The organism is Microbacterium sp. MEJ108Y (assembly GCF_000834175.1).
In the GTDB taxonomy this organism is placed as follows: domain Bacteria; phylum Actinomycetota; class Actinomycetes; order Actinomycetales; family Microbacteriaceae; genus Microbacterium; species Microbacterium forte.
Genome location: NZ_JXQX01000022.1, coordinates 1 through 108,962, shown reverse-complemented (window position 1 = coordinate 108,962; position 108,962 = coordinate 1). Strand labels below are relative to the sequence as shown.

Sequence of the window (108,962 nt, the reverse complement as noted above, 5' to 3'; positions counted from 1 at the left end):
TCGGGGGGCCGGCCGAGGATCGGCCGGCCCCCCGACGGTCCGATCAGGCCCTGTCGACGTCGCCCTTCGCCTGAGCGTCCGTCTCTCCCTCGGCATCCGCTGCGACCGCCACCCGCTCGGGGAAGAGCTCATCGAGATCGAGGTCGGGATTCTCCTCCTGCGTCTCGACCAGCTCGACGGCCTCCTCGATCGTCTGCACGCTCGGCATCGCGCCGGGCAGCGGTCGGCGCGCCGACTCCTTGAGCACGATCACGGCGATGAAGCCGGCGACCGATGTGCCGATCACGTAGAAGGCCGGTGCCAGCGACGAGCCGGTGAGCTGCACGAGCGCCTCCATCACCACGGGCGCGGTGCCTGCGAAGAGCGCGACGGCGAGGTTGTACGAGATGCCCATGCCGCCGTAGCGCGACGACGTGGGGAAGAGCGCGGGCAGCGACGACGCGAGGTTCGCCACGTAGAACGTCACCGGGAAGGCCAGCAGCACGAGCCCGAGCAGCGTCGACCAGATCTCGCCGTGCATCATGAACAGGAACGACGGCACCGCGAGCACGATCGCCGAGATCGAGCCGATGAACAGCACCCTCTTGCGCCCGATGCGGTCGGACAGCTTGCCGGTGAGCGGGATGCAGAGCGCCATCGCCACGAGCACGGGCAGGGTGAGCAGAGTGCCGTGCACCTCGTCGTAGCCCAGAGTGCCGGTGAGGTAGGTCGGCATGTACGAGGTGAGCGCGTACCCGACGGTGTTGGCGGCGGCCACGAGCACGAACGCCGTGAGCAGCTCGCGCCAGTACGCGCGGATCAGCGCGATGACGCCCTTCGGCGCATCCGGCGAGCCCTGAGCGTCGTCAGCCGCGCGCTTCGCCGCGTCCTGCGCCTCCTGGAACGCCGGGGTGTCTTCGATCTTGAGACGGAAGTAGATGGCGATGAGTCCGAGCGGCAGCGCGACGAGGAACGGGATGCGCCAGGCGAAGCCCTGCATCGTCTCCGCCGAGAGCGTCAGCTGCAGGATCGACACGAACGCGGCACCGATCGCGAAGCCCATGTACGACCCGAGGTCGAGCAGCGACGCATAGAAGCCGCGACTCTTGTCGGGTGCGTACTCGGTGATGAACGTCGTGGCACCGGCATACTCTCCACCGGTCGAGAAGCCCTGTGCGAGCTTGAGCACGATGAGCAGGATCGGCGCCCAGATGCCGATCACCGAGAAGTCGGGCAGCACGCCGATGAGGAACGTCGCCGCCGCCATCATGATCAGAGTGAAGGCCAGCACGCGCTGGCGGCCGAGACGATCACCGAGCTGGCCGAGCACGACGCCGCCGAGCGGACGGGCGACGAAGGTCACGGCGAACACGCCGAGTGAGAACAGCGACTGCGCTCCGGCGGACGCATCCGGCAGGAACGCGCGTCCGATGATCACGGCGAGATAGCCGTAGACGCCGATGTCGTACCACTCCATGAGGTTGCCGACCACGGTGCCGGCGACGGCGCGGCGCAGCATCGGGCGGTCGACCACGGTGACATCGTCGACCGTGAGTCGTCGCGGTTCGTCCGTCACCGGCCGCAGGCGACGGATCAGTCGCTGCCACAGGCTCAGGGGGGTGCTCTTCAGGGGATCGGACATCGTGCCATCTTCCTTCTCTTGCGGCATCCGCGTCGTACGACAGGCCGCACACAAGGCGGGGAGGCGGCATACGCCGCCTCCCCGCTCTGTGTCACTGTCGTCAGTTGTTGAAAGCGTCCTTGACGTTCTCGCCAGCCTGCTTGACGTTGGCCTTCGCCTGGTCGGCGCGGCCCTCCGCCTCGAGCTTCTCGTTGTCGGTCACCTTGCCTACGGCTTCCTTCGCCTTGCCGGCGAGGTCCTGCGCGGTGTTCTTGATCTTGTCATCGAGTCCCATGGGGGATCCTTTCTCTTACCAGCGGTGGTCTGCAGTCGGGGTGCTGTGATGTCGTCTCACAGGGGGATGTCGAGCGCGGAGGCCGCCAGCGGCAGGGTTGCCGCGGCGATCACCGCGATGAGGCCGGCGACTCCGGCAGACTTCCAGAGGGGCGGTCGCGCAGGGGCCACCGGGACGCGTCGGATCCCCGTCGAACGGCCGACGGCCGCGCGGGCCGAGAGCGGAGCGACGTCGACGGAGTCGATCGGAACGAGACGGCGCGATCGGAGATCGCGGCGTGTGCGGTACTGCGTTGCTGTCGACATGGTTCCCCTTCCTCGGTGAAAAGATTACTAGGTGAACTAGTGATTCGCCAGCCTAGTGAAAACTTCAGGATTCGCGCCTACGCTCGAGTCATGACCGAGCTCACGCAGCCCACCGGGCACGAAGAAGCCCTGCGCGCCCTCCCCCGCGACGACGGATCGGCACCTCGCGCGCTGGTGCTCGGTGCCACCGGATACATCGGCGGGCGGCTGACCCCGCGACTGCTGAACGCCGGATATCGGGTGCGCGCACTGGCCCGTGACGCCGCGCGTGCGGCATCCTTCCCCTGGGGTCCCGACTGCGAGATCGTCGAGGGCTCGGCCGATGACGCCGAAGCCGTCGCCGAGGCCATGACGGATGTCGACGTGGTCTACTACCTGATCCACTCGATGACCGCGGGCAAGGGGTTCGAAGAGAGCGACGAACGAGCGGCCACCACGGTGGCGGATGCCGCGGCCAAGGCCGGAGTGCGCCGGATCGTGTACCTCGGCGGACTGCATCCCGAGGACGCGAAGCTGTCGCCGCACCTCCGCTCCCGCGTGAGGGTGGGCGAGATCTTCCTCGAGTCGGGTGTGCCCACGCTCGTGCTGCAGGCGGGCGTCGTGATCGGCTCGGGGTCTGCATCGTTCGAGATGATCCGCCACCTCACCGATGTGCTGCCCTACATGCCGGCGCCGAAGTGGGTGCGCAACCGCATCCAGCCGATCGCCGTGCGCGACGTGCTGCACTACCTGTTGGGCGCTGCCCGCGTCGACGACGACGTGAACCGCCCGGTCGACATCGGCGGACCCGACGTGCTGCGATACGGCCAGATGATGAACGGATACGCGCTCGAAGCCGGACTCCGTCAGCGTGCGATCGCCGCGCTGCCGGTGCTGACCCCCGGTCTCGCGTCGCACTGGGTCAATCTCGTGACTCCGGTTCCGCGGTCGATCGCCCGCCCGCTCGTCGCGTCGTTGCAGAACGAGTGCATCGTGAAGGATCACGCGATCGACGACCTCATTCCGCAGCCGGACGGCGGGCTGACCCCGTATCGCACGGCGGTCTCGCTCGCGCTGGGTCGCGACGCCGCGGACACCATCGAGACGAGCTGGAAGGATGCCGAGGTCTCGGGCGCCCCGAGCGATCCGCTGCCGAGCGACCCCGACTGGGCCGGTCGCACGGTGTTCACCGACACGCGCAAGCTGCGCACCGACGCACCGGTCGACGGCCTGTGGCGCGTGATCATCGGCATCGGCGGCTCGAACGGCTGGTACTCGTCGAAGTTCCTGTGGGCCGTGCGCGGGTGGATGGACCGCCTCGTCGGCGGGGTGGGCCTTCGCCGTGGGCGCCGCAGCAAGGCCGAGGCGCGGGTCGGCGACGCCATCGACTTCTGGCGCGTCGAGGCCGTCGAAGAGCCCGGCCGCAAGACCGACTCCTCCCCCGCGAGCGGCGGACTGCTGCGCCTGCGCGCCGAGATGAAGGTTCCTGGCGATGCGTGGCTCGAACTGCGCGCGCTGCCCGATGGCGACGGGTCGCGCTACGAGCAGCGCGCCGTGTTCTTCCCCCGAGGGCTCGCCGGTCGGCTGTACTGGCTCGGCGTGCTGCCGTTCCACGGCTTCATCTTCGCGGGCATGGCGGCGAAGATCACCGCCGCCGCGGCCGTGCCGGTCGAGACCGTCGCACCCGGTGAGGCGGACTCTGCCGAGACGCCGGCCGTGGCCTGACACCCCGGGCCGCGCGGGGGTTGGATGCTCGGCTGATCCCGTCGGCGGCGGCGTGGATGGTCAGTTTCGCATCCCTGGCGGCGCGGTTGGTCAATTTCGCACCCCTGGCGGCCGTTTCGGATGCTTGATTGACCCCGCACCGGTGCGAAGCCGCGTGCGCGGCACTTTCGCACCGCCGACGGCGTGGATGGTCAATCTCGCACCCTCGGCGGCGTGGGTGGCCAATTTCGCACCGGAAACACCCGTTTCGAATGCGTGATTGACCCCGCACCGAGGCCGATCCCGCGTGCGGGGCCGGTATCGCACCCGAAGTCAGGACGGGCGCTCGGCGAGGCCCGCAGGGTCGGCACCCGCATCCGCATCCGCATCCGCATCCGCATCCGCATCCGTGGAGCTGGCGGCGTCGGCGGGGATGATGTCGATCGCCTCGGTGGCCGTCGCGTAGACCTCGGCCAGGCTGTCGTCGACGTCGGCCTCGTCGATCCAGGCGAGGTCGTCTCCCGAGTGGTCGTACTCGACCGGCACGAGGGCGAAGTCGTCGCCGTACTCCTCGAGACCGGCCATGACGCTGTGGCGCACGGCCATGCGGGCATAGCGCTCGCGCAGGATCATCGGGTCGCGCCGCAGGTCCTTCATGAACGCGACCATCATGAACGCCATGATCACCGCGAACGGCAGAGCGGCGATGATCGTGACGTTCTGCAGCGATTTCAGACCGCTGCCCTCTTCGCCGGTGACGAGCAGCACCGCGGCGATCACGCCGACCAGGACTCCCCACACCACGGCGACCCAGCGAGACGGCTCGGGGCGGCCCTGCTGCGAGAGCGTGCCCATCACGAGTGAGGCCGAATCGGCTCCGGTGATGAAGAAGATCGAGATGAGCAGGATCAGGACGATGCTGGTGATCAGCGGGAACGGCAGGTTCTCGAGCACGCCGAAGAGCACTTCCTCCGGCGGATCGACCGAGAGGTTCGCGCCGTTCATCTGCTGCTGGATCGCCGTCGTGCCGAAGATCGCGAACCACACGAGCGAGATCACGGCGGGCACGACGATGACGACCGAGACGAACTGGCGCAGCGTGCGGCCGCGCGAGATCTTGGCGATGAACATGCCGACGAACGGCGACCACGAGATCCACCACGCCCAGTAGAAGATCGTCCAGCTCGACAGGAACATCTGCGCCTCATCGCCCTGCGATGCCGAGCGGGCGACCATCTCGGGCAGGTCGCCGAGGAACTGCACGGCGACGGAGGGGATGACGTTGAGGATGAGCAGCGTCGGACCGACGAAGAACACGAAGAAGGCGAGCAGCAGCGCGACGACCGCGTTGATGTTGGAGAGCGCGCGGATGCCCTTCGATACGCCCGATACGGCAGATGCGATGAAGCAGGCCGTGAGCACGGCGATCGCGGCGATGAGCACGCCGTTGCCGAGCTCGCCGATGCCGCTCACGATCTCGACGCCGTGGCCGATCTGCAGTGCGCCGAGGCCGAGTGATGCGGCGGTGCCGAACAGCGTGACGATGATCGAGAAGATGTCGATCGTGCGGCCGAGCGGGCCCGTGGTGCGGCCCTCACCCAGCAGCGGGGCGAAGATCGACGAGATCAACGGGGTGCGGCCGCGGCGGAACGCGCCGTAGGCGATCGCGCCACCGACGAGCGCGTAGAACGCCCACGCCTGCGGACCCCAGTGGTAGAGCACCTGGGCCTGCGCGGTGTGCATGGCCTCGAGAGTGTCGGCCTCGACGGTGCCGGGCGGCGGGTTCTCGAAGAAGGTGAGCGGCTCGGCGGCGCCCCAGAAGACGAGCCCGATGCCCATGCCGGCGGCGAAGAGCATCGAGATCCACGAGAACATCGAGAACTCGGGCTCTTCGTCGTCACGGCCGAGGGGGATGCGTCCGTAGCGGCTGAAGCCGATGAACAGCATGAAGACGAGGATGACCGTGGCGATCGTCGTGAAGAAGAAGCCGAAGTACTCGACGACCCATGCGAGCACGGTGGACGTCGTGCCCGAGAGGTTGTCGCCCGCGAAGACTCCCCATGCGATGAAGGCGACTGTCAGCGCGACGGCGATGCCGAAGACGAGCGGATCGGTGCGATAGGTGCGCCCGGTCTCTTCGACCGAGACCCCTGGCACGAGCGCGGGGTGCACGCCGCGCGGCGGCACGGCCGCGATGTCGCGGACGATCTTCTGGGCGGCTTCCGTGGCCTTCGCAGCCTGTCGGACTGCGGCGGTGTTGGTCTTCGGAGCGTCGGTCCGTGAGGTGGGGGTGTCGTCCGGAGTGTCCATGGGAACCAATTCTCCCATGCCGGCATTCTGCGGCCGGATCGAATGCCGTGCCGAGGACAGGCTCCGATCACAGCAGACCTAGCTAACACGAAAGGAACATTCCCGCACTTCAAATGTGCTTCATGACGCCATAGAGTTACATTGTGGACCTTCGAATGTTCCAAAACTCAGCCACGGGATCACTCGTGCCGATCGACGGCCACGACCCCCAGCTCGGGCCCTGGGCCCACAAAGCGTTCGTGCCGGTGCCCCTCGCGAGCGAAATGCCCGATCTGACCACTGCAACATTTTTGGCCGTGTCCGATGCCCGCGCGGCATTGGCCGCACTCGACAGTACCTCCCGGCAACTACCAAACCCTCAGCTGCTCCGGCTGCCCACGTTGCGAAGAGAGGCACAGAGCACTTCCGCGCTCGAGGGGACGTACGCTCCTCTGGCTGCCGTTCTCACAGCCGACGAGAACAACGCCTCCACCGCCGAACTCGTCGAGGTCCTGAACTACGTTCGAATGGCCAACCTGGGGTTCGACAAGATCGCGCGAGGGCAGACGATCTCCGTTTCGTTGCTCAGCGAGCTACAGGGAGTCCTGATGAGGGGCACGCCCTTGCATGCCGTATCGGGGCGGGTAAGAGACAACCAGGTCGTTATCGGCAGACGTCCCGATGCCGACGTGCTCGGGTTTCCCGCGCATGCGGCCCGATTCATCCCGTCGCCCCCCGGCCTCCAGCTGGAGGCGAACCTGCGCGATCTCGCCGATTGGATGCAGCGGCCTCACGGCGGTCACATCGATCCAGTCGTTGCAGCTGCGATGTCTCACTACCAGTTCGAGACTCTCCATCCCTTCCGCGACGGCAACGGCAGACTGGGACGGTTCCTCATCGTGTTGCATCTCCAGCTCAGTGGAGTGCTCGAGGAACCCACGCTCACGGTGTCACCTTGGTTTGAGTCGCGCCGCCAGGACTACTACGACATGCTTTTCGGAGTCAGCGCCGACGGAGACTGGGATAGTTTCGTACGCTTTTTCGCACGCGGTCTGCAAGCCGCGGCGGATCAGACCCGTCGCCAAATGGTCGCGCTAGTGGCAGTACAGACGGAACTGAAAGAACTCGTGAGAGCCTCCACCCTTCGAGCAGACTCCGCCCACGCGCTGGTCGATCTTGCCGTAGCCAATCCATCCTTCACCGTGCGAAAGGTGGAGTCAGATCTGAACCTGTCGTACACGCGGGCGAACAAGCTTGTCGGTCAACTCGTCGATCTGCGCATCCTCCGCCAAGTACCCGGTGACACCTATGATCGACGATTCTTTGCTCCGAGAGTGCTCGGAACTCTCACGGATGACACGTGACGGTTCGGTCGGCGCGTGCGGGCGAACCTCACGCGGACGAGGCGCGCGCGAACAGCCGCATCTCGATTGAGAGGTGGTATTGCCGGGTGCCGCGAGCAGACGTCAGCGCGGCTGGCGGCGACCGCCGAAGACCGAGTGCAGCAGGGGCAGTGCCGAGACGCAGATGAGCGTGATGCCGAGCGGCGGGATCGAGGGCACCAGCAGCGCGCCGCCGACGAGCATCGCGGCGAAGAGCACCCCCGAGCCGATGCGGCGCGCGATGCCTTCGAGTCGGTCGAGGCGGCGTTCGAGGGCCGAGGTGTCGAACGTGACGTTGCCGTCGTCGACGCGGGTGATGATCGCGTCGATGCGCTTGGGCAGGCGGTATGTGACGGCGGCGGTCTCCATGGCCTGCTGAGCCATGTCCTGCATGAGGTTGCCGGATTCGTCGCGCAGCAGCCGTGCGGCGTAGGGCTCGGCGGCATCCCACACGTTGAACGAGGGATCGAGGCTCGAGCACATGCCCGAGGTCAGCGACACCGCGCGGATCAGCAGCAGCATGTTCTCGGGCAGCTGCAACGGCAGCGAGCGCACCATGTCGCCGAACTCATCGGCGAAGTCCGTGAACTCACGGGGGTCGACCTTGCTCAGCTCGGCGAAGCCCATGCCGCCGAAGCGGGCGAACAGCGCACGGAGCGCCCGTTCGAGCTCGGCGGTGTCGGCCGACGGCAGCAGCACGCCGATCTCCTGCGCCGCGGTGACGAGCCCGCGGCTGTCGCGACCGGCGACCGCGATCAGCAGCGTGCGCAGGCCGTCGCGAAGGTTGTCCGGCACCTCGGCCATCATGCCGAAATCGATGAAGGTCAGGCGGAAGTTCCTGCCGGTGGCGGATGCCGGCTCCGGCGTCACGAAGATGTTGCCGGGGTGCGGGTCGGCGTGCACGAAGCTGTGCGTGAACACCTGATCGAACATGACCTCCGCGAACACGTCGGCGACCTCCGACGGATCGATGCCCGCCGCACGCAGAGCATCGGTGTCGTTGATCTTGATCGCCGTGACGTCGGACAGCGTGAGCACGCGGCGCGTCGACCGCTCCCAGACGATCTCGGGGGCGTCGACGCGAGCATCCCCGGCGAAGTTCTCCCGGAACCGCTCGGCGCTCGCGGCCTCGTGCAGGTAGTCGATCTCCTCGAGGCTGGTCTGGGCGAACTCCTCGACGAGGCCGGGGGCGTCGACGCGGTCGCTGACGAGCCTGACGCGCATCGCCCAGCGAGCGACGCGGCGCAGCGCCGCGAGGTCGACCGCGACGATCTCGTCGATGCCCGGACGCTGCACCTTGACGACGACGTTCGCGAGTCCGGTGTCGACGGAATCCTGCGCCGACAGGCGGGCTCGGTGCGCCTGGCCCAGGGATGCCGCGGCCACCGGATTCTCGTCGAACCAGGCATACGCCTGCTCCAGCGGCATGCCGAGTTCGGCCTCGGCGGCCGCGCGGATGCCGGTGAACGGCACCGCCGGAACCTCGTCCTGCAGGCCCTCGAGCTCTTTCGTGATCTCAGGGGGCAGCACGTCGAGGCGCGACGACATGAACTGCCCGACCTTGATCATGAGTCCGCCGAGCTCGACCGCGAGCACGTGGAACCGCTTCGCGAAGCGCTGCATGCGCGGGGCGCGGGTGCGCTCGGCGATCGAGCTCATGCCGAAGCGCGGCAGCACGAGCTCGAACCACCAGACCTTGATGAACTCGCGCGCCGCGAACGACAGGATGCGGCGGTACCGGGCACGGTGGGCGCCCTGCGCCGCAGCATCCGTCATGTGTCGTCCCTGGGTCGTGTGCGATCAGTCCTGAGCGAGGATCGAGTACAGCCTACGGCGGGCCTCATCGAGGATCTCGACCGCCTGCTGCACCTGCTCGGTACTGCCGCTGCGACCGACCGCTGCGGCGGCGGCCGCGAGGTCGACACCGGCCTTCGGCAGTGCGCTGTAGCGGGGGTTGTCGTGCGAGCCCTCGCCCTTCGACTGCGACTCCCACGGGGCAGGGGTCTCGGTGTGCTCGGCGGCGACGGCACGGCCGGCCTCGGTGAGCGAGTAGGTCTTGCGACCGTTCTGCTCATCGGCCTCGATGAGGCCCTCGTCGGCGAGCAGCTGCAGCGTGGGGTAGACCGAGCCTGCGCTGGGCTTCCACGAACCGCCGCTGCGATCGGCGATCTCGTTGATGATCTGGTAGCCGTGCATCGGCTTCTCGGCGAGCAGCGACAGCACCGCGGTGCGGACGTCTCCCTTCGCCATGCGCGAGCCGCCGCTGGGGCGCTGCTCGAACGTCTTGCGGAGCTGGTCCATGGCATCGAAGATCGCGGATGCGGGTCCGCCGGGGCCCGAGCCGAAGCCGGATCCGCCGAACGGGTTCGAGGGGAATGCGTTGTTCATGATGACCTCCCGGAAGTGGTGAGCGATAGTCAACGATATATCGTTAAGGCTGAGTGTCGGGTGGGAATTCGGCATCCTCGAGAAACTTCGGCAGATGTGCGCAGCTCACACCCAGGGGCGCTGACGCGCACTGCACGCACGGGCTCCTGAAAGCAAGCCCCCTGCGCTCCACAGCCGACGATGTTTCACTGATGTCGATGTCGAATTCTGCTGCCGTTTCCCCTGCGTCCACTTCCATCCGGGTGAGCGTGGTCGTCCCTGTGTTCCGACCGGGAGCGGCATTCGACGAACTCATCGACTCCCTCGACCGACAGACGCTCGATCACGACCGGTTCGAGGTGCTGCTGTGCGACGACGGCTCGGGCGAGGAGACGGCCGCGCGATTGGTCGAGATCGCGCGCGATCGCGACTACGTGCGCGTGGCGTACCTTGCGCATTCGGGGTGGCCGGGAACCCCGCGCAACCACGGCATCGACGATGCACGCGGCACGTACATCCAGTTCGTCGATCAGGACGACTGGCTCTACGACGGCGCCCTCGAAGCCCTCTGCGACTATGCCGACCAGCACTCCTCCGATGTCGTGGTGGGCAAGGAGGTCGGCATCGGCCGCCGGCTGCCGAGCCGGATCTTCCGGAAGGACGTGCCCCGGGCGCGCCTCGGCGAGGATCCGCTGCTCGAGATGCTGACGCCGCACAAGATGTTCCGCACCTCGTTCCTGCGCGAGAACCGCATCCGCTTCCCCGACGGCAAGGTGCGGCTCGAGGATCACCTGTTCGTGATGCGGGCATACTTCGAGGCGTCGACGATCTCGATCCTCGCGAGCCAGCCCTGCTACGCGTGGGTCAAGCATGCGGGCAGCGCGAGCTCGTCGCGCATCGAGCCGGAGACGTACTTCCCTCATCTCGAGGCCGTTCTCGACCTGGTCGAGCGCTACACCGAGCCCGGGCGACTGCGCGACAGGCTGCTGCGTCACTGGTTCCGCGGAAAGATCCTGAAGCGACTGACCGGCAAGAAGTTCCTCGGCTACCCGGATGAGTATCGCGATCGTCTGATCGACGTGGTCGGGCCTCTCGCGAAGCGCCGATTCGGACCGGGCGTCGACGGCGGCCTGTCGTTCCCGAACCGCATCCGGGCAGGGCTGCTGCGCGCCGATCGGCGGGCCGACCTGGTGAGCTTCGCGCGGTTCGAGATGGAGATGAAATGCCGCGCGGTCGTGACGTCGGCCCGGTGGTCGCGGGGTGGCGGCCTGTATCTGACGTTCGACGTCTCGGTCACCCGCGATGGACAGGAAGCCCTCGTGTTCGAACACGGCACGGGGCGTCTGACCTCGTTGCCGGTGTCGATGGACGGCCTGCCGACCGCTCTGCTCGAAGCAGGGCGCGAGCTGCAGAACGATCAGGTCGAGCTGGTGCTGCGCGACAAGGCCGCAGGGGTCGAGCGTCGCATCGCCTCCGTGCATCCGCGCAGCCTCGGTGCGATCTCGGTCGCGATCGATCCGCTGAAGGTGTTCGGGCCTGCCGACGAGTCACGCGGCGCGAAGCTGTTCGTGACGGTCAGGCGGGCGGGGTGGACATTCGACGTGGCCCTCACCGCGGATGCCGAGACCCTCGCGGCCGCGGGGCACTCGCCGCTGCTCGCGGGTCGCACGTGCACGCCGGTCGTCGGGCGTGGCGGTTCTGTCGAGCTGCGCCGGCAGTGGCCCGGTGGGCGGCTCAAGGACCTGGCCGGCCGTGCGGTGCGCCGCGTGCGGAGCGGGTCGCGCAAGAAGTGACGCTCAGCGCGGGAGCGTGAGGATCTCGGCTCCGGTCTCGGTGATCGCGATCGTGTGCTCGGTGTGGGCCGTGCGGCAGCCGGTGGCGCTGCGGAGGGTCCAGCCGTCGGCGTCGGTCACCAGCACGTCGGTGTCGGCCATGACCCACGGTTCGAGCGCGAGCAGCAGACCAGGGCGCAGCATGTAGCCACGACCGGGGCGCCCGTCGTTCGCGACGTGCGGGTCCTGGTGCATCGTCGAGCCGATGCCATGGCCCCCGAACTCGAGGTTGATCGGGTAGCCGGCATCGCTGAGCACCGTGCCGATCGCGTGCGAGAGGTCGCCGATGCGGGCACCGGGGCGGGCGACGGCGATGGCCGCGGCGAGCGCCCGTTCGGTCGCGTCGATCATCGCCAGATCGGCGGATGCGGCATCGTCGGTGGATCCGACACTGTCGCCGACCACGAAGCTGATGGCGGCATCCGCCGAGATCCCGTGCAGAGTGACCGCGAGATCGAGGGTGAGCAGGTCGCCGTCCGCGAGCGCGTAGTCGTGCGGCATCCCGTGCAGCACCGCGTCGTTCACCGCAGTGCAGACGTAGTGTCCGAAGGGCCCGCGGCCGAACGACGGGGCGTAGTCGACGTAGCAGGACACTGCGCCGGCATCCTCGATCATCTGCTTCGTCCAGCGGTCGAGATCGAGCAGGTTCACGCCGACCGTCGTGCGCTGCTTCAGCGACTGCAGGATGCTGCCGACGAGCGCGCCGGCATCCCTCGCCCGGGCGAGCTGGTCGTCGTTGAGGATCTCGATCATCGTGGTCTCCGCATTCGGCATCGTGGTCATTCCAATAACTATCCCGGTAATACTATCCCGGTATTAGAATGGGCACATGATGGTTCGCTTGCCACTGACTCCCGCCGAGGTCGAACGCGGAGAGCGTCTCGGCGCCCTGCTGCGGCGAGCGCGCGGCGAGCGGTCGATGCTGAGCGTCGCCCTCGACGCGGGTGTCTCACCCGAGACTCTGCGCAAGATCGAGTCGGGTCGGGTCGCGACTCCCGCCTTCTCGACCATCGCGGCGATCGCCGGTGTGCTGCACCTCTCGCTCGATTCGGTCTGGGCCGAGATCGAGCCGCCGGTGCGCGCGATCGGTCGCGCGCAGGTCGCGTCCTGAGATGGCGAATGCGCTGATCACGGGCAGCTCGCGAGGCATCGGTCGCGCGGTCGCTCAGGCGTTCGCCCGCCGAGGCGACCGTGTCGTCGTGCACTACGGCCGCGATCGGGATGCCGCAGAAGAGACTCTCGCCTCACTCGAGGGATCGGGACACGCGGTCGTCGGCGGCGACCTCGGGGATCCGATCGAGGCGCAGCGCGTGGTCGAGGGGGCCGTCGCCGCCCTGGGTTCGCTCGACATCCTCGTGAACAACGCCGCGGTCGCGCCGAGCGCTGCCAACGCGCATCGCGTCGACTCGGCGTCGTATGCCGAGTGGCAGGCTGCCTGGTCTGCGATGGTGTCGGTCAACCTGCTCGGGGCGTCGAACGTGACCATGCTCGTCGCGCAGCACATGATCGAGCGCGGATCCGGCGGGGCGATCGTCAACGTCGGGTCACGCGGAGCGTTCCGCGGCGAGGCCGATCACCCCGCATACGCCGCGACGAAGGCGGGGCTGCAGGCGTTCGGCCAGTCGATGGCCCTCGTTCTCGCCCCACATGGCATCTCGGTGACCTCCGTCGCTCCCGGCATGGTGGCGACCGAGCGACAGTCGGCGAAGCTCGAGAGCGAGCAGGGCGACAGCATCCGCGGGCAGAGTCCGTTCGGTCGCGTCGGCACCCCCGAAGAGGTGGCGGATGCCGTCGCCTACCTCACGTCTTCCTCGGCGGTGTGGGCTTCGGGCACCGTGCTCGACCTCAACGGGGCGTCGTACTTCCGCTGAGCTCGCCGCTCCCTCGGCCCCGCACACCCTCGGGCTCTCACACCCTCGGGCACACACCCTCGGTCTCGCACACTCGGGCAGACACCCTCGGACTCGCACACCCTGGGGCTCGCACACCTTGGGGAGGAGATCTGTCCGCGGGGAGGAGACTTCGCGCGAATCTCTCCTCCCGAGGGGCAGATCTCCTCCCGAGCGGCGAGCTCGCTCCCCGCGCGCGGACCGGTGTTCAGGCCCGGAGAACGGACTCGAGCAGCCCAGGGAACAGCGCGTCGAGATCGTCGCGCCGCAGCGTCAGCAGCCGTCGCCGACCGTTGGCCTCATTGCGGATCACGCCCGCCTCGCGCAGCACCTTCATGAAGTGCGACTTGGTCGACTTGGGGAGGTTCGGATCGGTCGAGTGGCACGCGGCCATGTCGAGCGGGCCGTCGGCGAGCTGCCGCGCGATCGCCAGGCGCTCGGGGTCACTGAGCGCGAAGAGCACGTCGGTGAGCTGGATCTCGGAGCGATCCGGGTGCGGGAGTTCGCCTGGCATGGTTCGAGAATAGTTGAACAATCCGTGGAACGCGAGTACGCTCCGATAGTTCGATGATTCTCGAACTCAGGACTCGAGACCGACCCCGCGGGAGCACGCATGACCACCACGGCACCGATCACCACGACCCCGGGGCCAGCATCCGCCATCCGCCGCCCGCGGTTCGGATTCGCGCTGGCGATCGTGACGCAGATCGCGATGATGACCGGCGCGAGCGCTCCCTCGCCGTTCTATCCGGTGCTCGCCGCCGAGATCGGATTCGACGCGATCGTCATCAGCGCGGTCTTCGCCGTCTACGCAATCGCACTGCTGCTCGCGCTGCTCTCGGCCGGCTCCCTCTCCGATCACATCGGACGCCGTCCCGTCGCGATCGGCGGGCTCCTGCTGCTCGCCGGCAGCATGCTGCTCTTCTGGCACGCCGACTCGGTCGCGACTCTGATGCTCGCGCGCATCCTGCAAGGTGCCGCGAGCGGTGTGCTCATCGCAGCACTCTCGGCCGCTGCCCTGGATCTCGCACCCGGCGGACGCTCGAGGGTCGCCGCCCTCTGGAACGCCCTCAGCCCCGGAATCGGCCTGGCGCTCGGCGCGCTCGTCTCGGGCATCGCACTCGATGTGACCGGCCAACCGCTGCTCGACGTCTTCGCACCGCTCACCGTCATCTACCTCGCGCTCGCCGCATTGTTCTTCCTCGCACCCGAGACTGCACCGCTGCATCCTGGGGCGTGGGGGTCGCTGAGTTTCCGGCTGTCGGTGCCCGCCGGCATCCGCTCGGACTTCTGGCGGGGCGCACCGGCGATCATCGCCGGGTGGGCGACGGGCGGGCTCTTCCTCTCGCTCGGCGCCAACATCGTGCGCACCGAGCTCGGCGGCGACGCGCATGTCTGGCAGGGCCTCGCCGTCGCGATGCTGGCGGGCATCGGCGCGATCACCGCGTTCGTGTTCCGCAATCGCCGACCGCGCACCTCTGTGATCTTCGGCACCGCGGCTCTCGCGACCGGCACGGCACTGTCGCTCATCGCGCTCAGCGTCGAGTCGCTCCCCTTCTACCTCGCCGCGACGGCTGTGACCGGCATGGGCTTCGGCACCGCGTTCTCCGGAGTCGTCGCCTCACTCGCACCGCGCATCCCCGCCACCGACCGCGCCGACACTTTCGCCGTGATCTACCTTCTCGCGTACCTCGCGTTCGGCGTGCCGGCCGTCGTCGCCGGAACCCTGGTCGGCGTGTTCGAGCTCGGCGCGGTGTGCGTGGGATACGGGGTCGTGGTCATCGTGCTCGCGGTGGTGGCCCTCGTGCTGCGGGTACGCCGCGCGGAGTAGGCGGGCGCGGGGTTGGCGCGCGCGGGCCCTCACTTTTCGTGAGGCCGCATCGGGGTGCGCAGCGAGAGGACCCGCATCGGAGGACCCGCATCACAGAGTGCTCACCTCTTCGGGAGGAGAACTGCGCCTCAGGAGGAGACCTGCCCCAGGGAGGAGATCTGCTCCTGGGGAGGAGACTTCGCGCGAATCCCTTCTCCCGAAGGGCGGATCTCCTCCCGAGGGAGGAGAACCGCTCGGGAGGAGAACTGCGCCTCGGGAGGAGACTTCGCGCGAATGCCTCCTCCCGAAGGGCAGATCTCCTCCCGAAGCGCCACGTCCCGCATCCGCCGACTTCCCCTATCGAACGATTAACGATAGATTTCTGTTGTTGCTCGATGAGAGGAGGAGTCATGGGGAAGTCGACGATCGTGGTGTTGAAGGTCGTGATCGTGGTGGCGCTGATCGGATCCGTGGCGGTGCAGGCGCTCATCGTGCCGCTGCTGTGGATCGACCTCGCGGCCGAAGAGCTGTGGGGCCGGATCGCCTTCGTGTCGATCGTGGTTCTCGGCGTCGGCACCCTGCAGGTCTTCGGCATCTGCGTATGGATGCTGCTGACGAAAGTGCGCCGCGGATCGATCTTCTCGACCTCGTCGTTCCGCTACATCGACGTGATCATCGGAGCGATCCTCGTGGCCGCGGCACTCGCCTGGATCCTCGCGGTGATACTCGCACCGGGCTCGGCCGCGCCGGGCCTCGTGGCGCTCATCGGCGGCGCGGGCGTCGTGCTCGGCGGCATCGCCCTGCTGGTCGTCGTCATGAAGGCGCTGCTGCGGCAGGCCATCGAGCGCGACACCGAAGCACAGTCGCTGCGCTCGGAGCTCGACAACGAGGTGATCTGATGCCCGTCGTCGTCGATATCGACGTGATGATGGCGCGGCGCAAGATGGGTGTAGGCGAGCTGGCCGAGCGCATCGGCATCACCCCCACGAACCTCGCTGTGCTCAAGAACGGGCGCGCGAAGGCCGTGCGCTTCTCGACCCTCGACGCTCTGTGCGAGGTCTTGGAGTGTCAGCCGGGCGACATCCTGCGCTGGGAGGCGTGAGGGTCGGGAGGCCTGCGACGCGGATGCGACGCACGCGCAGCATCGGATGCCGGATGCCTACCGCCCCGCGAGCAACTCCCGCAGCCGTTCAGCCTCGCCCTCGGCCATCCCGTATCCGTGCTCGGGCCCCGGGTACACGCCCTCGCGCACCTCGCTCGCGTACGCCGCGACTCCGGCCACAGACACAGACCGCACATCGGCATAGCGCTTGACGAACTTGGCGACCCCGCCGGCATAGATTCCCAGCAGGTCGTGGAAGACGAGCACCTGGCCGTCGGCATCCGTTCCGGCTCCGATGCCGATCAGCGGAATGCGCAGCAGGGGTGCGAGCGCCGCGGTGACCTCCGACGGCACGGCTTCGATGACGATCAGTGAGACTCCGGCGTCCTGCAGGGCGAGGGCATCGTCGATCACGGTGAGTGCGGCGTCGGCGGTGCGTCCCTGCGCGCGGTATCCGCCGAGCGACGTGGCCGTCTGCGGCGTCAGCCCGACGTGCCCGACGACGGGGATTCCGGCATTCACGAGCGCGCGGGCACGATCGACCGTGGCACCGCCGCGTTCGATCTTGACGAGGTCGACGCCCGCCTCTTTGACGAAGCGCTGCGCGGTCGCGATGGCGATCTCGTCCGACGCCTCGTACGACCCGAAGGGGAGATCGCCGACGAGCAGCGGCCTGGTGAGTCCTCGCCGCACCGCCTTCGTGAGCATCAGCATCTCGTCGGTCGTGACGGGCACCGTGCTGTCATAGCCGAGCACCGTCATCGCGGCCGAGTCGCCGACGAGCACCATGTCGACGCCGGCCTCCTCGACGATCTGCGCGCTCGGAAAGTCGTACGCGGTGACCATGACGATGGGTTCGCCGGCATGCTTCTTCACGTCGAGCTCGCGCAGGGTAAGGCGCTTGGTCGGGGCGGCGTGAGCGCTCATCGGGTCGCCACCAGTTCACCGACGGCGTCGTCGACGCGGACGATGGCGTTCGACCGATCGACGTGCACGACGACGGGTTCGTAGTCGGCGAGGTCTTCGGGCGAGTAGTCGGCATAGGAGATGACGATGATCGTGTCGCCGGTGTGCACGAGGCGGGCGGCCGCACCGTTGACCTGGATGACGCCGGACCCACGCTCGCCCACCAGCGTGTACGTCTCGAAGCGCGAGCCGTTGTCGACGTCGACGACGTGCACCTGCTCGTTCGGCAGGATGTCAGCGGCCTCGAGCAGCTCGGGGTCGACGGTGATCGAGCCGACGTAGTGGAGGTCACTGCCCGTGACGGTGGCGCGGTGGATCTTCGACTTCAGCATGGTGCGTCGCATCAGGCATCGCCCTTTCCGTCGGTGGTCGTGCTGGTCTCGGTGGTCGAGGTGGTCGAGGCGGTCGAGCTGGTCGAGCTGGTCGAGGTGGTCGATGTGAGAGTCAGCAGGTGGTTGTCGATCAGCCGGGCAGCGCCGACGCGCGCGGCGACGAGCAGCAGCGCGTCCCGGTCGACGACCTCCACCGGCCTCAGGGTCTCGGCATCGCGGAGTTCCAGGTATTCGGCGTCGATTCCGGCCGCCGAGAGCACAGCCTGGGCGGAGGAGAGGATGCTGTCGCCGTCGCGCCCCCCCGATCGATGCGCCGCCTCGGCGGCGTCGAGGGCGCGGTTGAGCGCGGTGGCCTGGGAGCGAGCGTCCGCGTCGAGGTAGACGTTGCGCGAGCTCATCGCGAGCCCGTCTGCTTCGCGCACGATCGGGCACGCCACGACGCGCACGTCGAGGTCGAGGTCGCGCACGACCCGACGCACGACCAGCACCTGCTGCGCATCCTTCTGACCGAAGTAGGCGACGTGGGGCTGGACGATGCCGAACAGCTTGGTGACGACGGTGGCGACGCCGTCGAAATGGTGGGGTCCGCGGCTCGCTCCGTCGAGCACCTCGGTGATGCCCGCGACGTGGATGTTCGTGGCGAACCCATCGGGGTAGATCTCGGCCCGATCCGGTGCGAACAGGATGTCGACGCCCTCGGCCTCGGCGAGCGAGGCGTCGCGGGCCTCGTCGCGCGGGTAGGTGCTGAGGTCTTCGTTCGCGGCGAACTGGGTCGGATTGACGAACAGCGAGACGACGACGAGGTCGTTCTCCGTTCGCGCCGCCCGCATGAGCGAGAGGTGCCCCTCGTGGAACGCGCCCATCGTCGGCACGAGTCCGACCGACAGGCCCGCTGCCTTGGCGTCGCGAACCGCGGCTCGCACCTCGGCGATCGTGCGGAGGATTCTCATGCGTGTGGCTCCTCGGTGACGGCGGTCTGTTGGGTGGCCGCGTGATCGGCGGTCGTGTGGACGGTCGCATGTGGCGCGCGTTCGGCGACCGCGCGGGTCGCAGTGGCGAGTACGTCGAAGAGGTCTCGGTAGTCGCCGGATGCCGCGCGCTGCCGCGCCACGGTGGCCTCGTCACCGCGCGCGATCGGCCCGGTGAGAGCGGATGCTGCGCCGTGCGCCGCCCAGTTGCCGACCGTCTGTCGCACGAGTGGTGCGAGGTGGGCACGGTCGACGCCTGCATCCTTCGCGAGGTGCTCGGCGGCATCGAGCACGGCCAGCACGAAGTTCGAGGCGAAGGATGCGGCGGCGTGATACTCCCCACGGTGGGCGTCGTCGACGTGGAAGGGGTTCGCACCGATCACCCGCGCGAGCGCTTCAGCCGTCTCGAGCGCCTCGGGCGTGCGCCCGTCGACGGCGACGCCGATGCCGCGGAGAACCTCGCTCGACTCCTTGCCGGTGAAGGTCTGGAGCGGGTGGAGGCTGAAGTCGACGTCGGTGAGCGGCGTCGCACCGGAGACATGCGCCACGAGCCGCGCATGGGGGCGGGCGGCGAAGGCCACCGCTGCGATGGCGGAGTCCGGGACGCAGAGCAGCGCGATGTCGGCATCCGGCATCGAGTCCTCCCGGCGCAGAGGCCCTCGGACGACAAGGCCCGCCGCGCGCAATGCCCGTGCGAGTACGCCGCCGAGACGGCCGGCGCCGACGATGGCGATGGTCGTGTCAGGGGCGAGAGCAGGGGTTCTGTGCATGTCGATTCCCGGCCGAGACGTGCGGCGCGGATGGGATGAGTATCCGCCCGAGACGGGGTGTGCGCAAAATCTGAGAGCGATGTGCACAACGCTCTGCATGCTTAGGTTGCAGAAAACATCAGGTATCGCGCTGCAAGACGTGCTTGTTGATTCGCCTCGACTTCCGCCCGGTCGTCGAGCGAGGCCGGCGAAGCCGCCCGAGACGAGACGCCCCGAACGCTGCGACGCCGCAGCCCCGAGTTACAGGTAGTACGTGCGCGAGAGCAGTTCACCGTCTTCGCGGACCCACTCGATCGTGACGCCGCGCACCGCTGGACCTCCGAGGATCTGATGCAACCGCACCTGGAATGACGCCGTGGGCGGCACGTCGAGCGGGAGCTGATCGCGAAGAGTCAGAGCGATCCCACCTGTGGAGGCGATCCCTGAGACGACAAGGAGCTGCCCGCTTGTGTTTCGAAAAGTCCCGACCTTACCGTCGCTGTCGAAGGCCCACGGCTCGGGCCCGACAGTCGCCGTAGCCGACAGACGCACTCCGACACTCACATCAGCTTCGCGCTGTGCCGTCGGCTCGCGGTTGAGCGCCTCCCCGATCTCGCGCACCCCGCCCTTCGCGGACAGGCTGTTGATGAATGCGATGACCGCCACGGTCGACGCCGCGATGGATGCCACGGCGCCGAGCCACGAGGGCACGACGACGCCCCAGAAGTCGGTCGGCACGGGTTCCATGACCGCACTCTATCCGCGGCCACCGACACCGGACAGGGGCGCTCAGCTCGATGACGGGCCCTCGCCGCGTTTCGTCTCAGTCGACTTCGTCGTCTTCGCTCAACGACCGGGGACTTCGCTCAACGACCGGGGGACGTCACTCAACGACCGGGGGGACGTCGCTCAACGACCGGGGAACGGCAGGCCCCCGCATCCGCCGTACCCTTAACTGTTCTGCCCCACCCCCGGGCACCTTCTCTGGAGCATCCCCATGTCTGCAACTGCGGTCGACGATCGTGCCCGCTATCGGGCGAACCCGACGGTTCTCGAAGCGCTGAAGAGTCCGAGGATGCTGACGCGCGAGGTGCTCGCGGGTCTGGTCGTGGGTCTCGCGCTGATTCCCGAGGCGATCGCGTTCTCGGTGATCGCGGGCGTCGACCCGAAGGTGGGACTGTTCTCCTCGTTCATCATGGCGGTGTCGATCGCCTTCCTCGGCGGGCGTCCGGCGATGGTGACCGCAGCGACCGGAGCCGTCGCGCTCGTGATCGCCCCGGTCGCGCCGACGTATGGGATGGACTACTTCATCGCGACGGTGATCCTCGCCGGCATCTTCCAGGTCATCCTCGGGGTGCTGGGTGTCGCGAAGCTGATGCGCTTCATCCCCCGCAGCGTCATGGTCGGGTTCGTGAACGCGCTGGCGATCTTCGTGTTCAGCTCGCAGTTCCCGCAGCTGATCGATGCGCCGTGGCTGGTCTACCCGCTGGTCGCGCTGGGAATCGTCGTGATGATCGTGATGCCGAAGATCACCACGATCGTGCCGGCGCCGCTCGTGTCGGTGATCATCGTGACCGCTGTGGTGATGGCGTTCGCGATCACGGTGCCGACGGTCGGCGATCAGGGCGAGCTGCCCAAGAGCCTGCCCGAGCTGTTCATCCCGAACGTGCCGCTGACGTGGGAGACGTTCACGATCATCGCGCCGTTCGCGCTCGGGGTGGCGCTGGTCGGACTCATGGAGTCGCTGCTCACCGCCAAGCTCGTCGACGAGATCACCGACACCCACTCGAACAAGACGCGGGAGTCGTGGGCTCAGGGCGTGGCGAACATCCTCTCCGGAACCTTCGGAGGCATGGGCGGATGCGCCGTCATCGGCCAGACCATGATCGGCGTCAAGGCCTCGGGCGCCCGCACCCGCATCTCGACGTTCTGCGCCGGCATCTTCCTGTTCCTGCTGGTCGTCGTCTTCGGCGACTTCGTGAGCACGATCCCCATGGCCGCCCTCGTCGCCGTGATGATCATGGTCGCCATCGGAGCGTTCGACTGGCACAGCGTCAAGCCGTCGACCCTCAAGCGGATGCCGAAGAGCGAGACGTTCGTGATGGTGGCGACCGTCGTGCTCGTGCTCATCACCCACAACCTCGCGGTCGGCGTCGTCGGCGGAGTGCTGGTCGCGTCGGTGCTGTTCGTGCGGAGGGTCGCGCATTTCGTGTCGGTGAGCCGGACCCTGTCGGATGCCGGCGACGCCGTCACCTACACGGTGACCGGCGAGCTGTTCTTCGCTTCGAGCAACGACCTGACGACCCTGTTCTCGTACCCGGAGGATCCCGACCGCGTCGTCATCGACCTCACCGGATCGCACATCTGGGACGCCTCTACGGTCGCAGCTCTGGATGCGATCGAGACGAAGTACACCGCGCTCGGCAAGACGGTCGAGATCATCGGGATGAACGACAGCAGCCAGCGGATGCGGGGAAGGCTCACCGGCGGGTTCGAGTAGTCCCGCGCCGAGCATCCCCGGTCGTTGAGCGAGCACGGCGGAGCCGCGCGAGACGAAACGCACCTCACCGGGTCCGTCGGGCCACCACGTTTCGTCTCAGGCGACTACGTCGTCTTCGCTCAACGAACGACAGGCGCCCGTTCAGCGCACCAGAGAGGGCCGCTTGCTGTCGAACTCCCAGCCGGGCACGAGGTACTGCATGCCGATGGCGTCGTCCCTGGCTCCCAGCCCGTGTTCGACGTACAGCTCATGCGCCTCGGCGAGCCGAGCGCGGTCGATCGTCACGCCGAGCCCCGGGCGGTCGGGCACTCGCACCGCCCCGTCTCGGATCTCGGGCGCATCGACCGTCAGCTGCTGGCCGTCCTGCCAGATCCAATGCGTGTCGAGTGCGGTGATCTCGCCGGGCGCCGCTGCGCCGACCTGTGTGAACATCGCCAGCGAGATGTCGAAGTGGTTGTTCGAGTGCGACCCCCACGTCAGGTCGAAGTCGTGGCACAGCTGCGCCACGCGCACCGAACCGGCCATGGTCCAGAAATGCGGATCCGCGAGCGGGATGTCGACGGCGTCGGAGCGGATCGCGTGCGCCATCTCTCGCCAGTCCGTCGCGATCATGTTCGTCGCTGTTCGCAGGCCGGTGCGGCGACGGAACTCCGCCATCACCTCTCGACCCGAGAATCGGCCTTCCGCGCCGCACGGATCCTCGGCGTAGGCGAGCACATCGGCCAGGCGGCGGCCGATGCGCACCGCGTCCTCGAGCAGCCACCCGCCGTTCGGGTCGAGCGTGATGCGCGCTTCGGGAAACCGCTCGGCGAGCGCGGTGACGACGTCGGCCTCGACCTCGCCGTCGAGCACGCCGCCTTTGAGCTTGAAGTCCGAGAACCCGTAGCGGATCTGCGCGGCTTCGGCCAGGCGCACGATGCCATCGGCCGTCATGGCCTCTTCGCGCCGCACGCTCTCCCACCCGTCGCCGCTCTCGCGCAGATAGGGGAGGTCGGTGCGGTCAGCATCGCCGATGAAGAACAGATACCCCAGCATCGGCACACTGTCGCGCTGCTGGCCGTCGCCGAGAAGCTCCGCGACCGGCACGCCGAGGTGCTGGGCGTGCAGATCGAGGAGCGCCGACTCGATGCCGGTGACGGCGTGCACGGTCGTGCGCAGATCGAACGTCTGCAGCCCTCGACCGCCCGCGTCGCGGTCGGCGAAGCGGCTCGCGATCGCCCGCAGCAGCGAGCGGTATCGGCCGACCGGCTGGCCCGCGAGGAACTCCGCGGCCTCGGCGATGGTGCCGCGGATCGACTCGCCGCCGGGGACCTCGCCGAGCCCCTCCCGTCCGTCCGAGTCCGTCGCGATGACGATGTTGCGTGTGAAGAACGGCCCGTGCGCGCCCGAGAGGTTCAGCAGCATCGAGTCGTGGCCGGCGACCGGGACGACCTCGATCCTCTCGATCGTGGGCACGGAGGTCATGCCGACACCTCGCGCCGCCCGTCGACGAGACGCGACACGTGCCAGGGGTTGGCGTCGCGCAGCACCTCGGGGAGCAGTCCATCGGGGATGTTCTGATACGCCACCGGGCGCAGGAAGCGCTCGATCGCGAGGCTTCCGACGCTCGTCGTGCGTGAGTCGCTCGTGGCGGGGAACGGGCCCCCGTGCACCATCGCGTGCCCGACCTCGACCCCGGTGGGCCATCCGTTCGCGAGGATGCGCCCGACCTTGCGCTCGAGCACCGGAAGGAGCGCGGCGGCGAGCTCATGATCATCGGCGCTCAGCTGCAGCGTGGCGGTCAGCTGACCCTCGAGCCGTGAGGCGGCCTCCACCAGCTCGGCGGCGTCGCCGTAGCGCACCACCAGGGACGCGGCCCCGAAGATCTCCTCGTTCAGCACGGGATTCTCTTCGAACGACGAGAGCTCGGCGGCGTGGATCACCGGCGCCGGAGCGTGCGGCCCCTCGCCGTCGGTTCCCCGTGCGAGCACCTCGGCGTTCTCGTCTCTGGTCGCGACACCGTCGCGCCACGCGTGCGCGATGCTCGGCGAGAGCATGGTCTGCCCTGTGGCCGCACGCAGGGATTCCGACACGGCCCGCACGAACGCCTCGCCCTCGGCGCCACGAGGGACGAAGACGACACCGGGCTGCGTGCACAGCTGCCCGCTCGACCCCGTCGCACTCTGCACGTACCCCGCCGCGAGCGCCTCGACGTCGCCGTACAGGGCACCCGGCAGGATGAACACCGGGTTGACCGAGCTCATCTCGGCGTAGACGGGAATCGGCACCGGTCGCGCCTGTGCCGTGCGCACGAGCGCGAGACCGCCCTCGCGTGATCCGGTGAACCCGACGGCGTGGATGTCGGGGTCGGCGACGAGCGCCTGCCCGACGCTGCGTCCGGGACCGAAGATGTGCGAGAACACTCCGGGGTGCAGTCCGTGCGCGTCGATGGCGCGTGCGATCGCCGATGCGACGAGCTCGCTCGTGCCGGGATGCGAGCTGTGCGCCTTGAACACGACCGGGCACCCGGCGGCCAACGCGGATGCGGTGTCTCCCCCGGCAGTCGAGAACGCGAGCGGGAAGTTCGACGCCCCGAACACGGCCACCGGCCCGAGCGCGATCTTGCGCTGGCGGATGTCGACACGCGGAAGAGGTGTGCGGTCCGGCTGCGCCGGGTCGATCCGCACGCCGCGGTGCTCTCCGGCACGCACGACGTCGGCGAACAGCCGCAGCTGCCCGGTGGTCCGAGCACGCTCACCGAGGAGTCGCGCCTGCGGCAACCCGGTCTCCTGCATCGCCCGCTCGATCAGCGTGTCGCCGATCGCGTCGATCTCGTCGGCGATCGATTCGAGGAACGCCGCGTGAGCCTCGGGGGCGAGTCGGGAGAACGACGTGAAGGCCTCGGCCGCGGCGGCGGTCGCCGCGCGGAGCTGCTCGACGTCGATCTGCGAGTAGGGGGGTTCGAGCTGCTCGTCGGTGGCCGGGGCGATGGCGTACAGCGCGGTGCCGGTGCCGGGCACGGATCGTCCGGCGATCGACGAATGCCCGGTGAGGATGGCGGTGGTCATGTCACACTCCTTGAGTCGACGGCGGTGGTGCCGAGAGGATCGGCGAGGTCAGGCGGGAACGGCGGCGAGCAGGCCGGCGCGCTCGAGGAGCTGCGCCAGATCGGCGTCGTCCTGCGCCGACAGGTCGTGCAGCGGCGGGCGCACGGGGCCGACGCCGTGTCCGGTCAGACGGAGACCCGCCTTGACGATCGAGACGCCGAATCCCTTCCCACGATTGCGGATCGCGATGTACGGCAGCACGAAGCGCCCCAGCTTCTCGGTCACCGCGGCACGGTCCTGGGCGCGCACATCGCGGTAGAACTCGAGCGCGAACTCGGGGACGAAGTTGAACATCGCCGACGAGTACGTGCTCATGCCCATCTGCAGCAGCGGCAGCGCGTAGGTCTCTGCGGTGGGCAGACCGCCCAGGTAGAACAGGCGCTCACCGTTGCGCACGTAGACCGATGCCAGGTGCTCGATGTCGCCCGTCGCGTCCTTGAACCCGACGACGTTCTCGTGCCGTTCGGCGAGGATCGCCATCGTCTCGGCCGAGTAGATGGCGTTGCCGCGGTTGTAGACGATGATCGCGAGCTTCGTCGCCGCGGCGATCGCCGAGACGTGCTCGACGAGACCCGCCTGGTCGCACTCGGTGAGGTAGGGGGGCAGCACGAGGATCCCCTCCGCGCCGGCCTCCTCGGCCGCCCGGGCGTTCGCGATCGCGTGCCGGGTCCAGCCGCCGGCCGAGGCGAGCACCGGAACCTCGGGTCGCGACGACTGCACGGCCGCGCGGACGACCGCTGCGGACTCGGCCGCATCGAGACTGAACCCCTCGCCGGTGCCACCGGCGGCGAAGAGACCGGCCACCCCGAAGCTCGCCTGCCATTCCACGTGCTCGCGGTAGCGCTTCTCGTCGAATTCGAGCTCCGGCGTGAACGCCGTCGCGGGGAACGAGAGAAGACCTTCGCGAAGGTGGTCGGCCAGCTCGGTGGGCGTGAATCGTGCCACGGTGCACTCCTGGGGTGTCGCGCCGGTATCCGGCTCGGATCTGAACAATCGTCACGCTATGCGTGAAACGATGCGCCTACAAACCAAATGGTGGATGGATCAATGCGCCGTCTGCATCAGAGTGCCGACATCTCCGGCACCGGTGTCGGCAGTGGCCGACCGTCGAGGTGGGCCCGGAGGTTCGCGAGTGTGAGGTCTCGCATGTCGATCCTGGTCTCGTGCGTGCCGCTGCCGACGTGGGGCAGCAGCGTCACGTCATCGCGGATGAGCCGCGCGGGCACGTGCGGCTCGTGCGCGAACACGTCGAGGCCGGCTCCCGCGATCCGACCGTCCTCGAGAGCGGCGATCAGTGCATCCTCATCGACGACCGAGCCGCGTGCGATGTTCACCAGGAAGCCGTCGGGTCCGAGCGCGTCGATCGCCTCGGCATCCACGAGGTTCTCGGTCGCCGCCCCACCGGGAACCGCGATGACCAGCACATCCGATCGGCGCGCGAGGTCGACGACGGATGCCACGTGCTCCCACGGCACGCCCTCGACAGGACGTCGGGTCGTGTACAGGATCGACGTGTCGAAGGCGGCGGCGCGTCTGGCGATCGCCTGCCCGATGCGGCCGAGGCCGAGCACGCCGACCGTGCTGCCCGAGAAACGACGTGTGAGTGGAAACCCGCCCGACTCCCACGCGCCGTCGCGCAGGAACCGCTCAGAGGCGCCGAACCGGCGGAAGACGTCGAGCATGAGCCCGAGCGCCGTGTCGGCGACGCAGTCGGTGAGCACATCGGGCGTGTGGGTCACCCGGATGCCGCGGGCGACCGCCTGGGCGACATCCGTCGTGTCGTATCCGACGCCGAAGTTGGTCACGATCTCGAGGTTCGGGAGCGCGGCCATCAGCTCGGAGGGAACGCCGTTGCGACCGCTCGTGACGACGGCGCGCACCTTCGCGGCATCCGTCGGGTCGAGGGCCGCGAGGTCGTCGGGCAGCCGCACCACGGAGTACTCGTCCTGCAGCGTCCGCTCGAGAGAATCGAGCAGCGGCCCCGCCTGAGCGACGGAGCCGGGAGCGAACGGAGCGGAGGTTTCGGGAGACTTGGTCATGGCGCGAGACTACGTCCGGCCAACGATGCAGTTCCATAAGCGAAGTTGCATGGATTGATGCGCCGCAAGCATCTATGGGGTGAGACCGGCGTAATCTCGCGGATCGCGACTCGGCCGACGGATGCCGCACGGCACCGGCCCTCGGCACCGGCCGCCGGTGCGGCCTTCGCACCTGTTGACGCTCGGGAGGCGGTCTGCGACATTCACAACGGGCCGACAGCCAACGAGGGCCGCGGCCGTCCCCTACCTGGAGGAACCCGATGAAGCTTTCTTCCCCCCGACGCAGAGGCACCCGGGCAGCCGCGGTCACTGCCGGAATCGCATCGATCGCACTGCTGGCTTCGTGCTCCGTCGCCAACTCGGAGTCGGAAGGCGGCGGCGAGGGCGGCGCGGGCGACACCCTCCGTGTCGTGCTCACGCAGGAGCCCCCGACCCTCGAGGCGTGCGACGCCAACCTCACCTCCACCGGCGTCGTCGTGCGCAGCACGGTCACCGAGCCGCTGGTCGAGCGCAACCCCTCGACGGGCGAGCTCGAACCGCTGCTGGCCACCGAGTGGGAGCAGACCGGCGACACGGAGTGGACGTTCACCGTCCGCGATGACGTCACCTTCCAGGACGGCACGCCGTTCGATGCCGAGGCAGCCGCCTACTCCATCGATCGCGCCGTGAACGGCGACCTCGGCTGCAACGTCGAGGGCTACATCTTCGGCGACGACGACCTCGAGGTCGAGGCGACCGACGCCACCACGCTCACGGTCACCACCCCGAGCCCCGACCCGATCCTCCCCCTGAAGCTGTCGTTCATCGAGATCGTCTCGCCCGAGACCTCGAACACCGAGTTCGTGCGCGAGCCGGTCGGCACCGGCCCCTACGCGATCGGCGAGTGGCAGGCCGGCACGAAGCTGACGCTCGAGCGCAACGACGACTACTGGGGCGACGCCCCGCAGTTCGCCGACGTCGAGTACCAGTGGCGCTCCGAGGGCACCGTCCGTGCCGCGATGATCACCAGCGGCGAAGCCGACATCGCCCTCGGCCTCAGTGCCGAGGACGGCATCGGAGACCTGGGCGTGAGCTACCCGAACAACGAGACGATCGCCCTGCGCTTCTCGGGCGAGACGGCTCCGCTCGACGACATCCGCATCCGTCAGGCGATCAACTACGCCATCGATCGCGAGGGCATCGTCTCGTCGCTCTACCCCGATGGCGACAAGGTGGCCGCGCAGCTGATCCCCGAGGGCATCGTCGGATTCAACGCCGACCTCGAGCCGTGGGAGTACGACCCCGAGAAGGCGAAGGCCCTGGTCGAGGAGGCTGCAGCCGACGGCGTCGCGGTCGACACCAAGATCCTCATGCCGGTGCGCACCGCGCAGTTCCCGAAGGTCAGCGAACTCGGTGAGGTGCTGCGCGAGCAGCTGGCAGCCGCGGGGCTGAACGTCGAGCTGCGCATGGTCGACACCACTCAGCACCTGCAGTACCAGCTGAGTCCCTTCGTCACGAACGAGGGTCCGATCTCGATGCTCATCCAGCACGGCAACCAGGCAGGTGACGCGCAGTTCACGGTCGAGCAGTACATGCTCACGGGCGGAGCACAGGCCGAGTTCGGCGACCCGGCCCTGGACGAGCTCATCACCACCGCGCGGACCCTCACCGGCGACGAGCGCCAGGCCGCATACGAAGAGGTTTTCGCCTACGAGCGCGAGAACGTGGTGGCCCTGGCCCCGATCGCGCACCAGACGGTCATGCTCGGTCTCGCCGACCGGGTGACCTACGAGCCCAACTCGTCGACCGGCGACGAGCTGCGCATCAAGGAGGTCTCGCTCGCGGGCTGACCGCGAGCGAGAGTGAGAGTGAGAGGCGGGCGACCATGTGGACCTACCTGAGAAAACGAATCCTGCAGAGCGCGCTGCCGCTGATCGCAGTCGTCCTGGGTGTCTTCGTGCTCGCCCGCCTCACCGGCGATCCGTCGCAGCTGTATCTGCCGCTGAACGCGACCGATCAGATGCGCGAGGACTTCGCGGCCCGCAACGGCTTCGACCAGCCGCTGTGGAAGCAGATGGGCGATTACTTCCTCGGAGTCCTGCAGCTCGACTTCGGTCAGTCGCTGCGCACCGGTGAACCCGCGGCCGAGATGGCGCTGCGCGCCTTCCCCGCCACCCTGCAGCTCGCCGCGGTCACGATGGTCCTGGCGATCGTCATCGCCGTGGCGCTCGGCAGCTGGGCGTCGCTGAAGCCGAACGGCATCGCCGACCGCATCGTGAGCTTCTTCTCGATGACGGCGGCGAGCGTGCCCGACTTCTGGGTGGCCATCCTCGGCATCTGGATCTTCGCGATCACGCTGGGCTGGCTGCCGACCTCCGGCACCGACGGAGCGCTCGTCTGGATCCTCCCGGTCGCGACGCTCATGCTGCGGCCGGTCGGAGTGCTCGCCCAGGTCGTGCGCGGGTCGATGGTGACGGTGCTGGGTCAGCCCTACATCCAGGTCGCCCGCAGCCGCGGTGCCGGGCAGATGCACATCGTCTCGAAGCATGCGCTGCGCAACGCCGCAGCCCCCGCCCTCACCGTGGCCGGCGACCTGACCGTCGGCCTCATCAACGGCGCCGTGGTCGTCGAGTCGATCTTCGGCTGGCCCGGCATCGGCAAGCTCATGATCGACTCGATCCTGCAGCGCGACTTCGCGGTGCTGCAGGCCGCGGTGCTGATCACCGCACTGGCGATCTTCGCCCTGAACATCATCATCGACCTCGGTTATGCACTGCTCGACCCGCGAGTCAGGCCGACGTCCGGCTCTCGCGCCCGTCGTCGCGGCCCGGGGGCGCTCTCCGACACGAAGGCAGAGGTGCTGACGAATGTCTGACAACAACGCATCGACAGTCACCGTCCTCACTCAGAAGGCGCGCGGAGCACGGTCGTCCGGCCGCGCCAACCTCTGGCAGCTGCTGTGGAAGGACAAGGTCGCCGCATCCGCCGCCATCATCCTCGCGTTCATCGTGCTCACCGCGATCGTCGGTCCCCCGCTGTTCGGCGAGATCGCCCAGCGACAGGATCTCGGGGCGCGCAACATGCCGCCGTTCAGCTTCCAGCTCGGCTGGGAGTACGCACTCGGCAGCGACTCGCTGGGACGCAGCCTGCTCGCCCGCATCATCACCGCGGCAGGCACCACCCTGGGTGTCGCCGCCGCGGCCGTGGTCGTCTCCGCGATCGTCGGATCGATCTGGGGCATGTGGGCCGGATTCCACCGCGGATGGCGCGAGTCGGTGTCGATGCGCATCGCCGACGTCATCATGAGCTTCCCCTCGCTGCTGCTCGCCGTCGTGATCCTCTATGTCTTCAACCCGAGCGCGGCGAACATCGTGCTCGTGCTCGCGATCACACGCATCCCTCTCTACCTGCGCACCGCGCGAGCGGATGCCGCCGAGCTGCGCTCCCGGATGTTCGTCGATGCCGCGACGAACTTCGGAGCCACGAACCGCGCCATCGTCTTCCGTCACATCGTCCCGAACGTGCTGCCGACTCTCGTCACGCTCGCCACGCTCGAGTTCTGCTATGTGATGCTGGCCGAGTCGTCGCTGAGCTTCCTCGGCATCGGCATCCAGCCGCCCGACGTCAGCTGGGGCCTCATGGTCTCGCAGGGGCGCCAGTACCTCGCCGAGGCGTGGTGGCAGTCGGTGCTCCCGGGTCTTGCGATCGTGATCACCACGGTCTGCGCCAACGTGCTGGCCGCGTGGCTGCGTCTTGCGACGGACCCTGGCCAGCGCTGGCGCCTGCAGAGCAAGAAGCGTCGTCGTGTGATCGGCTCGATCGCCGCGCGCCGCTGAGCCCCTGGTGACGGTCCTCGAGTTCACGCTGCTGGGTGCGGTGATCCTCGCCGCCGCCTGCATGCAGGGCTCGATCGGATTCGGCATGGGCATGCTGGCTGCCCCATTCATCGCCCTCATAGACGCCACGCTGCTGCCGGTGCTCGTGATCATGCTGGCGATGGTCGTGACGCTGATCGTGGTGGTGATGGATCGCGCAGCGCTCGACCTGCGAGGCGCCGGCTGGGCGCTGGCAGGCCGCGTGCCGGGAACCGTCGTCGCAGCGGGGCTCGTCGCCGTCATGTCGGCGACCGCGCTGTCGTGGGCGGTCGCCGGCGTCGTGCTGCTGGGCGTCGTCATGTCGCTGCGCGGCTGGCACCCGCGGGTGACCAGGACGACGCAGGCGGTGGCCGGGGCGCTGTCGGGCCTCATGGGAACGACGACGTCTGTGGGCGGCACGCCGATGGCGATCATCTGGCAGGGGTCAGAGGGGCCGCGGCTGCGCGGCACGATGTCGGCGTTCTTCCTCGTCGGGTCGTCGCTGTCGCTGGTGGCCCTGTTCCTGTGGGGCGCGGTCCCCGCGCATGCGCTCGCCACCGCCGCCTGGATGGCGCCGTTCGCTGTGGGCGGCGTGGTGCTGTCGCGGTTCGTGAACAGGTTCCTCAATCGGCGGCGCACGCGCGCGATCGCCCTCGGGGCGTCCGCTCTCGGCGCCGTGACGCTGATCGTCACCCGCCTGGTCGAGATGTTCTGACCGGATGCCGAGGAGCTCAGCGCCTCGATCCTCCTGCTCAGCGAGCCTCGGTCCTCCTGCCCAGCGAGCCTCGGTCGTCCTGCTCAGCGCACCTGACGCTCGAGGGGACGACCGGCGTCGAGCAGGTCGATGTTGCGGGCGATGTCGGCGGCGCGCGCGGTGAAGACCTCGCTGGCGTGACCCGAGTGGTGCGGGGTCAGCACCACCCGGTCGAGCGCGGCGAACCTCTGCACGACAGGAGGCGCCTCGGCGCCCTGCGGCGCATCCCACCAGACGTCGATCGCCGCTCCTCCGATGCGTTTCTCTGCGAGGGCTGCGTACAGCGCGTCCTCGTCGATGAGCGCGCCACGGGCGACGTTGACGATCAGCGCGTCGGCGTGCAGCTGCGCGAGCGCGTCGGCATCGATCATCCCGCGCGTGCTCTCGGTGAGGGGTGCGGTGACGACGACCACATCGCTCTCGCGCAGCAGCGGATGCAGCTGCTCTTCGCCGTACACGCGATCGAGCAGCTCGGTGCCGGGTCCGCCCGCGTCCGGATGCCGGCGCAGGGCGACCACGCGCATTCCGAAAGCCTTCGCGAGGTGGGCGACGGAGCGGCCGATCTCGCCATAGCCGATGAGCCCCAGGGTGCTGCCGGCGAGCGATCGGTGGTACGGCACGCCCGCCGGAGGAGAGCCCGGCACGGTGGCGATCGTGCGCCACTCACCCCGGCGCATCTCGGCGTCGGCCTCGAGCGCTCGACGGCGCAGCATGAGCGCCGTCATGATCACGTGCTCTGCGATCGCGGGGCCGTGATGACCGGTGTTGCACAGCGGCACACCATCGGGCACGGCTTCGGCATCGATCCGGTCGACTCCGGCACCCGTCGCGTGCACGAGCCGCACGTGATCGGCGCCGGCCATGTCGTCGGTCGTGAGCCGCGAGCAGATCACCACGTCGGCACCGTCGATCGCGGCGCGCGCGGAGCCGGATACTCCAGGATCGGCGAACACCCACTCGTGCGGCCGCTCGGTGCGGCGCAGATCATCGGCGAACGCCGACATGATCGGGTCGGTGACCGCGATGCGCAACGGACGGCTCGCCGCGCTCACCAGCGGGGACTTTCCAGCACGTATCCGGGGTCGACCCGCTGCATGTAGCCGGTGTCGTCGCGCTCGCGGATGCCGCCGTCGAGGTACTGCCGATGCAGCCGCGCCAGCGCCTCGGGGTCGAGGTCGACGCCGAGGCCCGGTGCGGTCGGCACCGCCAGCGACCCGTCGACGAAGCTCAGTGCGCCCGGCGCGATGACGTCCTCGTCCTCGCGCTTCCAGGGCCAGTGCGTGTCGCATGCGTATCCGACGCCGGGAGTGGCCGCGGCCAGGTGGGTCATCGCGGCGAGGCTGATGCCGAGGTGCGAGTTCGAGTGCATCGAGAGCCCCCACCCGAGAGTCTCGGCGAACCCGGCGAGCAGGCGCGAACGCTCGAGGCCACCCCAGAAGTGGTGGTCGGAGAGCACGATGTCGATCGCGCCGAGGCGCACCGCCTCGGGGATGTGCGAGAACGCCACGACGCACATGTTGGTCGCGAGCGGCAGATCCGTGTGGCGGCGCACCTCGGCCATGCCCGCAAGACCCGGGGTGGGGTCTTCGAGGTATTCGAGCACGTCCTTCAGCGCGTCGGCGACCCGCAGCGAGGTCTCGACGGTCCAGGCGCCGTTCGGATCGATGCGCAGCGGGTGATCGGGAAACTCCTCGCGCAGCGCCAGGATCGCCGCGATCTCGTCGTCGGGCGCGAAGACCCCGGCCTTGAGCTTGAGCGCGGTGAAGCCGTAGGTGTCGACGATGCGCCGCGCCTGCGCGACGATCCCCTCGGGCGTGAGGGCTTCGCCCCACTCGTCGACGGACCCTCCCGGATGACCCGCCCACTTGTAGAAGAGGTAGCCGCTGAACGGAACGGCATCGCGCACGCGCCCGCCCAGCAGCTCGCTCGCCGGCACCCCGAGCAGCTTTCCGCGGATGTCGACGGTGGCGACATCGAACGGCGAGAGCACGCGGTCGCCCGTGCTGGTGCCCGTGACCATGCCCGACATGCCATGCCCACCGCGGATGCCGTCGCCGGCCACGCTGCGTTCGACCCGCGCGCGCAGATCATTGGTCGCGAACACGTCGCATCCGAGCACCGCGTCGGCGGCGACCTCCATCCGCTGCAGGTGCGCACTGTCGCCATAGGTCTCGCCGAGCCCGACGACCCCCGACTCGGTGATCACCTGAACGATGGCGCGCAGCGCCAGGGGCTCGTGCACGCCGACGGTGTTGAGCAAGGGCGGGTCGTGGAAGGCCACGGGCGTGATGCGGACGGACCGCACCGCGTTCTCGGCCAGCCGCGTGGCAGCAGGGACAGACAGCAGGAGCTCTTCGGACATCACGCCTCCGTTGGTGAGACTCCGGGACTCCGCATCAGCGGATTCCGCGTCATCGAGTTTCTCCGACACTATGGTGGGGACAGATGCGCAGACAAACCAAAAGTCGCACTGATTGATGTCGGGAGTGGATCGATGATCTCGCTGGTACAGCTCGAATGCTTCATCGCCGTGGCCGAAGAGCTGCACTTCGGGGCGGCGGCGACACGGCTGAAGATGACCCAGCCGCCACTCAGTCGTCAGATCCAGCAGCTCGAGCGCGAGCTCTCGACCAGGCTGTTCGACCGCACCAGTCGTCGTGTGGCGCTGACCCAGGCCGGGCGCGCGCTGCTTCCCAACGCCCGTCGCCTCCTCGACCTCGCGGCGAAGGCCGTCTCCGATGTGCGCTCCGTCGGCGAGGGCGCGGCCGGCACCGTCACGATCGCGTACACGGCGATGGCGGGCCAGGCGGTCGTGCCCGATCTGCTGCGCCGCGCGTCAGCCGAACTGCCCGGTGTCACGCTGCTGCTGCGCGAGCTCGTCTCCCTCGACCAGGTGGAGGAGCTCGAGAAGGGCACGGTCGACATCGGCCTGATGCGGCCGCTGCTCGCCCGACCGCAGATCAGCAGTCGCGCGGTCTACCGCGAGCGCCTGTCGGTGGCTCTTCCGAGCGATTCGGCCCTCGCGCAGCGCGGCGAGCCGCTGAAGCTCATCGATCTCAAAGACGAGTCGCTGCTCATGTACTCGCCGAGCGGCGCACGGTACTTCCACGACCTGCTGCTGTCGATGTTCGTGGCGAGCGGTGTGCATCCGCACATCGTGCAGTACGCCGGGCAGGTGCCCGCGCTGCTCGCGATGGTCAGCGCCGGCATCGGGTTCACGCTGGTGCCCGAGTCCGCCGAGCGGATCTCCCCCGACTCGGTGACGCTGCTGCCGATCAGCGACGCCGATCCGTCGTCGCGGGTGAACAGCGTCGAACTCGACATCGCGTGGAACGCGGAGTCTCACAATCCGCTCGTGGAACGACTGCTGAGCCTGGTCGACGAGGTGGATGACTCCGCGTGATCGATGCAGCGAGCGCATAGCCCAATGCCGATGTAGGGCTTGATCAGGATGAATCCGCACGCCTAGCGTGAACGGAAGATGATCAGTGCTGATGGCACGACCCGTGCTCGATGAGGAGGACGCATGCCGAACGACGTCGCCGCGACCGCCGATGAGTCCGCTCGACTCGGCGAGTCCGTGAACCCGACGCCCAGCGGGCAACCCGCCGCGCGTGATGACATCCTGCGTGTCGAAGACCTGCGCGTCGCCTACCGGATCGGCGACCGCGAGGTCGATGCGGTGCGGGGCGTCGACCTGAGCGTGGGTCGCGGCGAGGTGGTCGCGATCGTGGGCGAGTCGGGCTCGGGCAAGAGCACCGTCGCGCAGTCGATCATGAATCTTCTCGCTCCCAACGCCGAAGTGGTGAGCGGGCGCATCGAGTTCGAGGGCGAAGACCTCATCCCACTGAGCGAGCGCCGCTGGCGCAGCATCCGCGGGCGTCTCATCGGGCTGGTGCCTCAGGATCCGGCACTGTCTCTCAATCCCGTGCGGCGCGTGGGCGTGCAGGTGGCGGAGCCGCTGCTCGTGCACGGACTCGCGACGAAGCATGACGCCCACGATCGCGCGGTCGAACTGCTCGAGATGGCAGGGCTGACGTATCCGGCCGAGCGGGCGAAGCAGTACCCGCATCAGTTCTCGGGTGGCATGAAGCAGCGCGCGCTGATCGCGGGGGCACTGGCCGCGCAGCCGAGCCTGATCATCGCCGATGAGCCCACGAGCGCTCTCGATGTGACGGTGCAGAAGCAGATCCTCGACCATCTCGCGAACCTGACCCGAGAACTCGGAACGGCGATCCTGCTCATCACCCACGACCTGGGGATGGCGGCCGAACGGGCCGACCGGGTCATCGTCATGAAGCAGGGCGAGATCGTCGATTCCGGGCCCGCAGAGCAGGTGATGAACGCTCCGACGCACGAGTACACGCGCAAGCTCATCGCCGCAGCACCCCGGTTGAGTGCGCACGAGCGTCGGACCGCATCGACCACGGCCCGCATCGAGTTCGGCGGAGAGCCGATCGTGCGGGTGACCGAGCTGACCAAGATCTTCCCGCTGCCGAAGGGCGCGGGCGACCGCCGCACACTCACGGCCGTCGACGCCGTCTCGCTCGAGGTGCGCCGCGGTGAGACGCTCGCCGTCGTGGGCGAATCCGGATCGGGCAAGAGCACGCTCGCGCGACTCGTGCTGCGCCTCGAGGAGCCGACGTCGGGATCGATCTCCTTCGCCGGCGAGGACATCACGCACCTCAAGGGCGAGAAGCTGCGTCAGCTGCGGCGGCGGTTCCAGATGGTCTACCAGAGCCCGTTCGACTCGCTGAACCCGCGCATGACGATCGAGCAGCTCATCACCGAGCCGCTGCTGTCGTTCGGCGAGGGCGATCGACAGTCTCGATCGAAGCGCGCTCTCGAGCTGTCGGAGCAGGTCGCTCTCCCCGACGGGATGCTCGGCCGCTTCCCCGACGAGCTCTCCGGCGGCCAGCGACAGCGCGTGGCGATCGCCCGCGCCCTCGCGCTGGATCCCGAGTTCCTCGTGCTCGACGAGGCGGTCTCGGCGCTCGACGTGTCGGTGCAGGCGCAGATCCTCGCCCTGCTCGACGAGCTTCAGCGCGAGCGCGAGCTGACCTACCTCTTCATCACGCACGACCTCGGAGTCGTCGCCGAGACCGCCGACCGCGTCGCCGTTCTCAAGAACGGAAAGCTCGTCGAGTGCGGTGACGCGACGCAGATCTTCACGGCTCCCCAGGAGGAGTACACCCGGATGCTGATCGAGGCCGTGCCCGCCTTCTCCGCCTGACGCCAGCCGCGGTCGTTGAGCGAGCACGGCGAAGCCGAGCGAGACGAAACGCGCCCATATCGGCCCACCACGTTTCGTCTCAGGCGACTTCGTCGTCTTCGCTCAACGAACGGCATACCCGGTCGTTGAGCGAGCACGGCGAAGCCGAGCGAGACGAAACGCGCCCATCGCACGGCATCCCCCGGTCGTTGAGCGAGCACGGCGAAGCCGAGCGAGACGAAACGCGCCCATCGAACCGCGCAACGTTCACTTCGCACTCCCCCTGCGTTCACCTCCGCCGCCTATCTTGAGTGCGGTCGCGCGAACGCGGCTAAGAAACAGACAGATCGTTGTACATAAACCACAACACCGGGGTAAAGTCGGATCAGACATACCTCGATGACGAGAAAGGCGACCATGGTCGACATCCGAAAGAAGCGCTGGTCTCTCCTGGGAATCGCTGCGGTGGCGGCCGTGACCCTGACCGGCTGCGCAGGCGGCAGCACCGAGACCGACGGCGGCTCGAGCGACGGCGGGTCGGATGCGACCCTCATCGTCTACACCAACTCGAACAGCGACGGCCGTGGTGAGTGGATCACCGAGAAGGCAGCGGATGCCGGCATCGACATCGAGATCGTGGGCCTCGGCGGCGCCGACCTGACCAACCGCATCATCGCCGAGAAGAACAACCCCGTCGGCGACGTCGTGTTCGGTCTGAACAACATGTTCTTCGAGCAGCTCAAGGCCGAAGAGGCGATCACCGCCTACGAGCCCGAGTGGAGCGGAGAGGTTCCCGCCGACGCGGGCGACCCGGCTGACGGCGCCTTCTGGCCGCTCGTCGAGCAGGCCATCGTCACCGTCTACGACGAGAACACGACCACCGACGCCCCCTCCGACGAGGAGGACCTCTGGACCGAGGAGTACGCCGGCCGCTACGAGGTCAACCCGGCGCTCGGCCAGGCCACCCCGCAGCTCGTGCTCGCCAGCATCCTGTCGCGTCACCTCGATGAGGACGGCGACCTGGGCGTCAGCGACGAGGGCTGGGAGCTCGTCGAGGCGTACTACGCCAACGGCTCGCCCGCGGTCGAAGGCACCGACCTCTACGCCCGCATCACGCGTGACGAGATCGACTACGGCGTGCTCCCCTCGAGCGGCATCGCCGCCCGTGACGAGGAGTACGGCACCAAGACCGGCATGATCGTTCCCGACTACGGCGTGCCGTATGTCACCGAGCAGATCGCGCAGATCAACGGCACCGGCAACGAGGCCAAGGCGCAGGAGTTCATCAACTGGTTCGGCAGTGCCGAGGTGCAGGGCGAGTTCGCCGCCGAGTTCAACTCGATGCCCGTCAACGAGGGCGCGGTCGAGCAGGCCAACCCCGAGGTCGTCGAGCTCATGGGCACCCTCGACCGTCAGGACATCGACTTCGGCTTCGTGAGCGAGAACCTCGGAGCGTGGGTCGAGAAGGTCACGCTCGAGTACATCGGCTGATCGAACCGAACCCCTCTTCACCACCTAGCCGGAAAGACAGCATGATCCGTTTCGAAGATGTCGAGGTCGCGTTCGGCGATCACCATGCGGTCTCGCACCTCGATCTGGAGATCCAGGAGGGTGAGTTCTTCACCCTCCTGGGTCCGTCCGGATGCGGCAAGACCACGGCCCTCCGCACACTCGCCGGGTTCGTCGAGCCGACCGGCGGGCGCATCCTGATCGGCGGGCGCGATGTCACGCGCGTGCCGAGCGAGAAGCGCGGCGTGGGCATGGTGTTCCAGAACTACGCGCTGTTCCCGAGCATGAACGTGCGCGAGAACATCGCGTTCGGCCTCTCTGTCCAGAAGACGTCGAAGGCCGACCAGCGCCGCCGCGTCGACGAGATCGCCGACCGCACCGGGCTCGCGCAGTCGCAGCTCGAGAAGAACGTGTCGGAGCTCTCGGGTGGGCAGCAGCAGCGCGTGGCCATCGCCCGCGCGCTCGCGCTGACCCCCAGCATCCTGCTGCTCGACGAGCCGCTGTCGAACCTCGACGCGAAGCTGCGCGTGCAGCTGCGTGAGCAGCTGAAAGAGCTGCAGCGCGAGGTCGGCGTGACCACGGTCTACGTCACGCACGATCAAGAAGAAGCGCTCACCCTCAGCGACCGCATCGCCGTGCTCGACGCCGGCACGCTGCAGCAGGTCGGCACTCCCGAGGAGATCTACGACCGCAGCGCGACGCCGTTCGTCTGCCGGTTCATCGGCGAGAACAACCGTCTCAGCCCGGCGCAGATCACGAGCCTCGGCGGCGGACTGGATGCCACGGCAGACAGCTATGTGCGGCCCGAGAAGCTGCACCTGGCCGAGGCGCACGACAGCTCGACGGCATCCGCCTCCCTCGATGGCACCATCGTCGACCGCACGTACCACGGCAGCCACAGCGTCTACACGGTGACGGCAGAGGATGCAGCGCTGCGCGTCAGCGTTCCCGCCGCGGCGAGCGCCCGCCAGTGGAACCCGGGCGACGCGGTGCGCGTCGTCGTCGACCCCCGCTGGATCCTGCAGTACCCGGCGGCGTGACATGTCGACTCCCCAGAACTCGCAGAACTCCCAGAACCCCACAGACCCCGCGGTCCCGCCGTCAGCGGCCGTGACCGGAGAAGCCGGCTCCTTGACGACCCACGCGGTCGTCGAGGGTCAGACGCCGGGACCGCGGCCCCGTAAAAGAGGAAAGCCCGGCAGCGTGAAGGCGATGCTGCGCTCGCCGCTCGCCTGGATCACGGGCATCATCGTGATCTGGTTCGCAGCCGCCTTCCTCGTGCTGCCGAACGCCGCCCTGCTCGGCGTCACGTTCTTCCCCGACGGGCAGTTCAGCATCCGCGCCGTCGAGAAGCTGTTCGGCAGCGAGCGCGCGCTGAAGACCCTCGGCAACAGCTTCCTGCTCGCCGTCACCCTGTCGATCACCGTCAACGTGGTCGGTGTGTTCATCGTGCTGGTGACGAAGTACTTCCAGGTGCGCGGCGCGAAGATCCTCTGGCTCGGCTATGCCACCACCCTGATCTACGGCGGCATCGTGCTGGCCGCGGGATACAACTTCATCTACGGCCGGTTCGGGTTCTTCACGAACATGATGGTCAACGTGTGGCCTGACATGGACCGCGACTGGTTCTCGGGCTACTTCGCTGTCGTCTTCGTGATGACGTTCGCGACCACGACGAACCACATGCTGTTCCTCTCGTCCTCCCTCGGCAAGGTCGACTACGCGTCGATCGAGGCGGCGAAGCTCATGGGCGCCTCGACCTGGACCATCCTGCGCCGCATCGTGCTGCCGGTGATGAAGCCGATGCTGTTCGCGGTCACGGTGCTCACGTTCCTCATCGGGCTCGGGGCGCTGACGGCTCCCCTCGTGCTCGGCGGTCCCGACTTCCAGACCGTTGCGCCGCTGATCATCGACCTCTCGCGCAGCCCCATCACGCGGGACATCGCAGCCCTCCTGGCGATCGTGCTCGGCATCGCGACGATCATCCTGCTCGCGATCATGAACCGCTTCGAGAAGTCGGGCGTGTACTTCTCCGTCGCGAAGGTGGCGACGCCGATCCAGAAGCAGAAGATCCGCAACCCGTTCGCGAACGTCGTCGTGCACGTCATCGCCTACCTGCTGTGGGTGATCTACCTGATCCCGGTCGTGCTGATCGTGATCTTCTCGTTCGTCGATGCGCGCAGCATCCTCGCCGGGTCGATCACCCTCGACAGCTTCACGCTCGACAACTACGTCACCGTGTTCTCGAGCGCCGAGGCGATCCGCCCGTTCATCGTCAGCGTCGTCTACAGCGCCGTGGCGTCGATCGTCGTGGTCGGCGGGCTGCTGTTCGTGGCGCGGATGCTGCAGAAGCACCGCAACCTGCTGACCACCGCGATCGAGTACGTGCTGCACATCCCGTGGATCCTGCCGATCGTGCTGATCGCGCTCGCCCTCGTGACCGCGTTCGACGAGCCGCGGGCGATCGTGGGCGGGCTCGTGCTCACCGGCACGCCGATCCTGCTGCTCATCGCCTACATCTGTGTGAAGATCCCGTTCACGCTGCGCCTGCTCAAGGCCGGGTTCGCGTCGGTGCCCGATTCGCTCGAAGACGCCTCGCGCATCCTCGGAGCGAAGTCGCTGACGACGTTCCGCAAGGTGCTGGTTCCGCTCGTGCTGCCGACCGCTGCGGCGATCACGGCGCTGAACTTCAACAGCCTGCTCGATGACTACGACGCGGCGATCTTCCTCTACCACCCGCTGTTCAAGCCGTTGGGTGTGGCGATCCAAGAGAGCACGCGCGGCGAGAACAACCTCGACGCGATGCCGATCACGTTCGTCTATACAGTGCTGCTCATGATCATCATGGGTGTCACCATGTATCTCGTGTATGGACGAGGTTCGCGCGCAGGAGCGCCCCGCAAGGCCAAGAAGGCACGCGCGTGAGTGGTGCGGATGCCGGTGCTCCGGGGCTGCGCGTCACGGTCAGCGATGTGGCCGCTGCCGCCGGAGTCTCCCGGGCGACGGCGACCCGTGCGCTCAAGGGCGAGGGGCGATTCGCTCCCGAGACCCAGGAGCGGATCCTCGCCGAGGCCGAGCGCCTCGGGTACGTGCGCAACACGATGGCCGCCGAGCTCGCCGCCGGTCGCACCGGCACGGTCGGGCTGATGCTGCGCGACGCGAGCAACCCGGCATACGGTCTGCTGTTCTCGCGGCTGCAGGATGAGGCGCACAGGCGTGGCCTCGACCTCGTGACCGTGACGATCGGCGCCGACGTGCAGGGCGCCGAGCAGGTGAACGCGCTGCATCGGCTGCTCGGCATGCGGGTGGCCGGACTGATCGTCGCGACCGGTGGCATCACGGCCGCACAGCTCGAGCCGTTCGCCGACCAGGTGCCGATCGTGCGCGCGGGGCGGGTCGAGACGGCGGAGCGGATTCACACCGCGCACTACGACGATCCGGAGCACGGGCGGATGCTGGTGTCGCACGTCTTGTCGCTGGGGCACCGGCGCGTGGTCGTGCTCTCAGGGGCCGAGGACGTGTCGTTCGCGGAGCATCTGCGGGCGTCGGCCATGGAGTCGACGTTGGTCGCCGGTGGGGCCGCGGTGACGCGGGTGTCTGCGGGGGCGGCGCCGACCGATGGAGTGGATGAGGCGCTGGATGCCGTGCGCGATGGGGCCACGGCCGTGATGTGTGCGTCGGACTATCGGCAGCTCGCGGTCATGCGCGCGGTGCGTGCTGCGGGGCTGTCTGTGCCCGAGGATGTGACCGTGACGGGGTGCGACGGCATCCTTCCCGGTGCCGACCTGCTGGGGCTGACGACGCTGCGGATTCCGGTCGAGGCCGTTGCTGCAGCGGCTGTCGAGACTATGCAGCTTCTTCTGACCTCGGGTTCTGATGCTGCCGAGACCGTTCGGCAGCCGTTCGTCGGAACTCTCGTGCCCGGGTCGACCGCAGCGGCCATCTGACTTCTGTCCTGTACTTGTTCGTCGTCTCACTGGAAGAGAAATGATCCTCACCGAGCACTCTCGCCCATCGCACACCTTCGTGCACATCTCCGATACGCACCTTCCCGGTGAACGCGCGCCACTGTACGGCAGTGGGGCGGATGCCGATGCGAACCTCGCTTCTGTGTTGTCGCGGTTGGTGTCTTCGGGGCTCCGCCCTGATGCTCTGCTGTTCACGGGCGATCTCGCGGATCGGGGGGACGCGTCGTCGTATCGGCGGTTGCGGGAGTTGGTGGCGCCGGCGGTGGAGGCGTTGGGCTGTGAAGTGGTGTGGGCCATGGGCAACCACGACGAGCGCGGGGCGATGCGGGCGGAGTTGGGGCTCGCCGGTGGCGCTTCGGATGCGGTCGTGGAGGTGCGCTGGTTCGGTGGAATGCGGGTGATCGTGCTGGACTCGACGGTGCCGGGGCAGCACTGGGGGCGGGTCGATGAGGCGCAGTTGGAGTGGCTTGCGGCTGAGCTGTCTACGCCCGCGCCGGAGGGTTCGCTGCTGCTGATCCATCACCCGCCGCTGCCGACGGTGCTCGACCTCGCGGTCACGGTGGAGCTGCGAGAGCAGGCTTCCCTTGCTGAGGTGTTGCGTGGTTCGGATGTGCGGGGGATCCTGTCGGGGCACGTGCACCACCCGTCGTTCGGGACGTTCGCAGGGATCCCGGTGGCGGCCGCATCGTCGAGTGCGTACGGGCAGGATCTGGCTCAGCCCGTCGGAGCGACGCGGGGGCAGGATGCTGCGCAGGGGTACAACCTCGTGCACGTGTATGACGAGACGATCGTGCACTCGGTCGTGGGGCTCGAGGTTGGGGCGGATGTTGGGGAGCCGGTGGCGGCGGAGGAAGCCGGGAGAAGGATCGCTGGGCGGGGGATTTCGTGGCGGGAGCGGGTGTAGTTGCCCCCTACCCCCTCCCCGCGGTCTTGTCGTCGTTAGCCGCTACAGCCCTAGATACCCGATTGCGCCATGCCCGGAATGCCCGCCCCACGCGCTGGAACCCGTTCGTTCCACCGGTCCCCCAAGGCGGGCGGAACTCGTTCGATGGGGGCACAAGCAAGTAAACATGACGACTGCGAAAATCTTCCTGTGGCGACGCCGAAATAATTCGAGTCTTAAACGCTTCGGGTGACATTGCATGCCAATCAGGCAAGCTCAACAGCACGCGATTCGCCGTCCGTATGCTCCCGTCGAAATAGTGATTTGCTGCATCGGATCGAAAGTACCTGTTGAGGGATCGAGTCACTCTCGCCAAATTCGCATACAAGACCTCAACACCACTAGCTTGACGAGGCTGCCGTCCGTGAGAGTACGCGATCTTGGTCGCCCAGCTCGGCCGAAGCGCATCAAGGTCGGCACCGACGCGCTCGATAGTCCAAAGCAGAAGGAACACCGCCCTTCGAGAATCATCGGTGTGAAACTTGCTCTCGCGACTAGTCACGATGTCTCGCGCGTTCGCCACTTCCGGCGACATAAAATGCGCCACCAGCTCCGACACCCTTTCGTCGCGGCGCGCCACATAGTCGATTCGCAGGTTCACTGTCGCCACGATCGCAGCGGCAATGGCTCCTAGTCCCGCAGCGAGAGCGGCGATCAGACCAAAATCAAGTTCGCCCACCGAAGCACTGGGCTCACGGATAACTACCTTCACGCATTTTGTGACGAGATTCACCCAATCCTCGCATGCGACGTCGCGAGCGACCATTTGGAACACTTCCAATTGCACTATCGAGAGCAGAGTCACGTCGCGAGTATACGGGCCAGCGTCCATGTGAGACGCGAGGCGGCCAGAGCGGTTGGGTCATAGTCACGCTGATGGCAGGGGCTGTGCCCTGGTCAGTCTTCCGTCAGCCGCCGACAAACCCGGACATGACAACAGCGAAGCCGGCGGCTTCGCACGCAGCCGCGAGTTCCGCGGTGGGGTCATGCGCTCCTAACGCGAAGGCCCCGAGAAGCGATTGCCCATCAGGAGCCGCCTCTTTCACGGCGTCGACCGCGTCAGCTATTGACCCGTGGTCGGCGCTAGGGGTGTTGCTGAGAACCCGAGAGGCGAGGTCCGCCCAATGGTTCAGCTCGTCCTGACTCATGCGATCGGTTTCGAACGCGGCTCGCGCATTGTAGAGAATGGTCCGCACGTCGCCCAGCGCCGCACAGGTTACTTCATCATCGCCGGCAGTCGACGTCGGTGTCGGCGTCGGCGATGCTGTCGAGGGCTGCGCCGTCGAGGTCTCGTCCCCGAGGTTCGGGGACGAAGCGCAGCCGGTCAGGCTACCGAGCAAGAAGACGACGACAGCGGTGCCATAAAGCGGGAAGCGGCCGGTTCGAAGGAGCGACATTGCTTCAATGTACTTGTCCAGCCGGCAGTGGCAGGAAGCCATGAGGGTAGAGGATGCGCGGCAGCTGGTGTTCTAGCGCAGGCATTGGATAGCGTGCGGTCATGTGGAAACGCACAAACGTCCTCACGGTCGCCCTCGTCTCTGCACTCTGCACTGCAACGCTCGTCGGGTGTACGGCCTTGGTTCCAGAAGCTGTCGAGACACCAGCGACGGTCACAACAGCGGATGGTCCGAGCACGGAGCCAGTGCCGAGCGGGACACCATCGCCCGAAGCATCACAGGAATGCCGGCTGCCCCGCGGCGATTCCACGATCCTGAGCGATGAGCTGCTAGATGTGGGCCTATACGCGGCCTTGGCTGATTTCGGCCCGCGGGCGGAAGCTGAAGGCACAGTGACCTACGCGGAGGATGGGAGTCTGGCTTCGTACTTGGTCGCACCGGGGGATTCCAAGGCTGCAATCCGCGATCGGCTCTGCGTTGGGCACTATTCGTTCGAGGCGCTGAATGCGGTTCGACGCGGCAGCTTGCACTCGATGGAGCCGACGAACCAGGCGTACCTGACACCGCTGTATGCGGGCGACACACTGAACCTCAGCCCCTACACGATCGCGAGCGTCGGCGACGTCAACGGTGAAGTTCACTCATACGAAACCGTGTTTATCCTGCCCCCACAGCGCTGAGAGTCCAATGGCCCTGCCCCGTGGCGGGCGGCAACAGGCAGATCAGTGGCTCCAAGACTGCGCAGAGTCAACCACCTACGCATCACTTCGAGCCGTGTGAAGTGCTCCCACTGCCCGGAGCGCCTCGCGAAGTCCCGCCACTCCTTTGAAGTGATGTGTTGGCATCCCGAGCTTTTCCGCCCCGACGAGCTTGCTCTCCGAATCATCGGTGAAGAAGACCTCCTGCGGCGCGAGCTGCATCGCGCCGAGCACGTGCTGGAACGCCCGCACGTCAGGCTTCGTCCAACCGATCTCGGCGGAGTTGAAGAGGGCCTCGAAGTGAGAGTCGATGTTCATCGACTCGACTTCAGCAGAGATCGTGTCAGTCCCGTTGGTCAGGATGGCGGTGCGGATGCCGCTCGCTCGCAGTTCATCGACAAGGTCGAGCACCTCTTCGTTGACATGGAAGGGCTGACTCCCCCACGCCTCAGCAGCTTCATCGTTGCCGAGCTCCACGCCGATCCGCTCAACCCACTCGCGGCGAGAGATGCGGCCGGTCGTCACCTGTTCGAGACGATGTGGAGCGAAGGCGATCGCCTCGATGGAGCCGGGTTCGAGTTCGTGAGCTCGCTCAATGCGCGTAACGTTCTCGGGGTCGAAGTGACGGACGACGCCATCGAGGTCGAAGAGCACGGCACGGATGGGAGGCATCGGAACAGGGTACCGGTGTAGACAGTCACCGACCGGCGTGGGCCATGATCAGGACATGGAAGCTTCGACGATTCTCCCGAGGGCCCTGATCGACATCTCGCGCCGCTACGACATCCCCGTCGCGAACATCCGGGTCGCTCTGAGGTCGAAGGATCCCGAGCTGCGCGAGATGCCCGAGTCGCCTGAGCGAGACCGGATTCTTCCGCCATCGGAACACCGCTCGTTTGTTGAAGCCCAGCACCCGACGGGCCACCACGACCGGAATTTGGGCGGCGGCCATTTCACGGACGAGCGGCAACAGTTTGAGGATTGACACCTGCGGCAGGTAGGCGGCTGCTCGACGAGGGATCTCGTTATCTTGCTCTGAGTGCCCGTATGCGGCCGAGCTGCGAGAAGCTCGGCCGCATCGGCCGGGGCACGCCGGACTCGACGCCGTCTTATACGCCCGTGATCTTCAGCCGTCGTTACTGGCAGAAATCGAAGACGCCGAAGTCTTTCGCGATCCGGCTGATAGGGGCTTCATCCCGACGTGCGGCCGGAATGACATCGTCCCTGAACGCTCGCGGGATTGCTTTCGGAACAGTGTCGTCCTCCCGTGCGAACCGAAGTCCTCACAGCGTTGGAGTCAACCAACCGACAACAGCCCCATGGGCTGGCCCAGGCAGCTGAAGAAATGTTCAAGGCAAACGGATGGCGATGAACGAAGGCGGGGTCCGCCTGGGGGCGCGGAAACGGTCGAGGCATTCACCATCTGACAGAGCTGCGTTAGTCCATCGAGCGTATCTCCGAGTGGGATCGCGCTATTTCATCAGCTCAGCGGTGCGGACGAGAGCACGGAGAAGTCAGTTGAGATATATCGGCATTAGGGTGAGAGTGTGACTTCGCTCGATGCGCCCACCCCTACTGCCGATCTCGGCGTTGCTGCGGTCGTAGCGGAGCTGAGGAGCCTTGACCCCGGCGGGTCACGGATGGCGAAAGTGTTCCGATCCACGTTCGATCAGCTGTACGACGGACAGCGCACCGGCCGCTATAGCCTCGCCCAGTTGTTCAAGACCGAGAAGACCCATTTCGGCACGCTTCTCGAAATCAATCTCCAGCGCGAGCTCAAGTTCGCTGACGGCGGTGTACTGGACTTCAAGATCGCCGGGCTCGAGGTCGATTGCAAGTACTCCCATACCGGCGCGTGGATGCTGCCACTGGAGAGCTTCGAGCAACTGATTTTGGTCACTCAGGCCGATGATCAGAGATCGGTGTGGAGCGCGGGCGTAGTGCGAGTCACCGAAGAGAACCGGCGCACGAGCGAGAATCGCGACAAGAAGACAGGCCTGAACGCGCATGGCCGTTCTCAGATCACCTGGCTCTTCAAGGATGCGCCGATGCAGCCGAATGCCCTACTCCAGCTGCCGTCAGCGACAGTGGCCGAGATCATGAGCAGGCGTAGCGGGCAGGCAAGGCTGAATGAGCTCTTCCGGCAAGCGACGAACCGGCGTCTATCCAGGAATATCGTCGCCACGGTCGCCCAGCAGGACGACTACATGAAGCGCGTGCGTGACAACGGCGGCTCCCGGAGCGCCCTGCGCCCCGAGGGCTACCTGATCCTTGGCGGTGACTACTTCATCCAACGCGATATTGCCGCCGCGCTCGGAGCAGTCGTGCCTGAACCCGGCGAATTCGTCAGCGTGCAAGTCGTGCCCGCACCCCCGACGGAGGGCGTCGGGATCGACGAAGAATGGTGGCGGCTTGCCGAGCCCGACGAGCGGATCGACCTCCCAGCCCCTGTACTCCCGCGATGAGCGAAACTGACCTGCCGGCCCCGGACAGCGACGAACTGCGGCAGCTGCTCACCCGTGAGGACCTGCGCTCCCTCTACCTGTTCCTGTACGACCGGCGCCGGAACCCGCCGACGATGGTGGAGATCCGAGCCCACGCTGCTGCGGCAAACGGCGAATCGCATTCGCAAACCGACCGTCGGGTCCGGGAACTACGTGACTGGTTCCGGCTGCCGGTGGTGCGTACAGGTCGTGTGCACGTCTACCGGCTTGAAGGCCGCGCCGATGAGCAGCAGGGCGAACGGTCCGGGGTCTCGCCAAAGGTACGTGGTGAGGTACTCAGCGCGAAGCGGTGCGCTCAGTGCGGAAAAACCCCGGCCGAGGATCACGTGAAGCTTGAGGTAGATCACAAGATCCCGCACAGCTGGGGCGGCACCGACGATATGGAGAACCTCCAGCCGCTCTGCACGCAATGCAACCACGATAAGCAAGCGTTCTACTCATCGATGGACCCATTCGAGGAACAGATCCGCACCGCCACCGCGCACCTGGAACCGCATCGGCGAATCGGTGAACTACTGAAGGCATTCCACATCGCCGGAGTGGACACGCCCTCGCGGGTCGTCGGCGTTGTCGCGTCGATGCACCAGTACCAGGAAGACTGGCAGAAGCGCATGCGCGAGCTCAGAAAACTCGGCTGGGACTACGACACCATCAAGCGCAAAGAGAACGGGCGCATCAGGAGCTATTACCGGCTTACCGCGTTCACCGACTGGCCTGATGGGAACATCGCTGCAGAAATCAAGCGCCGCGAGAAAGCCAAGAAGCGGGCGAAAAGCTAGATACGTGCGAGCACTTCGGTTACCGCACCAGGTAGAAGGCGACAGCGGGAGCGGCGGCCTGCGGCTATAGCCATCCCGCTGTCCGCGCATCCGATTCGCTGCGCCCACCGAACCGACGCGCAGACCAGGGCCGCGGGAAGACGCTGGTGGATGGTTAGCTGACCGCCCGGAGCGTGCTGCCGGTGGTCGTGCGACGTGCGACTACCGCGCCGAGTGCTTCGGCGATCGATCCGCCGATGGCGTTCGCGACCGGCGGAGGAAATGCATTCCCGATCTGCCGGTACACCGAGGTCTTGCGGCCGGAGAACTTCCACTCCGGGGCGAAGCCCTGGACGCGAGCAGCCATCTCGTTCGTCAATCGTGGTACGAAGTCCATCGGGGTGTCTGCGCCGGGTGCTTCCTCGACGATTCCCTTGCCGTCTACACCGAGTTGCAGCCATGCCTGCTTCGCGCGGGTGGGCCCTAGGTCAGCACCACCGTGCTTGCGGGAGCCTCCGACGATTGTCGGGGCAATACTGTTGGCGCGCTTGGCCCACTCTGCCGCGCCTTCCCATCCTCGGGATGCCATGAGCGGCTCGAGGACTCGTCCGACGGTTGGCGGGGTGCCGTGTGCGCGGGGCCATTCGAACTTGCGGAAGTTACGTCGCTTCATCGCGACGAGGATGAACCGGGGTCGCAGCTGAGGAACGCCGAACTCGCTGGAGTTGAAGAGCTGCCAGTCCGCGTCGTACCCCATCGCATCGAGGGCATCCAGGATGGATTGGCGGTATGGGGTAAACCGTGCTGAGGCGAGGCCTTTGACGTTCTCGAGCATGACGGCGGTCGGGCGTGCTTCACGCACTAGTCGGATGGCTTCCGGGAACAGGTCACGCTCGTCGTCGGCGCCGAGCTGCTTGCCGGCGATCGAAAATGGCGGGCAGGGCACTCCCCCGGCCAGAAGGTCGATGCCTTTGTAGTCGCGGCCGTTGACCTCGCGGACGTCGCCCTCGTGTACGTCCCATTCGGGACGGTTCAGCCGGAGGGTCGCGGCGGCGTCGCGGTCGATCTCGACCGCGAGCGAGTGGCCGAATCCGGCCATCTCCAGTCCGGACGACTGCCCTCCGGCGCCCGCGCAGATCTCCAGGACACTCAATTCAGGCGCTTTCGTCATATCCTCAATCATCTCATCGAAACGTCCGAAATCCGTGATCATCGGACGCCATGACGGATCATCTCACGAGCCTCCGACGTTCGGCCCGGGTGCCCTATCGCGCATGCGTGATCCGGATCAGGGTGGTGCTACCGGCAGCCCATTCTTCGGGTTCGCTGTCGTTGCGCCGCCGGACACGAACGGCGCGTGCGAACTTGCCTGGCGCAGTGCCGTCCGGGAGGGCTTTCTCGGGTATGCCTGTGAGCCACCGGCCGCCGATGAGCAATGCGGCAGTGCCGGAGCTGGAGCGCTCGATGTTGCCGATCGCGCCCTCGATGGCGTCGGGGCGTTCCCAGCCTGGGACTTCGTCCCAGTGGGGTTGACAAGTCATGCGCTTCGGGCAGAAACGGCACGTGTATGCCTCCGGCCGCGCGTCGGTGCGTTCCGTGAGCTGCGCAGCGCGGATCTGATCGAGGAGGGTCGCGACGGCGGACGGCGCCACTTGGATCTCTGTCGGCCCCCGCTGCAAGCTGAAGACGATTACGTTCTTGGGAAACGTGCCATACGACGCCTGGAAAAGGTGCGCGTAGAAGGTCATCTGATGCTCGATCGCGGGCGAAGGCTCCGCGGAGGCGTCGCGTCCGGTCTTGAGGTCGATGATGAACCCGTCGGACCCGGCTCCTGCAATATCGAGGATTCCGAAGAGGTGGTTACTCTCGTCGCTCAGCAGCAGTTCGCTGCGGACGTCAGCGTTCGCACCGGAGAGGGTCGCGGCAAGTTCCTTCGCGCGGATCTTAAGCCGTGCACGCGTAACGACGCCCTGCGGCATGCGTACCGGGTCGGCTTCATGCGCTGCGGCGACCTCGTCGAAACGCTCCTGAAGCCGGGATCCGGGATCAGGAAGTGACCACTCTCCGCTTTCGGCCCAGGCCTGCAGTGCGAGGTGCGCAACGCTGCCGGCGTTGTCCGCACCCCGACCGGGCGGTCTGACTGGCGCGCGGGCGGGCGTCGCAGATTCCGGGCAGCGCAGCAGACGCCAGGTGGCTGTCGCCGACCACCATTGCGGTGCGACTGTGTCCGGGATCATGTGCCTGCCGGCTCGGAATCGGAGATGAGCTTGAGCACGCGACGTGGGTCGCGGTCGAGGGTGAAGGAGTCAACGAAGATTGCTCCGTCCAGGCCTTCTTCGGCTGTCTCGATCTCGGCCATTGCCTCGGCGAGGCGGGGCGCGATGAGGGTGTCCTCGGATGCTTCGAAAGCATGGCGGGCGATCACCGCGAACGAGCCTTCGCTGGGGCTGTCGTATCGTGCGGCCGGGACACTGCTGCTGATTGGCGTCGCGTTGTAGGCACGGGCCCACCGTTCGATGGCGGCTGCTTCCGCCACCGTATCGATGCTCAGCGGTTGTCTCTTGAGGAGCCGGAATAGGTCCCTGGCGAGCCGCCAGTCGAGCAGGGCGTGGTAGGCCATATTGCCGTAGTCGCGCAGGCAGCGGTAACAGGATGAGGTGCAGGCGTCCGCGTGCGACGGCTCCTCCAGTTCAGAGAGATAGTTGGATACTGCATCGAGGAATTCGGGCAGGAACGCGGATGAACCCAGGTGCGTGCTGAAGCCGGCTCCGTTTTCCAGGGTGTCGGCCAGGAAGGCGTATGTTGCGGGTTCGCTGCCGGTCATTCCGGAATAGATACCGGCGGCGAGTTCGAGGGGCTGGATATCGAGTGCTGCCGACGCGACGGTGCGCAGAAGGAACGCGAGCGAGTACCATCCGGCGCGACGGCTGTCGGTTGCTTCCTGAGCGCCGTAAGGCTGCCGGACGCCGGTGACGAGGTTCAGGCGGAGTCCCGACGCAGCATCCGTAGGTGCGGCGGCGCCAGCGAAGAGGAAGTCGGTGTGCTGGATGGCGCCGAGGGCGACGCTGATCGGTTCTCCGGTAGCGAAGGAGGGATGAAGCAGTCCGGCGTCTATGGCGCGCGTAGAGACGTACCCGCCCCACTCGGGGCCGCCGGGGGTTGCCGCGCGGAGGGTGAAGAGCTGCCCGCCGTTGTCGTTGATGACGTACCGGGAGCCCGGCCCGGAGAGGATGAGGGCGTTGCCGGGCGCCTGAAGGGTGAGGGCGTCCATGTCGGTCATTGCCCGTGCGGCCATCGCGCGCGGACTCCAGGAGAAGTTGCCGTCGAAATCGGTGCCGCGCCCGCCACGGAATCCAAGCGGTTCGTGCAGCGGCACGCTCGTGTAGAAACTTGGTCCGGCCCCGCATTGCGGGCAGGTATTCGTGACCTGGCCGACGGCCTGCTGTTCGCCGAGGTAGGAACAGGCACGGCAGATCGACAGCGGCGACTCCGCGCCGAGCGGCTCCGTTACCGGCTGCGGACGGGGCCCAGCGGGTCTGAACGCAGTAATACCGACGACCGGGTAAACGGTTCCGTCACGGACGACTTCGCTCATCGGCGCGAACTGGCTCACGGCCATGCTGAGGTCGCGATCGATCACCCCGGACGGCGGCCACGGGTAGGAGCGCTTGGGCCGGTTCAGGTAGAGGTAGCGGACTGAGGTGGGGAATCCGAACATGGGCAGGAGGCCCTGTTCCGCGAGGAGCTGGCTGAGGTCCTCGTGTCTCGGGTTCGTCGCGGCAGAGTCGATATCGTCGATGAGGGTTCTGGCGCATTTGGCGGCCTGCTCGTCGGCGGTGCTGTGGAATGCGGTGCTGCTGGCGAGGGATCTCGCGGCGTCCCGGACGGCGTCCGGGTGGTCGTGGAGCCACTGTTCGAGCCGGGGCCGGAGCATTGCCTGCCAGTCGGCGGTCTTCCCGAATGCGCCATGCACGTTGGCGCTGGCGTCTTCCCCGCTGGCGACGGCTATGAAGTCGGCGGACGCCTGGCGGAGGACTTCGCTGCGAAGTGAGCGAGCGAAGATTTCTGGCCGGTTGAGCACGAGGTAGGGCTTCGGCGTGGGTTCGTTGGTGATTCGATCTGGCCGTTCGAAGTAGTACTCGTCGTGGCTGCGGCCTCGGCATACGGTCAGGGCGATCGCGACCGGTGAGTTGCGGCGCCCCGCGCGGCCGACGCGCTGCTGGTAGTTGAATCGGGTTGGGGGCATGTTGCCTAGGACGACGGCCGAGAGCGCGCCGATGTCGACGCCTGCTTCCATCGTCGTGGTCACGGACAGGAGATCGATAGCGTCGGTGAGCTCGTTCTCGCCTGATCCGAGGAATACGTTCTGGAAGCGTGATTGACGGGATTGTGCGTCGATGCGGTCGGTTTGGCCGGTCAGTTCAGCGGTGTTGAGCCGGAATCTGCCGTCGCCCCGTGTGGCTTTCCAGGAGTAGTAATCCTGGCTCAGATCGGTCTGGGCTGCAGTCGCTGGCAGCGGGGTCGCGCATTTGGTGCAGTAGCCGTTTCCGGTGCTGAGGTGCTGGCGGCTGCATTTGGCGCAGATCCATGCGCGTCCGTCGCTCATTCGCAAGACTACGGCGGACGGGTCGATCAGGTATTCCACGACCGCACCGCCCGCTCCGGTGAGGGCGTCGTCGCGGACGCTGTCGGCGCCAACGGCTTCTGCCGTGGCTACTGCGGCCCAGAATTTCCGCAGTTTCGGAGTCGGGTCGTCGCGCTTGCGGCGTAGGCCGAAGAACCTGCGCTGGTCGGCGAGGATGCGCAGCGCGGCGCGCGCCTGCCCGGCGGCTGGATCGGCGGGCGCATCGGCGGGCGCGGTGTCTGAGCTGAGGGTCAGCCAGCCGAGACCGAGGGATTCGAAGTCCCTGCCTCCCCCGGAGAACAGACCTTCGAGCAGTTCCTCTTCCAGGGAACTGCCAATATCGTTTAGCAGCGCTTTCTGCGGATCGGTCAGGCCCGGTTTTGGTGATGGCGGACTGACCTCCCAGTCGTAGAGTTCGGACCACGACACGGCGGGATCGTCGGAGGTTTCCCGGAGCCGGGCATGGGGACCTCCAGGGTTCATCCCGAGTCCGAGGAGATCCGCCGATACTTCGGAAGCGAGTTCGCGCAGAGAGGGCGGGGCTGCAAGGTTGCTCTTCAGTCGTTCGGCGTCGCCCGGGCCGGTCCCCGGCTTGCCGTCCCAGACTTCGCGGAGTTCGGCGAGAGCGGCCGCATTGCGCTGCTTGAGGCGATCGAGGGCGGCGAAGGACTCGGCGGTTTTCTCGTTCTGAAGCACGTGGGCTTCGGCGAGTGCAACATCGTGCGCGGTGCCCCCAGAAGTGGCAAGTCTCGTGTAGAGCAGCTGGCGTAGTAAATCCTGGTAGTGCCGGAGGCTGAGTCCTGCGGAGAGTTTCGCGGCGTCCTGGCGGCTGTCGGTGAAGACGATGAGCTTGCGCTCGGCGTCGCTTAGGTCGTTGGCGAGCTCGGTGGTGAGCACCTGGTTGATCTTCTCGAAACCTGTGCGCATCTGCCGGATGGGAGACCGCTGCGTCGCTGGATCGGCCGCAGGCAGCCGCCCGTTGCGGCCGTACTGGATTTCCCAGTCGTCACCGCAGTTCGGGCACTGCGTCGGGTAGGGGCTGACTGTCTCGGGGGCGCGGCGTAGTTCGCCTGTGGCGCGGTTTCGGGCGATTCGGGCGTGGAAGCTCCAACCGGTGAATCCGTTGGTGAGGTTGCTGAGTTCTCCGGAGGCGGGGTTGAGCTTGCTCTGACGGAAGGTGTATTCGACGGCGTTGCTGTCGCGGTTCCAGGATGGTGAGTCGAGGTTAGTCAGGGCTGCTTCGGGGCGCGGCCAGTAGACGAGGTAGTTGTCGGCCGTCCGTTGAAGGGTGACCTGGTCAGGGAGCTTAGCGAGTTCGGGGACGTCGGCGAGGAGCATGGTTTTGACAGCGGCCACTTGAAGTTCCCCTTCTGGAGCGAAGCCGCCGAGCATGACGTCGCCGCAGTTCTGGCAGTACAGCAGCTCGAGTACGCGAGCGCCGCATTCGCATCGGGTCGCGGGCTCTGCGTAAAGTTTTCCGATGGTCCGGTCAGCGTGCGGTTCGGTGACGGCGGTGCAGCTGGGGTCGCAGCATGCCCACATCCCGACGACGTTGCGGAAGAACAGGTGGGCCCGGAACTTCGGGTCGCCGGGCTTCGGGTCTTGCGCGAGCCCGGCGAGAACGTTGGTGATCGCTTGCTCGGAGATGTCGGCGGGCGTGCCCGGAAAGATCTCCTCGGCGACTTGGCTAAGTGTTTTCGCCCCGCCGGTTCCGTCGCCGGAGAGGACGCCCCGGAGCGCGCTGACGGCGCCGGCGGCCCTGCCATCAGTGGTAGCAGTTGTGGCGTCCAGCGATGCAAGCGCGGCCGGGTCGATTGCGGGCGGGATCTGGTACGGCGGAGGCGCGATCGCGGACCCAGCGACGAAGGTGAATGTTCCCGGGTCGGCGTCGAAGAACTCGTGAAGGTAGTCGCTGTCGCGTCCGGGATCGAGAGACGCGGAGGCCGCGAGAACACGGAACTGGTCGGGTCGTGTGTCCAGGCCGAGGCGGCGCTTGAGGGTGCGCAGCAGGTATGCGACTTCCGTGCCTGCAGTTCCTCGGTAGGTGTGGAGCTCGTCGACGACCAGGGTGAAGACGTTGGCGGGGTTGTCGAGCCATCGGCGGGTGGCGTCGAAGAAGTGACCGTCGCGCTCTCGCAGCAGCATCACATTGAGCATGGAATAGTTCGTGATGAGGACGTCGGGCGGGTAGTCGAGCATGTCCCAGCGCGAACGCATTTCCGCGCCGTCGAGGCGCGGCACGAAGTACCGAAGGTCGTCGTCGGTCTTCTGAGCTGCGAGGTGCCGTGCACGGATGCCGCGCCGGTCAGTCTCACGCAGGTAACGCCGCAGTTCTGCGAGGGCGAGGCTGTTGTCCCGGGTGCCAGTGACCGGGGTGGCTCCGGTGTAACGGCCGAAGTAGAAGCGGTGCCCATTGCGGTTCTCGTCCAGCCAGGCGCGGATGTTGTCGTTGTCGAGGGCGCGGCGTAGGCGGATGAGCTGGTCGTCGACGAGCGCGTTCATCGGGTACAGGACGATGGCGCGCACGGCGGCGTCGCGGCCTGTTTCCCCGTCGCGCTGGGCGCGGAATGGATTGTTGCCGCCGGTCCACCAGTCGGCCGGTGTTGCGCCCTGTCCTGTCCAGCTACGGGACTCACTCAGCAGCGAGGAGAGGACGGGCATGAGGAAGGATTCGGTCTTACCCGACCCCGTGCCTGCGGTGATGACCATGTGCCGTCTTTGCTGGACTCCCGCAGCGAGAGCCTCTTCCTGATGCCGGTAGAGCGAGGGGACCCCCTGGAGCAGGCCGGTGCTAGCGAATTGGGCGAGATCGGGGTCCGCGCCGGCCGCGGTGACGGACTCGGCGAGAGATCGGCCGGTGCTTTCGTATTCCGGCCGGAGTTCGAGCAGAGGCTTGCGGTAGACACCTCCGTCGCGGTCCAGCAGGGTGCGGCGTTCGGCCTGGAGACGTTCGTCGGCGAGGCCGAAGGGTGTGTCGTAGTAGCGGAAGTAGGCGTCACGGAGGTGCTCGAACGTCTGGATCGCGTCAAGATGCCCGCTGCTGCTTGTCATGTGTGCCGGTCTCCCTGTTAGGTGCTGATCTGCATGGTCTGTCCGAGCGACGAGGCAACGCTGGTGGCGATATCGCGGGGGACGTTGTCGTAGAGGGCGGTCTCGGCAGCGTTGCCAAATCTCGGGGCGAAGCCGCTGCAGAGGACGAGCGCACGCGAGTGAAGTGGCGGGAGCGGTGCGCCCCAGTCGACGATGAAGGTACCGGTCGTGGTGTGATGGTCGCTGTCCGGCCGCCAGCGGACGACGGTGTCGCCTCGTCTTGCGAGCTCGGCGAATACGCCAGCCGCGAGGTCCGCGGCGTACCAGGCGCCCCCGCGGCGCAGCAGATATTGCCAGCGCCCGTTGATCTGCTCTCGGTAGAGCCCGTCGGGCAGGGCCGGGTCCCTGGGGGATGCTGTCATCCAGTTCTGAGGGCTGAAGCTGCCGAGCTGCTCGAACTGGGAGTCGTACGCGGGTGGTGCTGTCGGTACCGTGGGCGCGGTCGGTGGCAACATGTAGGCGATTCCGGCTGCGGCGCAGCCGGAGTAAGCCGCGCCGATCGCGGCGGCGGCGTCTTCGAGATCGCGGGTCCGGTCGTACGGGATGAGGATCGTGGAGGGTGCGGGAATGTCGCGTTCGGAGCCGGTACGCCGTGCTTGCTCGACGTAGATTCCTGCGGCGTCAATGGCGCGGATCAGCCTAGGTCTGCGGGCACCGGCGAGGACTGCGAGGCCGTCGGCGAGTGGCAGACGAGTGATGACGGGCGGGGCCACGGACCACGTACCGTTTTTCCAGTCAACCTCGCAGTGCCCGAGCGATGCGGCATCGCGCAACCATCGTCCGCCGGAGCGCTCGGGCAGGTCGAGATTCTCAGTGCGCGTAAGCCATGCGGCGCGGGCACGGAAGTCGGCGATAGTGCCGCTGCCGGATTCGCTGAGCCAGGTCAGCAGGAGGTCGCCGATCATGCCGAGCCTGCAGACATGCTGAGCTGCACTTTCCAGAGCTGCGCGCCGTTCGTGTCGCTGCATGCTCGCTTCCAGGCGTCGAGGATGTCTATGGCGAGCGTGTGTTCGCTCGGATCTGCGGGGCCGATCTCCGTGAGGTGCCAGCGGGCGCCGCGCCGCTGGGCGAGCCAGCGAGCGGTCGCGGGCGCACTGATCTCGAAAGAGGGAGAGTGAATGTCGATATCGATGCTGGAGAGGAAGCTGGGCGGAACCGGTTCGGTTATGCGTTCGGTGCGTCCGTCATGATGCAGGAGCCAGGATTCGTCTCGACTGCGTCGGGCGAGTACCGGGATCATGTCCGTGGTATCGGTGACGAGGGCGCCGACTACAGCGAGCGCTTGGCCAGATCCGCTCATGCGCGCGCCGCTGGTCCAGCCGAGGGTCGCGGTACCGCTTGGCTGGGCGGGATCTGGACCTTCTTCGAGGGTCGTGAAGGCGAGTGCTTGCCCGTCGGCGTCCACGAGGTGCCGTCCCGTGCCGCTGACGAAGCGGCGTAGTTCCAGCGGGAAGCCGTTCGCTTGGAGATGCTCCCGTCGGCCGTCGAGTGTCACGGTTGCGGGGCGCGGATCGGGTCCGGAGGGAAGCAGGAGGTCCGGTTCTCCGCCGACGAGATAGTGGGTTGCGGAGATGCTGGTGGCGAGGGGAAGCCCGCGGACTAGCCGGGCGCGGGGAATGGCTGCGGGAGTCACTCCGATGCGGCGAAGGCCGGGCAGTCGCGACAGAATGAGCTCGAGAGCCTGTCCGTCTGTGAAGCGGACGTTTCGGAAGAGGGCGTAGCCGGGCAAGAGTACAGATCCGCGCTGCGGTATCAGGCGCCATCCCTCGGTGGCGGCTTCACGGAGTACTTGCTGGAATTCTCCGGTGTGGGCACCGCTAATCGCGACCAGGTGTTCTTCGAAGGGAAGCATCCCGGGGACGGAGGACCATGTGCCGGTTTGTGGATCGGGGAGCAGGAAGATCACGGCTGAGGGCGGAAATTCTGCTGTGAATTCCCTGCCGCGCAACCGCGTGCCGGATAGCAGTAGCTCTGGGCTCACTGCAAGGGATTCCCGGGCGGCGTAGTGGGCGAGGCCAGGGGTGGCCGTGAGCTGGACTTCCTGCCCGCTGTCGGTGGCGAGCACGGTGAGCGTTTCGGGTCCGCCTAGGGGCACGGGGAATAGCCAGCGGGCCTGCCAGGCATCGAGGTCGATGCTGAGGCGCATTGCAATCCGCTGCTTCCCGTCACTTGTCAGTACCCGACCGTCCCACGCTCGGGCGTGGGCTTCTACAACGGCAGCGAGCAGCGGGCGGATGTCGGTATCGCCGAGTGCGCGCATGAAGCCATCGCTCAGTCGGTTTTGCAGTGCTGCGGTCCAGATGTCGAGTGCGCCGAGGATCACTTCTGCGTGGGGCGCGGAGCCGGGACGGAAATCAAGGGCTTGGAAGAAGCGGGTCAGCGCAAGGCGATCGCTCTGTCGCACGAGCGCCTGCGACAGCGGGTAGCCGATCCTCTGGAGGTGCGGATGATCGCGGATCGTTGAGACGCCGACGGTCCCGTCCTGCGCATCGAGCCACGAATGTAGCCCACGCCACATCTCTACTGCGTTGAGGAAGGCACCGCCCTCCCTGAGATCGTTACGCAGGGTCTCGGTCTCTTGTTGGGTTGCGTCCGGTAGGAGTGCTTGTGCGAGCCGAAGATAGTAGTTCGTGGATCGCGCCTCGGAGTCGGAGCGCATCCTGGTTGCGGCCAGTACAGTGATGGCGATGACCGGCAGGACGGGTGGCGGCTCTTTTTGTGAGCCCCGCTGCCATTGTTGATAAGCGGCCGTGATGGAGCTGAACATCGACCGGCCCTCGGTGATGCGGACGCGGCTGCGGACGGCTTCCCCAAGATGACGGCCAGCGTCTTCGGCCCCGGGAAGGAGGCGCGTGATTTCGCTGTCGTCGAGGAACAGCACGGTCGGACCATCATGCGGGAGCAGGAACGCGTCAGAGAGCAGCCTCTGCCATTCCTCGTACTCCGCTGTCATAGCGAACGTCCTATTCTTCTAGCCCAAAATCAGGTTAGCGGCGAGAGACGCGAATGAGCGCGTTCAATACCGACTTCTCATGACCCCAATGAATGTTCACGGCTCATACCAGATCGATGGAATAGGGCCCTCGTGCGTGCGACCCTTCCCCGATTGACAGGTGCGCCGCAGCTTGGGTCAGCTCTACGTCGTCAGGGATCGTTGTCAAGAATCGGACGCGGCCTCCCGCCCGACAACTGCGACACAGTCATGTCATCGCCGACGTATCTCGGCCGCGGAACCAATACCCGGGCCGACCGCACTGAACACCCCTATAACAATCGATGCCACCGGAAAGCTAGCGACCCCGAATGAGCGGGCCGTCTAGAGCGAGCAAAGGCCAGAGTATGTGCCTGCGGGGCTTGCGATTACAGAATGCACAGGCCCGTGGCAGTCGTGGCCAACCCGCAGGTTCAGGTTACGGCGACTACCTCTGGGCAGGGAGTGTTATCGAACCATGCGCCGCACCTTCGATCGAGCGTCACCGCGCGGGCGATGTTCCCGGGCCGCTCACCCAAGGAGGATCACCGAATCACGTGCGCGATGATCGAGTCGCATACACTTACGATAACAAGACGCACCGTTGCGAAACCCAAGCCTCAAGGAGCTCGACCATGGCCCTCACCGCACACTCCACCATCGGCGACTGGATGAGCGACCCGACCGGCGGGCCGCTCATTCGCGCACTCTTCGAGCAGACGGGCGCCGACCCCGAGCTCCTCACCCCCGTGCTCGGCCTGCCGCTGCAGCAGCTCGTCGCGATGAGCCAGGGCGCACTGCCGCAGTCGGTGGTCGACGACCTGGTGCGTGCGGCCAATGGCGGCGAGATCCCCGAGACCACCGACGAGAGCGGCTGGACCGAGAAGCCCACCACCGGACGTTTCGCCGGGAAGACAGTGATCGTCACGGGCGCAGCATCCGGAATCGGCAAGGCCACAGCATCCCGCATCGCGCGTGAAGGCGGACGAGTCATCGCCTCTGACATCGCCGCCGACAAGCTCGACGCTCTGAAGGCCGAACTGCCGGATGCCGACATCACCACCGTCGCCGGTGACCTCACCAAGCAGGACGCGATCGACGCCGTCATCGCTGCCGCGGGCGACCGCATCGACGCCCTCGCGAACGTCGCCGGCATCAACGACGACTTCTCCCCCGCAGGCGAGACGACGGATGCCGTCTGGGACCGCGTCATCGCGATCAACCTCACCGCCCCGTTCAAGCTCATGCGCGCGGTGCTGCCGATCATGGAGAGGGCCGGCCGCGGTTCGATCCTCAACGTCTCCAGCGAAGCGGGTCTGCGGGGCAACTCCTCGGGCAACGCCTACACGGCCAGCAAGCACGGCATCATCGGCGTCACGAAGTCCGCGGCGTTCATGTATGGGCCGAAGGGCATCCGCGTGAACTCCGTCGCTCCGGGCGGCGTCGCCACCGGCATCCCGATGCCCCCGAACATGTCGGAGTACGGCTCGGGTCGCCTGGCCCCGTTCCAGCAGGCGATCCCGACGGTAGCGACCGCCGAGCACCTCGCCGCGTCGATCACGTTCCTGCTGTCGGACGACGCCGTGAACATCAACGGTGCCGTGCTGGCATCCGATGGGGGATGGTCGGTGCAGTAAGCACCCCTGAACACCACGCCCCTGCCGACCCGAACGGCAGGGGCGTTCTTTCCGACGTCACACCCACAGCGATACGCCTGCGCTCGTGAACATGTGTGATCGTCACGGCCGCGTAGATGCCGGCCATGACAGCCGTGCACATCGTGTCCACCACGGATTGGCGCGCGGCTTCGCCACGGGACGGGGCATCCGACCAGGGTGCCTACGCAACCGAAGTCGCTTTCGCTCCGCACCTAGACTGCAAACAATCGCGTCCGTCAGGAGCAACAGAGGAGCACGAGTGAAGACCGACCTCACGACGCCGCAGGGCATTTTCGGAATGCCTCAGCATCTGACAGTTCCCATCTACCAGCGCCCCTATGTGTGGAATCAAGAGGACCAGTGGGCGCCTCTGTGGGGGGATATCCGACGTCTGACCGAACACCGACTCGAGAACCCGAGTTCGAACGCCACTCACTTCCTGGGCGCGGTCGTGACGCAGGACGCCCCGACCGGTCCTGTGGGAATGCAAGAGTTTCAGATTGTCGACGGCCAACAGCGCCTGACCACGCTCCAACTCGCGCTTGACGCGACCGCTGCTGCGCTCGCCGCGCGCGGACTCGAAGGGCTCGCTGCACGTCTGAACTTCCTCACCCATAACGACCACATGTTCGTCCGTGAAGGCGAGCCCGCCCTGAAGCTCCGCCACACGAACCGCGATCGCGCAGCTTTCGACGAGGTGATGCTCGCCGAGCCCCCGGTCGACCACGCGTCACTCACGCACCGAGATTCTCGCCTGAATCAGGCGCACGAGTACTTCGCGTCGCATGTGGGCGCCTGGCTCGACTCGGATCCCGAATCGCTGGCGTTGCGCGCCGACGCTCTGGCGATCGCACTGCAGAACGCACTGCAGCTCGTCGTGATCCGTCTGACGGCGGACGAGGACTCTCAGGAGATCTTCGAGACACTCAACGCGCGCGGAACACCTCTCACCGCCGCGGATCTCATCAAGAACTTTGTGTTCCAGCGCCTCAAAGTCGAGGGCAAGGACACAGAGGAGGCCTACCGCAGCTGGCCGTTCGAAACGAAGTTCTGGGAGGCCGAGGTCAGCGTCGGACGGTTCCCAACCACCCGCAGCGCACTCTTCCTGGGTCAGTGGCTGATCTCCCGAGTGGGCAAGGAGGTAAGTCCGCGATCCACCTTCGGTAGGTTCAAGTTCTTCGCAGAGCACGAGACTGCTCGCTCGATGTCCGAATTGCTCGTCCTGATCACCGAGCAGGCCAAGATCTATCAGGAACTCACCGAGCGAGCATCCGACCCGCACGCGAACCTCAGCCGCCTCGAGCTTCACATCTACCGAATGGCTGTGGCGCAGGTCGAGATCACCAAGCCCGTCGTGTTGTGGCTGACCGAACCGGGAACTGACTACACGGTGGAGTCGATCAGCGGTGTCATCGACGCCGTCGAGAGCTGGATCGTCCGTCGCCGCCTGCTCCGCCTGCAGAACGGAGATCTCGGACGAGTCGCAGCGGAACTCATCTCGGCTGCGCGAGGTGCGTCCGACGATGAACTGGTCGACATTGTCGAGCGTCACCTCGCGCGTCAGCAGTCCACGAGCACGTACTGGCCCGGAGACGAGGAGCTCAGCGAGACATTGCGATCGGTGCCCTTCTACCGACGGTTCTCTCAGCCGATGCAACGGATGCTGCTGCAGGCCGTCGAGGACTGGTATCGCGGCTACACCTCAGAGAAGTCATCGAAGACCGGCATCCGCGTGCACCGCGACAAGCATCAGGTCGAGCACCTGCTGCCTCGCTCATGGCGCAACCACTGGCCGGTCCCGGACGCCGCTGCCGAAGCCGATCGCGAGGAGCATGTCCACCGACTCGGCAACCTGACGCTCATCACCGGCTCTCTGAACGCCTCTGTGTCGAACGGCCCGTGGTTGGGCGGAAACGGGAAGCGAGCAGAACTGCATCGACATGACGTGTTCTTGATGAACCGCGCCATCGTCGATGCTTCCGAGGGCGGATGGGACGAGCATCAGATCGATGAGCGGACCGAGTACCTCATCGGGGGGATCATCGCGACCTGGCCGGTGCCGGAAGGCCACGAAGGCAAGACCGTCGACCGCACGGCAAGGCTGTCGAAGGCTACAGCGACGTACGCAGATGTCATCGCCGCGGGTTTGATCGAGGTCGGTACGACGCTCGTCTGCACGGACGGCCGCTGGCCCGACGCTCGAGGCACGCTCCTCGCTGGAGGGCGCATGTCGTACGACGGCATGACGTACGAGACTCCGGCCGCAGCGGCGCGCTACGTGCGTGGTGGGCAAAGCGGCAATGCCTGGTACTTCTGGCGAATCGAGGACGGACCGCTACTCAACGACCTCCGCACCGAGATGCTGCGGGCGCAAGACCGGGCGACGACGGTCGCCTCGGAAGTCGAGAGCTGATCTCCACCACCCACTGGTTGCGCTGTCTCGCATGGATATGCTGACTGCGGGCCCCGTCTGGGACTGCCCGAGGCCGCCACAAGGGGGATCGATGTCGAACGCGCCAATCCTGTTGTTCCTGCATGGAGTCGGTACGGGCGATCCCAAGGACACGTGGAAGACGCAGCTTGCTGAGTCGCTGGTGCGGGTCGGTCATCCGGACCTCGACGGGGTCAAGGTGATCGCTCCGAAGTTCGCGCACGCGCTCAAGGGCGCGGACGAGAAAGAGCCACTTCCCCCGATCACGCTTGACCGACTCTCCGGCGAGAAGGCCAGGGCCAACCGCCGCGAGTTCGAGCGACGGATCGGTGCCGTCGAGTTCCGGCTGGGTCACCAGGACAGGGGAAACGGATACATCGGAGGCGACGTCACGGTAGACGCGGCGGTCAACCTTCGGCCCTTCGTGCAGGCACGCAATTACCTTAAAGATGCCGCGATCCGAGCGCAGGTCCTGAATCGCGTGCTCAGCAAGATCCCGACCGAAGGCGAGATCGTCATCGTCGGCCACAGCCTCGGCTCGGTGATTGCCGCCGACGTCATCAGTCGCCTCCCGAAGGGTGTGCGCGTGCGGGGCATGGTGACGATCGGCAGCCCACTCGCCAGCGAGACGTTCGGCGTCGACAAACTTCGCGACAACCTTCGCGAGCCTCCATCAAACCTGGACTGGTGGGTGAGCTTCTGGGACGGGATCGATCCCGTCGCTGCTCGCCGAGGCGTCTCGTCGGCGTTCCCCTGGATGATCGACTTCCGGGTACCGACGACGACCCTCAACCCCAAGTCCGCTCACCAGGCCGTCAACTACCTTTCCCGTGATGTCGTCGCGGAAGCCATCGGGTTCGCCCTGTTCGGCTCCCGATCCCGAGACGTAGTGAAGTCGGAGCGATCGCTCGATCACCCGCTCAATGCCGCCGAATCGATCTCCATCCTTGCGCTGCGATACGCGCACCTGGTCATCGAGGAACTCGAAGGAGAGCAGAAGACTAAGTACGCCGGCGCCGTCCGCGCCGCGCAGGCGATCGTTGTCGAGACGTTGAAAGGGCATCGCCTCGACTCGGGGGATTTCATCCCGAACGCAATCGCCCGCTTGTCTGTCGATCTCTCCGACGCGGAATCAGAGGCCGACTCGCCGGCGCCGCCGACTCGCCTGCCCAAAGAGGAGGCGGTCGTACCTCTCGTCGTGCTCGCGTCCGAGAATGTCATCCTTCCCTTCGAGATAAAGATCGCACCGGACAAGCGCCAGCGCGCGATGGAGAACCTGACGGCGGAGCTCGGTCTCACCACCAAGTTCGGCGAGGACCTGTTCGCCGCGGCGAAAGCGGCGGACAAGGCACTCGCCGGTGGATCGGCTGCGAATCTGTGGATCAAGTGGGGCGTCGTCGGAGTGGGCGCGGTGGCGATCGTCGTCGCCACCGGTGGCCTCGCGCTGGCAGCCGGCGCAGGTCTGGCTGGCGCGGCAGCGCTCACCAGCGCGCTGGCCGCGTTCGGCCCAGGCGGGATGATCGGCGGCCTACTCACAGCCGGCGCCCTCGTCACCGCCGGCGGTGGCGGCATCGCATTCGGGCTCGCCAGCCCGGGAACCAGCCCCGAAGCCCTGGAGGCCGTCGTCTCGCGACAGGTCGCCGCGGAGCTACTGCGGAAGGCGCAGAAGCTCGATCGCGACCCCGGCGTCTGGAGCAACCTCGTCGCAACGGAGATCGAAGTTCGTCGGCAGCTCGAGCGGCTGGACGAATTCTCGGATCCCGATTCTCCTACGATCAAGAATCTCGAACGGAAACTCACGACGCTCGAACGCGCTCTCACCGCTCTCACAAAGGCGGGACTCGCTCCTGCTATGGGTGACGCGCCCGACGATGAGGAGAAGCCCAAAGCGCGCGGGATCCGCTTCGCGGTTCCCGGACGCTGACCCGGCGGAAGTGACGATCGAGTGGCCGTCGTGAACCAGGGCGGGCACTACGGCGAGTCGACGCTCCGCGAGATCGTCTACGCAGAAGCCGCGGGCAAGCCCGTAACCTTCGTCGGCCTTGCCTACGGCCAGGCGTAGACCTCACATCTCCCCCGCCTACCCTGGCTCTATGAAGAAGCTCCCCACGCTCGCGTCGCTGGCCGTCGGCATCCTGATGCTCTCCGGATGCTCGCAGGCGTCGACCATCGCGGCCTGCGGTCAGGTCGCCGCGCAGGCAGCGCAGGTGACGGGTGTGATCGGCAGCGTCAGCTCGCCGACTCCCGAGGCCGCGCAGGCAGCGCTCGATGAAATTAAGAGCGTCGCCGAGAACATCCGCGGTGTCGACGGACCCGAGGAGTTCGTCACCCTCCGCGACTCATGGACTACGAGCATCGACGCATTCGCCGCCGAGGGCGAGAAGGCCATCACCGGCGACCTCACGGGCCTGGACGCTGCGACGACAGAGATGCGTGCGGCGACCGACGCGATCCTCGCGTACTGCACTCCGTAGTCGGCACCGCCCGCGGGCACTTCAGCCGCTCGTTCGGCGGAACCCTCATCGCGATCTCGACGCTCTCGCCGATCGCACGCCCGCCCTCGAAGGCACGAGGCCATCACCGCAGACCTCCCCTGCATCCGCTCGGACGAGACGTTCACCCGGATTCCGGGGCAGCGACTGCTTCTAGTTCAGACAGCTCTGTAGTACCGTTCATGCCACGCTGACGAACCGACACCCGTGATGCGACTTCGACTGTTTCTGATTGCCGTGGCGGCCGTGATCGGCGCTGCATTGACCTGGTGGGGCGCCACCACGCTGTTCACCTCCGGTGTGCGGGCTGACCTCGAGGGAACTGCCGGCGATCTCGACCTACTGCCTGCTGCTGCGGCCGCAGGGGGAATCGCATGCGTCGTCTGGGCGCTGTGCGCGCTCGCCTGGCAAGTGGGCATCATCCGGACGCGACGACGGTCGCGGCGCACACCGGAGGGACAACCCGCGCGCTGACCTGGGCGCTGACACCAGCTCGGCGACGGTACAACCCACGGGCGTGACCTATCGCGCAATGCCTCGCAGCAGCCGCGTCACAGTCTCCTCGACGCGCTCTGCACTCAGAGGTTGACCGATCAACGCCGCGTACGACGCCATGGCGATGAGCTGGTCGGCGATCGCGTCAGCATCCACGTCGGACCGCACTTGCCCGTCGACCTGTCCGCGCGCGATCCGCTCGGCGACCCACGAGCGGATCGGCGCCGCGAGATGCTCGTTGAGCGCCAGCCCGAGTTCGTGGTCGGTGGCGGTCACCGCGATCAGCGCCCGGGCGAGTGCGACGCCCTCGGGCTTCGCGAGCCCGGCCGACATCGCCGAGAACCACGCGTGCAGGTCGGCCCGGATGTCGTCGCTCATCGCGACTGCGGGGTCCGCTCCTGGCAGGTCTCCCTCGAGCAGCGCCTCGCCGAGGATCGCCGCCTTCGACGGCCACCAGCGGTAGATCGTCTGCTTGGCGACTCCGGCGGTCTCGGCGAGCCCCTCGATCGTCACCGCTTCATACGTACCGGCCACGACGGCAGCGCGCATCGCCTCGAGCACGGACTGGCGCGCGGCTTCACTTCGGGGACGGGGCACCTGAACAGGCTACCCATCGGAACACCTTCAGCAGCGCGGGCGGTAGGTGTGCGCGACCGCTCCCGATGCGAGCTCGCGGCGCTCGATGAGCTCAAGGCTCAGGCGTTGGCTTAGACCGTCGAGCAGCCGCGGACCGCTTCCGGCGACAACCGGGTGCACGACGAAGGTGAACTCGTCGATCAACCCCAGCTCAGCGAGCGCGCGAGGGAGAGTCACCCCACCGACGGACAGGCCCTGGCCCGGCTGCCGCTTGAGCTGCTGAACGGCCTCACCCACGTCGCCTCGGATGAGCTCGGCGTTCCAGTCGACCGCATCCAGCGTGCGCGAAACGACGTGCTTCGGCACGCGATCGATGGCCTCGGCGAAAGGGATCTCCCACTCGCTCATCCAGTCCGGCCAGACTCCGGATGCCGGGCGACGCCACGCGGACTCCATCATCTCGTAGGTCGTTCGGCCATAGAGCACGGCATCCGCCCGCTGCATCTCAGCCGTCCAGAAGCCCATCAGCTCCTCATCAGGAGCGACGCCCGCCTCGTGATGGACGCAGCCGTCGAGCGTGACGTTGATCGAGTAGCGCAGTGGTCTCATCTCGCCGATCTCCTTCGATGCGGGCGGTGGTTTTGCGGGATGGGATTCAGACTATTTTCGGGGGTCGACCGCTGGAAGCCCACGATCCAACTGCGGAGGCGCGCTCGAAACGCGGCCGCCGCCAGCTAGCCACTACTGACGACTCAGGCCCGGTTTCCCATTCGGAGCTCGTGCGCCTGCTGGGCACGAACCTCTTCAGCATGGCGCGCTGCATCTGCATCGGCATGGGCCCCGAGGGCCGAGCGGGTCTGGAGCCCCACAGTACGCGCGTGCATAGCGAGCAGACCCGCGAGGACACCGATACCGATGAGCGTCGAGCCAATAGACAGGCTGAAGCCGGCGGTGCGCAACTGCTCCGAATCAATGTCGAGCAAAGATCCGCTCGGCCAGGACAGGTACCCGTCGATTGCAAAACCGGCACCGACGACCAGCGCGATGATCGTCGTCCAAACCAGAAGTCTCATGGACGGATCCTATTGGGCGACCAGCCGCGGCGATCCGGAGCAAGCCCCCTGTTCCGCACGCGCCGGCCGCTCTAATGTGACCGGCATGTTGAAGATCGTGTCGATCGTGATCCGCGTGAACGACCTCCCGGCGCAGTCGCGCTTCTGGCAGGCAGCTCTTGACTATGTCGAGCGGGACCCGGCATCCGACGACTGGGTCGTGCTGAAGCCGCGCGACGCGGACGCCCCCTGCATCGCGCTCGACGCCCACCATTCCGAGAGGGTGCTGCCGCCCCGCATCCACCTCGACATCTACGCCGAGGATCAGGATGCCGAAGTGCGCCGCCTGGCCGAGCTCGGCGCCCGCGAGGTGCACTGGGACAACCGGCCCGACGATGCGGACTACGTGATCATGGAAGATCCCGAGGGCAACCGGTTCTGTGTCGTGGACCGGCCGGACTGGGCGGGGTGGGAGCGGGCTCGGGCCGAGTGACGCGCCCCCTCGTCAGCACTCAGATCGCCAGACGTTGTCGAGCGGACCCCGGGAGAGTGCGAGCGCTCGAGGTCCGCTCGAACGGTCGGGAGACATGTCAATCGGCGCCTTTGCCCGTCTTCGCGACCGCATGACGTAGCAAAGCACACATATGAGGACAGTGCAGTATCTTGCATCGCCGTCCGACCGGGGAGTGCGACGCGGTCCCGCTCCAGCGCTGACGCTCGCGCCGGCCGAGGTGGCATTCCGGTCTGAATCGTTACTTGTCCGACGCGTCCAGCAACCGATATACAGGTCAAAGCGCTCTGGGGGCGCTGGCGATTCGTCGCCTCACTGTCGAGGGGAACTCTCATGTCACTGCCGCCTGCCTCCTGGCATCCAGATCCGCAGAATCCGCATCAGCTGCGCTGGTGGGACGGCCATCGCTGGACGGATGCCACATCGCCGTCGCCGGCTGCTGCCGTGACATCGCAGCTGTCGCACCCCGCTCCGGCCGCAGCATCCGTCGCCTCGAAGCGACGCAGCGGGTGGCGCACCGCCGGCATCATCATCGGCGCACTCGTGGTCGGCGGGGTACTGGCCCGTGTGTCGCCGATCGCGATCCTCCTGGTGGCCACGGCGATGGTCGGCATCGCCCTCTATGTGATGGCCGCTCGCCCTCTTCCGGCACTGGGACTGCGGTCACGGATGTCGGGAGTGGTCGCGCTGGGTATGGCCGCTCTTCTGGTCACGGGTGGCGGCATCGCCAGCGCGAACGGCGGAGGCACTCCGACGGCATCCGAACCGCAGAACTTCGCGGCCGTGGCGACATCGACTCCGAAGCCCAGCCCGACCCCCACGCCGACCACGTTCGAGACCGCGACCGAAGAGGTGCCCGTGCCGTTCGAGGCGACCACGGTCGACGACCCTCAGCTCGATCAAGGCGCCACAGCGCTCGTCTCCGCCGGCGTGAACGGTGTGAAGGTGATCACATACCGCGTGACCATGGTCGACGGTGTGGAAGTGTCTCGCGAGGTCGTCAGCGAGGCTGTCTCGGTGCAGCCGGTCAACGAGGTGACAGCGATCGGAAGCAAGGCTCCCGCACCGGTTGCCGTGCCCGCTCCTGCGCCCGCACCAGCGCCCGCACCGGTGCCGCTCGTGCAGCAGGGCGGTGGCGGCTGCGACTCGAACTACACCGGTGCGTGCGTACCGATCTCCAGTGACGTCGACTGCGCTGGCGGCAGCGGGAACGGACCGGCATATGTGCAGGGCCCCGTGCAGATCGTCGGCTCGGACATCTACGACCTCGATCGCGACGGAGACGGGATCGCCTGCGACTAGTCGCTAGCCGTCCACCTCGAGCGACCGGTAGAAGTAGAACGCCCGCTCGCCGGAATCGGGGTCGACGCTGCTGAACCCGTGGCGTTCATAGAAGCGCATCGCCCCGGCATCCGGCTCGTCGACGTTGATCTCGATCGCCGCGACGCCGAGCTCGCGGCAGATCTCGACCATGTGCTGCAGGATCGCACTGCCGATTACGGTGCCCCGCTGCTCGGGCTCGACGTACATCTCGTCGAGCAGCGCGACCGGCCCGTCAGACCACACGTTCGGGCGCAGGGTCACGAGGGCGACGCCGACCGCGGGTTCGCCTCCGAGCACGGCGAACGTCGACGGTTCGGCGAGCAGCACCTGCAAGCGTTGGGCGAGAACTTCGGCGCCGGGAGTCTCGGTGTCGAACTCCGTGTTGAACGCGTGCAGCATCTCGGCGAGGCGGTCGGCGTCCGAAGGATCGGCCCGTCGGATGCGGGGAGTCGGGGTCATGCGGGGGCGCCTTTCTTGTGTCGTGGTGCGTTTCGTCTCGGGCCGCTCCGCGGGCCTCGCTCAACGAACGAGAAACAGAGCGTTTCGTCTCGGGCTGCTCCGCGGGCCTCGCTCAACGGACAGATCACGGTCGTTGAGCGAAGACGACGAAGTCGACTGAGACGAAACGTCGACCGCGGGGGCGTTTCGTCTCGGCCTCCCTCAAGGAACGAGGCCCGCGGCACCCTCAGCGATCAGGCGCTGTCCGAGTCGGCCTTTCGCGACCCGGCCTCGAGCACGTCGCCGGCCGGCAGCTCCTGGTGTCCGCCGAACTGCAGGCGCATCGCCGACAGCACCTGGTTCGCGAACTTGTCTTCGTCGCGCGAGGCGAAGCGCTCGAACAGTGACGCCGCGAGCACCGGCACGGGCACGCCCACGTCGACAGCGGCCTTGACCGTCCAGCGGCCTTCGCCGGAGTCGGAGACCCGACCGGCGAGGCCGTCGAGCTGCGGATTCTCCGCCAGCGCGGCAGCGGTCAGGTCGAGCAGCCACGACGAGATGACCGATCCGCGTCGCCACAGCTCGGCGACCTTCGATGTGTCGATCGGGAACTGGTAGAACTCCGGCTCCTCGAGAGGGGCGATCTCGGCGGAATGCTCGGCCTCGCGCACTCCGGCATCCGCGTTGTGCAGCAGATTGAGGCCCTCGGCGATCGACGCCATGATGCCGTATTCGATGCCGTTGTGCACCATCTTCACGAAGTGCCCCGCGCCCGACGGCCCGCAATGCAGATAGCCCTGCTCCTCGGGGGTGAGGTCTCCCGTGCGACCGGGAGTGCGCTCGATCTCGCCGACCCCGGGAGCGATCGTGCGCAGCACGGGCTCGATGCGCTGCACGGCCTCATCCGGTCCGCCGACCATCAGGCAGTATCCGCGGTCGAGCCCGAACACTCCGCCGCTCGTGCCGACATCGACATAGTGGATGCCGCGCTCGCGGAAGGCCTTCGCCCGCCGCACGTCGTCGCGGTAGTTCGAGTTGCCGCCGTCGATCAGGATGTCGCCCTCGTCGAGCACCTCCGCGACCTGGTCGGCCACCGCTCCCGTGAGCGAGGCGGGCACCATCATCCATACAGCCCGCGGCGCTTCGAGCTTCGACGCCAGGTCTGCCATGCTGTCTGCACCCACGGCTCCCTCGGCGACCAGCGCCTGCACCGCATCGGCATTCACGTCATAGACCACGCACTCGTGCCCCGCCCGCATGAGGCGGCGCACGATGTTGGCACCCATCCGGCCGAGTCCGATCATCGCCAGCTGCATGAGAATCCCTTCGTCCCCGCCCCCGATGGGCCGAGTCGGGGCAATCCTGGCACGGGTTCAGGGGTGGCTCAATGCCGTGGCGCGGTGGGCGCTCGGTGCGGGGTCGATGACGCACCGCTGGTCTCGGTTTGTGGTGCAGAAGTGACCTCGCACGCATCGGGCACTCGGTGCGGGGTCGAAAACGCATCCGAAAGACCGTCTTCCGATGCGAAAGTGACCCCGCACGCGGCCGCCCTCGGTGAGGGCCGCGTCCGGGCAGCCCTCACAGATGCACGCTCAGATCACGGATGCAGGCCGAGCCCGTCGTTCTCGGCATGCATCTGTGATCCGGACGTGCAGGTGTCGACGAGTGAACAGCCCAGACCTTCCGCATCCGGGCCGAGGGCTCCCGGTGGATGGAAGGATTGAAGAATGACCACCGGAACGTTCGACCAGATCACGCAAGACGACCTGCGAGCGGCAGGCAGCCTGAAATGGACGAACTTCCCCGACATGATCGGCGCGTTCGTCGCCGAGATGGACTTCGGACTCGCCCCCGCGATCAACAGCGCGGTGAAGGATGCGTTGGATCTGGGCGTCACCGGCTACCTGCCCGAGAAGCTCGCCAAGGACCTCTCGCGGGCCACGGCCCGCTGGTACTCGGATTCGTATGGGTGGGAGATCTCGCCCGAGCGGGTGCACCATGTGCCCGATGTGATCGCCGCGTTCGAGCTGGCGATCGAGCACTTCACGACTCCCGGCTCGGCGATCATCGTGCCGACGCCCGCATACATGCCGTTCCTCCTGGTGCCGCCGATGCATGACCGTCGAGTGATCGAGGTGCCGAGCATCGAGGTCGACGGACGCTGGGTCATGGACCTGGATGCCGTCGCCCAGGCGTTCCGTGACGGCGGCGAGATGCTGGTGCTCTGCAACCCGCACAACCCCCTCGGCACCGTGGCGACCCGTGACGAGCTGCTCGCGATCGCCTCGGTCGTGACGGATGCCGGAGGCCGGGTGTTCTCCGACGAGATCCACGCCCCCATCGTCTACGCGCCGGCTCAGCACATTCCCTACGCATCGGTGTCGGAGGCGGCGGCGTCGCACACGCTGACCGCGACGTCGGCGTCGAAGGCGTGGAACCTCGCAGGCCTCAAGTGCGCGCAGGTCATCCTCTCGAACGATGCAGACGCCGCGCTCTGGGAGAGCCTCGGATTCTGGGCAGGGCACGGCACCTCGACGCTCGGCGTCGTCGCGAACATCGCCGCCTACACGGGCGGCCGCGAGTGGCTCGACGAGGTGGTCGACTACCTCGACGGCAACCGGCGGATGCTGGCGCAGCTCGTCGATGAGAAGCTGCCCGGCGTGCGGATGATCGTGCCCGAGGGCAGCTACATCGCGCTGCTCGACTTCCGCGAGACCGGGTTGACCGGGGACCTCGGCGAGTGGTTCCGCGAGCACGCCGGAGTCGCGATGACGGATGGCGCCGCCTGCGGTGAGGCAGCCATCGGATACACGCGCTTCGTCTTCGCGCTCCCCCGTCCGGTCATGGTCGAGGCGGTCGACCGCATCGCCGCCGCACTGCGCGACCGGGCCGTCTGAGCGCGTTTCGTCTCGCTCCGCTCGCTCAACGACCGGTGCTCCTCTTCCGCTCTCGGTCGCTGGCCGAGGACGGCACCCCTCCCCACCCCGGTCATTGAGCGAGGACGGCGCCCCTCCTCCCCCGGTCGTTGAGCGAGGACGGCGAAGCCGCCCGAGACGAAACGCACCACACCTCGGCGGCGCCCCTCTCCTGGTCGTTGAGCGAGGCCGGCGAAGCCGCCCGAGACGAAACGCACCACACCCCCTCCTCCCGGTCGTTGAGCGAGGCCGGCGAAGCCGACCGAGACGAAACGCACCCACACTGCGGACGGCGGCGATTGTCGGCATCCGCGCGTACGCTCCGCCTGCATGGGATACGTCTACATTCTTCGCTGCTCCGATGGCACGCTCTACGTCGGCAGCACCCGCGATCTCAGCAAGCGGATCGTCCAGCACCAGGAGGGGATGGGCAGCGAGTACACGAAACGGCGGCTCCCGGTCGAACTCATCTGGAGCAGCGAGCACGCCCGCATCGATGACGCCTTCGCATGGGAGAAGCGCCTGCAGGGGTGGAGCCACGCGAAGCGACTGGCGTTCATCGACGGCGGGCTGGATGCGGTGCGTGCGTGGAGCGTGCGGGAGCGGCGCGAGCGGGCGGCTCGGGGGAAGCGTCCCGCGGTGAGGTAGCGCGTTTCGTCTCGGGCGGCTCCGCCGGCCTCGCTCAACGACCGGGGGCGAAGGCTCCGCCCGCCTCGCTCAACGAACAGGGTCGAAGGCGCTCACCGGGGAGACGAAGGCCCCGCCGGGAATCCGGAACACCGCCGCCTGCATCCGTCAGAACCATCGCCGATCCCAGGCGCGCAGCTGCAGCTGCGCCAGGCGACGCCGGGTTCCCGTGACGCCGAGCATCATCGCCATGCGCGATTCAGACCCCGGGCCAGAACCAGACGAATAGGTATACTTATTCCCAGGCAGCAGCGCCCAGAATCGCGGGATTCCAGCCATCTCGTACATAACTAAACATATAAATAGATTTAATCTGCATTCCGGGCTACACTCGGCGATGTCGTCCAGAGCGGGGCGACCTCAGGTTCACCGAGGAGCATCGTGGCTCAGACCCATTCGGACTTCATCCACTCCGTCGCAGAGCGCGTGCGATCGCGCACAGACGAGGCGACAGCGGCCATGTTCGAGCGCTGCTTCGAGAACACCCTCGGCACCACCCTGCGCGAGATGCCCGACGGCACCCTGTTCATGCTGACGGGCGACATCCCCGCGATGTGGCTGCGCGACTCGACCGCCCAGCTCGGCCCGTACCTGCACTTCGCTGCCGAGGACCAGACCATCAGTGACATGATCGCCGCGGTGTCGCGCCGGCAGATCGAGTACGTGCTGCTCGACCCGTATGCCAACGCTTTCAACGCCGCACCCGACGGCAGCGGACACCAGAGCGACCGCACCGAGCAGTCGCCCTGGATCTGGGAGCGCAAGTACGAGGTCGACTCCCTCTGCTACCCCGTGCAGCTCGCACACGACCTGTGGGCGACGACGGGCCGCACCGATCATCTCGGCGACTCCTTCGCCCGCGCCGCACGTGTGATCATCGAGCTCTGGCGCACCGAGCAGGACCACGAGGCCCACTCGACGTACCGGTTCGAGCGCTTCGACTGCCCGCCCAGCGACACACTCGTGCGCGAGGGGCGCGGCAGCGAGACGGCGCCGACGGGCCTCACCTGGTCGGCGTTCCGCCCGAGCGACGACGCCTGCGAGTACGGCTACAACGTGCCGGGGAACATGTTCGCCGCAGTCGAGCTGCAGCACATCGAGAGCATCGCGATCGAGGTGCTGCACGACGAAGACCTCGCGGCGAGCGCTCGCGACCTGCGCGCCGACATCGAGCGCGGCATCGCCGAGCACACGGTCGTCACGAGCCCTTCGGGCGACGACATCTATGCCTACGAGGTCGACGGTCGCGGCGGCATCCTGCTTCTCGACGACGCGAATGTGCCGAGCCTGCTGTCGCTGCCGCTGATCGGCTGGTGCGGAACGGACGATCCGCTCTACCTCGCAACCCGCCGCTTCATTCTGAGCACCGCGAATCCGGTCTTCTTCGCGGGAACCCTCGCCTCGGGAACCGACTCGAGCGGCCTCGGCAGCCCGCACACCCCGGTCGACCACGTCTGGCCGATCGGCCTCTGCATCGAAGCGCTCACCACTGACGATCGGGCCGAGAAGGAGCGCATCCTGCGGCTGCTGCTCGAGACGGATGCCGGAACCGGCCTCATGCACGAATCGTTCCTCGTCACCGATCCATCTGTCTTCACGCGGGAGTGGTTCTCGTGGGCGAACGCGATGTTCTGCGAACTCGTGCTCGACATGACCGGACTCGCCACTCCCCGTCGAGAGCCCGTCCGCCGCGAGCCCCTCACCGAAGCGCGACCGGCATGAGCGCCACGACCACGGACGCTCCGGCATCCGTCGACGAGTCCCGCCCGACGAACACGGGGCCCACACCCGGCAAGCCGCGGAAGTCCCGCAACCCCAGCGCGAGGCAGATGACCTGGAACGCCTGGCTGTTCCTGCTCGTGCCCGGCGTGCTGTTCGTCGTGTTCATGGCGCTGCCGATCGTCATCGCACTCGTGCTGAGCCTCACCGACTACGCGATCGTCGGCGACTTCGAGTGGCTGGGCATCCAGAACTACCTCGACATCGCGGTCGACCCGTTCTTCTGGATCGCCCTGCGCAACACCGCCTACTACACGGTGCTGTACGTGCCGGCGGGTCTCGTCGTCGCCCTCGGCACCGCCCTGCTTCTCAATCGCCGCCACCGTGCGGTGCGCCTGTTCCGCACCCTCTTCTACATCCCCGTCGTCGCCTCGACAGTAGCGACCGCGACGATCTGGTTCTGGATGCTGAACCCGCAGAACGGTCTGCTGAACGTGGCGCTCAGCTGGTTCGGCATCGACGGGCCCGCGTGGCTGTACGAGTCGCAGTGGGCGATGATCGCGATCGTCATGATGAGCGTCTGGGCCGGGTTCGGCGCCAACATGATCATCTTCCTCGGGGGCCTGCAGGGAGTGCCCGGGGAGCTCTACGAAGCGGCCCGCCTCGACGGGGCGAACGCCTGGCAACAGTTCCGCTACGTCACGCTCCCGTCGCTCACGCGCACGACATTCCTCGTGTCGACGCTGCTCATCATCGGCGCGTTCCAGGTCTTCGACCAGGCCTATGTGCTGACGAAGGGCGGACCGGGCAACTCGACCGTCACGATGGTCTATTACATCTACAACAAGGGCTTCGGCGCGCTCGAGATGGGCTACGCGTCGGCCCTGTCGTTCGTGCTCTTCCTGATCATCCTCGTGTTCTCGCTTCTGAACGCGAAGCTCAACAACCGGAAGGGCGTCTGATGACGAACACGCTCAGCGGTGGCCGCGCCATCGAGACCGCGCTGGCCGCCGGCACCCCGGTGGCCCCACCCCTGCATTCGCGCCGCAAGCCGACGACCCGCAAGCGCATCGCGACGGTCGGCTGGTACATCGGCGTCATCCTGATCAGCGTCGTCACCGTCGCCCCGCTCGTCTGGACGATCTCGACCTCGTTGAAGCCCGCCACCGAGATCCTCTCGGGCGCGCTCAACCTGATCCCCGCGAACGCCACACTCGAGAACTACCTGCAGGTGTTCGAGGAGGTGCCGTTCGGCCGCTACTTCGTGAACTCGCTCGTGCTCGGCATCGGCGGGGCCGTGACGAACATCTTCTTCGGCGCCCTCGGCGGCTATGCCCTGGCCAAGCTGCAGTTCAAGGGCCGCGCGGCGGTCTTCGCAGTGTTCCTCTCGTCGCTCATGATCCCCGGCATCATCACGATGATCCCGTCGTTCCTGATCCTGCGCTCGATCCCGTTCGCCGGCGGCAATGACGTCTTCGGACAGGGCGGTCTCGGCCTGATCAACACCTACTGGGCTGTGATCATCCCCGGTGCCGCCGGAGCCTTCGCCGTGTTCTTCATGAAGCAGTTCTTCGAGACGCTTCCCGACGAGCTGGGCGAAGCGGCCCGCATCGACGGCGCGAGCGAGTTCCGCATCTTCGCGATCATCTACTTCCCCCTCGCCAAGGCCGGGCTCGCGGTGCTGGGCATCATCAGCTTCCAGGCCGGATGGAACAACTTCCTCTGGCCGCTGATCGTGCTCAACAGCCAGGACATGATGACCGTCCAGGTCGGCCTCGCCTCGTTCGTCAACAACTACGAGACCGCTTTCGGTCCCCTCATGGCCGGCACCGTGATCGCCAGCCTCCCGGTGCTGCTCGTGTTCCTCTTCGCGCAGCGCTACATCATCGAGGGCGTCGCCCACGTCGGGTCGAAGTGATCCACCGGTTTTCCCTTTCCCACCACACCCACCACACGCATCACACCAAGGAGATTTCGATGAAGAAGCACCTGAGAGTCCTGACCGTGTTCGCCACGGCATCCCTCGTCGTGACCGTCGCCGGCTGTGCATCCGGCAGCGACGCCGGCGGCGGCGACGGCCCCGAGCCCGTCGTCATGTGGGGCTCGTGGTCCGGCGACCAGGTCGACCAGCTCGAAGCCCAGGCCGAACGGTTCAACGAGTCGCAGGACGACTACGAGGTCTCGTACGTGCCGCAGGAGCTCGTCGAAGAGAAGCTCCTCACCTCGCTCGCCGGCGGTCAGGTTCCTGACGTCGTGCTCTGGGACCGCTATCAGACCTCGCTCTACGCGCCCAAGGGAGCACTCGCCCCGATCGACGAGTTCATGGAAGAGGATGCCGTCGACACGAGCATCTTCTACGAGCCGGCGCTCGGCGAGATGGAGGTCGATGGCGAGCTCTACGGCCTGCCGCTGCTCGTCGACAACCGATCGCTGCTCTTCAACCAGACGCTGCTGACGGATGCCGGAGTCACCGCACCCACCGACTGGGACGAGCTGAAGACCGCCGCCGAGGCGCTCACCGTGAAGGACGGCGGCAAGCTGACGCAGGCCGGCCTCGACCTCAGCGACCCCGGCCTGTTCAACATGTACCTCGCGCAGGCGGGCGGTCAGCTGCTCAACGACGACCAGACGAAGACCGCGTTCAACAGCCCTGAGGGCCTCGAGGTGCTGAACTTCTGGCAGAGCCTGCTCGATGCGGGCGTCTACGAGCAGGGCTTCGGCGACACCGGGGACTCGTTCGCCGAGAGCCGCACGGCCATGAAGCTCGACGGGCCCTGGGCGCTCTCGACCCTCGACAAGGTCGACGGCCTCGAATACGGCGTCGTGCAGCCGCCCGCCGGACCGAACGGCGACCAGGGCGCCTACATGGGTGGCTTCGGACTGGTCATCCCCGAGGGCGCGAAGAACGCCGAAGGCGCGTGGGAGTTCATGAAGTGGTGGACGACCGAGGCCGAGAACGGCGTCGCGTTCGGTGAGATCTCGGGCTGGATCCCGGCCAACATCGAGGCCGCGAACGACCCGTTCTTCACCGAGGACGAGCACTACGCCGCCTTCATCGAGACGATGAACTACGCGCAGACCCGCCCCAACGTGCAGGGCTTCTCGGACGTCGAGGGCAAGGCGCTCGTGCCCGCGCTCGAGCGGTTCCTGTCTGGCGAGATCTCGGCCGAGCAGGCGCTGAAGGATGCCCAGGAGCAGGGCGACCAGCTTCTCGAACAGAACCGCTGACCCCCGTCGGATCGCGCAGTCGTCTCAGACGGCCGCGCGATCCGCCGCCATCCACCCTCAGGAAAAGGACACATGACCAGCACTTCCGCGCAGACCTGGTCGGCCCGTGCCGACACCGCGCAGCAGAGCCTCGACCACTTCTTCGGTGTTCCCGGCATCCAGTTCCTCGCGAACAGCCACCCGCATGACCGCGGCGACACCGAGGTCTTCAACTACTGGTGGCTCGCCCACGTGATCGACGCCCGGGTGGATGCCTGGGTGCGCACCGACGACGACGCCTGGATCGCGCAGGCGATCACCGCACGCGACAACATCGTCGAGCGCAACGGCGGGCAGCTCTTCAACGACTACTTCGACGACATGCTGTGGTTCGCTCTCGCGCTCGAGCGCGTGCACCGGGCGACCGCCGAGCGGCAGTACCTCGACGAGGCGATCGCGATCTGGGATCACGTCATCGCCGAGGGATGGAACGAGACTCTCGGGTGGAGCCTCGCCTGGCGCAAGCAGCAGCTCGCATACAAGAACACTCCGGCGAACGGACCGCTCGTGATCCTCGGGGTGCGATTGAGTCGCCTCGACACGTCGCGCGACTATCTGTCGTATGCGCGGCGGGCCTTCGACTGGCTGACCGCGAACCTGGTCGGCGACGACAGCTTCGTCGAAGACGGCATCAACCGCACCGGTGACGGCACCGTCGACACCCAGTGGCGCTTCACCTACAACCAGGGGCTCTACGTCGGCGCCGCGGTCGAGCTGTTCCGCGCCACGGGCGACGACGTCTTCTTGCAGCGGGCCGTGCAGACGGCGATCACCGCGGTGCGCGAGCTGAGCGACGGGACGGTCTTCCCGGACGAGGGAGACGGCGGCGACGAAGGCCTCTTCAAGGGCGTCTACTATCGCTACCTCGGTGAGCTGCTAGCGGTTCTGACCGAGTCGGACTCCTTCGCCTCGGAGCGGGTCGAGCTCGATGGCTTCGTGCGAGCCGGCACCGATGCGCTGTGGCAGAACGGCCTGGTCGACGAGCACCTGCGCCCGGGCAATGACTGGTCGCAGCCGCCGGTCGAGTGGATCCCCTACTCGACCATGGTCAGCGCGATCTTCGCCGTCGAGCAGCGCGCACGGCACGAGGGTCGAGAGGTCGGCGGTGTTGTCGGCGGTGTTGTCGGCGCTTCGGTCGGTGCTGCGGGAGCCGGGGCTGAGGCTCCGGCGGGTGCGGCTCCGTTGGGTGCGGCTCAGGTGGGTGCGGCTCAGGTGGGTGCGGCGCGCGTAGCACGCTGAGACCGGCTCCATGATCCGCCCGTGGGCTTCGGCCTGCGGGCGGATCGCTGCGTTCGGGGGGTCTCCGCGTCCGACCGGATCTCGGCCTGCGGGGGCGGGGCAGCGGTCTCGTATTCAGCATGATCGGCCGGGATCAGCGCCTCTACGACGGTTTCGAGCCGGGAATCCGAGATCCGTGCTGAATTGTGAACGCGCAGCCGGTCAGACGCGACGAGTCAGCCGCGCGGAGCGGCCGACGACGAGCCGAGTATGAGCTCCGTGGGCAGCACGACCTTCTCGATCTCGCTCGGTGCGCTGATCTGGCGCCTCACCGACTCGACGGCCTTCTCGCCGAGAGTGCGCTGTTGCTGGCGGATGTGGGTGTAGCGGAACAGCCGTGTGTCGAACGTGGCATCCGGGTGGTCGAAGCAGACGATCGAGATGTCCGCCGGAACCTCGAGCCCGAGTCTGTGGCATGCCTCGCGCAGCATCAGCGCGATGTTGTACTCGGCCGCGACGTAGCCGGTGATGTCGGGATGCTCTTCGATGAACGCGACCAACCGGGCGATGTCCTGCTCGATGGTGTCGGCGCTGCCGGGCACGGTCGAGCCGATCGTGCGCAGCTCGGCGCTGTTCTCGAGGGGCAGATGGTTGGAGGCGTGAGCGTGGATGTACCCGTTGCGCCGATCGTCGCTCGATGAGACGTGGCTGGTCGAGCTCACGAATCCGATCGTCTTGTGTCCGAGGTCGAGCAGGTGCTCGGTCGCAGCGCGCCCACCCGCGAGGTTGTCGGAGCAGACGGCCGAGACCGGGATCCCGTCGAAGAGGCGGTCGAGGATCACGACGGGGAACTTCTTGGCGACCAGTTCGAGGGCGGCGGGCGGGATGTACTCCGACGAGCTCGGAAGCAGGATCAGGCCCTCGACACCGGCGCCGACCAGGGCGCGGATGCAGGCGTCCTCGTCGGCGAGGTCGCCTCCGGATCGCTTGAAGACGACATGGGTGTCGGCGCCGGTCGCCGCGAGGATGCCCTCGATCACCTTGTTGCCGAAGCTGTCGTCGAAGCTGGTGATCACGCACCCGATCAGAGAGGGGCTGCGGTCGGCGTCGTTCTGCGCACGGGCGGGAGCCTGCGGCGTTGTGGGCGTGAGGCTGGTGACCACCGTGCCGATTCGCGGGCGGCGCATGATCAGACCGTCGGTGCGCAAGAGATCGAGCGCCCGTTTGATCGTGATGGGGCTGACATCGAACCGGCTCGACAGCTCCGCCTCGGACGGCATCCGGTCGCCGACCGCGTACTCGCCCCGCAAGATCGACTCGCGCAACGCTTCGTACACCTGCTTGTAGAGCACGTCTGTCCGATCGTTTCAGCCAATAGTTATATTTAATCTACAGGCTTCGTGAACGGATGTCGCGCCGTATGCCACCTCGCCGCCACGGGAACGATTCACCGCGCGAGAACGGCATCCCCCATCGCCGCGAACGCCTCGCGCAGGATCGGCCGGGGAGTCGCGAACACGACGCGTACGAAGTCCTCGTACCCGCGTCCGAGCAGCGCCCCCTCGGTCAGCACGACTCCGGCGTGGTCGCGGAAGAAGGCGGCCGGCGCGCCCTCGATGCCCAGCGCGCTCGTGTCGATCCAGCCGATGTAGGTCGCGTCCGGTTCGCGGTAGATCGCGCCGGGAAGATGTTCGGCGACGAGCGACCCCAGAAGGTGTCTCGACTCGGACAGATACGCGAGCCCTCCGTCGAGCCACGGCTTGCCCTCGCGATACGCCGCGGTCGACGCGACCACGCCGAGCGTCGCGGCTCCGTGCTGCACCGAGAACCCGAACCGGCGGTAGAGCTCCTGGTCGGCGTCATTGGACGTGATCAGCTGAGCGGTCTTGAGCCCGGGGATGTTCCATGCCTTCGATGCGCTCGTGCCCGTGACTGTGTGCGCGGCCGTGGCCTCCGACACCGACGCGTAGGGAATGAACGGCCGCCCGTCGAAGCGCAGCGGCGCGTGGATCTCATCCGCGAACACCCGACCGCCGTGGCGCTCCACGATCTCGGCGAGCGCCTCGAGCTCGGCTCTCTCGACGACGGTTCCGGTCGGGTTGTGCGGGTTGCAGAGCACGAGCGTGCGGGCACCGGCGGCGAACGCCTCATCGATGCGCTGCAGGTCGTGATGCCAGCGTCCGTCGACCTCGACACCGGGGATCTCGATCACCGGATGCCCGATCGCGGGCAGATATGTCAGGAACGGCATATATGCGGGGGTGGGCACGATGACCGGTGATCCCGCGGGTGCGTACTCCTCCACCGCCACGCGCAGCGCGGCCATCACGTCGGACACCGGATGCACGCGCTCCGGATCGATCGCCCAGTCGTACTCCCGCTGCATCCACTCGGCGGTCGCCTCACCGAGCCGGGCGGCCAGCGGGGGCGACAGGTATCCGAGGTTCTCCTCGTCGATCGCTCGGTGCATGGCATCGGCGATCACGGGCGCGACGCCGAAGTCCATCTCGGCGACCCACGCGCCGATGCGTCCAGGGTGCAGACTCCACTTGCGGCTCTCAGGTCGATCGAGGTCGAACCTCGTGCGGGAGTCGAACGGATGCGGGTCAGTGCGCGCGCGGTGATCGGTCATGGCGAGCGGCTCTCAGCAGCCCGCGAACCGACATCGAGCAGCGCCACCGGCACGACGGGTGCTCACGCGGTCACCCGTCGTCGGTCGACCGGCGCGGTCGGTGGTCGTGATCTCAGACACGAGTACTCCTTCACAGCGTGAGCTTCCACACTAAGGAAGGTCCTGTCGTCGTGCGATTCTCGTTTCGGTGAGTGACGGTCAGGATGCCGCGTCGCGTCGGCCGGCGAAGGCGATCCCGCTCGCCGTGCGCACCAGCGTCGCGTTGTCGGGAGCGGTCCGCCCATCGGGGAGGGAGAGCGTGTCTTCGAGTCCGATGCGCGAATCGAGTTCGAGCTCGACGGCGAGCGTGAACGCGGGCCACGCCGATCGCAGTTCCCCGTGCAGCAGGATCGGGATGTTCGGCTCGTCGAGCCGCACGTGCGCGATCAGACCCTCCGCGTGGCGACGAACGACCTCGACGGCCTCGTCGGGCAGTTCGATGAGCACGCGTGTGCATCGGCTGCGGACAGGCGACCGAGTCCAGGCCTCGAGCCCCGTCGCGTCCCAGATGCCCGCTTCGACTCCGACTCCGCGGCTGAGCAGCAGCTCGGCCACGTCGTCAGCACCGGCCTCATGCCAGTTGACGGATGCGAAGTCGGGGAGGTCCGTCCACTCCGAGATCGCGGCCAGCCGCCGCTCGACATCGGGCTCGATCCACGCTCCGGTCGTCACACCGATCGGCACCTCGGGGCACGCGGACCTCAAGGCCCGCAGCCACCGCCCGACGTCAGCGGCAGCCAGGCTGTCGCGCCCCGCAGCATCCTTGGGGTGCACATGGATCTCGGTCGCTCCCGCGGCCACGGCCCGCGCCGCATCAGCTGCGGAGAGGGCGGCGTCGGCGCTCAGTGCCGGATGCTCTGTTGCCGAACGGGCGCCGTTGATGCAGGCCTGCAACAGCATCCGTCGGTCTGATCGGTCCAACGAATCGCCGCCCATCAGTTCATGAGGTCGCGCGGATGCCAGTCATACAGATTTCCGGTGTCGGATGGTCCCTCGTCGGTGCGCACGGTGTGCTGCACCTGACGCGCCGCCGCTGCTCCGCGACCAGCCCGGACGGCTTCGTCTTGGGTCCCGAAGCTGGAACCCAGGGTGCGGGATTCGCCCTCGATGCGGTTGAACCAGATCCCGTCACGCTGGAAGGTCTCGATGTCGCCTGCGGCCATGCCACGTCCTTTCGATCTGCCTCCTTTCTACGTGACGGGCCTGACACCGGGAGAGCCCCTTGACAGTGTGCCGCCCCGTCGTCAGACGAGCCATGAGCGTCGCGATGAGGGTCGAAAGAGCGGACCATTCACCAAATAGTCGCGGCGTCAAGCCCTGTGACGAGCTCTGCTCGTGCGGTTTACGGTTATCGGATGCATGACCCGGATGCATCAGCAGGGAGCAAGTGATGACGTTGGAAGTGGTCTCGCCCACGGCTGCACTCCTCGACGGACGGTACGTGCTGCACGACCGCGTCGGGCAGGGCGGCATGGCGACCGTCTATCGTGCTGAAGACACGCACCTCGGACGCATCGTCGCGATCAAGATGATCCACGGCGAGGGCCCGGTCGCATCGATCGAGCGGGCGCACACCGAGAAGGCGCTTCTCGCGTCGCTGAGTCACCCCTCGCTCGTGACGCTCTACGACGCGCAGCTCGTCCCCGGGCGCCCCCAATACCTCGTCATGGAGTTCGTCGACGGACCGACCCTCGCCGCGCGCATGGCCGAAGGCCCGCTGCCACCCCGAGACGTCGCGCGCATCACTCGCGACCTCGCCGAGGGACTGGCCGCGGTGCACGCGGCGGGGATCGTGCACCGCGACGTCAAGCCGTCGAACGTGCTGCTGGCACGGGGTCGGTCGGGCCGGCCTCTCGCCGCGAAGCTCGCCGACTTCGGCATCGCCACGTCGATCGAGGACACTCGGCTCACGACGCCGGGGATCGTGCTCGGCACACTCACCTATATGGCTCCGGAGCAGCTGCGCGACGCCGCTCCCGGCACTCCGGTCGATGTCTTCGCGCTGGGCCTGGTCGTGCTCGAAGCCCTCTCGGGGGAGACCGGGTACGCCGCGCTCGGCTCCGGGCGCGCGGCGGCGATCGCCCGCCTCGCGCAACCGCCGAGGATCTCCGAGACGGTTCCCCAGGAGTGGCGCGATCTGCTGACCCGCATGACGCGGCTCGAGCCCGAAGAGCGACCGACCGCGGCCGAGGTCGCTCGTGCAGCGCGAGGTCTGCTGCGGGGCTACGCGTCTGACGCCAACGGTTCCGCAGTCGCTGCGGCGGCGGCAGCCATCGTCGCGTCGGCCGGAGCGGATCCTGTGGCAAGCACGGCGCCGGTGGAGGATGCCGGTGCGGATTCAGCTCGCGGCGGGACTCCGCCGAGTGAGGCTGTCGTCGGTCAGCCGGACGGCAGCGCCGCACCGCCGGCGGCGCCGGAGGCCGCTGCCAGCCCGACAACCCGGACGACGCAGATCGCCGGCACCACCGGCGCGACGGCGGTGCTCGATGCGTCGTCACTCCCGCCGACGCGAGTGCGCACGCGTCCCCACCCCCGCCGACGAATGCTCGTCGGCGCAGCGGGACTCGTCGCGACGGGCGCACTCGTCGTGGGTCTCGCGGCCTTCACCGCGCCGAACCCCGATCACGGCCGACTCGCGTCGGCTGTGGCGGCTCGTACCGCCGTGACGCCTGCGGAGACCACGCCCGCAGAAACCGTGACCGAAGAGGCCCCCGCCGCACCGGTCGAGGTCGTCACCGACTCGGGCAATCAGGGCAACGGCAACAAAGGAGACAAGGCCGACAAGGGCAACCCGGGGAACTCGGGGAACTCCGGGAACTCGGGGAACTCGGACAAGGGCCAGTCCAACGGAAAGACGCCGAAAGAGAAGGACAAGTAGCACTGGCGAACCCTTCGCGCTCGGCAGGTTCGTGCTGGTGGCGGGGTGGGTCCCGCGCCTCAGTTGGCACCTCCCGTCGGTATCCCCTCGGAACACCGACAGCAGGTGCCAACCCAAGAACTCGACCGCCGACGCCGCCCGCCCGGCCGCGACGGCGCGACAGTCTCGCTGTGCGTCAGCCCGCGTAGGCGGCCCGCACGTCGAGCACCCAGGTCACGCCGAAGCGGTCGGTGAGCATCCCGAACCCGGGTGACCACGCCGACGCGGCGAGCGGCTCGACGATCGAGGCGCCGTCTGCGAGAGCGTCCCAGTATCCGGTGAGCTCGTCGAGCGAGTCGGCGCGCAGCGACTGGAAGAAGGGGCGGTCGGTGATCGTCATCCCGTTCTCCCGCGCGGTGGTGCCCGCGGTCGCGTCAGAGTGATCCTCGCCGGGGATGTCGTATGCCATCAACCGGAAGCCGTCGGCGTTCTCGACCTGCCCGAACACGATCTTGTCGGCGCCGGGCACGCCCGCAGGCATCCCGAAGTCGCCGTAGGTGGCGAGTGTCACCTCGCCGCCGAAGACAGCTCCGTAGAACTCGAGCGCCTGGCGAGCGGTGCCGCGGAAGTTCAGGTGGGTGGTGGTTGCGATGCTCATGATGTCTCCTCGATCGTCGTGCGGCGGATTCGCCGTCGAGACCAACACTCACAGCAGAAGAGGACAGTTTCGGTCCTCTACCTGACGCAGAATGGAGGCCATGACCGGCAGCTCCTCACGCATGCTCGCCCTGCTCTCGCTGCTGCAGACGCAGCGCGACTGGCCGGGGCAGGTGCTCGCCGACCGCCTCGACGTCACACCGCGCACGGTGCGCCGAGACGTCGACCGCCTGCGCGAACTGGGCTATCGGATCAGCGCGATCAAGGGTCCGGACGGCGGATACCGGTTGGCCGCCGGCTCCGAGCTTCCTCCTCTTCTCTTCGACGACGAGCAGGCCGTCGCCATCGCGGTCGCGCTGCAGAGCGTCTCGGCCACGGGGATCGACATCGACGAGGGCGCCGCTCGCGCGCTGGCCACCGTGCGCCAAGTGATGCCGTCGCGCCTGCGACATCGGGTCGACGGCATCCGCTTCACCGGCGTCGAGAACGAGACCCGGGTGGATCCGGCGGTGCTCGAGGCCGTCAGCGCCGCAGTGCGAGACCGGCACGTGCTGCGCTTCGACTACGGCGACCACAACCGCCCGGCCCGGCGCACCGAGCCGCACGACGTCGTCGCCCGTGAAGGACGCTGGTACCTCCTCACGTGGGATCTCGAAGCCGACGACTGGCGCACCTTCCGACTGGATCGGATGACCCCGCGCATCCCGACCGGCCCCGTCTTCACGCCGCGCGAGCTGCCTGCGGCCGATGCACAGACCTACCTGGCGGCGCGGGCGAAGGGGTCGGATGCCGGCGACCGCTGGCCCTGCATCGGAGAGCTCATACTCGAGGTGCCCGCCCGCGAGGTCGCGAACTGGATCGGACGCGACGGCAGCGTCGAGCCCATCGACGACGTTTCGTGTCGCGTCACGGTCGGGTCGTGGTCGTGGGTCGGCATCCTCGCGTCGATCGCCCGCTTCGATGCGCAGTTCACGGTCGTCGGGCCACCCGCTCTGGCGGATGCTGCTCGCACCCTCACGGGGCGGTTCGCCGCCGCATCCTGATCTGCGGCCTGCATCGCTTCCCGTGCGTGGTCAAAAGTGCATGCCCCAGCGTTGATTCGGATGCCTTTTCGACCACGCACCCGGTTCAGGATGCCTTTTCGACCACCCACTCGTCATGCTCCTCCGCCCGGGCGATCGGCCACAGCATCCCCCGGTAGACTGGCCATGCCCCGCCGGCCCCTCATCTAGGAGTGCGCGTGACCACCGCCCCTGCACCTGCCCACAAGCACGTCCCCGACTCCGTCGAGAACGCAGCCGCGACTCCGGAGAAGGAACAGCCCTACGCAGCGCTGGGCCTCAAGGACGACGAGTACGCCCGCATCAGGGAGATCCTGGGCCGCCGCCCCACCTCCGGTGAGCTGGCCATGTACTCCGTGATGTGGTCGGAGCACTGCTCCTACAAGTCGTCGAAGAACTACCTGCGCCGTTTCGGCCAGAAGGTCTCAGACGATATGAAGGAGCGCCTGATGGTGGGCATGGGCCAGAACGCGGGCGTCATCGACGTCGGCGAGGGCTGGGCCGTCACCTTCAAGGCCGAGTCGCACAACCACCCCTCGTTCATCGAGCCGTTCCAGGGTGCGGCCACCGGCGTCGGCGGCATCGTCCGCGACATCATCTCGATGGGCGCACGCCCGGTCGCGATCATGGACGCCCTGCGTTTCGGTGCGATCGACCACCCCGACACCGCCCGCGTCGTGCACGGCGTGACCAGCGGCATCAGCTTCTACGGCAACTGCCTGGGCCTGCCGAACATCGGCGGCGAGACGGTCTTCGACTCCGTCTACCAGGCCAACCCGCTCGTCAACGCGCTCGCGGTCGGCGTCCTTCGCCACGAAGACCTCAAGCTCGCCAACGCGACCGGCGTCGGCAACAAGGTCGTGCTGTTCGGTGCCCGCACGGGTGGCGACGGCATCGGCGGCGCCAGCATCCTGGCATCCGACTCGTTCGACAGCACCGGACCCACCAAGCGCCCCGCGGTGCAGGTGGGCGACCCGTTCGCCGAGAAGGTGCTCATCGAGTGCTGCCTCGAGCTGTACCGCGACGAGCTCGTCGAGGCGATCCAAGACCTGGGCGCCGCGGGAATCTCGTGCGCGACCAGCGAGCTCGCGGCCAACGGCAACAGCGGCATGAAGGTCTCGCTCGACAACGTCCTGCTGCGCGACCCCTCGCTCACGGCTGAGGAGATCCTCATGTCGGAGTCGCAGGAGCGCATGATGGCGATCGTCGCCCCCGAGAAGCTCGACGCGTTCCTCGCGGTCGTGCAGAAGTGGGACGTCGAGACGTCGGTGCTGGGCGAGGTCACCGGCGACGGCCGCCTCATCATCGACTGGCAGGGCGAGCGCATCGTCGACGTCGACCCCTCGACCGTCGCGGTCGACGGCCCGGTCTACGACCGCCCGGTCGCCTACCCGACCTGGATCGACGCACTGCAGGCGGATGCCGCCGAGAACCTGCCCCGCTCGAACGACCCCGAGGTGCTGCGCGAGCAGTTCCTCAACCTGGTCGCCTCGCCGAACCTGGCCGACACCCGCTGGATCACCAACCAGTACGACTACTACGTGCTCGGCAACACGGCCCTCTCGTTCCCCGATGACGCCGGCATGATCCGCGTCGACGAGGAGTCGGGTCTCGGCTTCGCGATCTCCACCGACGCGAACGGCCGCTACTGCCAGCTCGACCCGTATGCGGGTGCGCAGCTGGCCCTGGCCGAGGCGTACCGCAACGTCGCCGTCACCGGCGCCGTGCCCACCGCGATCACCGACTGCCTGAACTTCGGCTCTCCCGAGAACCCCGAGGTCATGTGGCAGTTCGGGCAGACCGTCGACGGTCTCGCCGACGGATGCTACGAGCTCGGCACCCCGGTCACCGGCGGCAACGTCTCGTTCTACAACCAGACCGGCGACGTGCCGATCCACCCGACCCCGCTCGTCGGCGTGCTCGGCATCATCGACGACGTCTCGCGCCGCATCCCCTCGGGATGGCAGGACGAGGGCCAGAACATCTACCTGCTCGGCACGACCTCGACCGAGCTGTCGGGTTCTGCGTGGGCCGAGACCGTGCACCAGCACCTCGGCGGACTGCCCCCGAAGGTCGACCTCGCGGGCGAGAAGCGCCTCGCGGGTCTGCTCGGTGCGGCACGCGACGAGTGGCTGATCTCGTCGGCGCACGACGTGTCAGAGGGTGGCCTCGCTCAGGCCCTTGCCGAGGGCGTCTCGCGCTTCGGCGTCGGCGCACGCGTCTGGCTCAACGAGATCATCGAGCGCGACGGAGTGGATGCTGCGACCGCACTGTTCTCCGAGTCGACCGGTCGCGTCATCGTGACGGTCCCGCGTGAGGACGACGTGAAGTTCCGTGGGCTCTGCGAAGGCCGCGACTACCCCGTGATGCGCATCGGCGTGACCGACTCCGAGGGCGCGAAGCTCGAGGTGCAGGACGTCTTCACGGTTCCCGTCGCCGAGATCCGCGAGCGCTCGCAGGCAACCCTGCCCGCCGCCTTCGGCCCGACCGTCAGCGAGCCGGTCAGCGCATGAGCGGCGACGGCCTGAGCGAGGACTACGGCGACCTGGGCGAGAAGCGCAATCGCCGCCTGCGCATCGTCGCCTGGAGCGTCATCATCGCGCTCATCCTCGGCGGCGGCGGCGCGACCGTCATCACGCTGCTGCTCGGCTGAGTTCGGGTCATCCTCCTTCGGGTGCCGGGGCGGGTCGTGTGCTCCTTCGCGCCTCGTGCTCGTCTCCCGTCGGAGCCGGGTCGACGAAGCAGTCGACGAGATGGCGACGAAGGCCGCCCGGCCGAGGCGAGGAGCGGATGCGACGTCGTTCGCGTACGGGCATCGATCGGGTCTGGATGCGCAGACAGGTGGCCAGACAGCGGTGGCTCGGTGAGCCGGACGACTACCGCGAGAAGAAGAAGCGGGTCAGCCGCACGATCGAATCAGGGTCGTGGTGCTCGCGCCCCAGCGACTCGACGATGATCGCGCCGAGGATCGCTCGTCCGAGCTGCTCGACAGGCGCCTCCTCAGCGAGCTGTCCGTCGCGGATGCCACCTCGGAGGCGTTCGGTGAGGTACTTCTCGACCCCGAGGCTGTCGCCGAGGTGCGCTCCGACTCCGGCGTCCTCCGTCGCCGCGGCGACGAGCGAGCGCAGAAGAGCGCCTCCCTCGGGCGCCTCGAGGATCGACAGCACGCTGCGCAGCCAGGTCTCGACATCGGCGGCGAGGTCTCCGGTGTCGGGAACGACGAAGTCGACGGGGATGAGCCGACCTTCCGCGAGGCATTCGCCGATGAGGGCTCCGCGTGACGGCCACCAGCGATAGATGGTCTGTTTGCCGACGCCGGCCTCTTTCGCGATGCCTTCGATCGTGAGCCGGTCGTACCCCTGGTTGTGGAACAGACGAGAGGTCGCGTCGAGGATCGCTTCACGGGCAGCAGTGCTGCGCACGGGTCCGCTTCGATGCTCGTTCACCACACGTTCAGGATAACCACAGAACTCTAGACGAGACGCCCCGTATGATCTATCCGTCTGAAGGAGATCGTTGTGGCTGCACTGCTGTACCGCCTGGGTTCGTTCGCTGCACGCAAGGCGTGGACGGTGATCGTCTCGTGGGTCGTCATCCTCGGTCTGGGTGTCGGCGCGTTCCTCACCCTCGGGGGCACACTGAGCAACAGCTTCGACATCCCCGGCACTGCCTCGGGCGCCGTGACCGACCAGCTCGCCGAGAAGCTGCCCGACACCGCCGGCGGCACGGGAACCGTGGTCTACCAGACGACCGACGGATCGGCCTTCACCGAACAGCAGAAGCAGGAGATCTCGGATCTCGCGTCGAGCGCCGAGGATCTCGACGGCGTCGCATCCGTGATCGATCCGTTCGACGCTCAGCAGCAGCAGGCCGTGCAGGCGCAGGACCTCGCTGACGGCAAGGACCAGATCGACGGCGGCCGCGCCCAGCTGGATGCCGGTCAGACCCAGCTCGATGACGGACGCACCCAGCTCGATGCGGGTCTCGAACAGCTCACCACCGCTCGATCACAGGCCGAGGCGGGCGGTGCTCCCGCCGAGCAGCTCGCGGCGTTGGACGCTCAGATCGCCGCCCTCAACGGCCAGCTCACCGAGCTCGACGCCCAGCAGAAGACGATCGACGAGTCGCGCGACGAGCTGGACGCCAACGCCGAGAAGGTCGACCTCGGATCCACGCTCCTCGATCTCACGAACGGCATCGGCGTCGTATCCGAAGACGGCTCGACCGCGATCGTCAACGTCTCGTTCGAAGACCCCCGCCTCGAACTCTCCGAAGAGGTCAAGCAGGGCACGATCGAGCACTTCGACTCCTCCCCGATCGAAGGCGTCGAGGTGAACTTCGGCACCGACATCGCGCAGGGGGTCCCCGAGATCTTCGGCGTCGGCGAGGCGATCGGCCTCGCGTTCGCGGCGGTCGTGCTGATCGTGATGCTCGGCACGCTCATCGGCGCAGCCCTGCCGATCGTCACGGCAGTCGTCGGCGTGGGCGTCGGCGTGACTGCATCCCTCGCCTTCTCGGGCGTCGTCGACATGGCATCCGTCACCCCGGTGCTGGGTGTGATGCTGGGCCTCGCGGTCGGCATCGACTACTCGCTCTTCATCGTGAACCGGCACCGCAAGCAGCTGCTGAACGGTGTGCCGGTGAGAGAGTCCATCGGCCTCGCCACCGGCACCTCGGGCACCGCCGTCGTGTTCGCCGGCACCACGGTCATCGTCGCTCTGCTCGCCCTCAACGTGACGGGCGTGCCGTTCCTCGGACTCATGGGCACGGTCGGCGCAGTCTGCGTCGCGGTCGCCGTGCTCGTCGCGATCACGCTCGCCCCCGCGATCCTCGGACTCGTCGGCACTCGCCTGCTCAGCGGCAAGGCCCGCGCCACGATCGGGCAGCCGCATGCCGCGGGCAAGCCCGTGAAGCAGATGTCGACGCTGCGTGCGATCGTCACCGTGCTCGTCAGCGTCATCGCGCTGCTGATCGTCGCGATCCCGTCGATGTCGATGCGCCTCGGCCTGCCCGACGGCGCGAGCGAGCCCTCCGACTCGACCAGCTACCGCGCGTTCCACATCGTCGACGAGCAGTTCGGCGAGGGGGCGAACGGTCCGCTGCTCGTCACCGCCACTCTCGACGACGCGGTCGACGACGACGACCTGCTCGCCACGCAGGTCGAGATCGCCCAGACTCTCTCCGACCAGGACGACGTCGTCGGCGTCGCCCCGATCGCGACGTCCGACGACAACACGCTGCTCGCGTTCCAGGTGCTCCCCGCAGAGGGCCCGAACAGCGCCTCCACAGAGAAGCTCGTGCAGGACATCCGCGCACTGCCGCAGCTCGACGGCGGCATCACTCTCGGAGTCGCCGGCCAGGCGGCCACCAACATCGACATCTCCGAGGCGCTGGCCGGCGTGCTGCCGCTCTACCTCGTGGTCGTGGTCGGGCTCTCGCTGCTCATCATGATCGTCGTGTTCCGCTCGCTGCTCGTGCCCATCATCGCGACCGGAGGCTTCGTGCTCTCGCTCTTCGCGACCTACGGCCTGATCGTCGCCGTGTTCCAGTGGGGCTGGGGCGCCGAGATCATCGGTCTGCACAGCACCGGTCCGATCCTGAGCTTCCTGCCGGTGATCCTCGTCGGCATCCTGTTCGGGCTCGCGATGGACTACCAGCTGTTCCTCGCCTCTGGCATGCGCGAGGCGTATGTGCACGGCGCCTCAGCCCGGGATGCGGTGGCCCAGGGCTTCCGAGCCGGACGATCTGTCGTCGTCGCCGCGGCCCTCATCATGGTCTCGGTCTTCGGCGGGTTCATCTTCTCGGAGTCGACGATCATCCGCTCGATCGGCTTCGGCCTCGCCTTCGGTGTGCTGCTCGACGCCTTCGTCGTGCGGATGCTGCTCATGCCCGCGCTCATGCACCTGCTCGGCCGTTCGGCCTGGTGGCTGCCGCGGTGGCTCGACCGCATCCTCCCCAACGTCGACATGGAAGGTGCAGCGCTCGAGCGCGACCACCCCGGCGTGCGGACCGACACGGTTCAGGTCGTCGCGGCCGCAGACGACGCAGAAGCGCGCTGACGTCACGCACCCCGGAACCCGGATGAGGCGGCAACAGCACGCCGCCTCTTCCGCGGACGCTCGAGCGTGGGTAGCCTCGGCCAACAAGGAGGCACCATGGCCATCGCACCCGTCGACGTGGCCCTCGACGCGAACATCGAGGGCCACCTGATCGGCTCACCCGTCAGCATCATCCGCGAGTTCACCTCGACCCTCGGCAGCGGGCCGCGACTGCACCGGCATCCGTACGTCGAGACCTTCGTGATCCACCGAGGCCGCGCGCTCTTCACCGTGGGCGACGAGCAGGTCGTCGGATCCGGAGGGCAGGTGCTCGTCGTCCCGGCGCTCGTCAGCCACCGTTTCGAGGTGCTCGACGGCGGCACGTACGAGGCCACCCACATCCATTCGAGCGATCGGTTCATCACGGAGTGGCTGGAGTAGTCACTCTTCTCGTCACCAGGCGTGCGATCTCCAGCCGGATGAACTCGGCGACCCGCACATCGGGTCAGACCACCATCCCGCGCCAGATCACCTCGACGGCAGCCCTCAGACGGGCGGCGACCGCAGGGTCGTCCATCCGGTCGCCGCGCACGACGATCTGGTAGTACGCGGTGCCGGCGATCGCATCGAAGCACGCGTCGACGTCGAGATCCGGGCGCAGCTCACCGCGCGCGACCCCTGCGCGCAGCGCGTTCAGCAGCGGCACCCGCCTTCGCGACACATGCGACTGCCAGTACGCCTTCTGCAGCGCACGGTCCGACATCACGAGCCGGATGCGCTGACGGAATCGCTCCTCCGCATACCCGGATGCCGTGACCGACAGAGCCACTCCGCTCTCGCCGAGCCCGAGCCCGTCGAACAGCGCATCGCGAAGATCGACGTCGTCCGGATACTCCGGCGGCACCATGCGCCCGACGTCGAGCGCGGCCGCGATCAACGTCGTGAGCGACGGCCATCGGCGGTACAGCGCCGCCCGACTCACCCCGCTCCGCGCGACCACGCGGCTGACGGTCACCTCCTCCCCCGCGTCGATGATCTCGAGCGTCGCGGCGACGATCTGCCCGTCGATGTCCTCATCACGCGGACGGCCGGGGCGGCGGCGAACCGCAGCCCCGACAGCATCCTGTGCCACAGCCGTGATCACACCAGCGCCCGCTCGCGAAGACGCGTGATCGTGGCGTCGGACAGCCCTGCCGCTCGCAGCGGTGCGAGAGCATCGCCGTGCTGCTCGCGGAGCGTGTCGAGCAGGGTGCGCATCGACACCTCCATCGAGCCTTCGAGCAGCGCCGCGCTGGCCCCGGCGGCACCCGCGTCGAACCCGAGCGCCTTCCACATCGCGCCCATCACCGGAGCGGTGCGCTGCATGATCGCGACCATGTTGCCGCCGGTGAGGGCATAGTCGGCGACGATGTCGTCATCCGCCGCACCGAGAGCGACCAGCAGCATCGCCGCGACCACACCGGTGCGATCGCGCCCCGCCGCGCAGTGGAACGCCGCGGTTCCTGGAGTGTGTGCGATCACGTTCAGCGCCGTGACCAGCTGCGGTGCGGCCACCTCGACCATGCGCAGGTACATCCGCCCCATCGCGTCGTGGGTGAGCTCGGGGGCATCCCGGTTCATCGACTCTCCGACATCCGCGATCAACGGCAGGTGGTGGTAGGCCACGGGGTACTCGGCGAGAGGGCCGCGACCGGTGACAGAGACCTCCAGCGGCGAGCGCAGGTCGATGATCGCGGTGAGCCCCGCGGCGACGAGCTTTGCGGCGACGTCCGTCGTGACGTAGGCGAGGTCGTCGGTGCGAATGGCGAGGCCCTCGCGCAGCACGCCGCCGTCGATCGGAATGCCGCCGAGATCGCGCAGGTTGACGGGGGCGCTGAGCACCAGGTCGATGTCGGCGATGGTCATGTGATTCTCCTTCGGATGAGGGCGCTGCCCTGGTCGATCGCCGTGACGAGCACGATGATGCAGATGATGATGGCGCTGAGGTGTCCGTAGTCGTACATGCGCATCGCGGTCGTCAGCTCGAGGCCGATGCCACCGGCGCCGACGAGACCCAGGATGGTCGCGCCGCGCACGTTGCCCTCGAACAGCAGCAGCGTGTACGAGGTCAGCAGGGGTGCGGACTGCGGCAGGATGCCGTATTGGATGACCTGCCGCTTCGAGGCGCCGACGGCCTCCATCGCGACGACCGGCCCGCGGTCGACCTGCTCCATGGCCTCGGCGAAGATCTTGCCGATCGATCCGATCGATCCGAGGGTCATGGCCAGGATGCCGGCGAACGGGCCGAGTCCGACGGCCGAGACGAACATGAGCGCGAACACGAGATCGGGCACCGAGCGGATGATGTTCATCACCCATCTCGTCGGGTAGTAGACCCACTTCGGCGCGATGTTCGACGATGCGCCGAACGCGGCGAGCAGCGACAGCACGGCGCCGAGCACCGTGCCGACGACAGCCATCTGGAACGTCTCGAGCAGCAGCGCGAGGATGGTGCCGATCTTCGAGAAGTCCGGCGGGAACAGCCGGGAGAGGAACTCGCCCATGTTGATGGCGCCGTCACCCAGCTTGATGAAGTTGAACTCGGCGCCGTTGAACGACCAGATCAGCAGCAGCGCGGCGATAGGCAGGCCGATCAGGAAGCGAGCCCGCGGGATGCGGAACGCGCGCTCCAGGCGCGAGCGCTCCCCGGCATCCAGGGTCGGGCGAGTGGACGGCCGGTCGGCCTTGCCGCCTGGGCCATCCGTCGAGCGGCCCGCCGGGCCATCCGTCGAACGGGGATCAGTGGTGAGCGTCATCGTCGTGCTCCTCGTCGTCATAGAGCGGCGCGAGTGCCGCGGCATCCAGCTGCGATGTGGCGCCCGCGACCAGCATCCGTCCGTGCCGCAGGCCGATGATGCGGTCGCTGTGCGCGAGGGCGAGCGGCAGCACATGCAGGCTGACGAGCACCGGAATGCCGTCTTCGGTGGCGATCTCGCGCAGCAGTTCGAGCACCGAATCGGCGAGCTTGGGGTCGAGCGATGCGACCGGCTCGTCAGCGAGGATCACCTTGGGCTGCTGCATGAGCGCCCTCGCGATAGCCACGCGCTGCTGCTGGCCGCCCGAGAGCGACCGCGCAGGGGCAGTGGCCTTATGAGCGATTCCGACGCGGTCGAGCAGTTCGAGCGCGCGGCGGCGATGCGCGGTCGAGAAGCCGCCCACCAGATTGATCGCGCCGGCGCCGTGCAGCGCTCCGGTGAGCACGTTCGTCATGACGCTGAGCCGCGGGATCAGGTTGAACTGCTGGAACACCTGGCCGACATCCGACCGCAGCGTGCGCAGCTCGCCGCGCGCGAGGTTGGTGACGTCATGGCCGGCGACCCTGACCGACCCCGCAGAGATCGGGGCGAACCCGGTGAGGCTGCGCATGAGGGTCGATTTGCCCGAACCCGAGGCGCCGAGAAGCGCGACCATCTCACCGGGGAACAGCTCGAGGTCCACGCCGTCGAGCACCGTGGTGGCGTCATACGCGACGCTGAGGTCGCGCACCGACACGAGCGGGAGCGCCTGCCGGACTTCGGCCGTGGGCGTGCGGCCGGGGGCGGACGTTTCGTCTCGTCGCTCCGCTCCTCGCTCAACGACCAGGACTTCTTTGCTCGTTGAGCGAGCGGAGCGAGACGAAACGCTCGCACTCGTCACTTGAGGTCCTTGAGCTCGACACCGGCGACCGCCGCGATCTCGGCGAACGACTCGAACGATGAGCCGTCGGGGTCGACCGTCTGCTCTGCCGCAGCGAAGGCACCGTAGGCTCCGAGAGCTTCGGCGTTCTCGGGCGAGAAGACCTCGGCGATGCCGTCCTGGATGAGCTTGCGCGTCTCGTCGTCGAGCGACTGACGGCCGAGCACCGCGCCCTGGATATCCATGGCCGGGCTCTCGCCCACCGCGCGCCACTCGCCGTCGGCGAAGGGGAACATCGGTGCGCCCAGCTCGGTGAGCATGACAGCGGTGCACGCGGCATCGACCTGCCCCTGCTGCAGCGCCGCGAAACTGCCCTCGTGGCCGCCCGCGAAGATCGCCTCGTAGTCGGTTCCCTGCTCGAGCCCTGCTTCGTGCAGCATGTACACCGGCATGAAGTAGCCCGAGCTCGACGCCTGGTCGGCGAAGGCGACGGTCTTGCCCTCGAGGTCCTCGACAGTCTCGATCGGCGAATCGTTCAGCACGACGCAGGTCGAGACGGGCTTGCCGTCTCCCTGGAAGGCGACGAGTGCGTCGACCTCGCCCGTGTTGACGGCGAGCGCCGAGGGGAAACCGCTCATGATGCCGATGTCGACGTGGTCGGCGCGGATCGCCTCGACCACGCTCAGGTAGTCGGGCACATCGGTGATCTCGACATCGCGGCCGGTGGACTCTTCGAGGAGTTCGGCGAAGACCTCGATCGGGTTCTCAGCGGTGGGGTCGTCGCCGACGGGAAGCGTCGCGATCGTGATGGGAGCGTTCGGGTCGGCGGGAGCCGCTTCGGCAGTCGGGCTCTGGCAGCCGGTCAGGGCGAGGGCGGCGAGGCCGAGGAGGCCGACGGCGGGCAGGGTGAGGCGGCGCATGATGACCTTTCGGGAGGAGGCGTTCCCGAATTCCGAGAACAGGAGTATTCCAACTCGCGAAGGTGACAGGGAATTACGAGACCGCCGTACTCGAAACGGAACGCTGAGTGAACGGCTGGTGTCGGTGGTCGCGGGCACGGATGTCGCTGACCGGGCCTAGAGTGTGCGGATGACCCCTGACGTCCGTGCTCGCCTCGAAGAGCTGCGCGCCCAGGCGGCAGAGCGGGTCGCAGCGACCGGGGCCACCCTCGCCGAGCTGATGCACGACCGGGAGGGGTCGAACGACGACGACGAGCACGACCCCGAGGGCGTCACGCTCTCGTCGGAGTGGTCACGGCTGACGGGGCTCGCCGAGGCGGCGGCATCCGAACTCGCGCAGGTCGACGATGCGATCGTTCGGTGGGATGCCGGCACCTACGGAATCTGCGCGAACTGCGGCCGCCCGATTCCGCAGGCTCGCCTCGAGGTCCGCCCGTTCGCGACGCACTGCGTCGCCTGTGCCGAGAAGCTCGGCCTCTGAGCCGGAGCTCTTGCCGACCTGACGACGTGTCATCGCGGGCGGCTCAGCCGTCGTCGCTCGACGACTGAGCGCGCCGCGACGCCCGACACCAGGTCACCAGGTCACCGGGTCACCGGGTCACCAGAGGAACGTGACGCCCACGGTGAGCACCGCTCCGAGCACGGCGACCGCCCACCAGTACCACGCCCGCCGGCGAGGGAGGAAGGGCAGGCGAGCCCGCGACCCACGGAGGACGAGGATGCCGATCGCGGCGAGCGCCGGCGCGAACGCGATGCCCCATACCCAGCCGCCGACGGAGAACCACGGTCCGCTGTGCCGGAGCAGCAGGAGGCCGAAGGCCGCCCAGATCAGGTCGCCGATCGACGGCAGCAGCGCCTTCACGCGGAACGCGCGGATCAGGGCGACCAGGCTCAACAGCAGTGCGAGCCCGAAGATGCCCCACGCGAGGCCGACGGATGCGCTGTCGACCGCGGGAATCGGCGCGCCCGACACATACGACATGGCGATGTAGTCGGCCGGGGCCACGGTGTTCGACAGCGCGAGGAAGGCGGTGCCGGCCTCCCGATTGAGGGTGAGCATGGTGCGGAATCCCCCGGTTCCGCCGTTGTGCCAGGTCTGCAGGCCGTCGCCGTCGAACGATGCCGACGTGATCCATCCCCATCCGATCTCAGCCCCCTCTCCCATGGGCGCGGTCGGGTCGAGGGCTGCTGAGCCTGGGGCGGTGCCGTCGAGGTTGGCCTGCGCCCACAGCGCGAGGTCTGCCGCGGTGGTGAACGTCGACGCGCCGGCGGGCAGGTAGCCCTCTCCCCACCACCGAGGAGCGGGGACGCCGTTGATCAGGAATCCGGGCACGGCATCAGCCGGCACCTCGTCGGCCGTCGCCGTGACGACCGTGTCGTCCATGCCGAGCGGTTCCGTGATGCGCTCCCTCAGCAGGGCCGCGTAGTCGTCGGCATCCGCTGCCTCGACCAGCGCCGTTCCGAGCAGAGAGACGGCGAAGTTCGAATAGACCGACCCCTGATCGGGGTCGACCGGGGCGACTGCGGCGTCGGCGATCAGCTGCTCGGTCGTCGTGGTCGCGTAGGGGTTCTCGTTGAGGAGGACGCCGCTCAGTGCCTCCGCCTCCGCCGTGGCGCCGAGTCCGGGCAGCCCCGACGAGTGCTGCGACAGCGACGCGAGGGTCACCTCGCCTGCGGCCGTGCCCTCGAGGTCGGGAAGATGTTCGGCGAGCTGATCGTCGGCGCTGACCTCTCCGCGCTCGATCGCGTCGGCGAAGAGTGCGCCGGTGAAGGTCTTGGTGATGGATCCGAGCTCGAACACCGTGTCGGCGGTCGGGGCTCCAGTGTGTGACGGGTCGGCGTCGCCGAGCCCGGCGAAGACCGCTCCGTCCGGGCCGATCTCAGCGACCGAGAGCGCCCGGAAGCTGTCGAGACTGCCGGGAAGCGAGCGGATGCGGTCGGCGAGCGCCTCATCGCCTGCGGTCGACGCGCTGACCGTCTGCTGCTGCGGACCGATCGCCGCACCGAGTGCGACGCCGACGACCGCAGCGACGCCGATCACGGCGAGGATCGCTCGCGTGGGGCGGCGGCGCGGGGCATCCGCTGCGCTCTGGCGGTCCTGCAGGTCTGGGGACGGGATCGAGGGGGTGGTCACGGTGGGCTCCTCAGCTCGAAGCGATCATGGTCAGGACGAGAAGGGGCACCACGCGGGCGGCCGGCACCTCGTAGTACCCGCGGCGCGGCGAGACGAGCCACCCCGCAGTGACGAGCTGCCGCAGGTGGTGGTAGAGCTGGCCCGACGAGGCGAGGTGCTCGAGCTGCAGCAGCTCGGCCGTCGTGTGCGCTCCGCGCATCACCTGGCGCACGAGCTCGATGCGCGCCGGGTGCCCCAGGGCTTCGAGCGGACGGGCGAGATCGCTCCAGTCGTGCGCGAGCAGCCCTTCGGCGTGCAGGCCGTACTGCCAGCGCACCGGCCCCGCCTGCGTCTCGACCGCACCGGCCATCATCACCGCGCCGGGCGCACGGCGTCCGAGCTCGTTCACGAACCAGAGCGGATCGTCGGCGCCGGTCGGCTCGGGCACAGCATCCGCCGCCTGCGGTTCCGCACCCGCTTCCGCACCCGATTCCGCACGATCAGCGGGTGCGGGGACGTGAGCAGCGAGTGCGGACAGCCGTGCGACCTCGTGCTCGAGGTCGGCCAGTCGGCGCTCGATCGTGCTCCGGTCGTCGGGTTCCATGATTCGAACCTATCAAAAGTTCGTAATTACGGAAAACAGATGGGTGAGAAGGCGGAAGCGCGGGCGACGCCGCGAAGCCCGAGAAGTAGGCTGAGGACATCATGGACGAGTTCATCCGGGGCTTCTGGATCTTTGCGGGCAACTACTGGTGGCTCGCCTTCCCGATCCTCGGCATGGCCGGAGGTGCCGCGAAGGCGTGGGAGCGCAGCGCGAAGCGCCGCCACGAACGACGCATCGAGACTCTGCGCCTCAAGGCCGAGATCAAGACCGCCCAACTCGAGGCACGCAACGGCCGTGCGAAGCGCATCGGCCCGGCCGTCGTCGACACCACGGCATCGGTCACACCGAACACCCTGCTCGAGCGTCTCTTCTCCGAGCACGACGAGATCACCGCCCGCTGGCTCGACTACGAGCTCGACGTCGCGAAGCTCATCGCCTTCCCCGCCATGAGCGACGGCCGCCAGCCGCTGGTCGCCGCCTTCCTGCGGGCCAAGAAGACGGCGGATGCGCTGCGCCCGCCGTCTGCCGACTCGACCGTGACCGAGCGGCAGGTCTCGGAGTACCTCGACGCGGTGGGCGCGTATGCCGTGGCATTCGAGATCGCGGAGAAGGATGCCCGCAGGCTGCGCGACTCGACCTTCACCGAACCCGAGCGCAAACGTCTGGACCGTGCGCAGCAGCTGCTCAAGGTCGCGGTCGACGAATCCGCCACGCAGGCCGAACGCAACGTCGCCTACCGCCGCGTGCGCGACGAACTGGAAGGGCTGATCCTGCTGAGCGACGAGGCCGTGCAGGTGCTCGAGAAGCAGGTGGCCCGTGAGCTGCCCGAGCACGCGACGGCCGCCGCCTCGCCTGCTCCGGAGCCCGAGAGGATCGTCCTGCCCTCCGCGACGAAGACACCCCCGCCCCGAACCAGAACAGCCGAGCCCGCGCAGCCGAGCGCGAACGACGACCGGGAGACCCCGCAGTGATCACCCGATTCGAAGAGCTCGACTGGCAGAAGACCCCGATCGGCGAGCTGACGCTGCGCCGACGCACCGAGCCTGCAGTCGGCCAGGAGATCTACGAGGTCAGGCTCGGCGACGGATACCTCATGTCGAGCCTGTTCACGGTGGCCGAGGAGGAGCTCTCGAACCTGGGTCTGGCCGCTGTCGGCGGCGACGGTCTCTCGGTCCTCGTCGGAGGGCTCGGGCTCGGATACACCGCGGTCGCCGCACTGCGAGACGAGCGCGTGGCTTCGCTCACCGTGGTCGATCGGCTCGGCGCCGTGATCAGCTGGCACCAGCGCCGCCTGCTGCCCGTGTCGGCAGAGCTCGTCGACGACCCGCGCACCAGTCTGGTCGAAGACGACTTCTTCGCCTTGGTCCGGGCAGCACCCCGTGAAGACCACCCCGGATACTCCGCGATACTGCTGGACGTCGACCACTCGCCGCGCCACCAACTCGACCCCACGCACGCCGACCTCTACACCGCGGACGGCCTGCGTGCGCTCGACCGGCACCTCGCCGCCGCCGGCGTCTTCGCCCTGTGGTCGGACGATCCGCCCGACGAGGACTTCATGGGCCTGATGCACAGCGTGTTCGATGATGCGGTCGCCCACGTGGTCGACTTCGCGAACGCCGTCACGGGCGGCACCTCCTCGAACACCGTCTACGTCGCGCGCAGCCGCCGCACTGCGGATGCGGATGCGACCGCCGGGCATGCACAGAGGGTGGCCTCGTGACCCCGAAGACGGTCGTGCTCACCGGAGCATCCGACGGCATCGGCGCAGCCGCAGCGCGCCAGCTCACCGCATCCGGTCACCGACTTATCCTCGTCGGCCGCTCTGTCGAGAAGACGCGGGCAGTCGCCGCCGACACCGGTGCCGAGTGGTTCACCGCCGACTTCACCAGACTCGACGACGTGCGCGAGCTCGCGACGAAGATCGCCGGCACCGTGGGCGACGGCGGGATCGACGTGCTCGCGAACAACGCCGGTGGCATCTTCGGCGATCAGACCCCGACGGTCGACGGCTTCGAGAAAACCCTGCAGGTGAACCACCTGGCGCCGTTCCTGCTGACGAACCTGCTGCTGCCCCAGCTGCGCGCCGGCCGCGCGTCGATCATCAACACGTCGAGCGTCGCGCACCGCCTGTTCGCGCGGCTGGACATCGACGACCTCGACAATCGCAAGAATTTCAGCGCGAACAGGGCCTATGGCGACGCGAAGCTCGCCAACGTGCTGTTCACGAAGAGTCTGCACACCAAGTTCCACGGCGAGGGCCTGAGCTCGGTCGCCTTTCACCCCGGCACCGTGCAGACGAACTTCGCCTCGGACTCGAACACACTCATGCGGTTCGTCTACCGCACCCCGCTCAAGCGTCTGCTGCTGATCAGCAGCGAGAAGGGCGGCAGCACGCTGAGCTGGTTCGTCGAGGGAACGCCCGACGAAACCTGGATCTCGGGCGAGTACTACGACGAGCGGGTGCTGACACGTCGCGTGAATCCGCGCATCGAGGATGCCGCACTCGCCGAGGCGCTGTGGCAGAAGAGCGCCGAACTCGTCGGCATCAGCGCGAGCTGACACGAGCGCCGGCGCCGAGCCCGGCATCCCGCACGTTCCGGCAGGCAGCCCAGGACCGCGGAGACCTCTCCCAGACGGCAGGAGTATGCTGGCGAGTCGGGTCACGTGACCCGTTCAGAGCGCGAGAGGCGGTGATGGCGATGTCCGGTGATAGTTGCGACGCCGCCCCCGTTGCGTCGCGTCTGACGGCATCCGTGCGTTGAGCTTCGGCTCCGCACCTGCACGTCCTGCTTCGCAGCCGTCGGCGGCGTCTTCCGCCCCCTGACGAATTCTGCGCACGCCCTCTCTGATCCGGCGTGCGCCTGCGAGAACGGAGCCAGCCATGGCCCTCATCGACAACGGCGTGTACGTGCACGGACGCCGCGTGGAGACCCCGAAGAACCTCGACGAGACCTACCGGTCGCTCGACGCCCACGGCGGCATCGCGTGGATCGGCCTGTATCGACCGAGCCCCGTCGAGGTCGCCTCGGTCGCGCGCGAATTCGACCTGCATCCGCTCGCCGTCGAAGACGCGCTCTCGGGCCACCAGCGATCGAAGGTCGAGCGCTACGGCGACACGCTCTTCGCCGTGCTGCGCCCCGCTCGCTACCGCGACGAGCAGGAGTCGATCGAGTTCGGCGAGCTGCACCTGTTCGTCGGCCCCGACTTCGTGGTGACGATCCGGCACGCGGAGTCGCCCGACCTCGCGGCCGTCCGCCGCCGCATGGAGGCGCACCCCGAGCTGCTCGCGATGGGACCGGAGGCGGTGTTCTACGCGATCCTCGACGAGGTCGTCGACGGCTACGAGCCGATCGTCACCGGGCTGCTCAACGACATCGACGAGATCGAGGACCAGCTCTTCGGCGACAGCGACGACGACGCCCTGTCCCGGCGCATCTACGAGCTCTCGCGCGAGGTCATCAACTTCCAGCGTGCGGTGCACCCGCTCGCCGGGATGCTGGAGTGGCTCCGCCGCGGCTCCGAGAAGTACCGCATCGACGAGGAGCTGCAGCGGTCGCTGCGCGACGTGCTCGACCACGTCATCCGCGTCAACGAGCGCGTCGACTCGTTCCGCGCGATCCTCGAGAACGCCCTCACGGTGCATTCCGCTCTCGTCGCACGACGGCAGACCGAGGCGGGGCTGGCCCAGAACGACGAGATCAAGAAGATCTCCTCGTGGGCGGCGATCATCTTCGCGCCCACGCTCGTCGGCACGGTCTACGGCATGAACTTCGAGGTCATGCCCGAGCTGCACTGGGCACACGGATACCCGATGGCGATCGGAGCGATGGCCGCCTTCGCGGTCGCCCTCTACGGGGTGTTCAAGTACAAGAAGTGGTTGTGAGGCCGGGCGGGCTCAGCGGTCGTCGCCGCTGAGCCTGTCGAGCAGGTCGTCGATGTCGTCGACCTCGACGGTCTCGACCTCGGTGCGATCGCGCACCTCGATGTTGGCGACCTCGAGGTCGTCGTCGAGCTGCACGAGGATCCGCGAGTCGGGGAACTGCTTCGGCGCGTCGAAGGCGATCAGCACCGCGTCGGCGAACACCACCACGGAGGTGGCCTCGAGATCGTCGCGCAGGTCGATCTGCTCGAGCACCGGCTCGTCGTCGACAGCCTCGTCGATGTCGTCGGCGACCTCGTCGATCACCGCACGCCACCGCGTCTCGGACACCGACAGGATGCGCGTGATCGCCTCGAGCAGCGCATCGTCATCGAGTGTCTCCTCGTCGTCCTCCAGCTCGGGATCGACGTTGACCGTCACCACCGCGCCGGCGGCATCGATGGTCGCGCGGCCGTAGATGAGACCGTTCTCGGCGACCGGATCATCGAGAAGGCCGCTGTCGACGATGCGGGCGAGAAGGTGGTCGAGCAGTGACGAGGCCATGTGACCAGTCTTCCACGTCGCCGCCGCTAGGCTCGTGTGCGTGCCGAATGCAGACGCCCCCGCCTCCGCCGCATCCGACCTCAGCCGCATCGCGGCGTCGCTCGTCGGCCCCGATCCGCTGAACTGGGTCATCACCGGCGACTCGATCACCCACGGACTCGTCCACACGCAGGGCGGTCGCAGCTATGCCGAGCATCTGCACGAGCTGATCCGCGGCGAACTCGCGCGCACCCGTGACGCCGTCATCAACACCGCGATCAGCGGGCACCGAATCACCGACATCCTGGACGACTGGGATCGCCGCGTCGCGTCCTGGCAGCCGGACATCGTCACCCTCATGATCGGCACGAACGACATGGCGACCGGCCCCGGTCAGGTCACCGTCGAGCCCGCCGCGTTCGCCGCCTCACTGCGCGACTTCGTCTCGCGGGTGCGGGCGTCCGGTGCTGTTCCGGTGCTGCAGACCCCGCCGTCGATCGACGTGGCGAATGCACCCGGGCGCGAGCGGATCATCGAGTTCGCGGATGCCGTGCGCGAGGTCGCCGCATCGGAGGACGTGATCCTCGTCGACCAGCACGCCCGTTTCACCGAGCTCGGCAACGGCGGTGTGCCGTGGGGGCTGATGGGCGACCCGTTCCACCCGAACGCCGCGGGTCATGCCGCACTGGCGCTCCAGCTCGCGAACGCACTCGACATCTGCCCGCCGCACGACCGCGACCGCACCCTGCCGCTGCTCGAGGCGCAGGTCGCGATGGCGCGCCTCAACGCCTGAGCCGACTCCGCCCACCCCGTGGTGGGTGGTCACACGCGCATCCGGCACTCGGTGGGTGGTCGAAAACGCATCCCCAGCCTTGACAGCGCTGCTTTTTCGACCGCCCACCTCTCAGCGTCGCGATGCCCGCTGGCAGACCGATCACCGCCCCATGCAGGGCGTTCCTCCACGACCAGGCCAGTGCCGCCATGTGCTCACTCTGGAGTCTCCCGCCCCGGAAGTACAGAACCACGCGCGGCGTGATGCGCACGCGCCCACCGGGGGCCACACGAGAATGATCAGTATTCGGTGTTGCTAAGTACCGGTACTCAGTGTTACTTTGTACTGGTACCCAGCAACACTGAGTACCGACCAACGAGAGGAGGCCTTCATGGGCAAGCAGATGACCGAGATGCTCAAGGGCACCTTGGAGGGCATCGTTCTGGCCCTCCTCGCCGAGCAGCCGGCATACGGATACGAGATCACCACCCGCGTGCGTGACCACGGATTCACCGACATCGCCGAGGGCACGATCTACGCCCTGCTCGTGCGCGTCGAGCAGAAGAAGCTCGTCGACGTCGAGAAGGTGCCGAGCGAGAAGGGGCCGCCCCGCAAGGTGTACTCCCTCAACCCGGCGGGCACGCAGGAACTCGAGGAGTTCTGGAAGACCTGGAGCTTCCTCACGCAGCGCATCGACAGCCTGCGCACCGCAGTTGCGAACACCGAAGACACACACTCCGACACGAACACCGACACGACCAACAAGGAGAACTGACATGGCCGCGAAATGGATCGAAGCGCTCACCGGATCGCTCGAGCAGAAGAAGCAGTACCGCGATGCGAAGAAGCGCATCGACGCCCTCCCCGAGCCGTATCGCACGGTCGCCAACGCCCAGCACCGCTACACGATGTACTACGGCGGCATCACCGACGGCGACATCCTCGTGCAGATCTTCCTCGATCTCGCCGACCTGTGGGAGCGCGCCGCCATCGACGGCACCCCGATCGACGACATCGTCGGCGACGACCCCGTCGCCTTCGCCGAGACCTACGCCGAGGCGTACGGCGGAACCCACTGGATCGACAAGGAACGCGCCCGCCTGACCGCGGCGGTCGACGACGCGAAGAAGAAGGAGACACGATCATGACCAGCCCCGCCATCGCCGTTCGCAGCCTCGAGAAGTCCTACAAGGACCTTCACGTCCTGCGCGGCGTCGACTTCGACGTCGAGAAGGGATCGATCTTCGCCCTGCTCGGCTCGAACGGCGCAGGCAAGACCACCGTGGTGCGCATCCTCTCGACGCTGCTGAAGCCGGATGCCGGCACGGCCGTGGTGCAGGGAGTCGATGTCACCGCCGACCCGCTCGCCGTGCGGCAGAAGATCAGCCTCACCGGCCAGTTCGCCGCGGTCGACGAGATCCTGACCGGACGAGAGAACCTCATGCTCGTCGCGAAGCTGCGGCACCTGCCCGACGCCGCGAAGGTGGCAGACGAACTGTTCACGACGTTCCGCCTGACGGATGCCGGAGCTCGCAAGGTCGGCACCTACTCGGGCGGCATGCGCCGTCGCCTCGACATCGCCATGAGCCTGGTCGGCCACCCCGAGGTCATCTACCTCGATGAGCCGACGACCGGGCTCGACCCCGAGTCCCGCATCGAGGTGTGGGACGTCATCACAGAGCTCGCGAACACCGGCACCACGGTGCTGCTCACGACTCAGTACCTCGACGAGGCCGAGCATCTGGCCGACCGCATCGCGATCCTCCACGAGGGTCGGATCATCGCCGACGGCACCCTGGCAGACCTCAAGCGCCTGCTGCCGGCGGCCAAGGTCGAGTACGTCGAGAAGCAGCCCACCCTCGAGGAGATCTTCCTCACCCTCGTCGGCCCGAAGTCGGGCTCCGCAACCGGAAAGGAGAACGCAGCATGAGCACGCACTTCGTCGCAGACACCGCGACGCTCACCGGACGCTCGATGCGGCACATCTTCCGCAGTCCAGACACCATCATCACCACGGCGGTCACACCGATCGCGCTGATGCTGCTGTTCGTGTACGTCTTCGGAGGCGCGCTCCGCGAGAGCACCGGCGCCGAGAACTACGTGAACTACCTGCTCCCCGGCATCCTGCTCATCGCCATCGCGTCCGGCATCGCCTACACGGCCTTCCGGCTCTTCAACGATCTGCAGAGCGGCATCTTCGAGCGGTTCCACTCCATGCCGATCGCGCGATCGAGCGTGCTCTGGGCGCACGTCCTCACCTCGCTCACCGCCAACGGCATCACGCTGGCGATCATCTTCGGCGTCGGATTCCTGATGGGGTTCCGCACCGGAGCCGGTCCGCTCGCGTGGCTCGCCGTCATCGGCATTTTGTTCCTCTTCACCCTCGCCCTCACCTGGCTGGCCATCATCGCCGGCCTGAGCGCCAAGACGGTCGACGGGGCGAGCGCCTTCTCGTATCCGCTGATCTTCCTGCCGTTCATCAGCTCTGCGTTCGTGCCGACCGAGACCATGCCCGGTCCGGTGCAGTGGTTCGCCGAGAATCAGCCGGTCACCTCGATCGTCGACACCATCCAGGCGCTGTTCGCCGAGGAGCCGGTCGGCACCGACATCTGGGTCGCCCTCGCCTGGTGCGTCGGCATCCTGATCGTCGCCTACGTGTTCGCGATCATCGCGTACCGCAAGAAGGTCAGTTGAACGTCTGCAGTGAGACGGAACGCTCCGTCCGGGCCGCGCGCCCGGCCGGGGCGTTTCGCCGCGCTCGGCGTCGGCGTTCGTGGCGCTCGGCCGTGGCCATGTGACGCCCTTCGGGGAGGAGATCTGCCCTTCGGGAGGACGGATCAGCGCGAAACCTCCTCCCGAAGAGCAGTCCTCCTCCCGAAGAGGTGAGGGCGAGGGGGAGGTGGGGGCGAGGGGGGCGAGGGGGGCGAGGGCGAG

General features: G+C 67.5%; 100 protein-coding genes. 54 read left to right on the top strand and 46 right to left on the bottom strand.

From position 1 onward, the window contains the following. Nucleotides 1-43: 43 nt before the first annotated feature. From RU09_RS11640 to RU09_RS11635, 3 genes are all read right to left on the bottom strand, one after another. Nucleotides 44-1,621 (bottom strand): MFS transporter, encoded by a 1,578-nt coding sequence (locus tag RU09_RS11640; RefSeq protein WP_082041109.1) that lies wholly within the window; start codon nucleotides 1,619-1,621, stop codon nucleotides 44-46. A gap of 100 nt (nucleotides 1,622-1,721) precedes the next feature. Then, nucleotides 1,722-1,895, bottom strand: coding sequence for a CsbD family protein (locus RU09_RS18295; RefSeq protein ID WP_079112043.1), 174 nt, complete (start codon nucleotides 1,893-1,895; stop codon nucleotides 1,722-1,724). A 56-nt stretch (nucleotides 1,896-1,951) separates the two neighbouring features. Further along, nucleotides 1,952-2,200, bottom strand: coding sequence for a hypothetical protein (locus tag RU09_RS11635; RefSeq protein WP_042540724.1), 249 nt, complete (start codon nucleotides 2,198-2,200; stop codon nucleotides 1,952-1,954). Nucleotides 2,201-2,290: 90 nt separating this feature from the next. Here RU09_RS11635 and RU09_RS11630 point away from each other — a divergent pair, with 90 nt between their 5' ends. After that, nucleotides 2,291-3,904: an SDR family oxidoreductase gene (locus RU09_RS11630; RefSeq protein WP_042540723.1), complete on the top strand. Its 1,614-nt coding sequence runs from the start codon at nucleotides 2,291-2,293 to the stop codon at nucleotides 3,902-3,904. 312 nt (nucleotides 3,905-4,216) lie between these two features. On the opposite strand, the gene RU09_RS11625 is transcribed toward RU09_RS11630, so the two are convergent. Beyond that, nucleotides 4,217-6,193: a BCCT family transporter gene (locus RU09_RS11625; protein WP_042540722.1), complete on the bottom strand. Its 1,977-nt coding sequence runs from the start codon at nucleotides 6,191-6,193 to the stop codon at nucleotides 4,217-4,219. A 185-nt stretch (nucleotides 6,194-6,378) separates the two neighbouring features. On the opposite strand from RU09_RS11625, the gene RU09_RS11620 reads away from it, so the two are divergent. Beyond that, nucleotides 6,379-7,536: a Fic family protein gene (locus RU09_RS11620; RefSeq protein ID WP_231567523.1), complete on the top strand. Its 1,158-nt coding sequence runs from the start codon at nucleotides 6,379-6,381 to the stop codon at nucleotides 7,534-7,536. Nucleotides 7,537-7,638: 102 nt separating this feature from the next. Here RU09_RS11620 and RU09_RS11615 read toward each other — a convergent pair whose 3' ends face one another. Beyond that, the gene (locus tag RU09_RS11615) at nucleotides 7,639-9,330 is read right to left on the bottom strand and encodes an ABC1 kinase family protein (RefSeq protein WP_042540720.1); all 1,692 of its coding nucleotides are present in this window, start codon (nucleotides 9,328-9,330) and stop codon (nucleotides 7,639-7,641) included. A 24-nt stretch (nucleotides 9,331-9,354) separates the two neighbouring features. Beyond that, the gene (locus RU09_RS11610; RefSeq protein ID WP_042540719.1) at nucleotides 9,355-9,942 is read right to left on the bottom strand and encodes a PadR family transcriptional regulator; all 588 of its coding nucleotides are present in this window, start codon (nucleotides 9,940-9,942) and stop codon (nucleotides 9,355-9,357) included. Between the two features lie 242 nt (nucleotides 9,943-10,184). Here RU09_RS11610 and RU09_RS11605 point away from each other — a divergent pair, with 242 nt between their 5' ends. Continuing rightward, nucleotides 10,185-11,714 (top strand): glycosyltransferase family 2 protein, encoded by a 1,530-nt coding sequence (locus RU09_RS11605; RefSeq protein WP_197066016.1) that lies wholly within the window; start codon nucleotides 10,185-10,187, stop codon nucleotides 11,712-11,714. Nucleotides 11,715-11,717: 3 nt separating this feature from the next. Here RU09_RS11605 and map read toward each other — a convergent pair whose 3' ends face one another. Next, the gene (gene map / locus RU09_RS11600) at nucleotides 11,718-12,506 is read right to left on the bottom strand and encodes a type I methionyl aminopeptidase (RefSeq protein WP_042540751.1); all 789 of its coding nucleotides are present in this window, start codon (nucleotides 12,504-12,506) and stop codon (nucleotides 11,718-11,720) included. A 79-nt stretch (nucleotides 12,507-12,585) separates the two neighbouring features. On the opposite strand from map, the gene RU09_RS11595 reads away from it, so the two are divergent. Both RU09_RS11595 and RU09_RS11590 read left to right on the top strand, forming a co-directional pair. Next, the gene (locus RU09_RS11595; RefSeq protein WP_042540750.1) at nucleotides 12,586-12,864 is read left to right on the top strand and encodes a helix-turn-helix domain-containing protein; all 279 of its coding nucleotides are present in this window, start codon (nucleotides 12,586-12,588) and stop codon (nucleotides 12,862-12,864) included. A 1-nt stretch (nucleotide 12,865) separates the two neighbouring features. Further along, a complete protein-coding gene (locus tag RU09_RS11590) occupies nucleotides 12,866-13,624 on the top strand; it encodes an SDR family NAD(P)-dependent oxidoreductase (RefSeq protein WP_197066014.1) in 759 nt (252 codons plus the stop codon). Between the two features lie 226 nt (nucleotides 13,625-13,850). Here RU09_RS11590 and RU09_RS11585 read toward each other — a convergent pair whose 3' ends face one another. Then, nucleotides 13,851-14,156, bottom strand: a complete 306-nt coding sequence (locus RU09_RS11585) for an ArsR/SmtB family transcription factor (RefSeq protein ID WP_042540718.1) — start codon at nucleotides 14,154-14,156, stop codon at nucleotides 13,851-13,853. 99 nt (nucleotides 14,157-14,255) lie between these two features. On the opposite strand from RU09_RS11585, the gene RU09_RS11580 reads away from it, so the two are divergent. From RU09_RS11580 to RU09_RS11570, 3 genes are all read left to right on the top strand, one after another. After that, nucleotides 14,256-15,473, top strand: coding sequence for an MFS transporter (locus RU09_RS11580; protein ID WP_042540717.1), 1,218 nt, complete (start codon nucleotides 14,256-14,258; stop codon nucleotides 15,471-15,473). 389 nt (nucleotides 15,474-15,862) lie between these two features. Beyond that, nucleotides 15,863-16,351 (top strand): DUF2975 domain-containing protein, encoded by a 489-nt coding sequence (locus RU09_RS11575; RefSeq protein WP_042540716.1) that lies wholly within the window; start codon nucleotides 15,863-15,865, stop codon nucleotides 16,349-16,351. After that, nucleotides 16,351-16,554: a helix-turn-helix domain-containing protein gene (locus RU09_RS11570; protein ID WP_042540715.1), complete on the top strand. Its 204-nt coding sequence runs from the start codon at nucleotides 16,351-16,353 to the stop codon at nucleotides 16,552-16,554. Before RU09_RS11575 ends, RU09_RS11570 begins: the two co-directional genes overlap by 1 nt. Before the next feature lie 57 nt (nucleotides 16,555-16,611). On the opposite strand, the gene panB is transcribed toward RU09_RS11570, so the two are convergent. The 5 genes from panB to RU09_RS11545 form a co-directional block, all read right to left on the bottom strand. Further along, nucleotides 16,612-17,481 (bottom strand): 3-methyl-2-oxobutanoate hydroxymethyltransferase, encoded by an 870-nt coding sequence (panB, locus tag RU09_RS11565; RefSeq protein WP_042540714.1) that lies wholly within the window; start codon nucleotides 17,479-17,481, stop codon nucleotides 16,612-16,614. Further along, on the bottom strand, nucleotides 17,478-17,864 hold the full coding sequence (panD, locus tag RU09_RS11560) for an aspartate 1-decarboxylase (RefSeq protein ID WP_042540713.1): 387 nt from the start codon (nucleotides 17,862-17,864) through the stop codon (nucleotides 17,478-17,480). Before panD ends, panB begins: the two co-directional genes overlap by 4 nt. Then, nucleotides 17,864-18,802, bottom strand: coding sequence for a pantoate--beta-alanine ligase (panC, locus tag RU09_RS11555; protein ID WP_082041105.1), 939 nt, complete (start codon nucleotides 18,800-18,802; stop codon nucleotides 17,864-17,866). Before panC ends, panD begins: the two co-directional genes overlap by 1 nt. Beyond that, nucleotides 18,799-19,590, bottom strand: coding sequence for a Rossmann-like and DUF2520 domain-containing protein (locus tag RU09_RS11550; protein WP_042540712.1), 792 nt, complete (start codon nucleotides 19,588-19,590; stop codon nucleotides 18,799-18,801). The genes panC and RU09_RS11550 overlap by 4 nt, the downstream gene beginning before the upstream one ends. Nucleotides 19,591-19,830: 240 nt before the next feature. Beyond that, nucleotides 19,831-20,316 (bottom strand): hypothetical protein, encoded by a 486-nt coding sequence (locus RU09_RS11545; protein ID WP_042540711.1) that lies wholly within the window; start codon nucleotides 20,314-20,316, stop codon nucleotides 19,831-19,833. Between the two features lie 250 nt (nucleotides 20,317-20,566). Between RU09_RS11545 and RU09_RS11540 the strand changes: the two genes are divergently transcribed. Beyond that, on the top strand, nucleotides 20,567-22,069 hold the full coding sequence (locus RU09_RS11540; protein ID WP_042540710.1) for a SulP family inorganic anion transporter: 1,503 nt from the start codon (nucleotides 20,567-20,569) through the stop codon (nucleotides 22,067-22,069). Between the two features lie 141 nt (nucleotides 22,070-22,210). Here RU09_RS11540 and RU09_RS11535 read toward each other — a convergent pair whose 3' ends face one another. The 4 genes from RU09_RS11535 to RU09_RS11520 all read right to left on the bottom strand — a co-directional run bounded on the left by RU09_RS11535 (nucleotide 22,211) and on the right by RU09_RS11520 (nucleotide 27,194). Further along, nucleotides 22,211-23,533 carry an enolase C-terminal domain-like protein gene (locus RU09_RS11535; protein WP_042540709.1) on the bottom strand — a complete coding sequence of 441 codons (1,323 nt, stop codon included), beginning with the start codon at nucleotides 23,531-23,533 and terminating at the stop codon, nucleotides 22,211-22,213. Beyond that, nucleotides 23,530-25,116: an aldehyde dehydrogenase (NADP(+)) gene (locus RU09_RS11530; protein ID WP_042540708.1), complete on the bottom strand. Its 1,587-nt coding sequence runs from the start codon at nucleotides 25,114-25,116 to the stop codon at nucleotides 23,530-23,532. Before RU09_RS11530 ends, RU09_RS11535 begins: the two co-directional genes overlap by 4 nt. Nucleotides 25,117-25,164: 48 nt before the next feature. Beyond that, nucleotides 25,165-26,100, bottom strand: a complete 936-nt coding sequence (locus RU09_RS11525; protein WP_042540707.1) for a 5-dehydro-4-deoxyglucarate dehydratase — start codon at nucleotides 26,098-26,100, stop codon at nucleotides 25,165-25,167. 116 nt (nucleotides 26,101-26,216) lie between these two features. Beyond that, nucleotides 26,217-27,194: a 2-hydroxyacid dehydrogenase gene (locus RU09_RS11520; protein ID WP_042540706.1), complete on the bottom strand. Its 978-nt coding sequence runs from the start codon at nucleotides 27,192-27,194 to the stop codon at nucleotides 26,217-26,219. 260 nt (nucleotides 27,195-27,454) lie between these two features. On the opposite strand from RU09_RS11520, the gene RU09_RS11515 reads away from it, so the two are divergent. The 4 genes from RU09_RS11515 to RU09_RS11500 are packed head-to-tail and all read left to right on the top strand — an operon-like array spanning nucleotide 27,455 to nucleotide 31,742. Beyond that, entirely contained in the window at nucleotides 27,455-29,023 is a 1,569-nt protein-coding gene (locus tag RU09_RS11515) for an ABC transporter substrate-binding protein (protein WP_042540705.1), read from the top strand. 35 nt (nucleotides 29,024-29,058) lie between these two features. Beyond that, nucleotides 29,059-30,048: an ABC transporter permease gene (locus RU09_RS11510; RefSeq protein WP_082041104.1), complete on the top strand. Its 990-nt coding sequence runs from the start codon at nucleotides 29,059-29,061 to the stop codon at nucleotides 30,046-30,048. After that, on the top strand, nucleotides 30,041-31,009 hold the full coding sequence (locus RU09_RS11505) for an ABC transporter permease (protein ID WP_042540704.1): 969 nt from the start codon (nucleotides 30,041-30,043) through the stop codon (nucleotides 31,007-31,009). Before RU09_RS11510 ends, RU09_RS11505 begins: the two co-directional genes overlap by 8 nt. 7 nt (nucleotides 31,010-31,016) lie before the next feature. After that, a complete protein-coding gene (locus tag RU09_RS11500) occupies nucleotides 31,017-31,742 on the top strand; it encodes a sulfite exporter TauE/SafE family protein (RefSeq protein WP_042540703.1) in 726 nt (241 codons plus the stop codon). 83 nt (nucleotides 31,743-31,825) lie between these two features. Here the strand turns inward: RU09_RS11500 and RU09_RS11495 are convergent, their stop codons facing one another. Both RU09_RS11495 and RU09_RS11490 read right to left on the bottom strand, forming a co-directional pair. Next, nucleotides 31,826-32,833 carry a 2-hydroxyacid dehydrogenase gene (locus RU09_RS11495; protein ID WP_231567522.1) on the bottom strand — a complete coding sequence of 336 codons (1,008 nt, stop codon included), beginning with the start codon at nucleotides 32,831-32,833 and terminating at the stop codon, nucleotides 31,826-31,828. Beyond that, nucleotides 32,830-34,143, bottom strand: coding sequence for a glucarate dehydratase family protein (locus RU09_RS11490; protein ID WP_082041103.1), 1,314 nt, complete (start codon nucleotides 34,141-34,143; stop codon nucleotides 32,830-32,832). The genes RU09_RS11495 and RU09_RS11490 overlap by 4 nt, the downstream gene beginning before the upstream one ends. Before the next feature lie 132 nt (nucleotides 34,144-34,275). Between RU09_RS11490 and RU09_RS11485 the strand changes: the two genes are divergently transcribed. The 7 genes from RU09_RS11485 (at nucleotide 34,276) to RU09_RS11455 (ending at nucleotide 43,374) form a co-directional block, all read left to right on the top strand. After that, entirely contained in the window at nucleotides 34,276-35,184 is a 909-nt protein-coding gene (locus tag RU09_RS11485; RefSeq protein WP_042540702.1) for a LysR family transcriptional regulator, read from the top strand. Between the two features lie 123 nt (nucleotides 35,185-35,307). After that, entirely contained in the window at nucleotides 35,308-37,014 is a 1,707-nt protein-coding gene (locus RU09_RS11480) for a dipeptide ABC transporter ATP-binding protein (protein ID WP_079112019.1), read from the top strand. Between the two features lie 396 nt (nucleotides 37,015-37,410). Continuing rightward, a complete protein-coding gene (locus tag RU09_RS11475; RefSeq protein WP_042540701.1) occupies nucleotides 37,411-38,484 on the top strand; it encodes an extracellular solute-binding protein in 1,074 nt (357 codons plus the stop codon). Nucleotides 38,485-38,525: 41 nt separating this feature from the next. Then, entirely contained in the window at nucleotides 38,526-39,542 is a 1,017-nt protein-coding gene (locus tag RU09_RS11470; protein WP_042540700.1) for an ABC transporter ATP-binding protein, read from the top strand. Nucleotide 39,543: 1 nt separating this feature from the next. Further along, the gene (locus tag RU09_RS11465) at nucleotides 39,544-41,427 is read left to right on the top strand and encodes an ABC transporter permease (RefSeq protein WP_309692977.1); all 1,884 of its coding nucleotides are present in this window, start codon (nucleotides 39,544-39,546) and stop codon (nucleotides 41,425-41,427) included. Continuing rightward, complete coding sequence (locus RU09_RS11460) at nucleotides 41,424-42,449, top strand: LacI family DNA-binding transcriptional regulator (RefSeq protein ID WP_052492950.1); 1,026 nt, start codon at nucleotides 41,424-41,426, stop codon at nucleotides 42,447-42,449. Before RU09_RS11465 ends, RU09_RS11460 begins: the two co-directional genes overlap by 4 nt. Further along, nucleotides 42,379-43,374: a metallophosphoesterase gene (locus tag RU09_RS11455; RefSeq protein ID WP_331452288.1), complete on the top strand. Its 996-nt coding sequence runs from the start codon at nucleotides 42,379-42,381 to the stop codon at nucleotides 43,372-43,374. Before RU09_RS11460 ends, RU09_RS11455 begins: the two co-directional genes overlap by 71 nt. A gap of 7 nt (nucleotides 43,375-43,381) precedes the next feature. Here the strand turns inward: RU09_RS11455 and RU09_RS18520 are convergent, their stop codons facing one another. Both RU09_RS18520 and RU09_RS11450 read right to left on the bottom strand, forming a co-directional pair. Then, the gene (locus RU09_RS18520) at nucleotides 43,382-44,218 is read right to left on the bottom strand and encodes a hypothetical protein (protein ID WP_156145911.1); all 837 of its coding nucleotides are present in this window, start codon (nucleotides 44,216-44,218) and stop codon (nucleotides 43,382-43,384) included. Between the two features lie 103 nt (nucleotides 44,219-44,321). Further along, nucleotides 44,322-44,810, bottom strand: coding sequence for a hypothetical protein (locus RU09_RS11450; RefSeq protein WP_042540697.1), 489 nt, complete (start codon nucleotides 44,808-44,810; stop codon nucleotides 44,322-44,324). A gap of 101 nt (nucleotides 44,811-44,911) precedes the next feature. Here RU09_RS11450 and RU09_RS18515 point away from each other — a divergent pair, with 101 nt between their 5' ends. Beyond that, nucleotides 44,912-45,490 carry a hypothetical protein gene (locus RU09_RS18515; RefSeq protein WP_156145909.1) on the top strand — a complete coding sequence of 193 codons (579 nt, stop codon included), beginning with the start codon at nucleotides 44,912-44,914 and terminating at the stop codon, nucleotides 45,488-45,490. Between the two features lie 75 nt (nucleotides 45,491-45,565). Here the strand turns inward: RU09_RS18515 and RU09_RS11440 are convergent, their stop codons facing one another. Continuing rightward, entirely contained in the window at nucleotides 45,566-46,162 is a 597-nt protein-coding gene (locus RU09_RS11440; RefSeq protein WP_231567521.1) for an HAD family hydrolase, read from the bottom strand. Nucleotides 46,163-46,235: 73 nt separating this feature from the next. Between RU09_RS11440 and RU09_RS11435 the strand changes: the two genes are divergently transcribed. From RU09_RS11435 to RU09_RS11425, 3 genes are all read left to right on the top strand, one after another. Further along, nucleotides 46,236-46,493, top strand: a complete 258-nt coding sequence (locus tag RU09_RS11435) for a hypothetical protein (RefSeq protein WP_042540691.1) — start codon at nucleotides 46,236-46,238, stop codon at nucleotides 46,491-46,493. A gap of 562 nt (nucleotides 46,494-47,055) precedes the next feature. Further along, the gene (locus RU09_RS11430) at nucleotides 47,056-47,973 is read left to right on the top strand and encodes a NaeI family type II restriction endonuclease (protein ID WP_042540689.1); all 918 of its coding nucleotides are present in this window, start codon (nucleotides 47,056-47,058) and stop codon (nucleotides 47,971-47,973) included. Beyond that, nucleotides 47,970-48,791 carry an HNH endonuclease gene (locus RU09_RS11425; RefSeq protein ID WP_042540687.1) on the top strand — a complete coding sequence of 274 codons (822 nt, stop codon included), beginning with the start codon at nucleotides 47,970-47,972 and terminating at the stop codon, nucleotides 48,789-48,791. The genes RU09_RS11430 and RU09_RS11425 overlap by 4 nt, the downstream gene beginning before the upstream one ends. Before the next feature lie 154 nt (nucleotides 48,792-48,945). Here RU09_RS11425 and RU09_RS11420 read toward each other — a convergent pair whose 3' ends face one another. The 5 genes from RU09_RS11420 to RU09_RS11400 are packed head-to-tail and all read right to left on the bottom strand — an operon-like array spanning nucleotide 48,946 to nucleotide 59,437. Next, nucleotides 48,946-49,983 (bottom strand): DNA cytosine methyltransferase, encoded by a 1,038-nt coding sequence (locus tag RU09_RS11420; RefSeq protein WP_231567520.1) that lies wholly within the window; start codon nucleotides 49,981-49,983, stop codon nucleotides 48,946-48,948. 52 nt (nucleotides 49,984-50,035) lie between these two features. Next, on the bottom strand, nucleotides 50,036-51,007 hold the full coding sequence (locus tag RU09_RS11415; protein WP_082041102.1) for a PD-(D/E)XK nuclease family protein: 972 nt from the start codon (nucleotides 51,005-51,007) through the stop codon (nucleotides 50,036-50,038). Continuing rightward, complete coding sequence (locus RU09_RS11410) at nucleotides 51,004-56,445, bottom strand: DEAD/DEAH box helicase (protein WP_042540683.1); 5,442 nt, start codon at nucleotides 56,443-56,445, stop codon at nucleotides 51,004-51,006. Before RU09_RS11410 ends, RU09_RS11415 begins: the two co-directional genes overlap by 4 nt. A 17-nt stretch (nucleotides 56,446-56,462) precedes the next feature. Then, nucleotides 56,463-57,389 (bottom strand): hypothetical protein, encoded by a 927-nt coding sequence (locus tag RU09_RS11405; protein ID WP_042540681.1) that lies wholly within the window; start codon nucleotides 57,387-57,389, stop codon nucleotides 56,463-56,465. After that, the gene (locus RU09_RS11400; protein WP_042540679.1) at nucleotides 57,386-59,437 is read right to left on the bottom strand and encodes a hypothetical protein; all 2,052 of its coding nucleotides are present in this window, start codon (nucleotides 59,435-59,437) and stop codon (nucleotides 57,386-57,388) included. The genes RU09_RS11405 and RU09_RS11400 overlap by 4 nt, the downstream gene beginning before the upstream one ends. A 653-nt stretch (nucleotides 59,438-60,090) precedes the next feature. Here RU09_RS11400 and RU09_RS11395 point away from each other — a divergent pair. The 5 genes from RU09_RS11395 to RU09_RS18510 all read left to right on the top strand — a co-directional run bounded on the left by RU09_RS11395 (nucleotide 60,091) and on the right by RU09_RS18510 (nucleotide 66,510). Further along, complete coding sequence (locus RU09_RS11395) at nucleotides 60,091-61,092, top strand: SDR family NAD(P)-dependent oxidoreductase (protein WP_042540677.1); 1,002 nt, start codon at nucleotides 60,091-60,093, stop codon at nucleotides 61,090-61,092. A 91-nt stretch (nucleotides 61,093-61,183) separates the two neighbouring features. Continuing rightward, entirely contained in the window at nucleotides 61,184-63,526 is a 2,343-nt protein-coding gene (locus RU09_RS11390; protein ID WP_082041101.1) for a GmrSD restriction endonuclease domain-containing protein, read from the top strand. A 91-nt stretch (nucleotides 63,527-63,617) separates the two neighbouring features. Further along, nucleotides 63,618-65,468, top strand: a complete 1,851-nt coding sequence (locus RU09_RS11385; RefSeq protein ID WP_042540675.1) for an alpha/beta hydrolase — start codon at nucleotides 63,618-63,620, stop codon at nucleotides 65,466-65,468. Between the two features lie 169 nt (nucleotides 65,469-65,637). After that, complete coding sequence (locus tag RU09_RS11380; protein ID WP_042540673.1) at nucleotides 65,638-66,018, top strand: hypothetical protein; 381 nt, start codon at nucleotides 65,638-65,640, stop codon at nucleotides 66,016-66,018. Nucleotides 66,019-66,246: 228 nt separating this feature from the next. Next, nucleotides 66,247-66,510: a hypothetical protein gene (locus tag RU09_RS18510; RefSeq protein WP_156145908.1), complete on the top strand. Its 264-nt coding sequence runs from the start codon at nucleotides 66,247-66,249 to the stop codon at nucleotides 66,508-66,510. Between the two features lie 48 nt (nucleotides 66,511-66,558). On the opposite strand, the gene RU09_RS11375 is transcribed toward RU09_RS18510, so the two are convergent. From RU09_RS11375 to RU09_RS11365, 3 genes are all read right to left on the bottom strand, one after another. Beyond that, entirely contained in the window at nucleotides 66,559-67,128 is a 570-nt protein-coding gene (locus RU09_RS11375; protein WP_231567519.1) for a TetR/AcrR family transcriptional regulator, read from the bottom strand. A gap of 27 nt (nucleotides 67,129-67,155) precedes the next feature. After that, complete coding sequence (locus RU09_RS11370; RefSeq protein ID WP_042540671.1) at nucleotides 67,156-67,716, bottom strand: dihydrofolate reductase family protein; 561 nt, start codon at nucleotides 67,714-67,716, stop codon at nucleotides 67,156-67,158. Nucleotides 67,717-67,859: 143 nt separating this feature from the next. After that, nucleotides 67,860-68,180, bottom strand: coding sequence for a hypothetical protein (locus RU09_RS11365; RefSeq protein WP_042540669.1), 321 nt, complete (start codon nucleotides 68,178-68,180; stop codon nucleotides 67,860-67,862). Nucleotides 68,181-68,265: 85 nt separating this feature from the next. Here RU09_RS11365 and RU09_RS11360 point away from each other — a divergent pair, with 85 nt between their 5' ends. After that, the gene (locus RU09_RS11360; protein ID WP_042540667.1) at nucleotides 68,266-68,652 is read left to right on the top strand and encodes a VOC family protein; all 387 of its coding nucleotides are present in this window, start codon (nucleotides 68,266-68,268) and stop codon (nucleotides 68,650-68,652) included. Nucleotides 68,653-69,003: 351 nt separating this feature from the next. Then, complete coding sequence (locus tag RU09_RS18290) at nucleotides 69,004-69,972, top strand: G5 domain-containing protein (protein ID WP_082041100.1); 969 nt, start codon at nucleotides 69,004-69,006, stop codon at nucleotides 69,970-69,972. 3 nt (nucleotides 69,973-69,975) lie between these two features. Here RU09_RS18290 and RU09_RS11350 read toward each other — a convergent pair whose 3' ends face one another. Together RU09_RS11350 and gnd are read right to left on the bottom strand one after the other, a co-directional pair. After that, nucleotides 69,976-70,452: a GNAT family N-acetyltransferase gene (locus RU09_RS11350; RefSeq protein WP_042540665.1), complete on the bottom strand. Its 477-nt coding sequence runs from the start codon at nucleotides 70,450-70,452 to the stop codon at nucleotides 69,976-69,978. Between the two features lie 233 nt (nucleotides 70,453-70,685). Further along, nucleotides 70,686-71,747, bottom strand: a complete 1,062-nt coding sequence (gene gnd, locus RU09_RS11345) for a phosphogluconate dehydrogenase (NAD(+)-dependent, decarboxylating) (RefSeq protein WP_042540663.1) — start codon at nucleotides 71,745-71,747, stop codon at nucleotides 70,686-70,688. A gap of 411 nt (nucleotides 71,748-72,158) precedes the next feature. Between gnd and RU09_RS11340 the strand changes: the two genes are divergently transcribed. The 7 genes from RU09_RS11340 (at nucleotide 72,159) to RU09_RS11310 (ending at nucleotide 80,258) form a co-directional block, all read left to right on the top strand. Next, entirely contained in the window at nucleotides 72,159-73,328 is a 1,170-nt protein-coding gene (locus tag RU09_RS11340; protein WP_042540661.1) for a MalY/PatB family protein, read from the top strand. A 348-nt stretch (nucleotides 73,329-73,676) separates the two neighbouring features. Then, nucleotides 73,677-73,994, top strand: coding sequence for a GIY-YIG nuclease family protein (locus tag RU09_RS11335; protein ID WP_042540659.1), 318 nt, complete (start codon nucleotides 73,677-73,679; stop codon nucleotides 73,992-73,994). A 420-nt stretch (nucleotides 73,995-74,414) separates the two neighbouring features. Continuing rightward, nucleotides 74,415-75,755 (top strand): glycoside hydrolase family 125 protein, encoded by a 1,341-nt coding sequence (locus RU09_RS11330; protein ID WP_052492948.1) that lies wholly within the window; start codon nucleotides 74,415-74,417, stop codon nucleotides 75,753-75,755. Further along, nucleotides 75,752-76,714, top strand: coding sequence for a carbohydrate ABC transporter permease (locus tag RU09_RS11325; RefSeq protein ID WP_079111992.1), 963 nt, complete (start codon nucleotides 75,752-75,754; stop codon nucleotides 76,712-76,714). Before RU09_RS11330 ends, RU09_RS11325 begins: the two co-directional genes overlap by 4 nt. Further along, entirely contained in the window at nucleotides 76,714-77,670 is a 957-nt protein-coding gene (locus RU09_RS11320; protein WP_079111991.1) for a carbohydrate ABC transporter permease, read from the top strand. Before RU09_RS11325 ends, RU09_RS11320 begins: the two co-directional genes overlap by 1 nt. A 59-nt stretch (nucleotides 77,671-77,729) precedes the next feature. Beyond that, entirely contained in the window at nucleotides 77,730-78,980 is a 1,251-nt protein-coding gene (locus RU09_RS11315) for an ABC transporter substrate-binding protein (protein WP_042540657.1), read from the top strand. Nucleotides 78,981-79,052: 72 nt separating this feature from the next. After that, on the top strand, nucleotides 79,053-80,258 hold the full coding sequence (locus RU09_RS11310; protein WP_052492947.1) for a glycoside hydrolase family 76 protein: 1,206 nt from the start codon (nucleotides 79,053-79,055) through the stop codon (nucleotides 80,256-80,258). A 215-nt stretch (nucleotides 80,259-80,473) separates the two neighbouring features. Here RU09_RS11310 and RU09_RS11305 read toward each other — a convergent pair whose 3' ends face one another. From RU09_RS11305 to RU09_RS11290, 4 genes are all read right to left on the bottom strand, one after another. After that, nucleotides 80,474-81,589, bottom strand: coding sequence for a GntR family transcriptional regulator (locus tag RU09_RS11305; RefSeq protein ID WP_042540655.1), 1,116 nt, complete (start codon nucleotides 81,587-81,589; stop codon nucleotides 80,474-80,476). Between the two features lie 95 nt (nucleotides 81,590-81,684). Continuing rightward, nucleotides 81,685-82,869 carry a MalY/PatB family protein gene (locus RU09_RS11300; protein WP_042540653.1) on the bottom strand — a complete coding sequence of 395 codons (1,185 nt, stop codon included), beginning with the start codon at nucleotides 82,867-82,869 and terminating at the stop codon, nucleotides 81,685-81,687. A gap of 198 nt (nucleotides 82,870-83,067) precedes the next feature. Next, nucleotides 83,068-83,808: a 3-keto-5-aminohexanoate cleavage protein gene (locus tag RU09_RS11295; protein WP_042540733.1), complete on the bottom strand. Its 741-nt coding sequence runs from the start codon at nucleotides 83,806-83,808 to the stop codon at nucleotides 83,068-83,070. A gap of 35 nt (nucleotides 83,809-83,843) precedes the next feature. Then, on the bottom strand, nucleotides 83,844-84,071 hold the full coding sequence (locus RU09_RS11290; RefSeq protein WP_042540651.1) for a DUF2188 domain-containing protein: 228 nt from the start codon (nucleotides 84,069-84,071) through the stop codon (nucleotides 83,844-83,846). 227 nt (nucleotides 84,072-84,298) lie between these two features. Between RU09_RS11290 and RU09_RS11285 the strand changes: the two genes are divergently transcribed. Continuing rightward, entirely contained in the window at nucleotides 84,299-85,786 is a 1,488-nt protein-coding gene (locus tag RU09_RS11285; protein ID WP_082041099.1) for a serine/threonine-protein kinase, read from the top strand. Between the two features lie 175 nt (nucleotides 85,787-85,961). On the opposite strand, the gene RU09_RS11280 is transcribed toward RU09_RS11285, so the two are convergent. After that, on the bottom strand, nucleotides 85,962-86,423 hold the full coding sequence (locus RU09_RS11280) for a VOC family protein (protein ID WP_042540731.1): 462 nt from the start codon (nucleotides 86,421-86,423) through the stop codon (nucleotides 85,962-85,964). Nucleotides 86,424-86,523: 100 nt separating this feature from the next. Here RU09_RS11280 and RU09_RS11275 point away from each other — a divergent pair, with 100 nt between their 5' ends. The 3 genes from RU09_RS11275 to RU09_RS18725 all read left to right on the top strand — a co-directional run bounded on the left by RU09_RS11275 (nucleotide 86,524) and on the right by RU09_RS18725 (nucleotide 90,136). Beyond that, nucleotides 86,524-87,465: a helix-turn-helix transcriptional regulator gene (locus RU09_RS11275; RefSeq protein ID WP_042540730.1), complete on the top strand. Its 942-nt coding sequence runs from the start codon at nucleotides 86,524-86,526 to the stop codon at nucleotides 87,463-87,465. A 197-nt stretch (nucleotides 87,466-87,662) separates the two neighbouring features. Next, on the top strand, nucleotides 87,663-89,996 hold the full coding sequence (purL, locus tag RU09_RS11270; RefSeq protein WP_042540649.1) for a phosphoribosylformylglycinamidine synthase subunit PurL: 2,334 nt from the start codon (nucleotides 87,663-87,665) through the stop codon (nucleotides 89,994-89,996). Then, the gene (locus RU09_RS18725; protein ID WP_164481679.1) at nucleotides 89,993-90,136 is read left to right on the top strand and encodes a hypothetical protein; all 144 of its coding nucleotides are present in this window, start codon (nucleotides 89,993-89,995) and stop codon (nucleotides 90,134-90,136) included. Before purL ends, RU09_RS18725 begins: the two co-directional genes overlap by 4 nt. 223 nt (nucleotides 90,137-90,359) lie before the next feature. Here RU09_RS18725 and RU09_RS11265 read toward each other — a convergent pair whose 3' ends face one another. After that, nucleotides 90,360-90,929, bottom strand: a complete 570-nt coding sequence (locus tag RU09_RS11265) for a TetR/AcrR family transcriptional regulator (protein ID WP_231567518.1) — start codon at nucleotides 90,927-90,929, stop codon at nucleotides 90,360-90,362. Between the two features lie 72 nt (nucleotides 90,930-91,001). On the opposite strand from RU09_RS11265, the gene RU09_RS11260 reads away from it, so the two are divergent. Further along, nucleotides 91,002-93,542: an MMPL family transporter gene (locus tag RU09_RS11260; protein WP_042540645.1), complete on the top strand. Its 2,541-nt coding sequence runs from the start codon at nucleotides 91,002-91,004 to the stop codon at nucleotides 93,540-93,542. Nucleotides 93,543-93,638: 96 nt separating this feature from the next. Next, a complete protein-coding gene (locus tag RU09_RS11255; RefSeq protein WP_153302115.1) occupies nucleotides 93,639-93,962 on the top strand; it encodes a cupin domain-containing protein in 324 nt (107 codons plus the stop codon). A gap of 64 nt (nucleotides 93,963-94,026) precedes the next feature. Here the strand turns inward: RU09_RS11255 and RU09_RS11250 are convergent, their stop codons facing one another. From RU09_RS11250 to phnD, 5 genes are all read right to left on the bottom strand, one after another. Next, nucleotides 94,027-94,653, bottom strand: coding sequence for a TetR/AcrR family transcriptional regulator (locus RU09_RS11250; protein ID WP_231567517.1), 627 nt, complete (start codon nucleotides 94,651-94,653; stop codon nucleotides 94,027-94,029). Between the two features lie 8 nt (nucleotides 94,654-94,661). Next, the gene (locus RU09_RS11245; protein ID WP_042540643.1) at nucleotides 94,662-95,426 is read right to left on the bottom strand and encodes a tyrosine-protein phosphatase; all 765 of its coding nucleotides are present in this window, start codon (nucleotides 95,424-95,426) and stop codon (nucleotides 94,662-94,664) included. Beyond that, nucleotides 95,423-96,316 carry a phosphonate ABC transporter, permease protein PhnE gene (gene phnE, locus RU09_RS11240; RefSeq protein ID WP_231567516.1) on the bottom strand — a complete coding sequence of 298 codons (894 nt, stop codon included), beginning with the start codon at nucleotides 96,314-96,316 and terminating at the stop codon, nucleotides 95,423-95,425. The genes RU09_RS11245 and phnE overlap by 4 nt, the downstream gene beginning before the upstream one ends. Next, entirely contained in the window at nucleotides 96,300-97,052 is a 753-nt protein-coding gene (gene phnC / locus RU09_RS11235; protein ID WP_042540641.1) for a phosphonate ABC transporter ATP-binding protein, read from the bottom strand. The genes phnE and phnC overlap by 17 nt, the downstream gene beginning before the upstream one ends. A gap of 140 nt (nucleotides 97,053-97,192) precedes the next feature. After that, the gene (gene phnD, locus RU09_RS11230) at nucleotides 97,193-98,095 is read right to left on the bottom strand and encodes a phosphate/phosphite/phosphonate ABC transporter substrate-binding protein (protein WP_042540639.1); all 903 of its coding nucleotides are present in this window, start codon (nucleotides 98,093-98,095) and stop codon (nucleotides 97,193-97,195) included. Nucleotides 98,096-98,264: 169 nt separating this feature from the next. On the opposite strand from phnD, the gene RU09_RS11225 reads away from it, so the two are divergent. Continuing rightward, the gene (locus tag RU09_RS11225) at nucleotides 98,265-98,615 is read left to right on the top strand and encodes a TraR/DksA family transcriptional regulator (protein ID WP_042540637.1); all 351 of its coding nucleotides are present in this window, start codon (nucleotides 98,265-98,267) and stop codon (nucleotides 98,613-98,615) included. A 117-nt stretch (nucleotides 98,616-98,732) separates the two neighbouring features. On the opposite strand, the gene RU09_RS11220 is transcribed toward RU09_RS11225, so the two are convergent. Together RU09_RS11220 and RU09_RS18925 are read right to left on the bottom strand one after the other, a co-directional pair. Next, entirely contained in the window at nucleotides 98,733-100,175 is a 1,443-nt protein-coding gene (locus tag RU09_RS11220) for a serine hydrolase domain-containing protein (protein ID WP_442922306.1), read from the bottom strand. A gap of 103 nt (nucleotides 100,176-100,278) precedes the next feature. After that, nucleotides 100,279-100,851, bottom strand: coding sequence for an ArsR/SmtB family transcription factor (locus RU09_RS18925; RefSeq protein ID WP_042540635.1), 573 nt, complete (start codon nucleotides 100,849-100,851; stop codon nucleotides 100,279-100,281). 101 nt (nucleotides 100,852-100,952) lie between these two features. Here RU09_RS18925 and RU09_RS11210 point away from each other — a divergent pair, with 101 nt between their 5' ends. The 4 genes from RU09_RS11210 to RU09_RS11195 all read left to right on the top strand — a co-directional run bounded on the left by RU09_RS11210 (nucleotide 100,953) and on the right by RU09_RS11195 (nucleotide 104,737). Then, nucleotides 100,953-101,822 (top strand): hypothetical protein, encoded by an 870-nt coding sequence (locus tag RU09_RS11210; RefSeq protein WP_042540634.1) that lies wholly within the window; start codon nucleotides 100,953-100,955, stop codon nucleotides 101,820-101,822. Next, nucleotides 101,819-102,574, top strand: a complete 756-nt coding sequence (locus tag RU09_RS11205; RefSeq protein WP_042540632.1) for a spermidine synthase — start codon at nucleotides 101,819-101,821, stop codon at nucleotides 102,572-102,574. The genes RU09_RS11210 and RU09_RS11205 overlap by 4 nt, the downstream gene beginning before the upstream one ends. Continuing rightward, nucleotides 102,571-103,413 carry an SDR family NAD(P)-dependent oxidoreductase gene (locus tag RU09_RS11200; RefSeq protein WP_042540630.1) on the top strand — a complete coding sequence of 281 codons (843 nt, stop codon included), beginning with the start codon at nucleotides 102,571-102,573 and terminating at the stop codon, nucleotides 103,411-103,413. Before RU09_RS11205 ends, RU09_RS11200 begins: the two co-directional genes overlap by 4 nt. Before the next feature lie 322 nt (nucleotides 103,414-103,735). Then, complete coding sequence (locus tag RU09_RS11195; RefSeq protein ID WP_042540628.1) at nucleotides 103,736-104,737, top strand: magnesium and cobalt transport protein CorA; 1,002 nt, start codon at nucleotides 103,736-103,738, stop codon at nucleotides 104,735-104,737. A 12-nt stretch (nucleotides 104,738-104,749) separates the two neighbouring features. Here RU09_RS11195 and RU09_RS11190 read toward each other — a convergent pair whose 3' ends face one another. Beyond that, nucleotides 104,750-105,277 (bottom strand): hypothetical protein, encoded by a 528-nt coding sequence (locus RU09_RS11190; RefSeq protein WP_042540626.1) that lies wholly within the window; start codon nucleotides 105,275-105,277, stop codon nucleotides 104,750-104,752. 40 nt (nucleotides 105,278-105,317) lie between these two features. Here RU09_RS11190 and RU09_RS11185 point away from each other — a divergent pair, with 40 nt between their 5' ends. The 5 genes from RU09_RS11185 (at nucleotide 105,318) to RU09_RS11165 (ending at nucleotide 108,722) form a co-directional block, all read left to right on the top strand. After that, nucleotides 105,318-106,049 (top strand): SGNH/GDSL hydrolase family protein, encoded by a 732-nt coding sequence (locus RU09_RS11185; RefSeq protein ID WP_042540725.1) that lies wholly within the window; start codon nucleotides 105,318-105,320, stop codon nucleotides 106,047-106,049. A gap of 370 nt (nucleotides 106,050-106,419) precedes the next feature. Further along, nucleotides 106,420-106,803, top strand: coding sequence for a PadR family transcriptional regulator (locus RU09_RS11180; RefSeq protein WP_042540624.1), 384 nt, complete (start codon nucleotides 106,420-106,422; stop codon nucleotides 106,801-106,803). A 1-nt stretch (nucleotide 106,804) separates the two neighbouring features. Further along, the gene (locus tag RU09_RS11175) at nucleotides 106,805-107,176 is read left to right on the top strand and encodes a DUF1048 domain-containing protein (protein ID WP_042540622.1); all 372 of its coding nucleotides are present in this window, start codon (nucleotides 106,805-106,807) and stop codon (nucleotides 107,174-107,176) included. Beyond that, nucleotides 107,173-107,958, top strand: coding sequence for an ABC transporter ATP-binding protein (locus tag RU09_RS11170; protein ID WP_042540620.1), 786 nt, complete (start codon nucleotides 107,173-107,175; stop codon nucleotides 107,956-107,958). The genes RU09_RS11175 and RU09_RS11170 overlap by 4 nt, the downstream gene beginning before the upstream one ends. Continuing rightward, nucleotides 107,955-108,722 carry an ABC transporter permease gene (locus RU09_RS11165; protein WP_042540618.1) on the top strand — a complete coding sequence of 256 codons (768 nt, stop codon included), beginning with the start codon at nucleotides 107,955-107,957 and terminating at the stop codon, nucleotides 108,720-108,722. Before RU09_RS11170 ends, RU09_RS11165 begins: the two co-directional genes overlap by 4 nt. Nucleotides 108,723-108,962 lie beyond the last annotated feature (240 nt).

Coding starts and splice junctions, on each gene's coding strand:
- RU09_RS11295 (WP_042540733.1), bottom strand. CDS start 83,808: ATGCTGTTGCAGGCCTGCATCAACGGCGCCCGTTCGGCAACAGAGCAT.
- panC (WP_082041105.1), bottom strand. CDS start 18,802: ATGAGAATCCTCCGCACGATCGCCGAGGTGCGAGCCGCGGTTCGCGAC.
- RU09_RS11390 (WP_082041101.1), top strand. CDS start 61,184: ATGTGTGATCGTCACGGCCGCGTAGATGCCGGCCATGACAGCCGTGCA.
- RU09_RS11545 (WP_042540711.1), bottom strand. CDS start 20,316: ATGGAACCCGTGCCGACCGACTTCTGGGGCGTCGTCGTGCCCTCGTGG.
- RU09_RS11465 (WP_309692977.1), top strand. CDS start 39,544: ATGTCGACTCCCCAGAACTCGCAGAACTCCCAGAACCCCACAGACCCC.
- RU09_RS11625 (WP_042540722.1), bottom strand. CDS start 6,193: ATGGACACTCCGGACGACACCCCCACCTCACGGACCGACGCTCCGAAG.
- gnd (WP_042540663.1), bottom strand. CDS start 71,747: ATGCAGCTGGCGATGATCGGACTCGGCCGGATGGGTGCCAACATCGTG.
- RU09_RS11315 (WP_042540657.1), top strand. CDS start 77,730: ATGAAGAAGCACCTGAGAGTCCTGACCGTGTTCGCCACGGCATCCCTC.
- RU09_RS11615 (WP_042540720.1), bottom strand. CDS start 9,330: ATGACGGATGCTGCGGCGCAGGGCGCCCACCGTGCCCGGTACCGCCGC.
- RU09_RS11535 (WP_042540709.1), bottom strand. CDS start 23,533: ATGACCTCCGTGCCCACGATCGAGAGGATCGAGGTCGTCCCGGTCGCC.
- RU09_RS11590 (WP_197066014.1), top strand. CDS start 12,866: ATGGCGAATGCGCTGATCACGGGCAGCTCGCGAGGCATCGGTCGCGCG.
- RU09_RS11400 (WP_042540679.1), bottom strand. CDS start 59,437: ATGACAGCGGAGTACGAGGAATGGCAGAGGCTGCTCTCTGACGCGTTC.
- RU09_RS11255 (WP_153302115.1), top strand. CDS start 93,639: ATGGCCATCGCACCCGTCGACGTGGCCCTCGACGCGAACATCGAGGGC.
- RU09_RS11510 (WP_082041104.1), top strand. CDS start 29,059: ATGTGGACCTACCTGAGAAAACGAATCCTGCAGAGCGCGCTGCCGCTG.
- RU09_RS11165 (WP_042540618.1), top strand. CDS start 107,955: ATGAGCACGCACTTCGTCGCAGACACCGCGACGCTCACCGGACGCTCG.
- RU09_RS11435 (WP_042540691.1), top strand. CDS start 46,236: ATGGAAGCTTCGACGATTCTCCCGAGGGCCCTGATCGACATCTCGCGC.
- RU09_RS11480 (WP_079112019.1), top strand. CDS start 35,308: ATGCCGAACGACGTCGCCGCGACCGCCGATGAGTCCGCTCGACTCGGC.
- RU09_RS11300 (WP_042540653.1), bottom strand. CDS start 82,869: ATGACCGATCACCGCGCGCGCACTGACCCGCATCCGTTCGACTCCCGC.
- RU09_RS11595 (WP_042540750.1), top strand. CDS start 12,586: ATGGTTCGCTTGCCACTGACTCCCGCCGAGGTCGAACGCGGAGAGCGT.
- RU09_RS18295 (WP_079112043.1), bottom strand. CDS start 1,895: ATGGGACTCGATGACAAGATCAAGAACACCGCGCAGGACCTCGCCGGC.
- RU09_RS11280 (WP_042540731.1), bottom strand. CDS start 86,423: ATGAGCATCGCAACCACCACCCACCTGAACTTCCGCGGCACCGCTCGC.
- RU09_RS11325 (WP_079111992.1), top strand. CDS start 75,752: ATGAGCGCCACGACCACGGACGCTCCGGCATCCGTCGACGAGTCCCGC.
- RU09_RS11275 (WP_042540730.1), top strand. CDS start 86,524: ATGACCGGCAGCTCCTCACGCATGCTCGCCCTGCTCTCGCTGCTGCAG.
- phnE (WP_231567516.1), bottom strand. CDS start 96,316: ATGACGCTCACCACTGATCCCCGTTCGACGGATGGCCCGGCGGGCCGC.
- RU09_RS11395 (WP_042540677.1), top strand. CDS start 60,091: ATGGCCCTCACCGCACACTCCACCATCGGCGACTGGATGAGCGACCCG.
- RU09_RS11285 (WP_082041099.1), top strand. CDS start 84,299: ATGACGTTGGAAGTGGTCTCGCCCACGGCTGCACTCCTCGACGGACGG.
- RU09_RS11320 (WP_079111991.1), top strand. CDS start 76,714: ATGACGAACACGCTCAGCGGTGGCCGCGCCATCGAGACCGCGCTGGCC.
- RU09_RS18290 (WP_082041100.1), top strand. CDS start 69,004: ATGTCACTGCCGCCTGCCTCCTGGCATCCAGATCCGCAGAATCCGCAT.
- RU09_RS11350 (WP_042540665.1), bottom strand. CDS start 70,452: ATGACCCCGACTCCCCGCATCCGACGGGCCGATCCTTCGGACGCCGAC.
- RU09_RS11475 (WP_042540701.1), top strand. CDS start 37,411: ATGGTCGACATCCGAAAGAAGCGCTGGTCTCTCCTGGGAATCGCTGCG.
- RU09_RS11505 (WP_042540704.1), top strand. CDS start 30,041: ATGTCTGACAACAACGCATCGACAGTCACCGTCCTCACTCAGAAGGCG.
- RU09_RS11490 (WP_082041103.1), bottom strand. CDS start 34,143: ATGTCCGAAGAGCTCCTGCTGTCTGTCCCTGCTGCCACGCGGCTGGCC.
- RU09_RS11575 (WP_042540716.1), top strand. CDS start 15,863: ATGGGGAAGTCGACGATCGTGGTGTTGAAGGTCGTGATCGTGGTGGCG.
- panD (WP_042540713.1), bottom strand. CDS start 17,864: ATGCGACGCACCATGCTGAAGTCGAAGATCCACCGCGCCACCGTCACG.
- RU09_RS11340 (WP_042540661.1), top strand. CDS start 72,159: ATGACCACCGGAACGTTCGACCAGATCACGCAAGACGACCTGCGAGCG.
- RU09_RS11515 (WP_042540705.1), top strand. CDS start 27,455: ATGAAGCTTTCTTCCCCCCGACGCAGAGGCACCCGGGCAGCCGCGGTC.
- RU09_RS11245 (WP_042540643.1), bottom strand. CDS start 95,426: ATGACCATCGCCGACATCGACCTGGTGCTCAGCGCCCCCGTCAACCTG.
- RU09_RS11450 (WP_042540697.1), bottom strand. CDS start 44,810: ATGTCGCTCCTTCGAACCGGCCGCTTCCCGCTTTATGGCACCGCTGTC.
- RU09_RS11540 (WP_042540710.1), top strand. CDS start 20,567: ATGTCTGCAACTGCGGTCGACGATCGTGCCCGCTATCGGGCGAACCCG.
- RU09_RS11385 (WP_042540675.1), top strand. CDS start 63,618: ATGTCGAACGCGCCAATCCTGTTGTTCCTGCATGGAGTCGGTACGGGC.
- RU09_RS11180 (WP_042540624.1), top strand. CDS start 106,420: ATGGGCAAGCAGATGACCGAGATGCTCAAGGGCACCTTGGAGGGCATC.
- RU09_RS11370 (WP_042540671.1), bottom strand. CDS start 67,716: ATGAGACCACTGCGCTACTCGATCAACGTCACGCTCGACGGCTGCGTC.
- RU09_RS11640 (WP_082041109.1), bottom strand. CDS start 1,621: ATGTCCGATCCCCTGAAGAGCACCCCCCTGAGCCTGTGGCAGCGACTG.
- RU09_RS11415 (WP_082041102.1), bottom strand. CDS start 51,007: ATGATCCCGGACACAGTCGCACCGCAATGGTGGTCGGCGACAGCCACC.
- RU09_RS18510 (WP_156145908.1), top strand. CDS start 66,247: ATGCGACTTCGACTGTTTCTGATTGCCGTGGCGGCCGTGATCGGCGCT.
- phnD (WP_042540639.1), bottom strand. CDS start 98,095: ATGCGCCGCCTCACCCTGCCCGCCGTCGGCCTCCTCGGCCTCGCCGCC.
- map (WP_042540751.1), bottom strand. CDS start 12,506: ATGATCGAGATCCTCAACGACGACCAGCTCGCCCGGGCGAGGGATGCC.
- RU09_RS18515 (WP_156145909.1), top strand. CDS start 44,912: ATGTGGAAACGCACAAACGTCCTCACGGTCGCCCTCGTCTCTGCACTC.
- RU09_RS11365 (WP_042540669.1), bottom strand. CDS start 68,180: ATGAGACTTCTGGTTTGGACGACGATCATCGCGCTGGTCGTCGGTGCC.
- RU09_RS11455 (WP_331452288.1), top strand. CDS start 42,379: ATGCTGCCGAGACCGTTCGGCAGCCGTTCGTCGGAACTCTCGTGCCCG.
- RU09_RS11335 (WP_042540659.1), top strand. CDS start 73,677: ATGGGATACGTCTACATTCTTCGCTGCTCCGATGGCACGCTCTACGTC.
- RU09_RS11310 (WP_052492947.1), top strand. CDS start 79,053: ATGACCAGCACTTCCGCGCAGACCTGGTCGGCCCGTGCCGACACCGCG.
- RU09_RS11550 (WP_042540712.1), bottom strand. CDS start 19,590: ATGCACAGAACCCCTGCTCTCGCCCCTGACACGACCATCGCCATCGTC.
- RU09_RS11380 (WP_042540673.1), top strand. CDS start 65,638: ATGAAGAAGCTCCCCACGCTCGCGTCGCTGGCCGTCGGCATCCTGATG.
- RU09_RS11530 (WP_042540708.1), bottom strand. CDS start 25,116: ATGACCACCGCCATCCTCACCGGGCATTCGTCGATCGCCGGACGATCC.
- RU09_RS11360 (WP_042540667.1), top strand. CDS start 68,266: ATGTTGAAGATCGTGTCGATCGTGATCCGCGTGAACGACCTCCCGGCG.
- RU09_RS11580 (WP_042540717.1), top strand. CDS start 14,256: ATGACCACCACGGCACCGATCACCACGACCCCGGGGCCAGCATCCGCC.
- RU09_RS11170 (WP_042540620.1), top strand. CDS start 107,173: ATGACCAGCCCCGCCATCGCCGTTCGCAGCCTCGAGAAGTCCTACAAG.
- RU09_RS11635 (WP_042540724.1), bottom strand. CDS start 2,200: ATGTCGACAGCAACGCAGTACCGCACACGCCGCGATCTCCGATCGCGC.
- RU09_RS18925 (WP_042540635.1), bottom strand. CDS start 100,851: ATGGAACCCGACGACCGGAGCACGATCGAGCGCCGACTGGCCGACCTC.
- RU09_RS11570 (WP_042540715.1), top strand. CDS start 16,351: ATGCCCGTCGTCGTCGATATCGACGTGATGATGGCGCGGCGCAAGATG.
- RU09_RS11175 (WP_042540622.1), top strand. CDS start 106,805: ATGGCCGCGAAATGGATCGAAGCGCTCACCGGATCGCTCGAGCAGAAG.
- RU09_RS11410 (WP_042540683.1), bottom strand. CDS start 56,445: ATGACAAGCAGCAGCGGGCATCTTGACGCGATCCAGACGTTCGAGCAC.
- RU09_RS11210 (WP_042540634.1), top strand. CDS start 100,953: ATGGACGAGTTCATCCGGGGCTTCTGGATCTTTGCGGGCAACTACTGG.
- RU09_RS11425 (WP_042540687.1), top strand. CDS start 47,970: ATGAGCGAAACTGACCTGCCGGCCCCGGACAGCGACGAACTGCGGCAG.
- RU09_RS11190 (WP_042540626.1), bottom strand. CDS start 105,277: ATGGCCTCGTCACTGCTCGACCACCTTCTCGCCCGCATCGTCGACAGC.
- RU09_RS11585 (WP_042540718.1), bottom strand. CDS start 14,156: ATGCCAGGCGAACTCCCGCACCCGGATCGCTCCGAGATCCAGCTCACC.
- panB (WP_042540714.1), bottom strand. CDS start 17,481: ATGAGCGCTCACGCCGCCCCGACCAAGCGCCTTACCCTGCGCGAGCTC.
- RU09_RS11225 (WP_042540637.1), top strand. CDS start 98,265: ATGACCCCTGACGTCCGTGCTCGCCTCGAAGAGCTGCGCGCCCAGGCG.
- RU09_RS11420 (WP_231567520.1), bottom strand. CDS start 49,983: ATGATCACGGATTTCGGACGTTTCGATGAGATGATTGAGGATATGACG.
- RU09_RS11470 (WP_042540700.1), top strand. CDS start 38,526: ATGATCCGTTTCGAAGATGTCGAGGTCGCGTTCGGCGATCACCATGCG.
- RU09_RS11195 (WP_042540628.1), top strand. CDS start 103,736: ATGGCCCTCATCGACAACGGCGTGTACGTGCACGGACGCCGCGTGGAG.
- RU09_RS11630 (WP_042540723.1), top strand. CDS start 2,291: ATGACCGAGCTCACGCAGCCCACCGGGCACGAAGAAGCCCTGCGCGCC.
- RU09_RS11520 (WP_042540706.1), bottom strand. CDS start 27,194: ATGACCAAGTCTCCCGAAACCTCCGCTCCGTTCGCTCCCGGCTCCGTC.
- RU09_RS11405 (WP_042540681.1), bottom strand. CDS start 57,389: ATGATCGGCGACCTCCTGCTGACCTGGCTCAGCGAATCCGGCAGCGGC.
- RU09_RS18725 (WP_164481679.1), top strand. CDS start 89,993: ATGAGCGGCGACGGCCTGAGCGAGGACTACGGCGACCTGGGCGAGAAG.
- RU09_RS11485 (WP_042540702.1), top strand. CDS start 34,276: ATGATCTCGCTGGTACAGCTCGAATGCTTCATCGCCGTGGCCGAAGAG.
- RU09_RS11610 (WP_042540719.1), bottom strand. CDS start 9,942: ATGAACAACGCATTCCCCTCGAACCCGTTCGGCGGATCCGGCTTCGGC.
- RU09_RS11290 (WP_042540651.1), bottom strand. CDS start 84,071: ATGGCCGCAGGCGACATCGAGACCTTCCAGCGTGACGGGATCTGGTTC.